General features: G+C 42.8%; 74 protein-coding genes and 2 tRNA genes. 29 read left to right on the top strand and 47 right to left on the bottom strand.

The window, feature by feature from the left end; genetic code table 11:
* The first annotated feature begins 23 nt into the window (after positions 1 to 23).
* The 5 genes from rpsR (at position 24) to WC743_RS19750 (ending at position 2666) form a co-directional block, all read left to right on the top strand.
* Positions 24 to 287 (top strand): 30S ribosomal protein S18, encoded by a 264-nt coding sequence (gene rpsR, locus WC743_RS19770; RefSeq protein WP_067054791.1) that lies wholly within the window; start codon positions 24 to 26, stop codon positions 285 to 287.
* Between the two features lie 16 nt (positions 288 to 303).
* Entirely contained in the window at positions 304 to 747 is a 444-nt protein-coding gene (rplI, locus tag WC743_RS19765) for a 50S ribosomal protein L9 (protein WP_373014797.1), read from the top strand.
* Between the two features lie 100 nt (positions 748 to 847).
* Positions 848 to 1573, top strand: coding sequence for a monofunctional biosynthetic peptidoglycan transglycosylase (gene mtgA / locus WC743_RS19760; RefSeq protein WP_373014795.1), 726 nt, complete (start codon positions 848 to 850; stop codon positions 1571 to 1573).
* A 29-nt stretch (positions 1574 to 1602) separates the two neighbouring features.
* Complete coding sequence (locus WC743_RS19755; RefSeq protein ID WP_373014793.1) at positions 1603 to 2244, top strand: hypothetical protein; 642 nt, start codon at positions 1603 to 1605, stop codon at positions 2242 to 2244.
* A 14-nt stretch (positions 2245 to 2258) separates the two neighbouring features.
* The gene (locus WC743_RS19750; RefSeq protein WP_373014792.1) at positions 2259 to 2666 is read left to right on the top strand and encodes a DUF1801 domain-containing protein; all 408 of its coding nucleotides are present in this window, start codon (positions 2259 to 2261) and stop codon (positions 2664 to 2666) included.
* Between the two features lie 13 nt (positions 2667 to 2679).
* Here WC743_RS19750 and WC743_RS19745 read toward each other — a convergent pair whose 3' ends face one another.
* The gene (locus WC743_RS19745; protein WP_373014790.1) at positions 2680 to 3291 is read right to left on the bottom strand and encodes a YdeI/OmpD-associated family protein; all 612 of its coding nucleotides are present in this window, start codon (positions 3289 to 3291) and stop codon (positions 2680 to 2682) included.
* Between the two features lie 60 nt (positions 3292 to 3351).
* Entirely contained in the window at positions 3352 to 3837 is a 486-nt protein-coding gene (locus WC743_RS19740; protein ID WP_373014788.1) for an ABC transporter ATPase, read from the bottom strand.
* A 140-nt stretch (positions 3838 to 3977) separates the two neighbouring features.
* Between WC743_RS19740 and WC743_RS19735 the strand changes: the two genes are divergently transcribed.
* Entirely contained in the window at positions 3978 to 4370 is a 393-nt protein-coding gene (locus WC743_RS19735) for a hypothetical protein (RefSeq protein WP_373014787.1), read from the top strand.
* On the opposite strand, the gene WC743_RS19730 is transcribed toward WC743_RS19735, so the two are convergent.
* Genes WC743_RS19730 through WC743_RS19720 form a run of 3 tightly spaced genes read right to left on the bottom strand, consistent with a single transcriptional unit; the run spans position 4365 to position 6934 of the window.
* Positions 4365 to 5153, bottom strand: coding sequence for a (Fe-S)-binding protein (locus WC743_RS19730; RefSeq protein ID WP_373014785.1), 789 nt, complete (start codon positions 5151 to 5153; stop codon positions 4365 to 4367). The two genes, WC743_RS19735 and WC743_RS19730, sit on opposite strands and share 6 nt — an antisense overlap.
* A 2-nt stretch (positions 5154 to 5155) precedes the next feature.
* Positions 5156 to 5596: a DUF2750 domain-containing protein gene (locus WC743_RS19725; protein WP_373014783.1), complete on the bottom strand. Its 441-nt coding sequence runs from the start codon at positions 5594 to 5596 to the stop codon at positions 5156 to 5158.
* A gap of 39 nt (positions 5597 to 5635) precedes the next feature.
* Complete coding sequence (locus WC743_RS19720) at positions 5636 to 6934, bottom strand: 4Fe-4S dicluster domain-containing protein (RefSeq protein ID WP_373014782.1); 1299 nt, start codon at positions 6932 to 6934, stop codon at positions 5636 to 5638.
* A 225-nt stretch (positions 6935 to 7159) separates the two neighbouring features.
* Between WC743_RS19720 and WC743_RS19715 the strand changes: the two genes are divergently transcribed.
* Positions 7160 to 7232 (top strand) — tRNA-Phe (locus WC743_RS19715).
* Positions 7233 to 7302: 70 nt separating this feature from the next.
* Here WC743_RS19715 and WC743_RS19710 read toward each other — a convergent pair.
* From WC743_RS19710 to WC743_RS19685, 6 genes are all read right to left on the bottom strand, one after another.
* On the bottom strand, positions 7303 to 7764 hold the full coding sequence (locus tag WC743_RS19710) for a carboxypeptidase-like regulatory domain-containing protein (RefSeq protein WP_373014780.1): 462 nt from the start codon (positions 7762 to 7764) through the stop codon (positions 7303 to 7305).
* A gap of 283 nt (positions 7765 to 8047) precedes the next feature.
* Complete coding sequence (locus tag WC743_RS19705) at positions 8048 to 9226, bottom strand: CehA/McbA family metallohydrolase (protein ID WP_373014778.1); 1179 nt, start codon at positions 9224 to 9226, stop codon at positions 8048 to 8050.
* A gap of 28 nt (positions 9227 to 9254) precedes the next feature.
* The gene (locus tag WC743_RS19700) at positions 9255 to 10895 is read right to left on the bottom strand and encodes a RagB/SusD family nutrient uptake outer membrane protein (RefSeq protein WP_373014776.1); all 1641 of its coding nucleotides are present in this window, start codon (positions 10893 to 10895) and stop codon (positions 9255 to 9257) included.
* Positions 10896 to 10924: 29 nt separating this feature from the next.
* Positions 10925 to 14263 (bottom strand): SusC/RagA family TonB-linked outer membrane protein, encoded by a 3339-nt coding sequence (locus tag WC743_RS19695; RefSeq protein ID WP_373014774.1) that lies wholly within the window; start codon positions 14261 to 14263, stop codon positions 10925 to 10927.
* A 71-nt stretch (positions 14264 to 14334) separates the two neighbouring features.
* On the bottom strand, positions 14335 to 15270 hold the full coding sequence (locus tag WC743_RS19690; protein WP_373014772.1) for a FecR family protein: 936 nt from the start codon (positions 15268 to 15270) through the stop codon (positions 14335 to 14337).
* A gap of 180 nt (positions 15271 to 15450) precedes the next feature.
* Positions 15451 to 16017: an RNA polymerase sigma factor gene (locus WC743_RS19685; protein ID WP_373014770.1), complete on the bottom strand. Its 567-nt coding sequence runs from the start codon at positions 16015 to 16017 to the stop codon at positions 15451 to 15453.
* Positions 16018 to 16463: 446 nt separating this feature from the next.
* Here WC743_RS19685 and WC743_RS19680 point away from each other — a divergent pair, with 446 nt between their 5' ends.
* Positions 16464 to 17276, top strand: a complete 813-nt coding sequence (locus WC743_RS19680) for an SDR family oxidoreductase (RefSeq protein ID WP_373014768.1) — start codon at positions 16464 to 16466, stop codon at positions 17274 to 17276.
* 66 nt (positions 17277 to 17342) lie between these two features.
* A complete protein-coding gene (locus tag WC743_RS19675) occupies positions 17343 to 18245 on the top strand; it encodes a helix-turn-helix domain-containing protein (RefSeq protein ID WP_373014766.1) in 903 nt (300 codons plus the stop codon).
* 250 nt (positions 18246 to 18495) lie between these two features.
* Here WC743_RS19675 and WC743_RS19670 read toward each other — a convergent pair whose 3' ends face one another.
* Positions 18496 to 19128: a hypothetical protein gene (locus WC743_RS19670; RefSeq protein WP_373014764.1), complete on the bottom strand. Its 633-nt coding sequence runs from the start codon at positions 19126 to 19128 to the stop codon at positions 18496 to 18498.
* A 211-nt stretch (positions 19129 to 19339) separates the two neighbouring features.
* Here WC743_RS19670 and WC743_RS19665 point away from each other — a divergent pair, with 211 nt between their 5' ends.
* Together WC743_RS19665 and WC743_RS19660 are read left to right on the top strand one after the other, a co-directional pair.
* Entirely contained in the window at positions 19340 to 20668 is a 1329-nt protein-coding gene (locus tag WC743_RS19665) for a GntP family permease (RefSeq protein WP_373014762.1), read from the top strand.
* The gene (locus WC743_RS19660; protein ID WP_373014760.1) at positions 20665 to 21801 is read left to right on the top strand and encodes a glycerate kinase; all 1137 of its coding nucleotides are present in this window, start codon (positions 20665 to 20667) and stop codon (positions 21799 to 21801) included. Before WC743_RS19665 ends, WC743_RS19660 begins: the two co-directional genes overlap by 4 nt.
* A gap of 153 nt (positions 21802 to 21954) precedes the next feature.
* On the opposite strand, the gene WC743_RS19655 is transcribed toward WC743_RS19660, so the two are convergent.
* From WC743_RS19655 to WC743_RS19625, 7 genes are all read right to left on the bottom strand, one after another.
* Entirely contained in the window at positions 21955 to 23367 is a 1413-nt protein-coding gene (locus tag WC743_RS19655; protein ID WP_373014758.1) for a sialate O-acetylesterase, read from the bottom strand.
* 108 nt (positions 23368 to 23475) lie between these two features.
* Positions 23476 to 24390, bottom strand: a complete 915-nt coding sequence (locus WC743_RS19650; protein WP_373014756.1) for a dihydrodipicolinate synthase family protein — start codon at positions 24388 to 24390, stop codon at positions 23476 to 23478.
* Between the two features lie 83 nt (positions 24391 to 24473).
* Positions 24474 to 25253, bottom strand: coding sequence for a phytanoyl-CoA dioxygenase family protein (locus tag WC743_RS19645; protein ID WP_373014754.1), 780 nt, complete (start codon positions 25251 to 25253; stop codon positions 24474 to 24476).
* Between the two features lie 24 nt (positions 25254 to 25277).
* The gene (locus WC743_RS19640; RefSeq protein WP_373014752.1) at positions 25278 to 26723 is read right to left on the bottom strand and encodes a RagB/SusD family nutrient uptake outer membrane protein; all 1446 of its coding nucleotides are present in this window, start codon (positions 26721 to 26723) and stop codon (positions 25278 to 25280) included.
* 11 nt (positions 26724 to 26734) lie between these two features.
* Positions 26735 to 30094 (bottom strand): SusC/RagA family TonB-linked outer membrane protein, encoded by a 3360-nt coding sequence (locus tag WC743_RS19635; protein WP_373014750.1) that lies wholly within the window; start codon positions 30092 to 30094, stop codon positions 26735 to 26737.
* An 85-nt stretch (positions 30095 to 30179) separates the two neighbouring features.
* On the bottom strand, positions 30180 to 31355 hold the full coding sequence (locus WC743_RS19630) for an exo-alpha-sialidase (RefSeq protein ID WP_373014748.1): 1176 nt from the start codon (positions 31353 to 31355) through the stop codon (positions 30180 to 30182).
* A 158-nt stretch (positions 31356 to 31513) separates the two neighbouring features.
* Positions 31514 to 32773 (bottom strand): exo-alpha-sialidase, encoded by a 1260-nt coding sequence (locus tag WC743_RS19625; RefSeq protein WP_373014746.1) that lies wholly within the window; start codon positions 32771 to 32773, stop codon positions 31514 to 31516.
* A 121-nt stretch (positions 32774 to 32894) separates the two neighbouring features.
* Between WC743_RS19625 and WC743_RS19620 the strand changes: the two genes are divergently transcribed.
* From WC743_RS19620 to WC743_RS19600, 5 genes are all read left to right on the top strand, one after another.
* A complete protein-coding gene (locus tag WC743_RS19620) occupies positions 32895 to 33812 on the top strand; it encodes an alpha/beta hydrolase (protein WP_373014744.1) in 918 nt (305 codons plus the stop codon).
* Positions 33813 to 34086: 274 nt separating this feature from the next.
* On the top strand, positions 34087 to 34785 hold the full coding sequence (locus WC743_RS19615) for a FadR/GntR family transcriptional regulator (RefSeq protein WP_373014742.1): 699 nt from the start codon (positions 34087 to 34089) through the stop codon (positions 34783 to 34785).
* Positions 34786 to 34954: 169 nt separating this feature from the next.
* Entirely contained in the window at positions 34955 to 35881 is a 927-nt protein-coding gene (locus WC743_RS19610; protein ID WP_373014740.1) for a dihydrodipicolinate synthase family protein, read from the top strand.
* A gap of 44 nt (positions 35882 to 35925) precedes the next feature.
* Positions 35926 to 36996 carry a galactose oxidase gene (locus WC743_RS19605; protein ID WP_373014738.1) on the top strand — a complete coding sequence of 357 codons (1071 nt, stop codon included), beginning with the start codon at positions 35926 to 35928 and terminating at the stop codon, positions 36994 to 36996.
* Between the two features lie 16 nt (positions 36997 to 37012).
* Positions 37013 to 38263 carry an MFS transporter gene (locus WC743_RS19600; protein WP_373014736.1) on the top strand — a complete coding sequence of 417 codons (1251 nt, stop codon included), beginning with the start codon at positions 37013 to 37015 and terminating at the stop codon, positions 38261 to 38263.
* A 58-nt stretch (positions 38264 to 38321) separates the two neighbouring features.
* Here WC743_RS19600 and arsB read toward each other — a convergent pair whose 3' ends face one another.
* The 12 genes from arsB to WC743_RS19540 form a co-directional block, all read right to left on the bottom strand.
* Complete coding sequence (gene arsB, locus WC743_RS19595; protein ID WP_373014734.1) at positions 38322 to 39401, bottom strand: ACR3 family arsenite efflux transporter; 1080 nt, start codon at positions 39399 to 39401, stop codon at positions 38322 to 38324.
* A 271-nt stretch (positions 39402 to 39672) separates the two neighbouring features.
* The gene (locus WC743_RS19590) at positions 39673 to 40092 is read right to left on the bottom strand and encodes an arsenate reductase ArsC (protein WP_373014732.1); all 420 of its coding nucleotides are present in this window, start codon (positions 40090 to 40092) and stop codon (positions 39673 to 39675) included.
* Positions 40089 to 40517, bottom strand: coding sequence for an arsenic resistance N-acetyltransferase ArsN2 (arsN2, locus tag WC743_RS19585; protein WP_373014731.1), 429 nt, complete (start codon positions 40515 to 40517; stop codon positions 40089 to 40091). Before arsN2 ends, WC743_RS19590 begins: the two co-directional genes overlap by 4 nt.
* An 8-nt stretch (positions 40518 to 40525) precedes the next feature.
* Positions 40526 to 41086: a DUF6428 family protein gene (locus tag WC743_RS19580; protein ID WP_373014730.1), complete on the bottom strand. Its 561-nt coding sequence runs from the start codon at positions 41084 to 41086 to the stop codon at positions 40526 to 40528.
* A 55-nt stretch (positions 41087 to 41141) separates the two neighbouring features.
* On the bottom strand, positions 41142 to 41471 hold the full coding sequence (locus WC743_RS19575; protein WP_373014728.1) for an ArsR/SmtB family transcription factor: 330 nt from the start codon (positions 41469 to 41471) through the stop codon (positions 41142 to 41144).
* Between the two features lie 227 nt (positions 41472 to 41698).
* Positions 41699 to 42766 (bottom strand): glycoside hydrolase family 2 TIM barrel-domain containing protein, encoded by a 1068-nt coding sequence (locus WC743_RS19570; protein ID WP_373014726.1) that lies wholly within the window; start codon positions 42764 to 42766, stop codon positions 41699 to 41701.
* 81 nt (positions 42767 to 42847) lie between these two features.
* Positions 42848 to 44305: a RagB/SusD family nutrient uptake outer membrane protein gene (locus WC743_RS19565; RefSeq protein ID WP_373014724.1), complete on the bottom strand. Its 1458-nt coding sequence runs from the start codon at positions 44303 to 44305 to the stop codon at positions 42848 to 42850.
* A gap of 36 nt (positions 44306 to 44341) precedes the next feature.
* Positions 44342 to 47470: a SusC/RagA family TonB-linked outer membrane protein gene (locus tag WC743_RS19560; RefSeq protein ID WP_373014722.1), complete on the bottom strand. Its 3129-nt coding sequence runs from the start codon at positions 47468 to 47470 to the stop codon at positions 44342 to 44344.
* Between the two features lie 204 nt (positions 47471 to 47674).
* A complete protein-coding gene (locus WC743_RS19555) occupies positions 47675 to 48685 on the bottom strand; it encodes a formylglycine-generating enzyme family protein (RefSeq protein ID WP_373014720.1) in 1011 nt (336 codons plus the stop codon).
* Entirely contained in the window at positions 48615 to 50237 is a 1623-nt protein-coding gene (locus WC743_RS19550; protein ID WP_373014718.1) for an arylsulfatase, read from the bottom strand. Before WC743_RS19550 ends, WC743_RS19555 begins: the two co-directional genes overlap by 71 nt.
* Positions 50238 to 50241: 4 nt before the next feature.
* A complete protein-coding gene (locus WC743_RS19545) occupies positions 50242 to 52719 on the bottom strand; it encodes a glutaminase domain-containing protein (RefSeq protein WP_373014716.1) in 2478 nt (825 codons plus the stop codon).
* A 38-nt stretch (positions 52720 to 52757) separates the two neighbouring features.
* Positions 52758 to 54470, bottom strand: coding sequence for an arylsulfatase (locus tag WC743_RS19540; protein ID WP_373014714.1), 1713 nt, complete (start codon positions 54468 to 54470; stop codon positions 52758 to 52760).
* 377 nt (positions 54471 to 54847) lie between these two features.
* On the opposite strand from WC743_RS19540, the gene WC743_RS19535 reads away from it, so the two are divergent.
* Positions 54848 to 58015 carry a two-component regulator propeller domain-containing protein gene (locus WC743_RS19535; protein WP_373014712.1) on the top strand — a complete coding sequence of 1056 codons (3168 nt, stop codon included), beginning with the start codon at positions 54848 to 54850 and terminating at the stop codon, positions 58013 to 58015.
* Positions 57985 to 58809: a response regulator gene (locus WC743_RS19530; protein WP_373014710.1), complete on the top strand. Its 825-nt coding sequence runs from the start codon at positions 57985 to 57987 to the stop codon at positions 58807 to 58809. The genes WC743_RS19535 and WC743_RS19530 overlap by 31 nt, the downstream gene beginning before the upstream one ends.
* A 184-nt stretch (positions 58810 to 58993) precedes the next feature.
* Here the strand turns inward: WC743_RS19530 and WC743_RS19525 are convergent, their stop codons facing one another.
* From WC743_RS19525 to WC743_RS19515, 3 genes are all read right to left on the bottom strand, one after another.
* Positions 58994 to 61075: an alpha-L-fucosidase gene (locus WC743_RS19525; RefSeq protein ID WP_373014708.1), complete on the bottom strand. Its 2082-nt coding sequence runs from the start codon at positions 61073 to 61075 to the stop codon at positions 58994 to 58996.
* Positions 61076 to 61080: 5 nt separating this feature from the next.
* On the bottom strand, positions 61081 to 63378 hold the full coding sequence (locus WC743_RS19520) for a family 20 glycosylhydrolase (protein ID WP_373014706.1): 2298 nt from the start codon (positions 63376 to 63378) through the stop codon (positions 61081 to 61083).
* Between the two features lie 67 nt (positions 63379 to 63445).
* The gene (locus WC743_RS19515; protein ID WP_373014799.1) at positions 63446 to 63523 is read right to left on the bottom strand and encodes a hypothetical protein; all 78 of its coding nucleotides are present in this window, start codon (positions 63521 to 63523) and stop codon (positions 63446 to 63448) included.
* A 221-nt stretch (positions 63524 to 63744) separates the two neighbouring features.
* On the opposite strand from WC743_RS19515, the gene WC743_RS19510 reads away from it, so the two are divergent.
* From WC743_RS19510 to WC743_RS19495, 4 genes are all read left to right on the top strand, one after another.
* Positions 63745 to 64392 carry an RNA polymerase sigma-70 factor gene (locus WC743_RS19510; protein WP_373014705.1) on the top strand — a complete coding sequence of 216 codons (648 nt, stop codon included), beginning with the start codon at positions 63745 to 63747 and terminating at the stop codon, positions 64390 to 64392.
* Between the two features lie 48 nt (positions 64393 to 64440).
* Positions 64441 to 65532, top strand: coding sequence for a FecR family protein (locus WC743_RS19505; protein ID WP_373014703.1), 1092 nt, complete (start codon positions 64441 to 64443; stop codon positions 65530 to 65532).
* Positions 65533 to 65792: 260 nt separating this feature from the next.
* Positions 65793 to 69194, top strand: coding sequence for a TonB-dependent receptor (locus WC743_RS19500; RefSeq protein WP_373014701.1), 3402 nt, complete (start codon positions 65793 to 65795; stop codon positions 69192 to 69194).
* A 58-nt stretch (positions 69195 to 69252) separates the two neighbouring features.
* On the top strand, positions 69253 to 70980 hold the full coding sequence (locus WC743_RS19495) for a RagB/SusD family nutrient uptake outer membrane protein (RefSeq protein ID WP_373014699.1): 1728 nt from the start codon (positions 69253 to 69255) through the stop codon (positions 70978 to 70980).
* Between the two features lie 105 nt (positions 70981 to 71085).
* Here the strand turns inward: WC743_RS19495 and WC743_RS19490 are convergent, their stop codons facing one another.
* The gene (locus WC743_RS19490) at positions 71086 to 72948 is read right to left on the bottom strand and encodes a chloride channel protein (protein WP_373014697.1); all 1863 of its coding nucleotides are present in this window, start codon (positions 72946 to 72948) and stop codon (positions 71086 to 71088) included.
* A 243-nt stretch (positions 72949 to 73191) separates the two neighbouring features.
* Between WC743_RS19490 and WC743_RS19485 the strand changes: the two genes are divergently transcribed.
* Entirely contained in the window at positions 73192 to 73641 is a 450-nt protein-coding gene (locus WC743_RS19485; protein WP_373014695.1) for a DoxX family protein, read from the top strand.
* A 57-nt stretch (positions 73642 to 73698) separates the two neighbouring features.
* Positions 73699 to 74397, top strand: a complete 699-nt coding sequence (locus tag WC743_RS19480; RefSeq protein ID WP_373014693.1) for a Crp/Fnr family transcriptional regulator — start codon at positions 73699 to 73701, stop codon at positions 74395 to 74397.
* 133 nt (positions 74398 to 74530) lie between these two features.
* On the opposite strand, the gene WC743_RS19475 is transcribed toward WC743_RS19480, so the two are convergent.
* Both WC743_RS19475 and WC743_RS19470 read right to left on the bottom strand, forming a co-directional pair.
* Positions 74531 to 74752 carry a hypothetical protein gene (locus WC743_RS19475; protein ID WP_373014691.1) on the bottom strand — a complete coding sequence of 74 codons (222 nt, stop codon included), beginning with the start codon at positions 74750 to 74752 and terminating at the stop codon, positions 74531 to 74533.
* Positions 74753 to 74827: 75 nt separating this feature from the next.
* A complete protein-coding gene (locus WC743_RS19470) occupies positions 74828 to 75157 on the bottom strand; it encodes a hypothetical protein (protein WP_373014689.1) in 330 nt (109 codons plus the stop codon).
* A 97-nt stretch (positions 75158 to 75254) separates the two neighbouring features.
* On the opposite strand from WC743_RS19470, the gene cfa reads away from it, so the two are divergent.
* The 5 genes from cfa to WC743_RS19445 all read left to right on the top strand — a co-directional run bounded on the left by cfa (position 75255) and on the right by WC743_RS19445 (position 84121).
* Positions 75255 to 76370 (top strand): cyclopropane fatty acyl phospholipid synthase, encoded by a 1116-nt coding sequence (gene cfa, locus WC743_RS19465; protein ID WP_373014687.1) that lies wholly within the window; start codon positions 75255 to 75257, stop codon positions 76368 to 76370.
* A gap of 474 nt (positions 76371 to 76844) precedes the next feature.
* Positions 76845 to 79925 (top strand): SusC/RagA family TonB-linked outer membrane protein, encoded by a 3081-nt coding sequence (locus tag WC743_RS19460; RefSeq protein WP_373014685.1) that lies wholly within the window; start codon positions 76845 to 76847, stop codon positions 79923 to 79925.
* An 8-nt stretch (positions 79926 to 79933) separates the two neighbouring features.
* The gene (locus WC743_RS19455; protein ID WP_373014683.1) at positions 79934 to 81271 is read left to right on the top strand and encodes a RagB/SusD family nutrient uptake outer membrane protein; all 1338 of its coding nucleotides are present in this window, start codon (positions 79934 to 79936) and stop codon (positions 81269 to 81271) included.
* A 27-nt stretch (positions 81272 to 81298) separates the two neighbouring features.
* The gene (locus tag WC743_RS19450) at positions 81299 to 84013 is read left to right on the top strand and encodes a M14 family zinc carboxypeptidase (protein ID WP_373014681.1); all 2715 of its coding nucleotides are present in this window, start codon (positions 81299 to 81301) and stop codon (positions 84011 to 84013) included.
* A 36-nt stretch (positions 84014 to 84049) separates the two neighbouring features.
* Positions 84050 to 84121 (top strand) — tRNA-Cys (locus WC743_RS19445).
* 102 nt (positions 84122 to 84223) lie between these two features.
* Here WC743_RS19445 and WC743_RS19440 read toward each other — a convergent pair.
* The 10 genes from WC743_RS19440 to WC743_RS19395 form a co-directional block, all read right to left on the bottom strand.
* Positions 84224 to 84724 (bottom strand): hypothetical protein, encoded by a 501-nt coding sequence (locus tag WC743_RS19440; RefSeq protein ID WP_373014679.1) that lies wholly within the window; start codon positions 84722 to 84724, stop codon positions 84224 to 84226.
* A gap of 443 nt (positions 84725 to 85167) precedes the next feature.
* Positions 85168 to 86895 (bottom strand): hypothetical protein, encoded by a 1728-nt coding sequence (locus WC743_RS19435; RefSeq protein ID WP_373014677.1) that lies wholly within the window; start codon positions 86893 to 86895, stop codon positions 85168 to 85170.
* On the bottom strand, positions 86892 to 90572 hold the full coding sequence (locus tag WC743_RS19430) for a glycosyltransferase family 2 protein (RefSeq protein WP_373014675.1): 3681 nt from the start codon (positions 90570 to 90572) through the stop codon (positions 86892 to 86894). Before WC743_RS19430 ends, WC743_RS19435 begins: the two co-directional genes overlap by 4 nt.
* A gap of 76 nt (positions 90573 to 90648) precedes the next feature.
* Positions 90649 to 91977, bottom strand: coding sequence for a glycoside hydrolase family 2 TIM barrel-domain containing protein (locus WC743_RS19425; RefSeq protein WP_373014673.1), 1329 nt, complete (start codon positions 91975 to 91977; stop codon positions 90649 to 90651).
* Positions 91978 to 92350: 373 nt separating this feature from the next.
* Positions 92351 to 93448: a phytase gene (locus tag WC743_RS19420; RefSeq protein WP_373014671.1), complete on the bottom strand. Its 1098-nt coding sequence runs from the start codon at positions 93446 to 93448 to the stop codon at positions 92351 to 92353.
* A gap of 4 nt (positions 93449 to 93452) precedes the next feature.
* Entirely contained in the window at positions 93453 to 94718 is a 1266-nt protein-coding gene (locus WC743_RS19415) for a right-handed parallel beta-helix repeat-containing protein (RefSeq protein ID WP_373014669.1), read from the bottom strand.
* A 25-nt stretch (positions 94719 to 94743) separates the two neighbouring features.
* The gene (locus WC743_RS19410) at positions 94744 to 97521 is read right to left on the bottom strand and encodes a TonB-dependent receptor domain-containing protein (protein WP_373014667.1); all 2778 of its coding nucleotides are present in this window, start codon (positions 97519 to 97521) and stop codon (positions 94744 to 94746) included.
* 264 nt (positions 97522 to 97785) lie between these two features.
* On the bottom strand, positions 97786 to 99402 hold the full coding sequence (locus WC743_RS19405) for a tetratricopeptide repeat protein (protein ID WP_373014665.1): 1617 nt from the start codon (positions 99400 to 99402) through the stop codon (positions 97786 to 97788).
* Positions 99403 to 99558: 156 nt separating this feature from the next.
* Positions 99559 to 101106: a DUF5689 domain-containing protein gene (locus tag WC743_RS19400; protein ID WP_373014663.1), complete on the bottom strand. Its 1548-nt coding sequence runs from the start codon at positions 101104 to 101106 to the stop codon at positions 99559 to 99561.
* 27 nt (positions 101107 to 101133) lie between these two features.
* Positions 101134 to 102579, bottom strand: coding sequence for a SusD/RagB family nutrient-binding outer membrane lipoprotein (locus tag WC743_RS19395; protein ID WP_373014661.1), 1446 nt, complete (start codon positions 102577 to 102579; stop codon positions 101134 to 101136).
* Positions 102580 to 102742: the final 163 nt, after the last annotated feature.

Genomic DNA, 102742 nt, shown 5'->3' with positions numbered 1-102742 from the left:
GCTAAAGTGGAGGAAAACAACTAATGGCAAACGACCAAATTAAATACGTTACCGCTCCAAAAGTGGAGGATAACCGTAAAAAATACTGCCGTTTCAAAAAGAATGGTATTAAGTATATCGATTACAAAGACGCTAACTTTTTATTAAAGTTTATTAATGATCAGGGTAAAGTATTACCTCGCCGTTTAACCGGTACATCATTAAAGTTTCAGCGTAAAGTGGCACAGGCTGTTAAGCGTGCGCGCCACATCGGTTTATTACCTTATGTTACAGACTCATTAAAATAATCGGAGGTAAAAAGCAATGGAAGTTATTTTAAAACAAGACGTAAAAAACCTCGGCGATAAAGACGATGTAGTGAATGTAAAGCCAGGTTATGGCCGTAATTTTCTTATCCCTAAAGGTTACGCAATATTAGCAACTGAAAGTGCACGTAAAGTTTTAGCAGAAAACTTAAAGCAAGCTCAGTTTAAACAAGATAAAATACGCAAGGATGCTGATGCTATTGCCGCCCGTTTAGAAGGTGTTAAACTTACTATAGGTGCAAAAGCTGGCGAAACCGGTAAAATCTTCGGTGCTATCAATACCATACAGGTAGCTGATGCATTAAAGAAAGAAGGTTTTGAAGTTGACCGTCGTCGTATCACTTTTGATCAGGAACCAAAATTTGTTGGTGATTACACCGCAATTGTAAACCTGCACAAAGAAGTGAAGGTACAAGTTCCTTTCTCAGTAGTAGCTGAGTAATTTTTTCTTATTCGGATATTAAAAATTCGATATAAAATTTAAAAAAGGTGTTTAGTTAAGGCTAAACGCCTTTTTTGGTTTAAGTAGATACCATACAACCGTGAAACGAACCCTTAAAAAAAAATCGAAATCAAAATTCGGCGGCATTTTCAAACTCGTTTTACGAATAGTTAAGTTAGCTGCTATTGCTTTTGTAGCCGCCAGCTTATTTGGCGTTCTACTTTTCCGGTTTATAAACCCACCGTTTACCCTGCTAATGATACAACGCGGCTTTGAGCGTAAAGCAAGGGGCCTGGACTGGAAGATAGACAAAAAATGGGTAGACTTTGACGACATTGCCGACCCCATGAAACGCGCTGCCGTAGCCGCCGAAGACCAAACATTTCTGGAGAACCACGGCTTTGATTTTAACGCGATACAGCGAGCCATCCGCAAAAATCAAAAAAGCAAAAAACTAATTGGCGGGAGTACTATTACGCAGCAAACAGCAAAAAACGTTTTTCTGTATCCCGGCCGTTCATTTGTACGCAAAGGCTTCGAGGCTTGGTTTACCGTACTAATAGAAGCTTTCTGGGGCAAAAAGCGCATAATGGAAGTATACCTCAACGTTATTGAAATGGGCGATGGTATATATGGCATTGAGGCTGCTTCGCAAGCTTATTTTCATAAACCCGCATCAAAATTAACCAGCCGCCAGTCGGCAGCTATTGCTGTAATATTCCCAAGTCCGCTTAAGTGGTCGGCAACAAAACCTACCCGATACTTAAAACGCAGGCAATATCTTATCAGGAATAACATGCGCAGGTTAGGCCCGCTGGATTTTTAATTAAAGGTTTTAGTGAAGCATTATAGGTCATGCCGAATTTATTTCAGGATGATCCTGTTTTTTATTGTCAAAAACATACCTTTACCATGCCATCTATAAACTTAATTATGAAGCTGTTACCTGTATTTCTTACCTTTTGCATTCTTGCTATGTTGTTTAGCGGCTGTAAAAAGGATCCTCCCTTATATCCAAGTGGTAATGGTGTAATTACAGGGCCGGGTGGAACAGGGACCGAACCTGAGGTGGATACTGGTATTGACCCACCGGTTGATGCTACTTATACGATACCTATAGGCGCTGCTAACACCATCGCTTTCCAGATTGATGGCGCCGAAACCGTTGTACTTACCAGCGCTACGGCTATTGTAACACCGCCCAATGTAAAGACAATAACCGGTTACACCAGTATTTTGGCAGAGCAATCAACCCCCGATATTATTTTTCAGTTGAATTTTAGCGCCATATCTGCAGGTGAACGGGTTAACGATCTGTTAGGCATCATATACAAAAGTTTTAAATTATCAGATGATGGCAGTGGTATGGTTAAAACAAGCACTTTAAAAAAAATAGATGGCCTTTACCGTGTAAGGGGCTATTTTAAAGTTGTGGCGACTGATGATAATGATGGCAGTAAACACACTGTTATTGGTTCATTTAATATTGCACAGTAAAGCAACATTACAGCATGGCTAAATTAAAACTTACCGACCAGGAGCAGGTAACCGAACATATCCAAAAGCTCGACCCAGCTGTTAAGGATGCCATTGAAGCGTTGAGACAGATTATTTTAAGTACCGACAGCCAAATTGGTGAACAAATTAAGTGGAACAACCCCAGCTTTTACTACACCGGCCCAATGGCCCCTTTTGATCCAAAGGAGTATAAACGGGATATTATTGTGATGAACCTTTTTAAAAACCGTATTATGCTTGTTTTACCAAGCGGTGCAAAGGTTAATGATACTTCGGGGTTACTGGAAGGTGATTATAAAGACGGCAGAAGAACAGTTGTTTTTAAAGACATGGCAGATGTTGAAGCTAAAACGGCAGCCCTGCAGCATGTGATAAAGAAATGGCTGAGTTTAGTGGAGTAGCTTTTGCTAATTATTATTTACGCTGATATTTCCAATGCCTCGTTTTGCCTTCCGATACCCATTCTATAGTGGTTTCTAAACGTTTATCACGGGTAGCTTCAGATTTTGCCTCAGTAAGCCATTCCAGGTATTCTTTTTTTTGAGAGTAACTAAACCTATCAAAAGCAGTTTTAGCCAAGGGGTTATTATTTAAAGCGGCAGTAAAATAATCAGGGATGATCAGTTCTTCTTTTTCTCCGGATGCTTTCTTGGTGGAAACCTTTAAACCCTTTTCGTTCAGCGCAACACCCTGCTTTATAAAATCAATCAATACATCTTTTTGTGGCAAATCAGCTATGCTGGTGATACGCATAAACTGCCCGGCATTTTCATCATTTAGCTTCATCACACCATCCGGGTCGTTCATCAACGATGCCTTCCATAGGTTAAGTCCGCAATGTTGCTTAAAGGCTGCCATCATCACTATTGGGCCCTTATAATCAAACGAGGGGCAGCCCCATTTAATGGTTTCGGTTACCAAAGGCGATGCCTCATGAATGATGCCCCGTATGTAAGTGAGTATAGGCTTTGCAAAATCTGCCGACTTGTTAATATAAGCGTCAATCCGGTTATCATACTGTTCCATAATGCAATATAATATTTTTACAAGCATGTACCGCTATACACGAATTTATTTCGCGAATGACTAATTAACTACCAGGTCGCGGAATAGTTGTATATGCCAGCTATCTTTAAACGGCACTTCCCACTTGGTTTCCAGTTCGGCTACGTTTTGGGCAAGGTTATTAAATACAATGGTTTCGGTGTTAATTTTACCTGATTTTAAAAGCTCTTCAAACTGATGGCGTGGTACTGATATAATTTCTTCCCCATCGCGGTACGCAAGGTTAAACCTGTCAAATAAATTAATGCCGAATTCCTGCTCCAGCTGTTTCATAAAATTTACAGATTTATCAATGGAGCAGCCACTGGCGCCTGCCTGGGTTTCGTCTACTATCAGTACCAAGAAACGGTTATACCGGATCTCGGCTTTAGCTTTCAGCTGGTTATTATGAGCTGTCCAGCTGCGGGTAAAATTATCCAGGTGCATTTGTATTTGCACTACCTCATCAGCGGTCAGTTTCCTGTCTGATTGATATACCCAAACCCTTGATTGTGAAGAAAATTCCATATTGCAAATTTATTCAATTTATTAACTTGGTGATATTATTTGTTGTCATGCAAACATCACTTCTACCCCCAACCAAAAAAGCGCTAATTTTTGCATGTTTAATACCAGTATGTGTATTTATATGCAGTTTTTCGGTATTTATGGACGAACAGGAATGGTTAAACTGGGGCAACAAATTCCTTACCGAAACCTACGATCCATCTGCCGGGCCTAAGCTTAAAAAGTACGAAATAATGCTAACGTCTGATCATTTTATCCGTTTACGAAAAACTTATCAACATGGTAAACAGGAGTATTATTCGTTGAGTGTAAAGCATTTACTGGATATGAATTATATTGTTGGAGCCGCCAATACCGATACCCTGCAGATAACAACCCAGGCCGATGACATCATTGTTCAAACCTATAATGACCCCAAAGGCGATGTAGATTCCATGGCAACAATGTTGAACATCCCCGTTAAAAAAACAGCTCAGCCAAGGTTAGATAGTTTGCGCCAGGTACTGAATTTGTTGAAGGCGAAAGATCTATAATCCGTTTGCCCTAACCGTAATCTCGGCAATATCAAGCACTTTAATCTCCTGGTCTTTATCCATGTGCTTAACACCATCGCTCATCATGGTCATACAAAATGGGCACGCCGAAGCTACAATTTGCGCTTTTGCTTCCAGCACATCTACCATACGCTCCATGTTAATGTCTTTTTTACCGGGCTCAGGTTCTTTAAACATTTGAGCGCCGCCAGCGCCACAGCATAAGCCATTGCTTTTACAGCGTTTCATTTCAACCAGTTCGGTATCCAAAATTTCAAGCGCCGCACGCGGGGCCTCGTACACGTTATTACCACGGCCTAAATAGCAGGGGTCATGAAAGGTAATACGCTTGCCTTTAAAGCTCTCTCCTCCTTCGGCTTTTAGTTTACCGTCGTTGATAAGGCCTTGTATCAATTGCGTGTGGTGTATCACTTCATATTTACCTCCAAGGCCGGGATATTCGTTGGCTATGGTATTAAAACAATGCGGGCAACCTGTTACAATCTTTTTAATGTTGTAGCCGTTAAGCACTTCAATGTTAGCCATAGCCTGCATCTGAAACAAAAATTCGTTGCCCGCGCGTTTGGCAGGGTCGCCGGTGCAGCTTTCTTCGGTACCTAATACCGCGTAGCTGATACCCACATGCTGTAAGACCTTGCATATATCGCGGGTTATTTTTTGTGCACGCTCATCAAAACTGCCGGCACAGCCTACCCAAAATAATATCTCGGGTTCCTTGCCTTCGGCAACCATCTGGGCCATGGTGGGTATTGTTTGTTCCATTCCTATTCTTCTTCGCTAATCTCTGTTATAAATTCGTCTATACTACTATAGTTTGCAAACTTAATGGCCGAGTTGATAACTTTTAACCTGTTCAATATATCAAGCACAACCTCTAAGGCATCGGTTTCTTTACCCAGCATGTTGGCATCCCAGTTAACACCTACCAAAGTGTCGTTTTCGGCCATGCCCATACACCAATCCTCTAAAAAAGTAGCCAGTGGCACTTCAGTAGGCGAATAGCTTTTCCAATCATCGCGTGCGCAAATCTTGGCATAAGCCCTATCCGACCAAAATGGTATAACGCCAACTTCATCATCCTCCGCAGATTCGGAATTAGCCCAGCCGGTTTTACTCTTTAGTCCCCATACCAGTTTTGTTGCAGCTACCCGCTCTACGAATTGGTTGTACTTACTTTCTATTATATCTGTAACCCGTTCTTCCATGTTTAATTCCTTTAACTGCAAACTTAAAACTGCAAACTACTAACTTTTCTCTGCCCAGTTAAACCTGTCGGCCTGGCTATATTTCCATGGAGCGCCATTATTTTCCATATTACCGAACATATTATTAAGGCTGGCAGGTGCCTGCGATTCTTCCATTACTACGTACCTGCGCATCTCTGTTATAATTTCAAGCGGGTTAATGTTAACCGGGCAAGCCTCCACACAGGCGTTACAGGTAGTACAGGCCCATAATTCTTCCCGGGTAATGTAGTTATCCAATAAAGTTTTATCGTCGGTGTAATCCTTGCCGTGCTTATCAATGTTATTGCCCACCTCGGTTAACCTGTCGCGGGTATCCATCATTATTTTGCGGGGCGATAACAGCTTACCTGTAATATTTGCCGGGCAAACCGATGTGCACCGGCCACATTCGGTACAAGTATAGGCTTCCATCAGGTTCTTCCAGGTAAGGTCAGTTACATCTTTAGCACCAAAACGACTAACCTCGGTAGCTTCGGGCACAAAAGATGGGTCAAGCATGGCCTTAACTTCGTTTGTAACCGACGCCATATTAGTCAACCCGCCTTTTTTATGCAGGTTAGAATACCAGGTATTAGGGAACGCCAGCAAAATGTGGAAGTGTTTGGAATATGGCAGATAATTTAAGAATGCCAATATCCCTATAATATGAAACCACCAGCAAGCCCGTTCAATAGTTGCTAACGCATTAGCGCCCGCGGGCAACAACGACCCAATTAACGCGCTTACCGGAAAACTACCCGCTTCAACATAATGGCCAAAATGCAATAATTGTAATTTATAGTCGGCGGCGTTCATGGTCAGGAAAGCCGTCATCAGTAGCATTTCTATGGTGAGGATGTAGTTAGCGTCAGACTTTGGCCATGTGGTCATCTCAACGCCGTTAAAGCGCTTTAAACGGAGAATATTACGCCGTGCCAGGAAAACCACGCAGGCTACCAATACTAACAGGGCCAATATTTCAAAGCTGCCTATCAGCAAACCATACAGGCTGCCTAACGGCTTAGAAAATATACGGTGCGAACCAAAAATGCCGTCTATCATTATCTCCAGCACCTCCAGGTTTATAATTACAAACCCTACGTAAATAAAGAAGTGCATGATGGCCGCAACCGGGCGTTTCACCATTTTAGTTTGGCCAAGGGCCACTTTAGCCATTACTTTCCAGCGCATGGCCGGATTATCTGATCTATTGACATCTCTGCCTAACAATATGTTGCGCCGTACTTTTACCACGTTTTTACCAAACAGGTAAGCAGCAGCCAGTAAGATGATGATAAATATAACCTGTCCGATCATTATGTTATGCGTGCATAGTAATTTAAAGCTAAAGTATGGATTTGTTTTAACGTTGCAAGGATTGAAAAGTTGAAAAATTAATTGAGAATAGTTTTATCCTTAACAGCCTGACATTCAACAGCAGAATATTAAACTTCACGATATTGCCGCATAATTGTAATTAAAAATGAAAAAAAACTTTCTGAAAATAAAAAAAACGCTACATTTGCAAACCTTAAACGGAGCGGTATCATAGCTCAGTCGGTAGAGCAAAGGACTGAAAATCCTTGTGTCGCTGGTTCGATCCCAGCTGATACCACAGCAAGCCTTCAACGAAAGTTGAGGGCTTTTTGTATTAAAGAGGTTTTAAGACCGCTTAACGTTTAATATCATTTTTGTTTTTTCTTATAATCAGGTATAAACTCTTGTGTATAACAAGCTTTATCAGTTTTAAATATACCTTTCTCAAACGCTCTCTTGTGTAATTCCGGTAGTTTCTTAAATTTTTTCATTCGAAGTTGATCTACCCTCTTGAGGGTTATAAAATCATAAGTACTGCTTAACATCATTACAACCTCCACTTCATCACATTTATCTACAAGCTCTACAGATGCTAACTCTATTCCAACAGTCCCAAATAATATTTTTTTAACGGAAGCAGGTATTTCTATATGGAAAAACCCATTTAGATTTGTCCTGCCTACTTTAACTGTATCATTGATCATAATTGACACGTATGGCAAAGGTTCCAAGTTATCATCAATGACCCTTCCTTTAATTGTTTTATTTTGAGCGTAAAGGCTATATATTGAAACACTGAGTAAAATAAGAATGATCAATATTTTTTTCATTTAATTATCTTCCAGATTTTAGTTTATTGTAAATATAAATATTAGGGTGATTTGAACCGTTTTCAATTCAAGTCTAAATCTGCCAGTCTCTTCAAATCATAAAAGAAATATTGTGTTATAAATAAAGTCCGCACCACACTTAATTTGCCTTCATATGTTTGGGTTCTCAGTCCGAAACACCCATTTAAGTTAAGAAATCTTAAGGGGATAAAGAAAGATCCCCGATAGTTTTCTATATCGGGGATCTTTTCTCAGAGCTTTTTAGCCACTCTTTCTTCTTTTTCTAAAAATTAGGATCAAAATTAAAATAGATCGGACTTGATAAGGCAACCATGTTGCCGGTTACCTTAGAGGACCGGGGAACCTGCGGGTAATCGGTAGACGGGCCGTGTACGGTCAGGTAATAATAACTCCGCTCGATAGCTACCGGAGCATCTTCAAATTCAACCACCGGATTGCTTCCGTTCATCTTATAAGTACCGAAGTTCCTGCCGTCCTTACGTACGCTGATGGTGTAGGTACTGTCTGCAACCACTTTGCCCGAAAGCTGCACCTTGAACCTGACCTTTTTCCCGGTTGCTTTTGCATTGTCACCCATCATCATATCCATTTTATTGTCTTGATTCAGATCGGCATAAAACTCTACACGTGGCGCATAGGGATTTGCGCTCACCGATGTCCGCCCATTGGTAAGTGCATCTACAACGCCCTGCGAAGTCCGTTTGGCTGCAAATACCCAAGTGGTTGGGGTACCGATGTAGTTAACATCACTTGGTGAGTGCGTATCACTTCCGCCCCTTGCTGTAACCCTCCGGCCGGACGCAAGCATATCTTCCCAGATCAGGATTGAATTTGCATTCTTTGTCCATAGAGCGGAGTTCCAGACCTCCATGGAATTTACCAGATCATACGAAAACCCAAAATGGTCTTTAGGCCCGGCAGGGTGGTTGGCGGACAGATGAATACCCAGTTCCTTCTTTACGGACCCAATTACGATGTCGCGCTGATCGCGCACATCGTAAAGTTTCTGATGGTTGTAAGGCTTGGCAGAGAAGGTGTTCCCATGGCCTCGCGTCGTTGTCCATTCTGCACCATACAGCAGCAGCAAAGAATCTGATTTGAACGCAGGATCGGTCCATGTATTATGCGCTACGTCGCCAAATACATGATTATCATGATCCGTAATGGCAATGAACCCGAAACCGACCGACTTTGCAAAGTCTATAATTTTGGCAACAGGGTGACGGTTAGGGTTAGGTGTTCCTCCATCGGTGCTATGGCTGGAGTGAACGTGCAAATCACCTTTGAGCCATACACCATCCGTAAGACTTTGGATGGGAGGTAGCGTGCCTAATTCCTTAAGGGCCCAGGGGTTGTTATGGGGTACTGTCTGCCCTTGGGCAGAGAGGTGAATGCAGCTCCAAATGATGAGTGCTAATGTGATGCGAATTTTGTTGTACATATTGATTAATGATTAAGTGATTCTATAATTATTTACCAGGAAAGCCCGGATTTTGTGTCAAAGTAGGGCTACGCATAATCTCCGTTACTGGGATGGGGCGTAGCAAATACGTTGAATTGATGGCAGCAGGGTGATGGTGAGCGCAGAAGGCATTGTATTGCGCAGCGCGGGTGAGCAGCGTTCCGGTGCGCTTAAGATCCATCCATCGGTTTGATTCACCAAACAGTTCGCGAGCCGATTCGTCAAGCACATTCGCTATCGTGGCACTTCCCGTAAGCAGGTCATCTCCGGTCAGCTTGGCTCGTCGGCGTAAGTCATTGATCAATCCTGTAGCGAGGGCTCCCTGTCCTTGTTTTACGTACGCTTCGGCCAGGAGCATCATGGTTTCGGCACGGCGGAAGATGTATGTGTCGCGATGCCCTTGCGGGTCTACACCCGAGTTGGTGTAGACTACTACCGTGGGGTCATAGAACTTCCAAACGATGGGATAGATGGTGTTCGATTCAAAAAGTTGATGGTACTGATTGGGGTTCACCACATAATACGTCGGCTGGTTGGCTTTCTTATAGGTGGCAATCTGGTCTGCGGTCATCGTCTCGCGAGGCAAGTAGATAATGCGATCGCCCGTCTTAATTGCGCCATTGGGCCCATCTGCCTTATTGGTGGCAGCCACGATGTGCCTTTGCAAGAACCGCTCAGACGCCCGATAGTCATTGGCGGCATAGAGGTCGAAAAAGTAGGAAGTAGGCTGATAGGAAATATCTTGTCGCCAGTAAGGTGCTGTCAGGGCTCCTCCCGGATACCTATCGGTCCAGAACTTGAACTGCTGATAGAGGTTGTTGCCCGTTTTGTTAAGCGCATTGTCGCTCGAATAGCGGACTGCAAAGATGACTTCTTTGTTGTTTTGCTGGTATGCGTCGCCGAAGAGTGCATCCCATGTGCTAAGCGTCGATTTGTTCATGGAACTTTGCAGAGTGCTAACGGCATTTGCCAGGTCGGCCGATTGCGCATACGACTTATAGCTCCGTGTGAGCAACACTTTCCCTAGCAGATGTTCGGCCATGGCCTGGGCTGCGTGTCCATAGCTTTCGGGCTGGGCCGGCAACTGGCTGATGGCTTGAGTGAGGTCGTTCACTATTTGTTTATACACCTCTTCTTCGGAGTTGCGGGTGAAATTGTACGTAGCTTCGGTCACTTCGCTCGTTATCAGCGGCACATCTCCAAATGTCTCAACTAAGTTGAAATAGGCATAAGCACGCAGGGCAAGTAATTCGCCTGTGCGGGTAGCATATACGTTTGGGGCTATTTTACTTTTTATTAGCGCTCCACGCGTCATTGCGGTGTTGGCCTTGGTTATCAGGTTGTAGTTGTCGGTCCACCAGCTCAGGCTTTCGTCGCCCGTAAACACGGTATAGTCGTTGAGCGGCAACTGGGTGTCGTCTACCACACCCGTGCGTTCGTACATGTCTGTTCCGTACCACATGTGTGTGGTGTTCTGCAACAAAGGGCGCAGGCCTCTATACGTTTCGGCCACCAGTTCCTCATACGCATCTTGGGTGGCGAAATACTCGTTGCTCGTCACCGACGACGGGTTGACTTCCTCCAAGCGACAGGATTGTGTGAGAACCAGCAACGAAATCGTCACTATATAATTGATTATTTTTTTCATGATTAATAATATGTGTGATTCTTAATGGATTAAAATCCTACATTGAGTCCGAACATAAACTTACGGGTCATGGGATAGGCAGGGCCTTGCGTGTCTCTGCTTGCCATCTCCGGATCCCAACCTGCATAATCGGTAAAGATGAAGGGGTTTTGACAAGAAACGAAAAAGCGAAACTTGCTGAGCCCCAGGTTGCTTATCACGCGCTTGGGTAGGTTATAACCAAGGTTAATGTAGCCTATCTTCACGTACGAGGTCTTCTGATAGTATAGCACCTCCATCGGGCCGGAAGGTACGCCGGGACGCACCCAAGTGCCACTGGTGTTCTGCGGCGTCCAGTAGTTGAGGTCGAGTACGTTGAAATTCTCGTTGTCCGTCATCGAATACGACCTGTGAAACTGCGAATCTGCATATTGTCCCTGGCGGGTGGTCACCGTGAATGCCAGGTCTACATTCTTATAAGTAAAGGTATTGGTGATACCCCCTGTCCATACGGGGAAGAGTGATCCTTTGAATACCTTGTCGGCATTGTTCAATGTGCCACTTCCATCAATGTCGCGCACTTTGATGCTACCCGGTGCCAGTCCGTAGCGTTTCGCTTCTGCCGCTTCGTTTTCGCCCCAATAACCAACCTGGTCGTACGTCCACACAACACCTACGGGTTGCCCCACAAACCAACCGTTGGCCTCGTCGCGTTCCGAACCGTCGGAGAGGCTTACAATTTCGTTGTGATTGGACGCAAAGTTGAGCGACGTAGCCCATGAGAAGTCTTTGGTTTTAATGTTGATGGTGCTCAGGGAAACTTCAATACCCTTGTTGTTGACCGACCCCACGTTGTCTGTCAGGCTACTAAATCCGTTGAGTTGTGACATCACCCGATTCATGATAATGTCGTTAGTGCGACGGTTGTACACATCAATCGTTCCACCGATTCTTCCCTGGAAAAATTCGAAGTCTAAACCAAGGTTGAACTCCCTGGTGAGCTCCCACGAAAGGGTTTTGTTTTCAAAGCGCGCTATGGAAGCGGTGTTCACTGCTTTGTCGCCAAAGAGATACCTGGCGTTGTTGACTGTTTGAAAAGTGCTATAGGGCGATACTCCATTATTGCCCGACACACCATAGCTAAAGCGCAACTTCAAGTTGGACAGTGCGGTTTTGTCTTTCAAAAACGCCTCTTCGGAGATTCTCCAGGCGACGGCTGCCGAGGGGAAGAATGCCCATTTGTGTCCTTCCGCCAGTTTAGAACTTCCGTCTGTACGCCCTGTAGCGGTGAAGAGGTAGCGCCCCTTGTAGTCGTAGTTGACACGCCCAAGATACGAACTCAGCTGTTCTTGCGTATAACCAGTAGACATGGAATACATCGTTCCGGCTCCAAGGTTATACCAATCATATGCATCGGTAGGGAATGCTCTTGCCGCTATGCCTGAACTCATGCCTGCTGATTTGTACTGGGATGAACCCAAAAGGAGATTTACAGTATGATCACCCCAGGTTTTATCGGCTTGCAGCATGTTGTCCCACGTATATTTTACCGTGCGGCTTGGTTGGTATTGGGCAATGTTATTGGCCAGTGCCCCTGCACCGGTTTTGGTCATTGCCCCGATGTATGACCCATATTCCGCATGGTTAATGTCGGGCGCGAAGGTGGTGGTAAACTTCAGCCAGCTCACCGGTTTCACTTCAAGGTACATGTTTCCAAAAACATGAAAGTTGTTGGTTTGCGTGTGCCTGTTCTTCGCCTCTAAGAACGGATTGGTGATGGTTGTTATTCCGTCTGGATAGAAGAGTAGCGACCCGTCTGTGTTGTACTTGTTGGATAGCGGGTTGAGGCGATAGATGGTTCGGAAGGTTTCGGGACTGGCTGCTTTGGTGATTTCATAAGCAGTATACACGTTGGTTCCTACCTTGAATATGTTGTTGATCTGCCTATTGAGCGCTGCGCTCACGTTGTAGCGGGTGTAGCCGTCGCCATCAATCACGCCTTTGTCGGAATTGACTCCCAAGCCCAGGCTGTATGTGAGTCTTTCGGCACTGCCATTCATGCTCACTGCATGTGATTGCGAGTACGACGTCTGCAATATCTCATTCGGCCAGCTAATGGACTTGCCTGCCTTGTAGTTCTTGTATGCCGATTCACCCAGCAACTGCAACAAATCGGGCTCGAACGTCGGGTTCGAATAGTTTTGTCCTTTGCGTCGGTCTATACGATACTGCACCCACTCATCGGCGGAGGTGAAATCGGGCAGATTCATGGGGGAGTTCACAGTGGCCGATCCTGTATATTCTACAGAATTCTTGCCTTTCTTTCCTTTTCGAGTGGTGACGATGATAACACCGTTGGCCCCGCGCGAACCGTAAATGGCCGTCGAAGAAGCGTCTTTCAATATATCGATTCGCTCAATGTCGGTGGGCGAAATATCGTTGATAGAGTTGACATAGATACCGTCCACCACATAAAGGGGCGGATTGATGCCATTTAAGTCTGTGCCCGATTTAATGGTGTTCTGTCCGCGAATCATGATGTCGGCGCCTCCACCGGGCTTGGTGCCCGAAGTCACAATGTCTACTCCCGGTAGCTGACCGGCCAGTGCTTGGGTGGCGGTGGTGAAGTGCGTAGCTACCAGCTTATCGTTGGATACGGAGCTAAGAGCACCGGTGAGGTCGGTTCGTTTCTGCGTGCCGTATCCCACCACAACCACTTCGTCCAACGCTGCAGCATCGGCTTTTAACAAAACGTTCAACTTCACTTGGCCAGACAGTTCAACTTCCTGATGCAGATACCCTATATAGGAGAAAACCAATGTGCGTGCGTCGTCAGGGATAGAAATATTAAAATTTCCATTAATATCGGTTACGGTACCAGCGCCAGAGTGTTGTTTGATCACAATGTTTACGCCAACCAATGCCTCTCCTGTTGTGGAGTCTGTAACCCTTCCCTCAATAATCTGTTGTTTATTCTGCACAGGTTTTTCTCCGCGCGTCGCAGGCTTTGTGTCAGGCAATTTTTTGACGGATATACTACGCGCATTGATTTTAAAGCTCAGGGAAAAACGATCTTCCAAAAGCTTTAACACCTCATTTAATGGTAACTGGTTAATGTTGATCTTTTCAACAGAAATGTTCTGGATAGACGGTTCAGAAAATATAAAAGAGTAACCGGTTTGCTTCGTTATCTGGTCAAAAACAGAAAGCAAACTTATTTTTTTATCGGATGCAACTGTTATTGTTTTTTGTTGGTTTTGTACTTGTTGAAAAAAGGCGCCTGCATAAGCATTGCCGGAGAGCAACACATAGCAAAGCCACCCAATTGTACAATATTTTTTCATACCTTTGGCAATTGAAATTATTTTTTCAAATTTTAATACCTGCATTTCGTAGATGCAGGTGTTGATTAAAAACGCTCGGGAGTGTCACACTTTGTGATGCTCCTTTTTTGTTCATGTTACATTAACTCATACGTGCTTTCATTTATTTGTTTAACGATTAGACCAAAAGGGAAGGCGATTTCTTTCAATGTTTCTTTGGGCGATCTATAATAAATGGTCCCGGTAATTTTGAGGTCCTTATCCACACTTTGTGCTACAGATAATTTAATTCCATACATTATGGAAATCTGTTGCACGGCTTCTGTCAGATCGGTATTTTTAAAATCGAGCTTTAGATTGTTACTTTGGATATTTTCATCGTGCCTGATGTTTACCACTGCTGATTTCAAATTACAGTTCCATTCGTCACCCGGCTTTAAAATGGTATTCCCCCTGTTTTTATAACTCATCCTAACCTTCCCTTCAAAGAGTGCTACTTTAGTTTGTTGGCTTTCCGGTACGGTTACCACATTAAAAAATGTTCCCAATACCTCCGTTTTAACATCCCCGCTGTTTACTATAAACCGCTTGCCATTGTGTTTTACTTTGAAAGTGGCATTACCGGTCAAAAACACGTTTCTATCTTTTGCCTCAAAATCACGAGGATATTTTAGTGTGCTGTGCGGGCCAAGTATAATGTTAGTGCCGTCATTTAGTTTTACTATTTTGGATGACTGTGTTGCTGCCACTTCCACGTAGTCTACCTGATCTGTATGATTAAGACGCGAGAATAGCAGTGGACCTAGTAATACAATGGCAACTGCCGCCGCTACTTTTAAAAATGTTCTGAAATGGAATGAATATTTTAGTTGCTTATTGATCCTGGCATATATCTTTTGTTGGATAACCAGTTCTTTCGCCTCATCAGGCCCCAATGCCGGATCGTCCACACCAGCTGCAATTTCTTCGCTGAAAAGCTGATCGTAGGCTTGTTGTAATTGGATTTTTTCCGCTGCGCTGAGCTTGCCTTCAACCTGCTTTTGAAGTAATCGTTCAAATATTTCTTTGTCCATATTACAAGGTGCCCTTTATATATATAATCAAAAAAAGGAGGGTATCCCCTACAAGGGATGAAAATAAATTTGAGTTTTTTCTCGAAATAGTATCTAATTTGCTGTCAATAAGCCGTATGAAAATTTGTAAACTATGATGGCCGGCTGCCTGAAGGAATCCATGGCAGAGAAAAATGAGGCTTATAGGGACAAGAAGATCAGCACGATGAGGTATCCCAGTCCGATCCGTATTTTTTTAAGAGCCCTGGTGATATGGATTTCGACGGTGTTTGGAGAAATGTTTAATTTGTTGGCGATATCTTTTACAGACAGGTATTCCTCCCTGCTTAATTTATAGACGTTGCGGCACTGGTCGGGCAGTTTTTCCACACAGGCATCTATCTGCAATTGTAACTGGCGCATGTCCAGGGATTGGTCTGCCGGTTCGGCTAATGGTTCTTCGTGGCTTATTCCGTCGATGCCGTCCTGCTGCTTCCGGGTTTGCAGGATTTTCAGTACAAGCCGGTAGGACGTGGTTGATAACCAACCTTTGATATGAGTACTTTCCAGTTTTTTTCTGTTTTCCCAGAAACGAAAGAAGGTTTCCTGAATAACGTCTTCGCTGTCCTCTTCGTCTTTCAGAATTTTGAACGCCAGGCGGTAGAGCGGTTTCCAGTATTTGGCATAAAATTGATCAAAAGCGGTTCGATCCCCTTCCCGGAGTTTCTTCAATAGTATCGCATCCGCCAAATCAACTGTCTCTGACATACCTGTAATTTCGCCTCAAAAGTAAGGGAGTCGTATTACCGGCGGAATAGGTTAATATTAACGTTGTATTAAAAAAAAGTCATATTAAAATCTCCTTTGAGGATAAAATAGTTATCTAAAACATCTATTAGGCCTATTAAGACATGTTATTCTCTAGATTTTCCTTCTTTTCCATTGTTTGTTCCGGTTCATCCTTTAGGGATATACGAATCAGAAAATGATGAGCTTATTCACGTATGGAATATAGGAAGATTTAGTTTTACCTTGTTGCTTCGGGGTTCGAATCGGAAATAGTTCCAGATTAAATCAAAGTGGTTCGATTCGGCTAAGGTCAAAATAATATAATATCATTGCTTACCCTAAAATGTATAAGGGATTAGTTGAAACGTATAAATCGGGTAGCGCTTTTAACCAGAACTTTGCTTTACAAATTAAAATATAAAGCAATGAAAAAGACAGTATTGATCACTGGTGCTTCGTCCGGGTTTGGAAAAGTAGCAGCTAAACTATTTGATACAAATGGCTGGAACGTGATCGCCACCATGCGTTCACCAGAAAAAGAAACAGAACTATCTACACTTAGCAATGTTTTTATTAGCAAACTAGATGTAACCGACAAGCTAAGCATACAAAACACGGTAGCAGCCGGCATTGAAAAATTTGGTAAAATTGATGTATTGGTTAATAATGCAGGTTACGGTGCGCTGGGTGCATTGGAAGCCGCTACCGAAGAACAGGCTAAACAACAGTTCGACGTAAATTTCTTTGGGTTGATAGAGGTGACAAAAGCTGTATTGCCCGGTATGAGGCAACACAGATCAGGCGTTATCATCAACGTTTCCTCGGTTGGTGGAAGAATTACCTTCCCGTTCTCCTCGCTTTATCATGCAACTAAATTTGCGGTAGAGGGTTTGACAGAATCTATACAGTACGAGTTAAATCCGCTTGGCATCCGCTTAAAAATAGTTGAACCGGGGGGCTATAAAACCGAGTTTGCCGGGCGCTCGATGACCCTTTTCAGTAATGATGGTTTGGATGAGTATCAACCCGCATTTAATAAATTCGCCGCCATGTTAGATGATTGGCCTATGTCTGAAAATATTGGCGAAGTAGCCGATGTCATTTATGAAGCAGCAACAGACGGCACTGAAAAGTTACGCTATCCTGTAGGCCATGATGCTGTGCAATTGATACAAACCAGGCAGCAAATGGATGATGTGGATTTTAAAAAAATGATGACCGCCCAAACAGGCATTTAAAAAAACCAATGGCTGCCCGCGCCAGGGCAGCCATATTTTATAGTAACTTTATAATAAAGTAACATCATGCCAGGTAAATACATTGATCTTCAATCTATCAGCGATCTGCACAGGCTGGTAAAATTCACGCCACCAAAACATCCCTTAATAAGCGTGATAGACCATGCGGATTTTTATAAAAAGCGCCCCAGGGATGATGCTTTTTATCGGTTTGGCTTTTATACCATTTCCTGCAAAAAATTCGAAGGCCTGTTAAAATATGGCAAAGGGCATTATGACTTCAACGAAGGTTCATTAATGTTCACCGCACCCGGACAAGTTATATCGGCAGGCCCCGATGTTACCGTTGATGAAGGTTGGGCGCTGTTCATTCACCCTGATCTGATCCATGGTACAGATTTGGGCAAGAAGATACATCAGTATTCCTTTTTTAATTATGAGATCAACGAAGCCCTCCATATTTCAGAAGAAGAAAAACTGATCATTAAAGATTGTGTAACAAAGATTGAAAGGGAGTATTCGCAAAATATAGATAAGCACTCGCAAGGCCTCATCGTTAGCAATATCGAACTCTTGCTAAATTACTGTAACCGTTTTTACGACCGGCAGTTTTACACCAGGGCAAAAGTTAATTCAGACGTGGTGCAACAATTTGAAAAATTGTTAAAAGATTACTTTTCGCAAGATAACCTCATTGAAACAGGCCTGCCAAATGTTAAATATTTTGCTTCACACCTCAACCTGTCGCCTAACTATTTGTCTGATCTTTTAAATAAATTTACGGGCAAAACCACGCAGGAACATATCCACCTGGAATTAATAGATAAAGCGAAATCGTTATTGTGGGGCACAAATAACTCTATCAGCGAAATTGCGTATGGGCTTGGTTTTGAACACCCTTCGCATTTTACAAAAATATTCAAATCAAAGACAGGAAAATCGCCAAGTGAGTACAGGCACCTGAACTAAATGGTAAGTAGTTCTTCGGCTAATTATCCTGCACTCTTTCTGTTCCGGCCCTCGCGCCGATGAATGGAAATGGTTCGAGATTTGTACAGTAACCACCACACATAACTTAGCCTCTTAGTATTCACTGAGAGGCTTTTTTGTGCGTTAAGGTATTATTTGAATCGCATTTAGTTTCTTTTTATACCGAATATTCCTTGCCTTGTATCAATCCTCACGCCTGGCTTTGTTGAAATCTTGAATTAGATATTAACTATTGATATGGGCTCTTCATGGTTTTCGCGTTCATAGGCAAAGTAAACATAGCTTTATTAAGCTTCATAGATTTAACCTCTATTGCTATACTTTCCATCGTCATTTGGGGAGTTTCCAGTATCATCTTTAAAGGAACAGCGTTAGCCTTTGAAAGGTAAGCATACCAATCTCCAAATTTGTGATTGACGAATAATTTACTATTAATCGGAAGCTTTGAGTTGAAATAATATTTTGCTGTTCCAGCTTTGGATGTCCAAACTAATTCATCACATATATATCCTAAAATGCTGATTGCCCCTTTATGTATCTCCACATTCGAGATTGTATCAATGTTAGCTCCTGCATCATTGTATAAAATGGCTTCTGAGCTAGCAATCTTACTGTAAAGTTTGTTTTCGTTGTTTATGTATAGTTGCCACAGAGCAAAAGTACCGTTGGTTTCAGACTTATATTCGCCATCCTTTATATACCAATTTTGCACGTCACCCAGCATCGAAGTCATTTGCTCATTTGTAAGCGATGGTGTCTTACTTTTAAATGTATTGTGGTAAACTACCTTGCCTTCAAAGAATTGAGCTGTTGCAAAGAAACAGGTAAAGGTAAAACTAAGTGTAATAAATATGGATTTCATTGTGTGATTTGGTTGTAAGTCTATTTGAGGTGTAATATAAATAAAACAATGAAGTAATTGTCTTAAGCTAATATTAGCGGGTAAGTTTTTCCTGATCTTCCCGGATGATTTGCGCAAACAGGGCGTTAAATAGATACCGCCTTATTGGTGCGAAAAATAGTAATCAAAGTAAAAAATTAAAATCAGCGTAAATTGTTATAAATTTCACCTAATGGACATATCACTTCTGCGCGTTTTGTTATGCCTTTTCGCAGGCATAGCTGTTATTGTTTTACTTACAGCCAAATACCGGGTACATGCTTTTTTTGCATTGATCATTGCCTGTTTCCTGGTTGGCCTGGGCGTTGGGATGCCTTTAGATACTGTACTCACAGCCATAAAGGATGGCTTCGGCAATATCCTAAAATCTTTAGGCTTAATAATAGTTTTGGGCACCACCTTGGGTGCTATATTGGAGTACACCGGCAGTACCCGTGTAATGGCCAATGCCATATTAAATAAAGTAGGCAAAAAACACTCCGATCTGGCCATGAGTCTCACCGGGTTAATTGTAGGTCTGCCTATATTTTGCGATTCGGGTTATATTGTGTTGAGTGGATTAAACAAGTCAATAGCCCGCAGCACAGGCATCTCTATCGTTATCATGTCGGTTTCATTGGCAACAGGTTTGTATGCGGTGCATTGTCTTATTCCGCCGCATCCGGGGGCATCAGCAGCTGCAGGCATCATTGGGGTTGATTATGGTAAGCTGATACTAATTGGCACACTCGTAGCCATACCGGCAATGCTGGCAGGTTATATGTGGGCTAATTACGCAGGCAAAAAAATCCCGAAACCAATCATACCCGACGAACCTGTTTTAGCAGATAACTCCGCCCGGCCATCAGCCGTAAAAGCTTTTATACCTGTGGTGGTACCTATTTTGCTCATCGCGTTAAAATCGTTTTTTGTAATAGAACCCACCGTGGCCAATAAATGGCTAACTATTCTCCTTTCATTAGGCGACCCATCCATTGCGCTCACTATAGGCATACTGCTCGCATTTAATACCACAAGGTTATGGACCAAAGCAACAGTATCTAACCTATTACAGGAAGGTGCCGAGAAAGCCGGTGGAATACTGGTAATTATAGGCGCAGGTGGGGCATTTGGTGCAGTATTAGCTGCCACTAAAATAGGCGGCCATTTAAGCGCGGCCCTGCCACTGGCAAGCATGGGGATTTTTTTCCCGTTCCTTATTACGTCTATCATTAAAACAGCGCAAGGTTCATCTACAGTGGCCATTATAACTGCCGCGTCAATAGTGTTGCCTTTAATGGGTTCGCTCGGATTAGATACCCCAACCGGGCATTTACTTTGTGTACTGGCAATGGGTGCGGGCTCAATGATGATATCGCATGCTAATGATGCTTACTTTTGGGTTATAGCGAAGTTCTCGGGTCTTGAAATGAAAACCATGCTGAGCGTATATTCAGTCGCAACAGTATTTATGGGATTAACATCCTTCGCCATTGTTTACATTCTTTCTTTTATATTATGATGCATATCCTCATTGCCCCAAATGCGTTTAAAAACAGCCTGACCGCAGAAGCTGCTGCAGAAGCAATTCGCGAGGGATTTGATCAAAGTGCTCTCAATTGTACAACCGAGTGCTTCCCTATTGCAGACGGTGGCGATGGTACCGCCGGGCTCATCATCAGTAAACTTAGTGGAAGTATTGTTCCTGTAACAGTCCAAGACCCTTTAGGGCGAATGATTGATGCTACTTTTGGCTTAGTAGATAACGGGCTAACCGCTGTTATTGAAATGGCCGATGCATCGGGACTGCGGCTTTTAAAGCAGGATGAATTAGATCCGTTATCAGCAACAACGTACGGTACCGGTCAAATGATAATAAAAGCCCTTGATATGGGCGTAAAGAAAATAGTTATTGCCATGGGCGGCTCGGCTACCGTAGATGGTGGTATCGGCATACTATCGGCCCTGGGCATTAAATTCATGGGTGATAAAACCGAACTGAACGATCTGCCAAAAAACCTGTCTGGTTTAACCAGTGTTGATATTTCCGGGTTAGATGCCAGGATAAGTAACTGCGAAATAATTGTTCTTTGCGATGTGGATAATAAATTATTAGGCGATGCTGGCGCAGCAGCTGTATTTGGCCCGCAGAAAGGTGCCACACCCGATGAGGTAAAGCTTTTAGATGAAGGGCTAACTCAATTAAGCAATGTTGCTTTAAAAGAGTTAGGTAAAGATATGGCCATTATAAAATATGGCGGCGCAGCGGGCGGTGCATCTGCTGGGGTATATGCATATCTGAATGCTAAGCTGGTAAACGGTATAGATTATTTTATGGATATAACTGGATTTGATGATGCGCTTGCAAAGGCTAATTTGGTTATTACCGGCGAAGGCAGCATAGATGAGCAAACCTTGCAGGGGAAAGGCCCATTTGGTGTAGCCAGCAGGGCAAAAGCTAAAAATATCCCGGTAATAGGTATTGCAGGCAAGATCCCCCTCCAATCTAACGAAAAATTACACCGGTACTTTAAAGTGTTATTAGCAATAGGCAATGAACCCACCGATACACCCGCTGCCTTGAATCGCACAGAGGAGAATTTAACACGGACCGCCATACAAATAGGTCAACTTATTAAGATGAGCGGCTCCTAGTACCCCTTTCCATAAATAGTCGTCGTCAATAGGACACCAAGTAAATGGAAGAAGAAGGAAATCAAAAGCGGTCATCTCAGCCGATAAAGGCTGAGATGACCGGAATTCAATTTATTTACCGGAGCTATTTAAATGTTAGTTCAAGCAGGGATATTACCAATTATCTGTCCGGAAAGGTGTAACCGGTAAGCCCTCGGTATTGTAAAGGTCTCCAACAATCCAGTCTTTAAAACCGTATCTTACCGCTACCGGGGTTTTTACCTTTTCACTCTGAACGGTTACCCCGTTGCCGGTTATTTTTGCCTTGGCAGGGTAATAAACCCGGTCATCACCGGCTATTTCAAATGCCAGTAGGTCTTTGCCAAAACTGGTCAATCCGTTTGGAGTAGCATCGAAATTGATAAAGGCATTACTGGCCGTAACCTTCATCGATTTATAAACCGGGCTTTGGTAATTCAGACCTTTTTTACCGTACGTATTTGCTAATGCCCAATAAGCCAGCCGCTTGCTTATGGGTAATTTGTCGGGCGGATGAATGGACTTTTCGCTACCCAGGTCCATGGTCACTGCCATGCCGGAGTTAGGAATTTCGGCCATAGCTTTTTGCTGCGCTTCCCGTAAATACGCGGCCAAACCCTGTTTATCTTTGAGAGTATAGGTGTATGGGGCAATTTGTACATAATAAAACGGCCATTCCCCCATTTGCCAAATTTTGCGCCATTCGTTAACCATCGCCGCCAGCAACCGGTCGTATTGCTGGTAATTGATGCGATTTTGCTCGCCCTGGTACCAAATTACGCCTTTAATACCGTAGCCCACAACAGGATTGATCATGGCATTAAACAGCACGGTGGGGTCATTTTTATTAATCACCTTAGCCGTATCCGGCGCCATTTTAATTTCCGGGAACTCTTTCAGGCTGGCTTGATCCATCCAGGCCTCAACCATGGTACCTCCCCATACTGACATGATGACGCCCACAGGAACTTTTAACTTTTCCTGCAAAATTTTAGCGTACATGTAGCCTACTGCGCTAAAATCCTTAACGCTTTGCGCATTGGCCTCTTCCCAGGGTGTGGCTTTACAATCATTTTGCGGGGAGCGGGACGAAGCCCTTTCCAGGCGAAACAACCTGATATTTGAATTTTCGGCATCCAGGAGCAAGTCGCTGCTGTTTAATACCGGCTGATTGCCGAATCCCTTCACGGGCATTTCCATGTTTGACTGGCCCGAACATACCCACACTTCACCAATCAGTATATTTTTCAAGACCAGGGATTGTCCGTCATTAAAACTCACTTCATAAGGGCCGCCCGCTTTAGGGGTTTGCACCAGAAGGCGCCAGGTGCTATCCTTTTTAGCCCAAACTGTGTATAGCTTGTGGTTCCATGAAGTAACAATGGTCACTTTTGCATTTACCCGGGCCTTGCCCCATAAAGGCACCTGCTTGTTTTGCTGCAGCACCATATTATTACCAATAACAGCCGGCAAAATAACTTTGGCAAATGCGCTGCCGCTGATTAACAGGAAGACACAAAGGATAAATTTGGTGTATCTTATTTTCATATTTTCATCAAACGTATAGATCCGGTATTAATACTAAATGGTTTTCTTCCTCCGGGAAACTGCTTAATTAAGTTTTCCTGAGGAATTTGGGAGATCGTTCTGCCCGAATTAATGCGTATAACTTTTTAAAAGTTCAAAAAAACCGATATCCTCCAGGTCTGTCTTTAGTTGATTGTACCCTTCGTCGGTAAGCGCGGTAAGCGGTAACCTTGGGCTGCCCATGTCCATACCCAGCATATGCATAATAGCCCGTTGCGCGGCTATAGATGGATGCTTAATAATGCATCTGATAAAATCAACCACCTTTAATTGCAGGGCACGGGCTTCGTTATGTTTGCCTGCATGATACAGCTTAATAATGTCTAAATAAACCGGCGCGGCAAAAGTATAGGTGCTGCCAATAGCACCTTCGGCACCTACAGCTAAGGCTGGTAACAGCATTTCATCGTAACCAAATAACACTTCAAACCGGCCATTTTTAAAGTTCAGGCAAGCCTGGTATTCATGCAGGGTTGAGGCCGTATATTTAATGCCCGCCAGGTTTGGGATACTTTTTTCGCCCAACCGTAAAAACTCTACCATATCCATACCCACACCGGTTAAGGTTGGCATGTGGTAATAATAAAATGGCAATTCAGGAGCGGCGGAGGCAACCCCGGCCATACAATCCACAAGATTCTGTACCGATACCGGCTTAAAATAAAACGCGGCTACAGCTGATATAGCGTCGGCACCAATGGATACCGCGTGTTTGGCCAGCTTTTTACATTCTTCAATGGACGTATGCCCCACATGCACCATTACCAAAATTCGTTTTGCCGCAGCAGCCACATAAGCTTCGGCAACAGCCATTCGTTCTTCAACCGTCAGGTTGGGGCCTTCACCATTAGTACCGCAAATATATACCCCGGAAACTCCGTCAGCAATCAGTTTATCTACCAGCACCGGTATTAAGTCTTTATTCAGTGAGCCATCTTTATGGTAGGCTGCAAAACTTGCCGCAACAATTCCCTTGATTTTCATATGTAATTAATAATATAATTTGTAATTTCTAAACAGCCTATACGGCACTACCGCTAATAATTAATGAGTTAAATGGATATGGATCATCTATCCGCTTCAAAAGCTTTTACTTCGTCAAATTTTGTATGACCACGTACCAACCTGCCTAAGCGGGGCCGGCGATCATTATAAACTTCAATGGCATCAGCATCGGCATAACGCAAAAACAGGATTCGCCTGTCGCGGTCTGTAGAATAGTTCCCGTCAGATTTATGCAGCATCCAGCAGTTGAAGATCAGCGAGTCGCCTGCTTTCATTTCCATCGGTACAGCCAAATTATCATCAGCCTCCACCACAATCTCTGATTGGCTTTTCTTTTGATCCTCATCCTGCTTAACCTTAATCTGACCTTGCTTATGGCTTCCGGGTATAAGCCATAAACAGCCGTTGCCCCGGTCGGTATCATCAAGCGCGGTTAATGTAGTTAAGGCGTTGTAGGGTTCCAGTTCGCCATAGCCATTGTCCTGGTGCCATCCAAACGGCTTGGTATTGCCCTTCATTTTAAAAGTAAGCTGCGAAGTTGCTCCTTTAATATTTGGCCCAATAATTTGGGTAGCGATGTCAACTAACGGCCCTTCGAAATAATAATCGCGCACTGATGGCGCCTGGTGATGTATATTCACCAGCAAGGAGTTTTGTAACCAGCTTTTATCAGGATCAAAACCCTCTTTCTCTTTATCCCAGGCGGCCATACATTCCCTGCGCACCTGGTCAATTCCCTCTTGCTTTAAAATCCCTTTAATAACCAGGAAGCCGTCTTCATTATAAGCATGAAGTTCCGCGTCTGTCAGCTTCCTGTAGTTAAATAACTCTTCCTTTTTCATTATTTGTAACTGATATGGCAATTATTAATAACCTGGTGTTTGCGTAAGATTGGCATTGGCAGCTAATACGGTGGTGGATAACGGCCAAAATAAAGGCGTAGTTTTCCCCTTAAGATTTGGCACATAAGTATAGGCGTTAATTGTACCGCCAAAATGGAACCGTACAATATCATACCATCGTTTATTCTCAAAGAACAGTTCGCGGCCACGCTCATCAAAAATGGCCCGCTCTACGGTGGCCTTGTCTGTAGCACCGGTATAATTACCATTGCCGGCCCTTACCCTTACTTTATTCAAATATTCAATGGCTTTGGTTGTATTATTAATGCCTGCATAAGCTTCGGCTTCCAATAAGTAAATATCAGCCAGGCGCCACATGATCAGGTCATTATCTGACACGCGGTCGTCAACATATTTTGTGCCGGGCATTTTAGTGATCCAGGCGCTTTTTTTCACGGTACCCTGGCGCTCGATAATAAATGTATACGGAACACGCTTATCATTAGTAAGCCCGCTAAACAACTGACGGCTTTGCAAACTGATCTGGTAAGCGCCCAGCCCGTTTGATGAGGTAACTACATATGGAATGCTATCCAGGTTAGTGGCATTGGATATCGCCGTTAAAAATGGCAGTGCATTTGACCCGTAATTGGCGCCTGTTTCGTCGCGATTATAATAAGCCGACATAATGACTTCGGCATTTGCACGGGTAGTGGTTACGTCCTTAAAGTTTGGCAACAAACTTACACCTGTAGCCTCCAGGGCTGCACCCGCGGTGATGGCATCATTAAAATCGGTTGCTCCGCCGGTTAAAACTTTGGCGCTCCATACTTTGGCCTCTGTTTTAAGCGCTAGTGCTGCACCATATGAAAAACGATACTTGTTCTGGTATGTTTTATCAGGAAACAGGCTGATGGCCATATCCAGATCCGCGAAGATCTGCTTCATTACATCGGCCGCTTTGGCCCTGGGTAACAACGGCACATTATCATCAGTGATGGCTTGCAGCATCAGCGGCGTATCGCCCACTACCCTTACCAAAAAGAAGTAAGTATATGCACGCTGGCAAAGGGCCTCGGCTTTCAGCTTGTTTTTTAAAGTGGTATTTGTGAATGCGAACGGCTCAATCTTATCAAGCAGTAAGTTAACATTGCCTATAGCCTTATATTGGCCATTGTAGTTAATAGCACCAACTGTTGGGCTAAGTATTTGTGACCATGCGGTTGTTAAACGCGTTGTTGTGCCATTGATCAATTCCTCACTGCGTTCGTCGCCATATAAAAGGGAATTGGCAAATGCGCGGATGGAGGTGTAAGTACCGATAACGTAAGGTTCAAAGTCTGTTTCATTTTTGAAATAAACCTGTTCGGTAATCTGTGATTTCGGAGTCACCTCCAATAGTTTATTACATGATGTAAAACTTACTCCCATTAAAACAATAACAGTGGTAATAATATAAATCTTTTTCATAATGCTTATAATTAAAATCTGATTGATGCGCCTAAAGTAAATTGCCTTGCACGTGGGTAACCACCCGGATCAAAGCCGGTTGTTACCTCTGGGTTTAAGCCTTTATAGGCGGTAATGTACCCCAGGTTGTTGCCGCTTACAAAAATTGTAAGGCTGGTTGCTTTAATTTTTGAAAGTATATGCTTAGGCAGGTCATAACTCAGGTAAACTTCGCGGAGAGCCAGGAAGTCGCCTTTACTGATCAGGGTAGACACATCCGCGCTATACGCACTTCCGGTACCTACATCTGCAGCGGCCTGGCGGATAAAATTCTTTTGTCCAAAATCGGCATCGCCAAATGAGAAGCGGGCATATTTTTTTCCTACGTCTCCTGGTTTTTGCCAGATATCGGGGCCAAGTGCTTCTACAGGTGCGCCCTCGTTATAAGCACGACCCTGTCCTAACTCACGCCCAAGGGAACCGTTATCGATCATGTTACCCAGCGAAAAATCAACGTTCACACGCATGGAAAAGCTTTTATAATTGAAAGTGTTTTGCATGCCACCTGTGCGGTTGGGCGTTTTATATCCCATTTTAATCAGGTCGCGGCTATCAATGATACCGTCGTTATTAAGATCGGCGAACTGGTAGTCACCGGCATGTTTACCAACAGCAATGCCCGATGGGGTAGCTATCCTGTCCACGTGCGTTGCAGACCAGGCCAGCGCTTCTTCTTCTGTGGAAAACACTTTTTCAACCTTCCAGGCATAATAAGCAAACGGACGCTCACCTTCGGCATAACCGCCAACTTCAATTTCTTTGCCGCTGTTTGGATCTATTACAACACCTCCGCCCTGGCGGTTTTTGTCACGGCCGTTAAACGGTAATGAGATAACCTTTTGCGCATTATATGCAAACGATAAATTGGTGCGCCAGTTAAAACTTCCGGCACGTATAACCGTTGCTCCCAGTTCAATCTCAATCCCCTTATTTTGTATGGTACCGTTGTTAAATTTGATGCTTGAAAACGGAGCTTCGGCAGGTAGTGGTTTCGAATCAAGCCTATCCTTCGTTAATTTGTTATAAAAATCTACCGTTAAACTGATCCTGTCATTTAAAAAACCGGCATCTACAGCAATATCTGTAAGTTGGGTGGTTTCCCATTTCAGATTTGGGTTTGATAAGTTGGCCCGTTGTATACCCGAAAGCTGGTTATAAACATTATCTGTATAACCGCCATAGGTATCGGTATAACTAAGATCATTTCCGCCGGCCGTACCCCAGCTGCCACGTAACTTCAGGCTGCTCACCGATTTATTTTCTTTCCAGAATGATTCTTTATGAATATTCCAACCTACCGATGCAGATGGAAAAGTACCATACTTATAGGCTGGAGCAAAGTTGGAGAACCCATCGCGCCTTATTACTGCGTTCAACAGGTATTTGGATTTGTAATCATAGCCAAGCTGACCGAAAAAGCTGGCCGATTTCGATTCGCTTAAGCTGGTGCCAAAGTTGGTTACATTAGTAACCGTTACTCCGTTTACAGTAGTTACCGGTGGCTCTGTAATGGTAGTAATATAATCATTTGTACCACGCTGCGAACCAATATCTATTACGTTACCTGTGTTGCGGGTGTAGTTAAAACCAGCCAAAACCATAAAGCTATGATCCTGCTTGTAAGTATAATCATACTGTAAGATCTGATCGATCATGAGTTGGCGGGTATTGTTCACGTTTTCAGTTTTTAAGCGGGAAGTGGCAAACTGGATAGGATCAGGAAACGCTTTTCGTGAAAACAAGGCGGTATTATCGGTAATCAGGTAAGATAATGCCGGCCTAAAGTGTAAGCCTTTAAGAATGTTCCAATCTGCATCAACCTTAGAGGCTACCCGCTCAGTAGATAGCTGGGTATTATCATAAGCCAGGGTATGGAACCGGTTGCGGGTAGTAAGATTTTCACCCGTTGCCGGCGTGCCATCGTCTTTAAAGATACGGATGAGCGGGGTTATACGGGTAGCCCTAACCAGATCATTTGTATAAGCAGCTACGTAATTTGGCAATACATTAGAGTAGTTTAACATTGCATTAATTTGCAGGTTATTGGTCGCTTTAAAAGCAAAATTCCCTAGGCCACTGTAACGCTTATAGTTTGTGCCCACAAAAGTACCCGCCTGGTTAATGTAGTTGAACGATACATTATAGTTAGCCGTTTGGCTACCGCCATCAACACTTAAATTGTAGTTGTTCGTCATCCCGGTATTCCAAAGCTGGTCCTGGTAATGGTTATCAGCAAATAACAGCTTGGTGCCCGGGTTAATAGGATCATCCATTGTTTCCCAGCCCCTGGCAAGCAAATTATCTACATAAGCCTGGCCTTCTATTGCAACTATGTTTGAATACAAAGCTGTAAGGTTGGTGCTTACACCATACTGCCCTTTAGCTGTATAAACTTTTGTACCCGCGCTAAAGCCACCGTTATTAAGCAGGGCATTTTTATCTATCCCATCAAAAGTATTTTTAGCAGTTGTACGGGCGAGTGTAAGATAATCACGTGCGCTCAGGTAATCTTGCTGACCTGTAGGCACCTCCCAGTTGGTACGGTAATTAAAGGTAACGTTGGCTTTACCCGAGCCAAATTTGCCGCCTTTGGTTTTAATAACAATAACGCCATTAGCCCCGCGTGCACCATAAATAGAAGTAGAAGCCGCATCCTTCATCACCTGTAATGATTCGATATCATCCGGGTTAATGTCTTTCATAGGGCGGAAGATGCCATCTACAATAACTAGTGGACTTGCTGCATCAGAATTCAATGTAGGGTCGCCACCTGAGTTGCCCACGCCCGAGCCATAAACATTTAGCTTAGAGCCGCCGCGAATAATAATATTGGCAGGTGCTGATCCCGGCTGTCCATTTGAGATTGGTATGGAAACACCGGCGATTTTGCCCTGCAAAGCATTAATTGGCGAAGCATTGGCCGTATTAACCAATTGCTTAGGATCGATCTTAGAGATTGCCGCGGTATTTTTTTCGCGCGTTTGTTGTGAGTAACCCACTACTACAACCTCCGAAAGCGACTTATTATTGGCAGCCATGGTTACATTGAGTGTAGCACGTCCTTTTAAGGGGATTTCCTGCCGATCATAACCGATGAACGAAAACACAAGAGTAGCATCTGACGATGGCACTTTTAAGGTATACTTACCGTCAATACTTGTGATGATGCCCATCGTTGTCCCTTTAACGGAAACACTGACTCCGGGCAATGTTTCATTTTTTGTGCCGTCGGTGACAATACCTGAAACGGTAAAACTGCCCGACTGTGCGTTCGCCTGCCCAATGGCGAGACTACAGATCAGTAGCCATAAATAAATAATTTTTCTTTTCATAACTTGTAGTTTAGTAGTGATGTACTACATATTGGTGGTTTATAATTAGGTGTTGGTTAATTAGTTGTTTATGAAAAAATGGCTATTAAGGTTTCATCAACCCGTCCAAACTGAGTGTTTTAAAGGCAATGCCTTCATATGGTTTTAGGATGCCGGCTTCATAAAAACAGGCAACCTGGCCATGATAAACCGCGATATCTGAATAAGCGGAAGGGCCGGCATGGATCACCACACTGTTCAGCCAGGTCTGTCCATCGTCAAGGCTCACTCTTAAGGTCATATTTTCACGGGCCTTTTGGCTGGCCGGGTTACTGAATAGAAGTATCGATTTCTTTTTTGATAAAGAATAGTTAAGCAAACTTCCCTGGCAAATAGGTTCATTGAGAACCGTATCCGTCTGCACATCGCCCCAGTCTTGCCCGCCGTTGGTACTGATGGCGGTAAGGCGGGTTTTATGATTCCGGTCGCTATTGCGCATATTGAGCATCAGTTTTCCGCCGGATAATTCAGCTACTGTTGTTTCATTGGTTTTGTCTTGCGGCGTATTTGTTCCAAGTTTCCAGTTTTGGCCATGATCGTCTGAATAAATCACATGGGCAAAGTTCTTACTCGTCGCACTTTCTATATGGTTCACCGGCACAACCAGGCGTCCCTTATTTTTGCCTTTGGTAATCTGTACACCATGGCAGGGCCCGGTCGCATACCAGGTCCAGCCCGGTAATTTAACTTGCGGTGTTATCTCCCGTGCCCCTGACCAGCTCTTACCCTCATCGGCAGAACTAAGCACGTATACATGGCGGCCATCTTTACTGGTTTGGCCTATAATTTCTTTTTCATGATCTGTGCCTAAATTCCAGGTACTGATGAGCAGGATTTTCCCGGTAATCGCATCCTGGATAGGCACCGGGTTGCCGCAGGTATTGGTCGAATCGCTCCAAACTACTTGCAAAGGGCTCCAGGTAGCACCGCCGTCGGCAGACCGGCGCAATACCAGATCAATGTCTCCTGAATCGCCGCAGTTGTTTTTGCGCGCTTCAGCAAAGGCCAGTAAAATACCGTTTTTGGTTGTCAGCAAAGCCGGGATCCGAAAACAAGCGTAGCCGTTATCTCCTGGTTTATAAATATAGTTTAATGCTGCCGGGTCTGGCATTACGCCGTCCTTAGTAAAGGCTCGACAATTTTGATGAATTAATAAAAATACGCAACATACCAGCATTGATACATATGCAATATGTTTGGTTGTTTTAGACGGAATAGGCATAAAGGGTTGATAATTGGTGATTACTAAACAAATGTAATTATAAAGTTATTATGTAGTACATAAAAATAATATTTATTTTTATGTACTATGATTCATGTGTGTTAAGCACAAGATTTATCCTATAAAATTTAATTATTTAAAATAACCTAATGGAATTGTTAATAACCGATGGGCTCAGTTGCACCATTCAAAATCCAGGGCAGGTTAAATTTGTGAAACTGGATGGACCGGTGTCCTGTGGAATCGCTAATGGTCGAATCTGTGTTATATTCCATTAGTGCGCCTGTCATCAGATCGGCAGTTTTAACCAGGCTGGTATAACCGCCTAACAGCCCGGTACCATTTTGGGGTATAGCACGGGCAATAGCCCAACTTCCACCTTCATCATAAGTTATTCTGATGGTTGGCCATCTTCTTTGCGTTTGACTGTTAGAGTTCATAAAGAAAATGCGGTTTGGTTGCGGATCATTATATCTGATGGTGGAAGCCTGGCAACGCGGGTCGGGCAGCTCAGTATCATTAGCAAAAGCGTTTGTCCAGCTACCTATCTGTCCGGTAGATACCCTGCGATAAAGGTCAGATGTAGTTGACCTGTCGTTCCTTATGAGCGTGCCGTTTAACTTTTCAACTATTGTTCCTTCACTGGTGGTGCCCGGTATTGTGCTGTAGGCCCAGGTGGCTCCATTATCATCACTGTAAATATTTCTGCCAATGGCAGGGATAATTAAACGGTTGGCATTGGGGCTATGTGTTTTTTGAACACCAATTCCCGGCCCCATTGCATCCCATTTGTAAGTTGCGGGCAACAAAGTGCTGGTTAAATCTATTGGTGCAGACCAGGCTGTTCCGTCCTGATCATAAGTACTGTAGCAGGCATATACCCTGCGCTGCCCCCAGGCGTTAATAGGATTAAGGCCGCCTGCGCCGCTTTGGCTGTGGTTGGCATCATTCCATGACATAAACAACCAAATTTTACCATCTGTTTGGTTAACAACCAGGGTTGGGTTCCCCCAGGTATCCGCTACATTGGCCCCTGTAATTGTTTGGAGGGCCCCCCATGTGCCGCCGTTTGTGGTAGAGCGTTTGCACACCACATCTATATTACCATAATCGCTGTTAAAGCTTTTGCGGCCTTCGCAAATAGCTATTAATGTTCCTTTCTTACTGCGGATGATGGATGGGATACGGTAAGTATGATAACCGGAAGTGCCGCCTGTAAACAAATTTATTGGGGTAGCGTAAATTGGAGATGCTTGTATTTGTAATGCATTAGCACCCTCATATATATCAGGTGCCAATGTAGTATCCTGGCTCATATTTTTTTTGCAGGATATTAACAACAGTGATCCTCCTAAAAACAAAGCTACAGCAAAATAGCAAAACAGCGGGTGCACACTTACAGTAAAATGCTTTTTCATTTTTTAATTTTAATGGTTAATAATTGGCAGAGCAAATAGGAATTGCTAAATCAAATATATAATTATGTTCTACATAATAACAAATTTATTTTTTATTTTTGTTTAACCATTATTAACAAATATGAAAATCTCTTTTATTATCTCCGTACTGGCCATTATGCTGATTTCCAATGCACAGTTAAAAGCACAAAGTATTATTCCACTATACCAGGTCATTCCCAATTCTAAAAAAAATGTTGTTAAAGAAGTTAATGACACCACCTCCAAACGGGGCAAGGTTAGCAACGTGGTAGACCCTACGCTAACCGTTTATTTACCGCAGAACCCTAAACCGAACAGCATGGCTGTGATCATATGCCCGGGAGGCGGCTATAGCTATCTTGTTGTAAATGGCGAAGGAGCCGATGTGGCCCGCGCTTTTAATGCAAGGGGTATTGTGGCTTTCGTTTTAAAATACCGCCTGCCAAGTGACTTGATCATGCAAAATCGCGAGATCGGCCCTTTACAGGATGCACAGCGTGCGCTACAAATAGCCCGGACCCGGGCTGCAGAATGGCATATCGACCCTGCTAAAATCGGGATAATGGGCTTTTCCGCGGGCGGACATTTGGCTTCTACTTTAGCCACTCATTATCAAAAGGCGCTGATAGATAACCCCGATAACGTCAGCCTGCGTCCGGATTTTGCGTTGCTGCTTTACCCGGTGATCACTTTTCAGGATAGTATTTTGCATAAGGGATCTAAAAAGGCCCTGATCGGTGAAAACGCCAGTCCCGAAAAAGTAAAGGAATACTCAAATGAACTCCAGGTCACCAGCGATACACCCCCTACTTTTTTGGTAGCGGCATCCAATGATAAGGTTGTACCGGTAGCGAACAGCATTAATTATTATATCGCGTTGCAAAAACATGGCGTTAAGGCAGAAATGCATATCTATCAGGAAGGGGGCCACGGTTTCGGCCTTAACAATCCTACAACCAAAGATAAATGGATAGACCATTGTTATAACTGGTTAATTGCTAATCACTTCACGAATTAATAGCATGGCGGGGCTCATCCGGGAGCATGAAAAAACGCAATATTGGTTCTTTTCAATTGATCAATAAGTTTGGGTATTTTAATTTGATTACCGGTTTAATCATCTATTATGGTAAGCTTAGATCTTGCTTTGCCGCATACAATTGTAATATCAGCAATTGCGGCGTTTGATTATTTAAAAAATCATCTCCTAAAATATTTATGAACAGATGCGTCATTTACTTTTGTTCTACATAATAATTACGTATAATTGATAAACTAAGGGATTCTAAAAAATGGATGTGGGAAATTTAAGCAAAGATCTGGAGCGTATTTCAACCGAAACAATGGCAGACATTGTTGAATTACGGTTAAGGGAATTTTTCAAAAAGAAATCTTTTAAACCTGGTGATGCCTTACCAAAAGAGATGGAACTGGTGGCGGCCTTAGGTGTAAGCCGCAATGTTGTGCGCGAAGCTTTGAGCCGTTTACGCATGCTGGGAATGATTGAAACCCGAAAAAAACGTGGCATGCTGCTGGCCCGCCCGGACATCCTGGGAACTTTTGAGCGTGTGCTGGACCCACTGATCATTGACGAACATATCTTACAAGACCTTTTTGAACTGCGCCTGGTATTGGAAATGGGTTTGGCCGACCTCCTGTTCCTGCGTAAAACAGATAAGGATATTGCTGAACTGGAAAAAATAGCACTGAACGAAAGCCATGACGGCGTTAAAAAATTCAGGGTTAAAAACGAGATCGCCTTTCATGGTAAATTATATGAAATGACTGGTAATGATACCTTAAAACGTTTCCAGGTAATGTTGCTGCCTGTTTTTGGTTATGTTACCACCATGGAAAAAGGGGAATATACAGTCGGCAAAACTACCCACCTCGATTTGGTTAACATTCTGAAAACGGGAACTAAAGAAGATTTTAAGGCCGGTATGTACGCGCATTTGCTACCACACTTTGAAACCCTGAATAAAAAATAGGATCCTTTTCATCCCGCCGCTTCATAAACATTTCTATTCTACTTCCCTCCCGGAACACGATACCGCTATTGCATTGTTCTAAAATATTTTAATAATATATGTACTACATAATTACTTTATAATTATCTTTGTTACATAAACCTGCCAGCCCACCAATGGCTTAGATGTGATGAAGGAAAAATTAACTGCTAAAAATTTAAAGGGTAACTGGGCAACTTTATTATTGCCTGTAAATGCTGATGATACTTTTAATTATCAAAAGCTGGCTGATGAAATAGATATACTGATTGCTGCCGGGGTTGATGGCATTTATTCAAACGGCACGGCTGGCGAGTTTCATAACCAAACAGAAGCTGAATATGATAGTATTAACCAGATACTGGCTGAAAAATGTTTAGCAGCAGAAATGCGTTTCCAGGTTGGGGCAGGCAGTACATCGCCCATAATTTCTCTTGAACGATTAAAACGGGCGGTAGAGCTTAAGCCGGATGGTATTCAAGTGATTTTACCTGATTGGGTAACTGTTACCAATACCGAATTAATAGATTATCTGCAAAAGCTTGCGGAAGCTGCCGGTAATATCCCTTTAATATTATATAACCCGCCACATGCAAAAAGGGTTTTGCAGCCATCTGATTACCAAATTATTAAACAAATACCGCAAATAATAGGCGTTAAACTATTAAGCCACGATGGAGCATGGATAGAGGAGATGAAGCACTTCGCATCACATTTATCCGTTTTTGTACCCGGCCATTTTTTGGCAAGCGGTGTAAAAAGCGGGATAGCATCCGGAGCGTATTCAAATGTAGCCTGTATCAACCCCAAAGCCGCGCAAAAATGGTGGGCAATGATGCATACCGATATTGACAATGCGCTAAAAATACAATGGGATATATTAACCTTTTTTTCGGCTGTTATTACGCCGCTGCAACAGAAGGGCTATTCAAACCCCGCGCTTGATAAGTTTTTGGCCGCAGTTGGCGGGCATTATCAAGTTGGTACACGTTTGCGCTGGCCCTATAAATGGATACCAGACACTGAGGTGGCTGCCGCTCAGGAAAAGGCCAGGGAACTAATCCCCTATTTTTTTTGATTCAAGCAATGAAGTTTAGTTTATTATTTATCACTTGTCTGTCTATGTCTGTATTAACAGCCGCACAATCCGTTAAAAAAGTTGTTCAATTAACCTGGGGCGAGTTACCCCAGATCCCCGATAAGTTTGGTTTTGCAGGGTCATTTGCGGGGCAGTCAAATGGTGCGCTCATTGTAGCCGGCGGAGCAAATTTTCCGGATGGCGGCGCACCGTGGACGGGTTCAAAAAAAATATGGACCGATAAAATATTTGTGCTGGATAGCCCGAAAAGTAAATGGAAAGTTGCCGGTAAACTGCCGCAACCTATAGGCTATGGCGTTTCTGTAAGCTATGGCGAAAAACTGCTGTGCATTGGCGGTAGTAACGCCGAAGGGCACCTTTCAACCGTATATATCATTAGTTACGCAGGCAAAAAGATCAGGATTGAAAGCGGCCCCCAATTGCCACAATCGCTGGCAAACTCTTGTGGAGTTATCATTGGGCATAAGGTGTATATAGCCGGTGGATTGCTAACGGCTGATGCTAAAAGCACGGCGAATATCTTTTGGTCACTTGATTTAGATAAACCTGAAGCGGCATGGCAAAACCTGGATACCTGGCCCGGCCCGGCACGAATGCTGAGCCTTGCAGGAACGGATGGTAAAGCTTTTTACCTTTTTAGCGGCGCTGATCTGGAAGAAAAAAATGGAACCGCGCACCGTCGTTATTTGAATGACGCTTATAAATATATCCCCGGCAAGGGATGGAAAACACTGGCCAATCTGCCATGTGCAGTGGTAGCGGCGGCTGGCCCAGCGTTAAATATCAAAGGGAATGAATTATTGATATTTGGGGGAGACGATGGTAAATTGGCCGATGATGCCGCCAGCCTGAAAGAAAAGCATCCCGGGTTTTCAGATAGAGTATTGAGCTATAACATAGCTGCTGATACCTGGTCGCAACCGTTTAAAATCAAAACCGATATAAAAGCTGATGTTGCAACAAACCCAAACGGGAGTGTGTTAGCGCCGGTAACTACCAGCGTGGTCATGTGGCGCGGCTACCTGGTGTTCCCAGGGGGCGAAGTAAGGCCGGCGGTACGTACGCCAAGGGTATTAACCGTAAAAGTTAAATAAAATTCAACAGCATAAAATGGAATTAAAAAACACCAGGCCGGCAGGCTGGTTTTACCCCTGGGCTATTGTAGGAATACTGTGGCTGGTCGCTTTTTTAAATTACTTCGACCGTAACCTTATCGCATCCATGCGCGACCCAATTGTGGCCGAGTTTACTTTAACTGATGCCCAGTTTGGTTTGCTGACTACCATGTTTTTATTATCATATGGGATATTAAGTCCGCTTGGAGGATACCTGGCTGATACATACGGGCGTAAGCGCATTATTATATTCAGCGTATGCGTATGGTCGGCGGTAACGTTGTGGACTGGCTTTGTTCATTCTTTTTCTGAGATGCTGGTGGCCCGCGTAATAATGGGCATTAGCGAGGCCTGTTATATTCCGGCAGGGCTGGCCATGATAGCTGATTATCACAAGGGCAAAACACGTTCGTTAGCAACGGGGCTGCACATGAGCGGCCTGTATGCGGGCCAGGCACTGGGCGGCGTTGGTGGTTATATGTCTATGCATTGGGGCTGGCGTTACGGCTTCCAGGTAATTGGTTTATTCGGTATCATCTATGGAATTATACTCATCTACTTTTTGCGCGATAATAAAAATAAACAGGCTGATGAGTTTGTATCTAAAGATGCAACACCAGTAAAGGAAACCCGCCTGGGCTTGTTCCAAACTATCCGGATGTTGATCTCTGAAAAATCCTTTTTAGTGCTGATGTTTTACTTTTGTGTGTTGGGAATTGTTAACTGGATGATCTATGGTTGGTTGCCTACCTTTTTTAAAGAACACTTTATGCTTGGTTTGGGCAAGGCAGGTTTTTCGGCAACAGGCTATGTACAAGTGGGTTCGTTTATAGGCGTGGTACTGGGAGGCATCCTGGCCGATAGATGGTATAAGTCAAATAAACGGAGCCGGTTGTATCTCATCATCATTGGCTTTAGCATAGGCGCGCCCTGTTTGTTTCTAATGGCATCCACGCATTTTTTCCCTCTCGCCATTGTTGCTATGATGGTTTATGGGTTGGCACGTGGCTTTAATGACGGTAACCTGATGCCGATACTTTGCCAGGTGATTGATGGTAAGTACATTGCCACCGGTTACGGCTTCCTGAATTTTTTAAGCACCATCATTGGCGGCACAATGGTATATATTGGTGGCATGATGATGGATGCACATATCAGTCTATCCATTATTTACCAGGTATCGGCGGTATTTATGGTGATAGCGGCCTGGTCGTTACTAACGGTAAAAATTAAGCAAGTGGATTAACAAGATCTGCCGGCATCGCTTCAGAGGCCGGGCAGGTTGATATGTATATCAGAGAATACTATGAGATAACAACAGCTGTTTTATAATATTTTTTCCTGAACCAAAAAGCCAGGTTTACTAAAGCGATCAGGGCGGGTACTTCTACCAGCGGACCGATAACGCCGGCAAATGCCTCGCCTGAATTAATACCGAATACCCCAATTGCTACCGCAATGGCCAGTTCAAAATTATTGCCGGTTGCTGTAAAAGCGATAGAGGTGCTTCTGCTGTAATCAGCCCCGAATGATTTGCCGATGAAAAAACTCAGTACGAACATGATCGTGAAATAGATGACTAGCGGTATGGCAATACGGATTACATCAAACGGTATTTGTACGATCAGGTTGCCCTTTAAGCTGAACATTACCACAATGGTAAACAATAAGGCGATCAAGGTAATTGGTGAAATAAATGGGACATATTTGGTTTGAAACCATTCTTCGCCCTTAATTTTTATCAATGTATACCGACTGATGATACCTGCCGCGAAAGGGAGGCCCAGGTAAATGCCTACGCTTTTGGCTATTTCACCTATGGTTATATTTACGGCCAGTCCTTTTAACCCGAATAGCGGAGGTAAAACGGTGATGAATAAATAGGCATATACACTGTACAGTAATACCTGAAAGATGCTGTTTAAAGCGATCAAGCCGGCAGCATATTCACGGTTGCCTTCGGCAAGTTCATTCCATACCACAACCATTGCAATGCAACGGGCAAGACCAATAAGTATCAACCCCACCATATATGCAGGGTGATCACGTAACAGTGTGATCGCTAAAACGAACATGAGTACCGGGCCGACGATCCAATTCAATATCAGGGATGCGCTTAATACTTTTGTATCTTTAAATACTTCGCCCATCTTCTCGTATTTCACTTTGGCAAGCGGCGGGTACATCATCAAAATTAAACCGATGGCTAAAGGAATATTGGTAGTCCCGCTGGAAAAAGAATTGATGAACCCAGATGAGGATGGAATGAAATAACCGACAGCTACACCTGCGGCCATGGCCAGGAATATCCATAAGGTTAAGTAACGGTCAAGAAAACTTAGCTTTTTTCGTTCAGCCACCGGAGCACAGTTATTTGCTGGCATTTCTGTTAATTTTTGATGTTATACTTTCAATAAAAGAAAGTAAGGGATATGTTAATTTTAGCTATCTGTAGCTCTTGCAGACACGTTTTAATAACCTGATAACTTATGGAAGCAACTGAAAACGACTCTCCTAAAGCCAGTTATTCCGGCCCGGTAAAACCTGGAGAATTACAATCCGCTCAGGTAAAGAATAATCCGAAGAAATTCGTTTATTGAACCGTTAGATAATCAAAATCTTCAGAGCCTTCTATTCCATTTTCATGGCAAACTCTCACAAATGTTTTTGAACAAAATCCGCTGAATAAACTTTGATCATATCTCTCACCCTTCTAAATTCAACAAGAATCTCTTCCTCACTCCCGCGTGCTTTAGCAGGGTCTGGGAAATTTTGATGAGATCTTTCCGCTTTACCGGGGAAGAAAGGGCAAGCCTCATTCGCATTATCACAAACTGTGATGATATGATCAAATTTTATGTCCATGTACTCATCAACATGGTTTGATGTGTGGTTAGATATGTCCAAATGATCTTCAGCCATAACTTTTACCGCTTTGGGGTTAACGCCATGTGTCTCAATTCCTGCGCTATAGATATTCGCTTTATCACCCGCGAAATAGCGCAGGTAACCTTCAGCCAGTTGGCTGCGGCAGCTATTGCCTGTACATAATACCAGTATATTTTTCTTATTCATTTTAGTTTTTTTTTCATGACGATAGCGGATGCCGGGCATACATGGCTGCACTCTGATGATTGCTGAACCTCTTCAGGTACGTCCGGCCTGGTTATTTTTTGATAACCGTGGGCATCAAAGTAACCGGGTGCGGTTTCCGTTAGCAGGTAAAGTTCTGTAAGCCCTTTCAAATTGCTCAGTTCCTCAATACGCTGAAGCAATTTATGGCCAATTTTATTATCCCTGTGATCCGGGTGAACAGCCAATGATCTGAGCAAACCGTAGGCACCGTAAACTTCCACACCAACAACGCCAATAACTTCTTTACCCTGCAAGGCAACCAGGAAATGATCCAAATTTTCCGGCAGATCATCTACCGGTAAGTTCTGTGACGCCAGCAGTGCTAAAGCCGCCGGCCTGTATGGTTGTGCCTGATGTATGATCATGTTGTTAATTAACAGCAGCCAGAACCCGGTGTGCAGGTGCTTTCACCGGCTACGGCCAGGTTCATTAACTGTATTTTTGGTTTAACTTCTACAACAGGTGTACAGCATTCTTCTCCTTTGTCGTTTGTACCGCAACTACCACCTCTTTCAATAGCTTTACATTGCACAGCATCGGGGCGCAGGTCAACGATCAGGTTATCCCCATCAATCACCAGCGTCTTAGGCAGCATTTGGCGTGTATCAAATTGAGAATTGCCAAATTCAATTTTAACGATGCCATTAGGGTTCAAAGGCAATACTTTTTCTACAAGGTCAACAATGGATAATGCTTTACCTACGTGCATAGCTCTATCCTGCTGGTCGCCATCAGGTACCCAAAGCTGCACAATGATCTCTGTCCAGGCATTCATCACGCCGCCGCAATCTACTGATGTGATAGGGGCTTGTTTAATTTCTGTAATATGATAGGCTGCATCTACCCATTGGTTCTCTGCATATTGAAATTGAAGGATCAGGTGAGGGTTTGCCTGCAATTGTTGTTTAAATGATGACCATTTTAAGCTTTCCATAATGATATGTTTTTAACGCTGTATTGCAATATTACGATAGATTAGTATAAAAAATTTAGCAGCAATTCGCTTTTACATTGTACGTATTAAAGAAACCGCTAAGTTGATTTTGTAATTCATTCCAAACTGAAGGATTAATGCAATAACATACACTTACGCCTTCTATAGTGCCTTGAATTAATCCCGCATTCTTTAATTCTTTTAAATGCTGTGAGATGGTAGGTTGTGCCAAACCCAGTTCATCGGCCAGGTCACCACAAATGCAGGCGTTCGCCTTGATGATTTGCTCAAGGATAGCGATTCGTGCAGGGTGCGCAATCGCTTTAAGCATAACAGCCAGTTTGTTCTGCTCTTCTGTAAATATTTCTGTTTTGGTGAGTCCCATAATTACATATTGCAATATTACGATAGATGTTTTAATTATCAAAATAAAATCTTGTTTTTTCCTTGTGAAAAAATAAAAGCCGGGGACAAAGTGAAAAATAACACCGAAATTAATTCATTGATGATAAATTAAATCACCAATGAATTAACCCCTGCCTTTAGTACATATCGCCTTGCTTTCCACACCAGTATCCCTGTGGTTTTCTGCGGCAGATCAAGCTGTTACGGTTATTTCTTAGCCGTAACAGCTTTTATAGACAAAATTTCGTTTTCACTGAAAGGGGTACCATCTTTACGGAAAATATCATGAAACCACAGTTCGGGTTCTTTACCGCTTGGTATCGGAGTGTCCCAGGCATAAATAGTATTTGTTTTTCCTGATACGAACCCCCAGTTAATAGCCCCAACATTTTCCTGTTTCAGCATAGGCATCACCGTTTGAAAAAGGCTACCGTTCCGGCGTGCCATATATTCGGTACAAATTAACGGGCGTCCATACTTTTTCAGTTCTTCCACTTTCTTTTTGTGGGCATCCACATAACCGTAATGGTGATAGGTGATCACATCTGAGTTTTCCAGTTGAAAGGTATTAAGGTTATCAAAAATTTTACCGTAGTTCCATACACCTGATGTAAGTGGTTGCGATGGATTTACGGCGCGGGCCCAGCTAAAAACAGCTTTTAATAAGGGCAGGCTGTTATCAATATATTTATTGTTACCCGGTTCATTATACAGGTCCCACATTTGTATCCTCTTATCATCCTTATGAGTGGCGATGATATCCTTTACATAGGTTTCCAGCATTTTTAAGCTATCGGCGTTGTTGCGGATATCGGTTCCCGGATCGCGCAGCCAACCACTGTTATGTACGCCGGGCTTAGGGCCGGGTTGTTTCCCCGGCGCATATTTATCATTCCAGCAATCATCAAAAAATACCAGTATAGTTTTAATGCCATGCTTATCAGAAATGGCCAGGTAATTGTCCAGTCGTTTTTTGAAACCGGCTTTATCAGATGTCCATGCGGTATGATGCAGAAAAACGCGCATAGTATTCATTCCCAGGTTCTGCGCCCATCCTAACTCTTTTTCGAGCGTTGCCGGATCGAAAGTATCAGCCTGAAACATTTCTAACTGGTTGATAGCCGTACTGGGCTGAAAATTACAGCCACGCGGCCATTCCTGCGCCTGATACCATTTGTTGGCTTTAGCAGCTGGCCATATATTTTGAGCAAAGCTTATAAAGCCGCTACATACCAAACACAGAGACAACGTTAACTTGATTTTACGATAGAACATATTATTATAGTTTTAATTATTAATACCACAAAGGATAAGTGTTTAACATACCCTTTGTGGCTTTTTTATACAGGTATTTAATTAGTACCCTGTATTTTGAACACAAAGCTTATTGGCATCAATTTCTGATTGTGGTATTGGGAACAGTATCCGGTTAGGGTTCGCGTTAGTAATACCCCTGGCCAAAGCTGATGAAATAAATTTGCCATGGCGGATCAGGTCTTCCCGGCGTTTTGCTTCCGTTACAAACTCCCATCCGCGCTCGCGCAAAACCGCATCGCGGAAAGCGTCTTTAGTAGGTGTATTAATCAGGTCAAGATCAGCCAGGCCAGCCCTTCTTCTTACCAGGTTTATAAGGGTAAAGGACTCTGTACCTGGCCCGCTTATTTCATTCAAAGCTTCGGCACGTGTAAGCAGGATATCTGAATAGCGTAGAACAGGCACATCGGTACCACTGTTATTGCCCACGGTATTATTATCCCAGTATTTAAAGCTTCTGGCATTATCGCCGGCGCTCAAATTAACAACTACATCGCTGCTGTTAACATAGCTGGTGCAAATAAGTGATAAACGCTTATCATTGGGCGCAAAGGTATTTACAAACCCAGTGCGCAACCGGTATTGGGTAGCGAAGTTTGACATACTGGCCTTGTATGTAAACCCAGGGAACTGAGCGCTGCTTTTATATGCCGGAGGAAGCGCGCCGGCCTGGAACCAGTTACCAAACGGATCTTCGGGGCGGCAGGGAACTACCGATATCATTTCTTTATTCATCTTGTTTTCGATCCTGAACATTTCGGCAAAGCCTGGGTAAAGGATGTAGTAATTAAAATCCATCACAGCCTTGGCTGCATCTGCCGCCTTTTGCCATTGTTTGGTGTTTAGGTAAAATTTAGCCAGGATAGCATTGGCCACCCCTTTATTATAACGGCCAAAAGCCACCTCTTTACCCGGATCAGGAAGATCTGCCAACGATTCTGTAATATCCTTCTCAATAAAGTCCTTCATTTCCTGATCCGTTGCTTTGGCCAAATCACCGGTTTGCGTTTCGGGCGTCCTTAACGGCACCGGGCCAAACCAGCTATAAAGCGTAGCGTACGCTTGTGCCCTAAGTACCCTTGCTTCTGCCGTAAACAGCTTTTTATTAGCATCGCTTGTGTTTACCTGGGCAATATTTTGTAAAACGTTATTGGCATCACGTATTGAACGGTAATTAGGGCTCCATACATCAGCGCTAAATGTTCCGAGTGAAGCATCCCAGGTAAAATTGATAATGGTAATGAGCTGGCCATTTTCGGCGCCGCCTGTATTATAGGCCATATCCGTACACATCTCCGAATTATTAATTACATAACGGGTAGAGTTTTGCTGCTGCGATTCGGCATATGCGGAAAATAACACTGATTTGATCCCTGCCTCTGAAGTTAAGAGGCTTTCCGGCGAAAATTCAGATTGCGGGGTTACTTCCAATGTCTTCTCACACGAGGTAACGATGGCCATCAGTCCTAACAGGTATATATATTTAGCAAATGTTTTCATTTTTATATCTTTTATTATTCAGTAATTGGTTTACTATCAGAACTGTATGTTCATACCCGCTGTGTACGTGCGTGTTAAAGGATATGAATTATAATCTAACCTTAAAATATTATCGCCCAGCGAGTTCGCAGCCGGATCAGAGCCTGTGTACTTTGTCCAGGTGTGCAGGTTTTGGCCATTAACAAATACAGTTACATTACTTATAACCTTGTTTTTAGGAAGCGGCACTTTGTATGATAGGCGAACAGATTGCAACCTCAGATACGAGGCGTTTTCAACTGTTTTGCTATTCACCTGCCTTTGGCCCTGTACATCATTTGGTAAAAACGATGGATAATCATTAGTTGGGTTAGTTGGGGTCCAGCGGTTCACGTACAGTTCTGCCAATTTATTACGGCGCAGATCCACCGGGAAATAAGAGTCAACCAGGCTGCTGTTTAACAGTTTAGCGCCCTGTGAACCTTCAAAAAACACATCCAGGATCACATCTTTATAAGTAAAACCGGTATTAAAGCCGTAATAAAAATCAGGTAACGATTTGCCAAGCACTACCCTGTCGTTAGCGTTTATTTGTTTGTTACCATCAATATCCCTGTATTTTAAGTCGCCCGGCCTAACACCTGTTTGCGCCTTGCTAAAATCGTCGCCGGTTTGCCATACGCCGTCAACAATGTAGCCGTAGTATGAACCAATTGATTCGCCGGGTTTAAGTATACCTATTGAACCTACCGAACCTGCACCACCATAAATTACCTGACTTAAACCACCAAGGCTAAGCACCTTGTTGTTAAGTGTAGTAAGGTTAAAGCCTGCATCCATACGGAAATCTTTTATGGAGAGCACATTGCCTTTTACAGAGAATTCCAAACCGGTGTTTTTCATGCTGCCAACGTTTTGCGTTTTTGAGCCAAAGCCTGTACTTGCAGCCTGCGGAACATCATAAATAAGGTTGGCTGTTTTGCGGTTATAATACTCTATACTCCCGCTTATCCTGGATTTAAACAAGCTGAAATCAATACCGATATCGGCCTGTTTGGCTGATTCCCATTGCAGATCGGCATTCGCGCTGCGGGTTGGGCTTACACTGCTTGTTTTTGTGCCGTTGAAAATTGCGTTGCGACCGGCAGAATAGGTTGAAAAGTACAGGTAGTTGGCATTAGGCTGGTTACCTGTAGCACCGTAGCTTACACGGAACTTCAAGTCGCTTAATACATCATTATCTTTCAGGAAATCTTCATCGTGTACACGCCAGGCCACCGCCGCCGAAGGGAAATAACCAAAACGCTTGTTAGGGCCAAAACGCGCCGAACCATCTGCACGCATGGAAACCGTTAGCAGATATTTCCCTTTGTATGAATAGTTTACCCTGCTTAAAAAGGAAACGAGCTTATTTCCCTGCCTGCCGTTACTAACCCCGTTTAACGTATTATCGCCGGTGCCTAATGCATTAAAGGTAAGATCGGGCAGGGCAAATGAACGCGAATTAGCAACAAGAAAGCTTGAGGTATAGTTTTCATATGTTGCACCCGCCACTGCCGAAACACGGTGATCTGTTGCAAACGTTTTATTAAAATTCAGTGTTGCTTCGCCTAAGTAATAACCACGTTTTCCATCCCTTACATCGGCGTAACCGTTGTATGATAAACCTGTTAATGTAGTTGGGTCTATCCAAAAATAACGCTGGGCATCATTAATATCAGCGCCTACCCTGACCTTGGCCGATAATTCGGGCATTAAAAAATATTCTGCATAAATATTACCAAAGGTGCGGTAAGTATCACCTTCTGCATATTGCCCGTTGTTTACGGCTATGGGGTTATCCATTGGCGCCATCAGCGGCGAACGGTAATAACTGCCATTGGCATTATATGCGGGCGCTGTAGGGTCATAGTTTTGGGCCATGTACAATGAACTGGCATTATCATTTAAACCTACACCTATTGCGTTGTAATAATCTTTACTGTAGGAAGTGGCCAGGCTTATACCTACCGCGTATTTAGAAGCGATGGCGTTTTCTACATTAACCCGTGCATTGTACCTGCGCGTACCCGACTTTAACATAATACCATCCTGCTTCAGGTATCCGGCAGATATGAAATACTTGGTATTGCCGCCTCCACCTGAAAAGGAAAGATCATGTGATTGAAGGGGCGCTGTACGGAGCAGGTGCGACTGCCAGTCGGTATTAGCGTTATCGCCGGTTACCCTGGCAGTACTTAATGAACCCAGATCAATAATGCCATTAATGGCCTGTGTATATTCATCACCGTTCATATAGCGCAATACCCTGCTTGCCTTTTGAGTTCCGGCAGATACATTATAATCTACCTTCATTTTGCCGTTCTTACCTTTTTTGGTGGTGATAAGTACTACGCCGTTAGCACCGCGTGATCCATATATCGCGGTGGCCGAGGCATCTTTAAGTATCTCCATTGATTCAATATCAGATGGGTTGAGGCTGTTCATGGCTGAACGGTTATTGGGATTACTGGTTGTACCACCCGGCGCTGTAGAACCTACGGCAACCTGGTCATTCACCGGCAACCCGTCAATTACATACAGCGGATCGTTATTTCCGGTAATAGAAGTAATACCCCTCACCTGCACACTCATGGCCGAACCCGGTTCGCCGCTTTTTTGATATACCTGCACACCAGACGCACGCCCGATAAGGGCCTGCTGTACGTTTACATTGGTGCCTTTAGTAAGATCGGCGGCTTTTATAGAAGTTACCGCTCCGGTAAGGTCGCTTTTTCTTACGGTACCGTAGCCAACAACCACTACCTCATCAAGCCCCTTGCTGCTTACCTGTAGTTTAACGTTTACGGTAGCCCGATTATTCACTTCAACATCCTGGCTGATGTAGCCCAGATAAGAAATTTGCAGCACGCCGTTTGCAGGTGCTTCAATAGTATAAATACCGGTTAAATTGGTAGCCGCACTTGTTGTTTGGCCTTTTACTTTTACAGTAGCGCCAATAACGGGCAGGCCGGCTTCATCAGTTACAGTGCCGCTAACACGGACAGATTGCGCAAAGGCATTAAAATAATTAAAAAGGAGACTGATCACCAGGATTGCTACCAACACCTTTTTAGTGTTTAAGCGCCCCGCAGATAACATTTGCCGGTATCCGCTACCCGGCCGTTTAGGTAAAGTTTCTTTCATAATAATTGATTTAATTGGTTTAATATAGACGAGGGTGGTTTATAACGTCTGATATTCTCCTTCAAATTAAACTAATTACTATTGCTCAAACTGTTCATTTTTTGGTTTAATTGTCTCATTTTTCATGTGCCAACCTGCCAAAAAAGTATATCAAAAGAGCGCGAAAAACCCTTATTAATGACCCTGTGCCCTATTCTCTGATCTTCAATCTTTTACACAGCGGAAACCCAGATTATTGGAAGCACTTCTTATTTCTCCCTTGCCCCTGCTCCCGGCTTTATACCTGATACAATACTGTTCGCTGCATATGAACGAACCCCCTCTTTGTACCCTTACCACAGATTTGGGATCATCCGGATCAAAACTATCATCCGGCCCCTGCGGATTTGCCTCCGGACTATTCGCATAATAGTCTGGGCGATAAAAATCATTGCACCATTCCCAGGCGTTACCTTCCATATCAAACAGGCCATAAGCATTTGCCGGGAACGACATTACCGGCGCTAAACCTTTATAACCATCCGTACCTTTGTCCGCATCAGGGAAATGCCCCTGAAAATTATTTGACATCATTTTTCCACCCGGATGCAACTCATTACCCCAGTAATACGTAGTGGCTGTTTTGCCCCCGCGCGCGGCAAATTCCCATTCAGCTTCGGTAGGCAAACGCTTACCTGCCCACCTGGCATAGGCCATCGCATCTTCATAACAAACATGAACAACGGGGTAATTTTCAATGTCTTTAATTGTACTTTCCGGCCCAAATGGATGGCTCCAGCATGCACCGGGCACATACTTCCACCATTGCATTGAGTTATCCAATGAAACGGGGGTACCGGGTGGGTTGAAAACAGCCGATCCGGGAACAAGATTGACCGGGTCAACGCCGGGAAAATCAGCCGGATCTAACGTTTGTTCGGCTACGGTGACATAATGCGTTGCATCTACAAATTGTTTAAATTGCGCGTTAGTTACCTCATGCTCATCCATCCAAAAACCTTTAACCGTTACCTTATGCACCGGCCGGGCATCCGTAAACCCGGCATCATCCGATCCCATTTGGAAAGTTCCTCCGGATAAACGGACCATTCCTTTACTGTTAACGCTGTCAGCTGCCTGCACACTTACGCCACTTTGATCTGCACTATCTTTTTGGTGCCGGACGCAGCCGGAAAGAATCAAAACGACTCCGGACACTACACCGGCGTTTTTCACTGTACAAAGAATTCTGCTTCTCATAAGATGGCCTGCTTGTATGTTGTATAATTCTTGTTAAAATTAGTTTCATTTTTTTTGTTTGTTCCGGAAATTTTTCCGCCACGTTGTATTGCTCACTTACATCGTTTTTTAAGTTAAACAACTGCGGCTTTGCCTGTAACCCGGTTGGCACTTGCTTATTGGTAAGCCAATCCGGAACGGGCCTAGTTACCGGTTCAATATATTTCCAGTCCCCTGCCCTTAAAGCCATGGTGAATGATTCTTCAATCATTTCCTGGCGGCCCTGTTTTTGCTTACCCAACCACTGGTCAAGCATATTAAAACTATCGGGCGCGTCTGAAGGCTTTAACTTTTGATTGGCGAGTTGGGCAAAGGATGCAAACAGGTCTACCTGGTTGATCAACGCTGTGCTGATACCCGGTTTAACATAATTTGGCCAATAAACGATAGTTGGCACACGTGTACCCGCTTCATACGCGCTATACTTACCACCTTTAAAGGGGCCTCCCGGCTGGTGTTGCCCTACTAATTGCATGGCCTTATCATCATAACCATCATCCAGTACGGGGCCATTATCGCTGGTAAAAATGATCAGCGTATTTTTTGATAAACCTAATTTTGCAACCGTTTTTAATAATTCGCCAACTGACCAGTCCATTTGCGCAATGTCGTCGCCCCGCGAACCCATTGTGCTTTTGTTTTTAAACATGGCATTGGGCGCCCGTGGCACATGGATATCAGTAAAAGAGAAATACAGGAAAAAAGGTTGGCTTTTATTCTTGTTTAAGAAAGCATTCGCCTTATGTAACAGCACTTTAGCCATATCCTCATCCTTCCATAAAGCCGCCTTACCACCCGACATATAACCGATCCTGCTAATGCCATTGATTATGGTATTGCTGTGTTGTTTGTCGCCTTTAAATTTCAATAGTTGCGGTTCCTCTAACCCGGTTGGGTAATTGCCTATCTTTTTGGTGTAGTCAACTTTGATCGGGTCTTTTAAATCAAGATTTACAACTTTACGGCCCTCTACAAAAACAGTCGGTACCCTATCAAGCGTTGCTGGCACTATAAAAGAATAATTAAAGCCCAGCTCAAGCGGGCCGGGCTTAATTTCTTTGTTCCAGTTTATATAACCATTGCCCAAACCTAAATGCCATTTGCCAACAATGCCGGTTGTATAGCCTGCCCTTTGCAGCATAGCAGGCAGGGTGCCTGTTCCAGGTTTAATAATCAGCGGGGCGTCGCCGGGCAGTATAGCCGCGTTATTCCTAAAAGCATAACTGCCGGTAAACATGGAATAGCGCGATGGTGTACAGGTAGCCGCCGTGCAATGGGCATCAGTAAACCGTAAACCATTTTTAGCAAGGAAATCTACATTTGGCGTTTTAACGCCCTTCGCCCCATAACAGCCCACATCCCCATAGCCCAGATCATCTATATAAACAATAATGATATTAGGTTTTATGGCACTGCCTTTTTGATGCTGGCTAAAGGTAACCAGCGAATACATCATCAAAAATACCGCTGTAACGTGCGCCCTGATCATTTCATTATTTCCCTGCCGTTTTATCTTTCAATGCTTTCATCCAGTAACCGCCAATAACACTCCGTGCCTGAAATCCCACCATCTTTCCGGTAGTAGTTTCATGCCAGTCGCTCAAAGGCACACGTGACGTAGTTTCTGTGGCGAATTTATATACAGGCTCTAATAAACTATTAAAATCCTTGCGGCTATCGGCCATAGCAGCCGTCCACATGATCCAGTCTGACTTGGTATATGTTTTCCGGCTATCAAGCGGCAAACCAAAACTATTTTGATGGCTCAGATAATATTTCATTTCGGTTTCATACACTTTCTGTGGGAACAAATTCAAATGGAGGACTTTGTCCCAAACCATATTATATTTTTGGCTCCAGGTGTCTTTATTATCAAATACAAGGGCAAAATGATCACCCGCGTCATCCTTCGCTATCCATTTTTGAGTGTAGTCCACAGCCATATCACCGTACTTTTTAGCGGCATCGGCATCGCCAAGCATTTGGGCAAGCTGCGCATAAGCGCCAATGGCCACAATAGCTTTTACCGATAGGTTTGCGTTATGTGCCAGGTGACCTGCAAAATCATCGGTACATAATTGATTGCCCGGGTCAAAGCCAGCCTCAGCCAGGTAATTCACCCAGGTTGTCAGGACTTTCCAGTGCTTCTTGGCATAAGCCGGATTTTGCTGTGCTTTTACGATGGCAGCAGTAAGAATGATCATGTTACCACATTCTTCCACCGGCATGTCTTCGCCGTAAGTTTGTCCGTTAGCCAGCGGATAGGTCCCCAGATCATGTGCTGCGAAAGGTTTGGTCCATTTGCCGCTTTCACTGTAATAAAAAATGCCGTCGAGCATGCCGGCCATCAGTTTAGGATTATACAGCAGGTATAGCGGAGATGAAGGGTAGGTCACATCAACGGTATTGATAGAGCCGTTGCTAAAATTTTCTTTAGATAACCATAGCAGATCTCCCTGCGGGCTTTTCACCAGCTGATGGGCCGCTATACTTTGGCGGTAAGACATATTGCATAGTTTCGCATAATTTTCGCCGCCGGATTTATAAGCATCCTGATATATCTTTTTATCAGTAAGGTTACATTTCGCCATTACCCGGGCATAGTTTTTATCTGCTTTGCTTAATGCACCTTCCATTGTTGCATTCGCCTGGTTGCGCCACCATGGTTTTAAGTTTGTGCCGAAATATTGGATGGAATACTGCTCATCATAACCTACCAGGATATGTTTTGTTAACGCTTCCTTACCCACTAATCCAAATGGCAGTACGGTATTCAGCATCAGTTCCTTCCCCTTGGTTTCGTCACTCTTATAATCGGAATGCAGAAAAGACGTAACGGCCTGCGCATCAGAAGTTATATATTGTTTAACACCTGAAACGGCAGGCGCGGCTATATAGGCAAAGCCCCAGTCGATCCGCAAATTATCACCCTTCTTTTGTAACACAGGCTGCTCCACTGTACCCGCTTTGAGCATGCTTAAGCCGTTTTTACTATAGGTGGATGCCTGTACCTGCTGCCAGGGCTGGTTAACCGAAATATTTGTGCTTGCGCCCTGGTAAACGCTAATATTATGCTTTTTACCATCGTTGGAATTTGCCTGGTAAGTAATATAAGAAACCGGCGATGCCAGCAGATCCAGGTCGCTAATGATTAGCGGGGATGTGAAGGTAACTTTTAAATTGGCCGGGCCGCATTTAAAAGTATAAATGGTTTGGGTAGCAGTTACGTTAACCGACTTTTGCTCTGCTTTGGCAACGCCTTCCATGGCATCATTGATCACCTCGGCAGAAAAGCCTGCGTCTATCCAGGTGCCGCCGCCGGTATTCCTGCAATGCACAGCCAGGATATTTTCGCCCGTTTTAAATCTCTTTTTCACATCGTCATTCAAAGGGACCAATTCATAATCGCCGTTTGCGCCGCGTTGCCGGGGAATACGCTGGCCATTCAGGAAGATCTCGGCATCATCATCATGAAGTATATTCAGCATCAGCCGGCCTTGCGGCAATTCGTTTAAACTAAACTTTCGGCGAAACCAGATATCGTTGCCTGTCCAGCTGGTGCCTGCCTTCGCGCGGCTATCCCCAAAGGGTGCCATACCTGTCTGCCAGGCTGCGTCATTAAAATCAGGCTTTTCCCAGCCTTCTGCCGGTTTTTGCTCCATTACATATTTACAGGAGTAGGGTTGCTCTACGCCCGTATTTACGATGGATCTGTATTCGGGCGAGTTTTCACCCATAAACCTATAGTATTGGTTATCCACCTTTATTATGCCTATCAGTGACTGATTCTTCCCTGTCCAATGTTTGGTCAGCGACTCGTTCAATTTATCAGTATTGGACCAAATGCTAAAGTATGGATTATGCGTTATCAGTGGATAGGCCGGCAGTTTACTTTGCGCAGCAGCTAAATTCCATGAGAAGATTACGCAGCTGGTAAATAGTATTGCGGTTTTCTTAAAAAAGCGATTCATAGGTTTTGTTAATTTTAAATATGGTAATTCGATAGCTGCTATTTACGTTTCCTAACCGGTTTAGGAAATACCTGGTGCGTGTTGGCCCAATTGTGCCAAAGGCTATCTAACTGTTTCACCTTTCCGGGGTATTTTGCTTTCAGGTCAAGGGTTTCTGATTTGTCGGCAGCCAGGTTAAATAAGTGCCAGGTAGTGTCGTTATTCATGGAAACGAGTTTCCAATTGCCTGAGCGTGCATAGCGGGCACCAAAATGCTCGTTAAATAACTCGTTATGCCCCGGCGTTTGGTTGCCTTTAAAACTGGAAACAAGACTAATGCCGCCAGACGCCGGAATTTTATTCCCCTTATATTCCCGGGGATACTTGGCTCCTGCAAGTTCAATAAATGTGTTCATAAAATCCATTACATGGCCTACCTGTTGGCTAAAACCACCTTTTTTTGCCGTTATACCTTTTGGCCAAAACGCAATCATCGGCGTATGAATTCCACCTTCGTATGATTGTTCCTTCCAATACTGAAATGGCGTATTGGAGACATTGGCCCATCTTTGGCCGATAGACGAATAGACGGTTTCAACACCCGGCTCATTATCTTTTTTTAGCGAATAGCTGATCGTCCGGCCGTCACGTGTTTCACTTGGGCGGTCAAAACCAGCACCATAAGCTGCAGCATTTTCCGCGCTGGCACCATTGTCACTTAAAAAAACAATGAGGGTATTTTCCAGCTGGCCGTTTTTCTTAAGCGCATTAATGATACGGCCTATACCCTGGTCCATACAATCAATCATGGCGGCATGCACGGCCATGGCTTTGGCATCCCACTCCTTGTCAGGGTTGTCTGCCCATTTCAAATTGTCGTTCCATCTTTCCGAAAGCTTGGTTTTGAGCGGATCTATCAATCCCAATTTAACCATTTTTTGGTAACGGGCCTCCCGGATAGCATCCCATCCGTCTTTGTAAGTTTCTTTATATTTAGCTATATCCTGTGGTTTAGCCATCAGTGGCCAATGCGGCGCGTTTTCAGCAACGTACAAGAAAAAAGGTTGATCAGACTTGGCATAGCCGTTTATATAAGCTACGGCTGTATCGTTTATCGCATCGGTATGGTAATAGTCTTTTGGTACATTCTTTATAGGAGTTGTTCCGCTCACTAAACTGAACGGATCGTGATAATCAATAACCCCCCAAATGGTACCAAAATATTTCTCGAAACCGCGGCTGGTAGGATACTGACTAATTGGTGAAAAATCGCCGTAATCTTTATGATGATTAAGCCAGTTTAGTTGTTCATTTTTATCCTTTTGCGCGTTTGTATTAGATACATGCCATTTGCCGGTCATGGCGGTATGATACCCTGCCGACTTAAGTACTTCGCCCAATGTTACAGCATTTTCGGTGATGTGACCGAGATAACCGGGCTCGTCTTCCGCATCGGTCATCTTACCTATGCCTGCTTGCTGGTTATATAACCCCGTAAGCAGCGAAGCCCGGGTAGGGCAGCAACGCGAAGTGTTATAAAACTGGGTATAGCGAATACCGTTCTGAGCCATGTAATCCAAATTCGGCGTTCTTATTTCGCCGCCATAACAACCTGCATCTGAAAAGCCCATGTCGTCTGCCAGTATAACGATGATATTAGGCCGTTTTACCTGTTGTTTTGGAGGGGGTATCTTTGATGTCCAAGCTACGAGGCCGGTAATTACAATACCTAAAACCAATGTACCTAGATAAATTTTGTACTTTATTTTCATAGCAGATAATTAGTTAAACCCATTTATATGACTGAGCGCAATGCGGTCGGGATTTAGCCACAAGACTTTATATCCAGCTGACGTTTTACCGACTTTGTTCACAAAATTCGCCATTAGGTTATATTGGTAGCTCTTTGTCAAAGTAAATTAATCCACTTCAAATAAATTGTTCAAAATTTGGTTCATTTGTCTCAATTTAATATCCCAATGATTAAGGAATCTATTCAAAATACATATCAAATATTTGTTTTTCAACCACTTAAGTATAAAAGCTCAAAAAGCCATAAATCTCAGGTTAAGATTGAACCATATATACAAGGTGGTTTATATATATTTGAGTTTAACTAATTATGTGCCGTACTAATAAAAAAATAATAGTGCAAGCAATCTTGCTACTGATTGCTTCGTTTTGCAGTGCGCAATCCTATTATTTTCAACATTACCAGGCCGATGACGGTTTAGCTCATAATACTGTCAACACCATTATGCAGGACAGCAGGGGTATGATGTGGGTAGGTACCAGAGGCGGGCTAAATAGATTTGACGGGTATACATTTAAAACCTTTGCCAATGATGCCAACAAACCCGGGACCCTGGTTAACAATAACATTGAATGTATAAAAGAAGATCTCCACGGGATGATATGGATTGGTACAGGCCGTGGCATGCTTAAATATGACCCTTATCAAGAGATCTTTAAAGAAATAACCGTTACGCCCGCCGGGGGTATTAACCATATACTTGTCGATCAAAAAAACAATTTGTGGTTTTTAAATAACAGGCGGCTACAGTTCTATGATCAACAGAAGAACAAAATAACGGATATTGGGTTGAACGCTTCTTGCCAGGCTTTTGACAAAAAATCAAATATATGGCTTGGTGATAACGACGGCTCGATTAAAGTATTCGATCCGCAAAAAAAAACTATTAAGGTAATTCAAATCATAGATCGGCATATTCCTTACAATTTAAGATTGATCAGCAAAATATTCCCAACCGCCGGAGATGAGATACTGATAGGAACAACGAAGCAGGGCTTGAAAAGCTACAATATCAAAACAGGCCAAATCAAATCCCTGTTGTTGCGCAATAAAGACAATACCGAGATATATGTGCGGGATATTATATCCAACGGTAAAAATGAATATTGGATAGCTACAGAGTCTGGGATTTATATTTACAACACCCTATCCGGCAGTAGCATCAACCTGAAAAAACGCGCCGGCGACCAATATTCGATAACCGACAATGCGGTATATTCGTTATGCAGGGATAGCCGGGGAGGTTTATGGGCGGGCACTTTTTTTGGCGGTATAAATTATTTTTCGAAGGAAAACGCCCGATTTGAAAAATACTATCCATTGTTAGGGGCCAATTCCATTTCAGGCAATGCGGTACGGGAAATTTGTGGTGACAATAAAAACAACATCTGGATAGGTACGGAAGACGCCGGCATTAATAAGTTCAATCAAAAATCTGCGAAATTCATTAATTACACTTCAGATGGAAGGCCTACCAGCATTTCTTACCCCAATATTCATGGTTTATTGGCTGTTGGTAACAAGTTGTATATAGGGCCATTCCAGCATGGGTTAGAGATCATGGATATTAACACCGGTAAAATCACAGACCGGTTTAAACTCTTTGGTGAGAACGGAGACAATACGAGCGACTTTGTTATGAGTATTTATCTAACCAGGGACAGCACATTGTTGATAGGAACAACGGGGACCGGGACCGGTCTTTTTCAATATATCCCCAAAAGCAAGCAATTTAAAACGGTACGGGGTATTCCGGAAAACACATTTGTATTTGCCATAATAGAAGACCATGAAGGTACAATATGGACGGGAAGCCAGGAAAGAGGGACTTTTTATTTTAATCCTAAAACAGGAAAAAAAGGAAACCTCAAATTTAACAGTCAACGTAAAGGAAAAAACGAACCGGACTATGCAGTACGTGGCATATTCGAGGACAGTAACCAATGCCTGTGGTTCACCACTGAAGGTGGCGGCCTGGTAAAACTCGGCCCTGACCGCAAGACCATCAAAAAAATAACTATTGAGAATGGGCTGCCCAGCAACAGCCTGTTTCGGATTTTGGAGGATGATACCAAACATTTATGGATCAGTTCTTTGAAGGGGTTGATTTGCCTGGACCTTAAAACAGATAAGTTTAAGGTTTACACCCAGTCAAACGGGTTACTTACAGATCAATTTAACTACAATTCGGCCTTCAAAGGGCACGATGGAAAAATGTACTTCGGGTCGGTTAAAGGAATGATCGCTTTTTATCCAAAAGATTTTGGCAAACCGGAGATCAGCCCGCCTACTTTTATTACCGGCTTTCATATCAATAGTACGGAAATAACCCCTAAAGTAGCAGGATCGCCGTTGGTGAGATCCATTATGTACACCGACACTATTTTGTTAAATTATGACCAATCTAATTTCAGTATCGAGTTCTCCGCCTTAACCTATTCATCGCCTAAAGTAACCAGGTATAAATACATAATGAAAGGGCTGGAAAACGATTGGACCTATTTAAAACAAAACCGGCTGGCTTATTTTACTGATCTATCACCAGGTGATTATACCTTTATTGTAACCGCTGAAAGCAATATTGGGAGCTGGACCGGGCAACCGCGTAAGTTGTTTATCAGGATTAGCCCGCCTTTTTGGAAAAGTTATGAAGCTTATTTTGTTTACCTGTGTGTTTTGGCGATCGTTATCTATCTTTCCATTTTTTACTATAATCGTTATTTAGAAAATAAGAACCGGAATAAGCTGCAGTTATTTGAGCATGAAAAAGAAAAAGAGATCTATCAGGCTAAAATTGAGTTCTTTACCAACATAGCGCATGAAATTCAAACACCTTTGACTTTAATTAGCGGCCCCGTTGACCTGATGATTGAAAAGATTGACGAAGTACCTGCAATAAGTAAAAACTTGCTGATGGTTCAAAAAAACACCCAACGGCTTTTGGATCTTACAACTCAGTTGCTGGATTTCAGAAAAACCGAAGCCGACCAATTTGGGTTGAGTTTTGTTAAAACGGATATCAGTAAAATGCTTAAAGAACAAATCGCTATTTTTACACCTGAGGCCGAAAAAGAAAGGATAAGTCTGCGTTTAGAGTTGCCTGAAAACCAGGTAATAGCCTTTGTGGATAGCGAGGCATTTGTAAAGATATGTAGTAACCTTATTGCTAACGCGATTAAATATGCGGCAACCACAGCTACTGTTTCCATTGACCAATTCACGGCAATTAATAAATTGTTTACCATTAAATTCAGCAATGACGGAAGGGGTATCCCGGATGAATTCAAGGACAAAATATTTGAACCATTCTTTAGAATACGAAGTGACGAAAAGCGCGGGACCGGTATTGGCCTGTCATTGGCTAAATCATTAACAGAATTACATAATGGTTCACTAACTTTAATTTCTGGCAGGCCAGATGCGATCATGTTCGCTCTTATGTTACCTGTACATCAACAATTCGAATTTAAATTATGCAATTGGAAAAACATAAAACAGCTATAAATGGAAGCATTTTAATTATAGATGACAATGACGATATTTTAGAGTTTGTTTCACAAGTATTGGGTGATACCTATAAGCTATACCTGGCTAATGATGGCGAATCGGCACTTAATATCCTTAACAACCAAATTATACATCTCATTGTTAGTGACGTTATGATGCCTGGAATTGATGGCTTTCAGCTTTGTAATATCATTAAATCAAGGGCGGAACATTGCCATATCCCGGTTGTTTTGTTAACCGCTAAGAATACCCATACAGCTCATATAGAAGGCCTGGAGGCAGGTGCCGACGCTTATATTCAAAAGCCGTTCTCTCCTGATCTGTTAAGGCTGCAGATTGCTAATTTGTTAAAAAACAGACTAAATATAAAGCATCATTTCGCCAGTTCGCCATTTGAAGACGTACGTGTTATGGCTCATTCCAAAACAGACGAACAATTTCTTAAAAAACTGGACGAACATATTCGTAAACAGATCAAAGTTGCAAACATTGATATTGATAAAGTAGCAGCCTATATGAATATGAGCCGGCCTACCTTCTATCGAAAGATAAAGTCTGTGTCTTCCTTGTCCCCAAAAGAGTTAATTGATATTACAAGGTTAAAAAAAGCTGCTGAGCTGATTGCCTTAAACGAGTATACTTTATCTGAGGTAGCAAGAATGGTAGGATATAGCTCCCAAAGCGTATTTGGTAAAAATTTCCAAAAATATTTTAATCTTTCGCCGGCTGAATACTTGAACAACCTTAAAACAAAAACCCTGCAGGTAACCAATGATTGGTCTGTAAATTGATAGCTACATAATTTGGAGTTTACCGCATAGTATTCTTCAAAGCCTTATTGTATTGGTCAAGGCATTTCTCAAGCGGTTGGCCTTTATGAATACCACCACAAAAAACGCCTGCTTTCTAACGAAAGCAGGCGTTTTTTATACCGTTCTATTAGCAACGTTTGTTTATGCTCTTATAGGTTCATCTTTATTTAATAATTAAACCCAGTTCAGCAATTCTTGCATTATCTTCTGTTAAGGTATGCAATGGTACAAACTTAAAATAGTTAGCAGTAACAGGGCTCTTAAACAAAACAGTTTGCAGAATTGGATTAGCTTTGATATTTGAGAACTCCCCTTCGGCAACCTTACTCCATGTTGTACCATCAGTGCTTACATAAAATTCATAGCTATCAACAATACCCTTTGACTGTTTTTGAACGGGTTCATAGGTGAAGCCCGTAACAGTGTAGTTTTTAGGGGTATTGAATACGAGCCCTTCATTTAATTTGATTGGTAACTCGGCAAAGCTGCGGGAGTTATCATCAACAGCTTTAGAGTAGTTTTCGTTTAAAACTTTCCATTGCCCTTTTGACGGGCCGAAATTAACGGTGGTACCTGCACTGCGCAGCTGTTTGTTTTCAAAACTCACCGCTTTAACAACACCTCCATCCGCGAGAGCGAAAGGCTTATTGTATTCGACTGAGGATGCACCCGGTTCACCGCCGTCAATAGTATAAAATATACTGCTTACCGGGGCTTCTGTTGTAATACTTACCATGCCCTGGCGGTCGCGGCTTATAATTGGCGGCGACAGGTGTACTGGTTCTTTAAACAACCCAAAATCGCTTAAAGCGATACATACAGGTGCAAAAATACGGAGCCTTAATTTTGATGCCGTAATATTTTGTGGCAAACGGATTAACCGGTTAGCTCCTATACTGCTTGCCTGCGCTATTTTTTGCCAGCCGCCTTGCTTCCATGTGTCTACAATAATACTATCAATACGTTGCCCCAGTTTAATATTCTCCCTTAAACGGATCACGTTAAAGGTTGTTGGTTTGTGCAAATCTATTGTCAATTGCGGGCTTGTAACTTTGTCATCGGTTGCCCAGTAACTGTAACGGTCTTTATCAAATAACCGGCCGGGACCATATTTTATACTATTTGCGCCTCTTATATTACTTGCCTTAAAACTTGCCCCCTTTGCCAGGTCATTTTCAAACGTTTGCTTCAAAATTTTACCAAATTGCTTCAATATCTCCACATCTTCAGATGCAAGCACCCCGTCTTTATTTGGCGAAAGCCCCAGATCAAGGCTTGCAGCCCTCCCAACGCTTTTATAATAAAGATCCAGCAGCTGATAAGCCGATTTGCTTTGACCATCCTGAGAGCTATGGTAAAACCAGCCCGGCCTAAGCGGCACATCACATTCAGCGGGCATCCAATACTTCCCGTTACGCGTTCCGCTTGTACCCAGCCAATCCTTAACAAAACCATTAGCCGGTTTTTTACCTGCCTCTGGCGCTTCGGGCGAATAGGTTTCCCAGCTGGTTTCGCCGGCATGCCCTTCTTCATTTCCTACCCATCTAACGTCTGGCCCAACATCGCCAAATATGGCTGCACCGGGTTGCATGGCGCGGGTAATAGCCCAGGTTGTATCCCATCCGTAATAAGTTGTACGGTCAATCTTGCGCTGTTCTTTTGCTCCTCCGTAAAATCCGTCGCCCCCGTTAGCGCCGTCATGCCATGACATAAACAGCGGGCCATAATTGGTATAAAGCTCTTTTAATTGTTTCCGGTATGTTTCCACATATTCTGGTTTACCATAGCCGGCATTGTTACGGTCCCAGGGTGAACAGTAAAGCCCTATTTTCATGCCCAGCTGTTTACACGCCAATTCATATTCTTTTATAAGATCGCCTTTCCCATTTTTATAGGGGCTTTGGCTTATGTTGTGAAGTGTGGTTTTGGTTGGCCACAAGCAAAAACCATCATGGTGTTTGGCAACTACTACTATCCCTTTAAAACCGCCCGCCTTGGCAGCGCCTACAATTTGCAGGGCATTGAATTTGGCAGGGTTAAACTGGCTTACAGGTTCGTCTCCATACCCCCATTCTTTATCATCATAAGTGGCCATGCTAAAATGGATAATGGTATACATCTCCGTTTCCTGCCATTTTACTTGCCTGGGTGTAGGTAATACTCCGTAAGGTTTAGGAGCGGTTTGCCCTAAAATGATGGTTGTAAACATCAAAAAAAAGGCTGTGATACTTGCTGCTTTTATCATAATAATTAGTTTGAAAACCATTCACCAGGGATGGGCGCCGGGGCAGATCCATTTAAGCTATATGTTAATTTTAATGTATAACCACCGCCCCCTTCTACAAAATTCAGTTGGAAAGGATGCAGGCCCTTTTTTAATGCGGCCTGTCCGCTTTTTTCTACCGGCGAGTGCATGCCATCATTATCTACCGTTACCTGATCATTGATCTTTAATACTCCGGCATCATCACAATTAAAATAGAAAGTGTAAATGCCATTAACGGGTACATTTATAAAACCATTATAGCGCAGGCCAAAAGAAGGCGCCTTAACTTCATCGGGCACAATAATACCACCAACCTGATATACCTGCTGAGGTTTACCTTCGGGGATACCTGTTGTTCCTTTAAATGATCCCGGATAATAAGCAACAGCCAGGCCCTTATTACTGCTTGCAGCAGATACGGGCTCTGCAAAATTTTGCTGCTTATAACCCATGGTATAAACATCTCCCCTCCGGCCATTTTTTGTAAAAGCTGCAACTTTAATTTCCTGCGGTTTATTAACCACATAATTTGCAAGCACGGCAGATGAGGTATTGGGCAATGAACCATCAGTTGTGTAGCGGATCGTCATATCCGGGAAAGGTTTATTTATCTTTATGGTGTCTGCTTTTACAAATATCCTGGCATCAACAATCCCGTCCAGATCTGGCAGGCGGTAATTTATATTTAAAGCATCAAGCCTTGAATATTGGCCTTCTAACCGTTTGGTATAGTCTTCATAATTATCCTGCCCGTTGGTCCACAAGCGTTCTGCCAAAGCAGTCATCCGGGGCATGTACTGATAGTCGGCCCTGTTTTCAGACGGAATATACTCTGTCCATATCTCAGCCTGTGCCCCTACAATCGCTTTAGCTTCCTGTTCAGTTAAGCCTTTAGGTATAGGATTGAAGTGATAAACATTGAATGCTGAATTTTTATCATACCTGGCGTCAAAATATAAAGGATTACCCGGTGCCATAATTACCTGGTTGCCATTTTTTGCCGCATTAACAGGTGCCGCGGGTACCCACGAGCGCCAGTACATCACCATAGCTGTAGGGCTTATGCCGCCTTCAAGTATCTCATCCCACCCTATTAATTGTCTTCCTTTGGAATTGAAGAACTTTTCCATCCTGTTAATAAAATAACTTTGCAGGCCGGCTAAATCTTTAATTCCCTCTTTTTCCATTAATGCTTTACAAGCTGCAGACTTTCCCCAATCAGAACGGTCTACTTCATCGCCACCTATATGAATGTATTTAGAAGGGAAAATATCCATTACTTCGCTGAATATATTCTCTGCAAATTCAAAGGTACTTTCTTCGCAGGGGCATATGGGCTTGGTAAATAATTCACCCCAACTGCTTTCATCATTACAGGTTAAGAACGGATAGGCATTTATGGCGGCCATCATATGGCCCGGCATATCAATTTCCGGAATAATATCAATATGCCTGTTTGCAGCATACCGAACAAGATCTTTCAACTGCGCCTGTGTATAAAACCCGCCGTATAAGGTAGCCCCATCCTTTTTGATGATATGTGCCGGGTCAATTGCCATATCGGGGTTATCTTTAGCCTGCTTCATACAGGCAGAATCCTGGTTGTTGAATTTACGCCAGGCGCCCTGTTCCGTTAGTTTCGGATACTTCTTAATTTCTATGCGCCACCCCTGGTCATCTGTTAAATGAAGATGCAGTTTGTTCATTTTATAAAGCGCAAGTACATCTATAAATTTTTTGATATAGGTAATAGAGAAAAAGTGCCTGGATACATCCAGGTGCATGCCACGCCAGGAATAAGCCGGCTGATCGGTAATGGTCACAGCTGGAAGTTCAATATGGCTAAAGTGCGTGCCTGATTCTATTGCTGCCGGTAATAATTGCCTGATGGTTTCAACAGCGCGAAACATGCCCGCAGGGCTTTTGGCTGTTAAAACTATGGCTTCAGGAGATATTTTTAAACCATAGCCTTCTGGTGAAACCATAGCACCATCGTACTTAAGCAGAATACTTTTATTTTTATAAACCTTCCCTATTTTTAGTGGTTTACCAAAGCCTTTGATAAAAAGCTGGTTTAATTGCTTTGCTTCATTAATAAACCGCCCGTTCGCAGGAATAATAATTGCTGTGTTTGCAAGTACCCTGAATGAACCGTTCCCTGCTTCCAGGTGCTGAGGGTAAGGAATAATAGAAAACTTTGATGAGTTGGATTGCGCACTGACATCCGCACATAAAACAAATGATAAAAGGAGTATTAAAACAGTAGTATAGCGGTATTTCATTAGCTCTTATAGTTTTTGTTGCTGATCAAGTATCGGATGGTCAATTGTTGTTAGTGCCGTAAAGGGTTTATTGAGGGCCCATTTGCCAGTATTTACCCGGATGGTGTCCGTTCAAAATTACAAATCCCTTACCAAAGCTTAACAATAGTTTCCCCGTTCATACGCTAAGACACAAAAAATAATGAAATTGCTTACAAGGTTTTTAAATTTATATGCCTGCCAATCTTAATGCCGTATACCACAGCGAATAACATAATTTGAGTGTTGATAATAATTTCAATTTGTTTTTTTGATTATATGTTATACTATTGTTAAATTAAAGTTTGTGAATAATTATATAACTTATAATAAAAGCGTTACAGGCGAATGAAAGTGGAAAGAGATAAAATATATGATCTTTGGAACCGCGTTTGTACAACCAGCGATGATAAAGCTTTTGAAGCGCTTTTTTACCTGCTTAACAATAAACTGATCAGGTTTTGTGTGTTATATGTCCATCAACGGGAGATAGCCGAAGAGATAGTATCAGACGCCTTTGTTAAATGCTGGATCAATCGCGCGTCACTTGCAGAGGTACAAAACCCTTCAAGTTATCTATTTGTCGCGGTAAAGAACCTTTCCCTTAACTACGTAAAAAAATTCTCAAGCATACATTTAGTAGAACTCGACCATACTGATAACGTTCAATTGATCAATGTAAACGACCCTCAGAAGGAGCTGGAGAATAAAGAATTGTACTTTAAAATGGATCAGGCCATTGATAGTTTGCCCAGGCAATGCCGTATTGTTTTCCGCCTTATTAAGGAGGATGAAATGAAATATAAAGAGGTGGCCGAGATCCTGAATATTTCGCCACGCACCGTTCAAACTCAATTGTTCCGTGCGGTCAAAAAGCTTGGAGTTGTCCTTTTAGATTATCAAAACCCCGACCTGCAGAACGGCTTCAACCAAAGAAATATCCTATCTGCGATAATTATTATCTGGGCCTTGCAAATATTTTTTTCGGGCTTGTAAGCAATACGCTCTTTTTCGCTGTCATAACAATAACCAATTACCATTATAATGGTCAGCGAAAGATTTTTAGAACTTATTACAAAAGACCTGAGCGGGGAGATCAGTCCTGCTGAACTTGCTGAATTAAAACGTTTTTTAATTCAGGATGAATCGTACACAAAAATTTATAACTCTTACAAAGCTTACTGGAAAAAAGATAACGTAACTATCGCCGATGACACTTTAGCGTTTCAAAAGATCAAAGACCGGATAAACAAGCTGGAAGCTGCAGATCAGCTTCCTTCCGAAGATCGCCCTGCTAAAAACACATTTTTTATGTACTGGAGGCAGATTGCAGCAGGCCTTATACTGCTTGTTTGTGCTTCATTGGCTAAAACATTTTTTGTTCCGGCACCTGATACTGCTATTGTCTGGCAACAAAAACGAACCCCTAAAGGCGTTAAATTAGCTATTACACTTAGTGACGGGACCAAAGTATTTTTAAACTCGAAAAGCCAGATCAAATTCCCTACTGCCTTTAATGGCAAGGTCCGCGAAGTGTTTTTAACGGGCGAAGCTTATTTTGATGTTCACAAAGATCACCGGCACCCTTTCATAATCCATACCGCCAATATGAATGTAAAGGTACTTGGAACCGCCTTTGATGTTAAAGCCTACCCTGAAGATGCAATAAGCGAAACAACGTTGATCCGCGGATCTGTAGAGGTAACAATGGCAGACCGGCCTGCAGACAGGATCATACTAAAACCTAATGAAAAACTGGTTATCAATAACACTTCTTTTAACCCCTTATCAGGCACAGTATCAAAAATAAACCTACCTAAAGATAAACTGCACAATATAAATGCCACCCAGTTTACGCTAACGTCGTTAACCTTTTATAATAAAAAGGACACCTCTTCTATAGAAACCTCATGGGTGGAGAATAAACTGGTGTTTAAAAACAAGCTTTTCACTGAGCTTGCTACGCAGATGGAACGGTGGTATGGCTATAACATTCAATTTAAAAAAGAACAATTAAAACAACTGCGATTTACAGCATCCTTTGAAAAGGAAACCGTTTCGGAAGCTTTAGATGCATTACGCCTGACAGAAGATTTTCGCTATAAAATAGTTGGCGCTACCATTTACATCTATTAAAACCAATGTATAAACTAACTAATAATCAAACTCATAAAAACTAATTAACCAATTGCCTATGGTAAGAAGATAACAAAATAAAAAAAAGGGAACAGTATATAACTGTTCCCCAAAGATGATCTAATTGAATTAGTAAGGCAGGTATCCCTGGTACGGAAAGCACCTGTTCTTATTCACCTTTAATAATTAAAGATATGATTTTTTTGAACCACTCGAAGAGTGTAAAGGCCAGGTATTGGCTATTTAAGTTCCTTGTAATAATGAAATTGACAATTACATTAATTTTGTTCCTTAGCTTCCAGGCTATCGCCAATGTTTATTCCCAAACAAAGGTAACGCTGGACATGCGTGCTGCCGACATAAAAAAAGTTTTTTCCGCTATGGAACAGCAAAGTAATTATCACTTTGTTTATAGCGAAAGGAAAATACCATCCAGTAAAAAAGTAGATATACAGGTTAAAGACACGGAGGTTAAAGACGTACTAAACAATATTTTATCCAATTCCGGTTTTACGTTCAGTGAATTAGCCAACCACCTGATAGTTATTGTTCCGGTTGGTAAAACGGTTAATGTACTTAAGGTTACCGGCCGGGTTGTGGATATTAAAGGCGAGCCGCTTATTGGTGCAACTGTTAAAATAAAAGGCACCACCACCGGGACACAAACAGATGTAAACGGCAATTTCACACTTGAAGCACCTGATAACAGCTTGCTTGAGATAAGTTATATAGGGTATATAACAAAGGAGGAAATAGCAAGTGATAAGCCTTTGGTAATTACACTTACTATAAATGGAACCAGCCTTAACGAAGTTGTTGTTGTAGGTTACGGAACACAGAAAAAAGTAAACCTTACAGGTGCTATTGCTACCGTTGGAAGTGAGAAATTAGACAGCAGGCCGCTGGTAAACTTAGGCGATGGGTTACAGGGGCTAATACCCAACCTTGATGTTAACATGAACAGCGGGCAGCCCGGCACCAAGTCTACCTTTAACGTTCGCGGAATTACAACTTTAGCACCAGGTTCTACTACGCCTACCATTACATCGCCGCTGGTGTTGGTTGATGGTGTGGCACGCGATCCAAACCTGATTGACCCGAATGATGTAGCGAGCGTAACCGTATTGAAAGATGCCTCTTCGGCAGCAATATATGGTAGCAGGGCAGCTAACGGAGTAATCCTTATCACTACCAAAACCGGCAAAAAAGGGCCGCCACGGCTTACTTATTCCGGTTCTTATACCACTTCGCGCCCAACGCAGCTGGTAGATCAGGTAAATTCAGACGATTATATAAAGATGTTTAATTATGCCAACCGGTCTGGATTAGCAAGTGGCGGTTATACAACCAGCCCTTTTACCGAAAAAGATTCACTAATGGCAGCGGCCTACAGGAACGATCCCGCTAATAACCCAACAGGTTACCCTGATCCCGGGAACCCAAAAAAATACCGCTATGTTGGCAATACCGATTGGATGAAAGTTCTTTATCCCGGCTGGGCGCCTCAGCAGCAACATAACCTATCCTTATCGGGTGGTTCTGATAACACCACATACACCGCGAGTATGGGTTATTACAGGCAAAATGGTTTAGAAAAAACAGCCAACCAGGTTTTTGAACGTTATACACCCGCGTTAAAAATAAACTCGGATATCACTAAATGGTTAACTTTAAACCTGAACATGTCAATGACCCATATTGACAATGACCAGCCCGCAAGAACACGTATTAACCAGGGCGGGGCCTGGCTGGAATCTAACCTGCCGCCTGTAATGCCGGTTTTTAACCCGGATGGCCATTACGCCGGGCAGGGTAACTATACAAACCCGGTTGCTGTAAATGATCTTTCGGGCAGGGATAAAGATGACCAAAATGATTTTTGGACAACCGGCAGGATAATTATTAAACCTGTTGACCATTTAACACTGACAGCTGATTATACATGGAATAAGTTTACACAGTTTACCAAGGCAAACCTGATACCGTTTAATGAGTATGGTGTGGATGGAACGCTGTTAGGCCTTTTCCCATGGACTAACCCTTCTCAGGTTTCTGAAAACAGGGCAAACAATACTTACAAAGCTTTAAACACATTTGGTACCTATGAGAACACATTTGCCAAAAAACATTATTTTAAGGCATTAGTAGGTATTAATCAAGAATATCAGCATTATACATTGAGTAACGCGCTCGCAAAAAATCTGATCGACCCTAACTTGCCGGCCATTGGTTCAAACAGTGATAGCAAGCCAACGGTTGGTGGTGTAGAAACAGAATCGGCCCTGATAGGTACGTTTACCCGGTTAAATTATATTTATGATAACCGGTATTTACTTGAGGTGAATGCCCGCTATGACGGTACCTCACGTTTCGAGCCCAACAACAGGTATTCATTCTCCCCTTCGGTATCAGCAGGCTGGAACATTGCCGAAGAGTCATTCATGACAAATGTGAAGGGCACTATCAATCAATTAAAGGTTAGGGCTTCTTACGGCCAGCTGCCAGATCAGCTAACCCCGCCGGGGCTGCCATCATCGGTATCGCAATATCCTTACATTGCCACACAGGCAACAGGTACGGTAAATTATCTGATAAACGGCCAGCCGGGTATAACCGTAGGCACGCCGCTACTGATAAGCCCAACCTTTACATGGTCAAAAGTACAAACCAAAAATTTAGGTGTAGATTTCTCTTTATTTAATGATAAAATAAGCGGAAGCTTTGATTATTTTATAATAAACAACAAAGATATATTAGTTAACAGCTCGCAATTACCTGCTGTTTTAGGTGCGGCTACCCCGCCAAGCAACTCGGCAGATCTTCAATCAAGGGGCTGGGAACTTAGTTTAAATTATAAGAACCAATCGCCTGATAATAAATTGTTTTACAGCGCTACCCTAAGCCTGGCTAATAACTCAAATACCCGCGTAACCCGTTATGGAGGGAACCCAACAAATGCATTGAATGATTACCGTGTGGGCCAGCAACTTGGTGACCAGTATGGTTTTGTGAATACAGGTTACTATAAAACCGATGCCGAAGCTGCTGCGGTTGACAATTCTGCCTTATCTGGTTATAAATGGCTGGCAGGTGATATCAAATATGCCGACCTGAACGGTGATGGCAAAATTGATTATGGTACAGGTACAACGGCAAACCCGGGAGACCAAAAACTGATAGGTAATTCTACACCGCACTATAAGTTTGGCCTTAACCTGAATGTAAGCTACAGCAATTTTGACTTTACCACGTTCTTTCAGGGCGTGCTGCAACACAGGTTTTATCCGAATGAATATGTGTTTTATGCGTTCCGTGATGATGAGTACAGTATTCCTTCCCAGCTTTCAACCGATTACTGGACCCCACAGAATCCAAACGCGTTTTTCCCGAGGGTAAGGTTCGCAGGAGGTGGTAATGAGCAGCCGCAGGATAAATACATGCTTAATGCAGCTTACCTGCGTGTTAAACAGATCACCCTTGGTTATACATTGCCGAAATTACTGATCAGTAAAATTAAAGTTCAAAGGCTTAGGTTTTATGTTACAGGCGCTAACTTATTCACGTTTACGCCTTTAAACAAAAATTATGATCCGGAAGTGGTGGGTTTTAATACTTATCCGCTTAACAAATCAATATCATTTGGTGTACAGGCAACCCTATAAGTAATTGGCCACCAACTAAGTCTGAATGCTTTTAATTTAAAAAGTTAATCTTAACAAAATGAAAAATAAACATATCATATACCTGGTCAGTGCCTTGGTATTGACCATCATATCATGTAAAAAAGAGGGTTTTCTTAACCGCTTGCCGCTGAGCAATATTAGCCCGCAAACGTTTTTTAAGAATGAAACCGACCTGCAGTTATACTGCAACCAGTATTATAGCAACCTTCCGGCCCAAACTTTTTTGCGGGCGGATGATAATTCTGATGACAAGGCAAACCAAACTATTAACCCCTTATTAGCCGGTACATATACCATACCGCCTGCAGCAAGTGCAACGGATATTGCGGGTACCGGGGCTTATAGCGCGGGTACAGCAACCATAAATGGTACCGGAACAAACTATAACTTTAGCCTGATAAGGAGCTGTAACTTTTTTTTAAGTAATTATAATAAAGCAGCCGTTTCTGATGACGTAAAAAACATTTATGTTGGCGAAACACTTTTCTTCCGGGCAAATGACTATTGGAAAAAAGTAAAGGCATTTGGCGATGTCCCTTACATTAACACTTACATTACCGATACAACAAAAACTGTATTATACGGTCCCCGTGTCCCGCATCAGCAAGTGATGGATTCTGTACTTAAAGACCTTAATTTTGCTGTTAAAAGCATCCCGGTAACCCCTGCTCAATCAGGCCGTATTACTAAATACGCCGCTCTTGCGCTTAAAGCGAGAATATGCCTTTGGGAAGGTACTTACAGAAAATATAACGCCAATGCAGGCGACCCGGCCCCTTACTTAAATGCAGCTGTTGAAGCCGCCGAAGAAATTATTAATTCAGGTGCGTTCAGCATTTATACAACAGGGAAGCCACAGTCTGATTATTACAACCTTTTTATACAGGAAGAACTGCAAAGCAACCCCGAAGCTATACTTCCTATGCGGTACCTGGCATCCATCCTAACCAATGATATTACCAGGCAACTGGGGCAAAACGGTGACGGTTACAGCAAAAACTTTGTAAGGTCATTCCTTTGTACCGATGGACTTCCTTACTCTTTAAGCCCTCTATACAAAGGCGATAACACTCCTGATGATGAGGTAACGAACCGCGATCCGCGCTACTCGCAGCAAATTGCTACAAGAGGGTTTGACCTGCTAAACGGAGATATAATTACCTTACCAAGAATCGGCACCACAAATACCTCTACAGGTTATCAGTGTATAAAAGGCCGCTCCAGTAGCCTCGCGGCATGGAACGCCGGCCAGTCTACTTATGATTTTTTTATTTTCAGATATGCAGAAACCTTATTAATAGAGGCTGAGGCAAAGGCAGAATTTGGGCAGTGCACACAAACTGTTTTAGATAACACCATTAATAAATTGCGTGACCGTGTAGGGATGCCCCATATGGTAATTGCAGCGCTGGTAAAAGATCCTAAATCTGATTTCCCTGCTTTACCGGTTTTGCTTGACGAAATTAGAAGAGAAAGAAGGATAGAGTTAGGATCAGAAGGTTTCCGCCTGGACGACCTCAAAAGGTGGCATGCCGGTAACCTGATCAATAACCCGGAAACCATTTTAGGAATGAAACTAACGCCGGCCTTAAAAGCACAATATCCTGCTTCACAGGTAAGTAATATTATTGTAGATGCTAACAATTATATTCGCGTTTACCCTAATATAATAGCCCGTACCTGGACTGATAGGCTTTATCTTTATCCTATTCCTACCCAGGAATTAACATTAAACTCTAACATTAAACAAAATCCGGGCTGGTAAAAAAGCTCAATCCAAAATAATAAATGCCACCCTTTTGGGTGGCATTTATTATAAAATCACGTTTAATCGAGGCTGTATCCCGTACGCGAATTTAATTTTGCTTAACTATTTTACATCACCTTTTTTAAACATCGTTTTTCCTTTTAATACCATTTTCATCCGCTGCCGTTTTAAAGATATATGTTTGGTAGCCGTTTCATTATCGTCAAAGTGCTGTTTGTAACTCGATATTATGTCACGGTAGCTTAATATGCCCACTACTTTTTTATCAGATAATACCGGTAATACTTCCACATCCTGATGTGCCATTAATTCAACCGCGCTTCGCAGGTTGTCAGTTGCTTTTATGGTATCATTATTTTTATTCGATATGCTTTCAACATTCAAATTACTGTCGTAATCACCTGAGTATATATCTGAGAGTTTTAAAGTGCCCCGAAGTTCTGACCGGTCATTAACAACCATAAGATAACTTTCTTTAACCGGGTTGGCTGATAACCATTCCTTTATCCCCTGTATGCTCAGGCCGGCATTTACTTTAATGTTCTTTTTACTCATCACTTGTGATACATTAATTTTTTGAAGCACATCAGGCTCATAAGAATCCGGGGTAACAACTCCCCGCCGTGCTATCTTTTCGGTCATGATGGTATTTTCCATCAGGAAAAAAGAAACGATGTAGGATGCGGTACAAGCCCCTAATAAGGGCAACAAGGCATGTGATTGCATGGTGGCTTCCAACGCGAAGGTTATACTTGTTAAATAGGCCCTTGATGCACCGGCAAACATAGCCGACATACCGATCAATGCCCCCATAGGTATACTGATACCAATATCAGGGAACAGGTTTAATAAAATGGTACTGATAATTGCACCCGCGGCGCCGCCAATGGTTAACAAAGGGGCAAGCGTACCTCCTGATGTGCCACTGCCTAAAGCGATGGCCCACGAGAGGAACTTAAATAAAAATAAACTGCAAACTAAGGCCAAAGGCACCTGGCCGGAAAGCAAACTGGTAATATTATCGTACCCAACCCCCAAAGTATGCGGATAAAAGTATCCTATTAAACCTACTGCCAAACCACCTAATGCGGGCCACCACATCCAATGAATTGGTATTTTTTCAAACCAGTCTTCAATTAGATATACGGCCTTTGTCAAAATCAAAGAAAGAAGGCCGATGAGTATCCCTATAAAACTGTATACTGCTAAAGCCACGTTAGATGGCGTTTCCAGGTTTTGCATCGGGAACACCGGCCCCGCTTCAAAAAGTAAATGATGACCTGCGGCGCCTGTAATGCAAGCCAGCGCTACAGGCAGGATAGCCTTAGGCGAAAATTCAAATAGCAGCAGTTCAATAGCCAGAAAAACAGCTGCGATAGGTGTACCGAATATAGCCGACATACCCGCTGTAGCGCCGGCCGCCAATATAACTTTACGTTCGCTTGAAGTGATCCTTAACAATTGACCAAATGTAGAACCAAGCGCACCGCCGGTAGCAATGATCGGTCCTTCCGCGCCAAAAGGCCCACCGGTACCTATTGCAATAGCCGACGATATGGGCTTTAAAAAAGTAATGGACGGCTTAATTTTGCTTTGGTTAACTAAAATTTGTTCCATTGCTTCGGGTATACCGTGGCCCCTGATCGCTTTGGAACCATATAACGCCATTAAGCCTACTAAAATACCGCCAATAGCAGGTACAATAATTACCCACATACCTAAGTGATTGCCAGCCGGACTATGAAAGTTTAAATCAAATGATCCGTAAAAAGATATATTGGTTACAACGTTGATCAACATCACCAGAAATTTGGCAATAAAGCTTATCGCGATAGCTACTAATATCGCATAAATGGAAATTTTAATTAAACGGCTTTTCTTGAAGTGCACGTACTGAACGTCTTCTTCCAAAGATTTTAAAATGGGCGAGATAGGGATACTCTCAGAATGTTTACTATTAATCATTTTATTGTTTATACAATATTTATTTTTAAATTTACATACAAAAATAAGAGTATTTTATTGCATAAACAATATTAAGTAGGTAACAAGCGGATAACTCAGGGCTTAGGCATAATTTTTGGATGATAACAGAGTGGTGCAACATTCAGAAACCCCGATCCTGTAAATGCAACTGACTTCCGTAACCGAACAATTTTGAGTGATTCTACACCATAACAATTTCAAATAGAAAGGGCAGGTATGGAAATGATTAGTAAACTTCAGACTTGGGGTAACCGGCATCATCCTCTTGCCATTGATTTTGTGAGGATAGCACTCGGGCTGTTCCTGCTTTTGAAAGGTTATGCTTTTTTACGAAACATGGCCTATTTAAAGTGGATATTATCAACGCAGGAATTTGCAAACCTGTCACCAGGGGTCATTTCTTTTATCATGTTTTATGTGATCTTCTTCCACATGACCGGCGGGACCCTGATAATGCTCGGTATCTTAACAAGAGCAGCTGCGTTAATACAGCTGCCTATTATTATAGCCGCTATATTTATGATAAATATTTTTAAATCGCCCCTTAATACAGAGCTTTGGCTTTCTGTTTTAAGCGGGCTATTATTGGTGGTTTTTATTTTGCTTGGCTCGGGGCCGTTATCGCTTGATAATTACTTCGATAAATCTAATTACTTTGATAAATCAAAATAAAACCTGGCAAGCTAACCGGTGTGCTTGTCTTATATTTATTTTTGCAACTTCGTATTAATGAAAGAAACAAGAAACGGGTGTGATATAACTACCTGCTACCTTTGTACACACTGCACAAAAGACTGGAACCCAGCTATTGCCGCACATAAAAAGAATTTTACCATTAACAAGGGGCAGCGGATTTTTAGCGAGGGCGATTCTGTTACCGGCATGTATTTTATTTTTTCGGGTAAGGTAAAAGTGCATAAACGATGGGACGACGATAAAGAGATCATTATTCGGTTTGCGCAATCCGGAGATATTCTCGGTCACCTCGGTTTAGGCAATGAACCGGTTTATCCGGTATCGACCACTGCAATCGAGCCAACTGTAGTTTGCTATATCGACCTGCCTTTTTTTGAATCTTCATTGAATGTAAATGCCAACCTTACCTACTCGCTGATGAAATTCTTTGCAAATGAACTTCAGGAATCAGAAAAAAGAATGCGCAATCTGGTTCACATGCCGGTAAAAGAACGAATTGCATTGGCCTTACTTACTTTAAAAAAGCAGTTTGGCGCAACTGAAGGCGGCTGGTTAAATATTGAGCTAACCCGGCAAGACTTATCTTCTTTCGCCGCTGTTTCTTATGAAACCCTATTTAAGGTAACTAATGATTTTATCCAAAATAACTGGATAGAGGTTAATGGCAAAAGCGTCAGGATTATCAATGAGGAAATTTTAACGGAAGTGATTCGCAATGCGAATTTTAAATAACTTGTCAGAAATTATTACCGCCTCTTCTGCTGTGGCGTGGGTTTGTTCCCGGTAGCCACCACAGATATCAAGAAGGCCATTTTCTTGCGAAAATGGCCTTCTTATTAAAAAACTATCAAAAACAAAATACCCGTCATTTCATTATGGCGCTATGACCGGGGTTGGCTTTACACTTAGTTTTACATTCACCTGAAGCTTTACAGGTTTTACTGCAATAGTCCAGGCAGTTTGGTTTGCCGCACCCCTGCGCACATTTAGAGCAGGTTATTTTTTGATTACAACAAGGTGTATTGGCATAAATAGTAGATATAACAGATAACAGCATCACCATGGTGATGAAAAGAAATTTTTTCATGATCTTGAATTAAAGATTAATAATTAAATGATTTGATAAGGTCAAAAAATACTGACCGTTAAATGGGTTTAATTATCAAGCTTTTGGAGGGTTCCAATCATTATCCTGATAATCTGATAGCTCACCTGCAATAAAATGAGGGGCTACTTGATTATCCAGATCAATAATTGCCGGTGAAACGTAAACAGGTGGAGTTATGATAAACCCACATGTTCCACAAAACAGCATAGCAGTACAAGTACCTTTCGCGCAATTATTATCAGCGCTGTGCTTTGGCTGTTCGGGGTTATTTTTATGCGTATTTTTTATACAGCAGGCAGCTGTCTCATGATGGATGTTTGTTACACTCAAAACCGAGCATAACAGTAACATATTTAATAAGAGTAAAACAGCTACATATTTCATGTGTTATTAAAACGTCTATTATTTATAGATATTTCAGCACCTTTTGTATATTTAATCAGCCGTTAAAAAACTAAACAATTTAGATCATTGTACTCGTATGAGTTCGCCTCAACAGATTATTGAGCACCTGCTGCAAGATACCGGGGTTAAGATCAATGGTCCCGATCCCTGGGATATGCAAATACATGATGAAAGATCATACAACCGTATTCTTGGCGGGGGATCTTTAGGATTAGGTGAAGCCTTTGTAGATGGCTGGTGGGACTGCCGCGCCCTTGATGAATTTTTTTTTAAAGTTTTGGGAAAGCAGCTGGATAAGCGGCTGCCATTTAATTTGAATGCCTTTTTTCAGGTTTTAAAAGCCCGGCTGTTTAATCAGCAAACCCGCTCAAGATCAAAAACCGTGGCGCTTCGGCATTATGATATTGGTAATGAGTTTTACGGGCATATGCTTGATAAACGGATGATGTATTCCTGTGCTTACTGGGCGAACGCCAAAAACCTGGATGAGGCGCAAGAACATAAACTGGACCTCATCTGCCGTAAGCTCCAACTGGAAAAAGGTATGCGCCTGCTGGATATTGGCTGCGGTTGGGGCGGGCTTGCGCAATATGCCGCAGAAAAATATCAGGTATCGGTAGTTGGTATAACACTTTCTGAACAGCAAGCCATTATTGCCCGCCAAACAACCGCGGGGCTGCCCGTCGAGATCAGGCTGCAGGATTACCGCGACCTGCATGAAAAGTTTGACCGGATAGTTTCTGTAGGCATGTTTGAGCATGTAGGCTACAAAAATTACGGCATATTTATGAAAGCGGCATTTGAAAACATGGCAGCCGATGGTATTTTTTTACTGCATACAATTGGCGGGAACCAATCAGTGAAAAATACTGATCCCTGGATTGATAAATATATATTTCCTAATAGTATGCTGCCCTCTGCAGAACAAATTGTAAAAGCGTTCAATGGCCTTTTCATACTGGAAGACTGGCATAACTTCGGTTTATATTATGATCGTACCTGTATGGAATGGCTTAATACTTTTAAGCGCAGCTGGCCGGCATTAAGCAACAGGTATGATGATGCCTTTTACCGGATGTGGACCTATTATTTGAATATGTGCGCCGCCTCCTTCCGGGTTAGAAAGAACCAGCTCTGGCAAATTGTCTTAACCAAACGCGAACGGCTAAACGGGTATCAATCCATCCGTTAAATAAAATTCTGATAGCCTTCCATAAACAACATACTCATCATCAGCAATTTAACAGATATCTGCCTATTAAATTGCAATAATATCTACCTTTCCCTCTGTTCGCAATATCACAGAGATCCGGAATAATTTAAATTGAAAACAATATTTTAAGAGATACTTGCAAATAAAATAAATCTCTTTACATTTGTAATGTCTACTAAATAGATAGATTTAATAGTATTAATAATAACATGAACACACTATTACAAAGCAACATTCCTTTAAGCAGGCAAACCAGATCCGCGTTTGCTCAATCTTTCCTATCCACTAACAGTTTATCGGCTGCTCCCGCACCTTGCTGTATGTGTAGCTGTTGTTAAATCTGTTCTATCAAACCTGATAGCAGTAACCCTCTGATCTCATTTATTCGCCGCTTTTAGCTTGCTGTCTTTTACAGCAGGGGCGGCATCATTTTCAATTTAAAAAAATCAAGTAATGAAACAGTTCTACAAAAGAACTGTGTATTCGCTCATCTGTGTTTTGCTGATACAGGTAGCCTATGCACAACAATCAGGTAGCCAGGCTACTATAAAATCTAAATTAACAGGCGTTGTTTTAGATGCCACAAGTAAGCAGCCATTACCGGGTGCTATAATAAAAATAAAAGGGACCACCCACGCGGTTTCTGCAGATGTTGATGGAAAATTCAGTTTTGTTACCGGCCAAAGCTTTCCTTACACACTTGTTGTTAGCTATATTGGATACGTGCAGCAAGAGGTGGCTGTAAACGGAAGCCCGGTTGAGGTACTGCTAAAGGAAAATATAAACCAACTGAATGACGTGGTAATTACGGGCTATACCACACAGGAGCGCAAATATGTGGCGGGCTCTATCAGCAGTGTAAGCGGCGATGCGATCAAAGACCAGCCGGCTGCCGGCTTTAACCAGCTTTTACAGGGTAAAGCAACCGGTGTACAGGTGCTGGCCAGTTCCGGCGTACCTGGTGGCGGCATTACATTCAGGGTGAGGGGAAACAACTCTATTAATGCCTCGGTTGATCCGTTGTACATTATTGACGGGGTATTTGTAAGCAATGCCGACCCTATCCAAACCGGGCTGGGGAACCAACAAGGCTCCAACCCGCTTGCAGACCTTAACCCAAATGATATAGAAAGCATCCAGATCTTAAAAGATGCGAATTCTACGGCCATATACGGTTCATTGGGTGCAAATGGCGTAGTCATTGTTACTACAAAAAGAGGCAAGCGTAATACTAATGCCCGTATAAACTTAAGTACATATCAGGGCTGGTCTACCGCTATAAACAAGTACAAGGTTGCAACAGGGCCCGAAACCGCGTTACTGACCAACGAATCGCGCGTTAACACGGCAGTAGATAATGGGCAACCGGCGTCGGGTGTTATACTGCCATTTCCAGACCCTGCCAGTCAGCCTACTTATGACCGCATCGGCGGCTTATTCCGTACTGCACGCACGCAAGATTATGAACTGTCTACACAGGGTGGTACAGATAAAAGCACCTATTATATTGGTTTGGGTTACCTCAATCAGGAGTCGGTAGTTAAACCCTCAGGTTACACCCGCTATACTGCAAGGATCAATTATGACAGCTATTTAACCAATAAACTGAAGGTTGGTACCAGTATAAACCTCAGCCGTTCAAAACGGAACTTAAGCGGTAGTGACAATAATCCGCAAGGCGTTATTAATTCCGCGCTGTTCCCACGTTCTTACCTGCCTATATTTAATGCTGATGGCACCTACGCGCGTTATGGCAGTTTTGATAACCATTTGGCTTTAATCAATAATTTGGATAATGATGCGGTAGGCTGGCGTACCATTGGCAACCTGTTTGGCGAATATTCCATCATTCCGGGGCTAAAACTAAGAAGCAGCTGGAGCATAGATAACGGCAGTGAGTATGAAAACAACTATTCAAATACGCTGATAAGCGCCGGGATAGCTTCTAACGGTTCTGCTGCCTCTTATGAGAATAAGAACCTGGTGCTCACTAATGAACAGGTATTGAATTACATTAAAACCTTTGGCCATAATAACAAACATAATTTAAATGCCTTAATAGGTAATACCATTAATACTGTACTAAGCCAAAATACAACAGCTACCGGGACAGGTTTTGCTGCCAATAGCTTAAAATCAGTTGCGGTGGCTGCAACCCGCTCCGGGTCATCTTCACGGGCCGAGTCAAAGCTATTGTCCTTTTTTAGTAAGGTAAGTTATACCTATGATGATAAGTATACTATTGACGGAAGTATCCGGGCAGATGGTTCATCTAAATTTGGCGTAAATAAACAATGGGGCTACTTCCCTTCGGGCGGTGTAGCCTGGCGCGCAGGGCAGGAAGATTTCATAAAAAACCTGAACATTTTCGACGAATTAAAATTCCGCGCCAGCATAGGCCTGTCAGGTAACCAAAATGGTATTGGTTCTTACGCGGCGCAGGGCTTATGGGCCTCGGGTGCCAACTACCTGGAACTGCCCGGAACGTCACCTTCGCAATTAGCCAACCCCGACCTTACCTGGGAAACCACCCGGCAGATAGATTTTGGAGCTGAATTTGGCTTCCTGAAAAACAGGTTAAACATTGTTGTAGATTATTACAACAAGTACACGTATGATCTGCTGCTTAATGTGCCGGTACCCTATCGCTCCGGGTTTGCTTCGTACCTGCAAAACTATGGCTCGGTACGCAATAAGGGTGTGGAGCTGGCTATCAACTCAACTAATATAAAAACCAAAGACTTTACATGGGTCACCAACTTCAATATTTCTTACAATAATAACCGGATAGAAAAACTGGCGTCAGATATCAGTTTAGGAGCATCCGGCCGAAATATCTCTATCCTGAGGCAGGGCTATCCGGTTAACTCTTTTCAGTTATATAAGCAGCTTTACGTTGACCCCCAAACCGGAAACGCCGTTTATGAAGATGTAAACAAGGATGGCCAGATCACCTCGGCCGACAGGCAGATAGTAGGAAACGCCTTACCAAAGTATACAGGTGGCTTCACAAACAACATTACCTATAAAAACTTTGACCTGAACTTCTTTTTTTACTTTCAACAGGGTAATAAGATCATGAACATGAACGACTTTTTTATGGTTCATGGCGGCAATCAGGCAAACATTGGTTTCCTGCCCCGCCAGCTTGATCGCTGGCAAAAGCCCGGAGATGTTACGGATATCCCGCGTTTAACAACCTATAGCGCCAACCCAACGCAAAATGGCGGACCGGCAAATAATTACGGTGGCAATGTGGCCAATTTAAGTTCCCGTTACCTGGAAGACGGATCATTTATCAGATTAAAGACCTTAACGTTTGGCTACAACCTGCCGCAAAGCGTGGTGCAAAAGATCGGGCTTAGCAAGCTAAGGATATATGCCCAGGGAACCAACCTGCTCACCTTTACCAGGTATAACGGCCTCGACCCGGAGGTTAGCTCTCAAAGCAGCAATCAAAATACTGCCGGGTATGACTGGGCAACGGTTCCGCAGCCAAAAACATTTCAGATAGGCGCTAACGTAACTTTTTAATTAAAATCATGAAACCATCATACATAAAAAACATATTTATACTTGCAGTTTTGCTTACCGCAACATCCTGCAAAAAGTATCTGGAAGAAATTCCAAACAATGCCTTACCTACCGAAAGCGCTATTACCGATGCCAATACCGCACGGGCCGCTATCATTGGTGCATATGACAGGGTACAAGGCTATTATGCGTCAAGCTATCCAACACTGGGTACCATTACCACAGATAATGTAATTTTTAACGGAACCCTGAGTGAATACCTGCAATTAGACCAAAACGCGGTACCTACGGATAACGTTATTACGGTTGCTGCCTACCAGGGCATTTACCGGGCCATTAATTCTGCCAATAGTGTTATCACTTATGTACCCACCGTAACCGATCCCTTGCTTACCTCCGCCGAAAAAGACAAAATATTAGGAGAAGCTTATTTTATAAGGGCCCTGGGTTATTTTGACCTGGCCAGGGGTTGGGGGGGTGTGCAGTTGCAGCTACAGCCAACAACAGACCTAACTGTTTTAAAAGGTATTAAGCGAAGCACCCTTGACCAAACCTATGACCAGGTGCTGGCCGATCTGATAAAGGCCGAACAATTGCTTCCGGAAGATGCCGGCACACGAAACCGCGCCCAAAAAAGTGCGGCGAGGGCCCTGCGGGCAAGGCTGTACCTGTACCGCAAACAATGGGCCGATGCAGAAGCATATGCCACTTTGGTAATTAACAGCACCAAGTACACGTTGGTAAAGCCTTATAAGACTTTTTTTACCGCGCCATTCCAAACGGCGGAGTCTGTGCTGGAGCTTGCTTATTCTGTTAATGACCGTAACACCTACTGGAACCTTTGGTACCCCAGTTCTGCAGGAGGGCAATATACCTTAAAGCCATCTGACGCTTTGGTAGCCAGGCTCAACAATCCGGCAATTGGCGGTACACGTAACTCACTTATTGCGGGGAGCGGCAGCTCTGTTTATGGGGTGTTGTATAATACAACCGCTACCGGAACAGACCCATCCTACCTGATCAGGATAGCGGAGCTTTACCTGATACGTGCCGAAGCAAGGGCGCAGCAAAACAAATTAACACAAGCAGGTGCGGATTTGAATGCGGTTAGGACGAGGGCCGATACCCCGCCGGTTACTGCTACCACACAGGCCCAGCTATTACAGGCAATAGAAGATGAGAACGGTGTAGAATTTGCCTTTGAAGCACACCGCTGGTTTGACCTGGTCAGGACCGAAAGAGCAGGCGTGGTACTCGGTTTAACTAACCGGAATTACTGGCTGTTCCCTATTCCGTATTCCGACATCCTTTCAGACCCTGATGTAACCCAAAACCCCGGCTATTAATTAAACCTTAAACATCAATATTTAAAAATGAAAAACAAACACTTCTTTGCAGGATGGCTTCTGGCCATTTTGTTCCTCACCATACAGGATGTATCCGCCCAAAATAATTATTACTTCCCTAAGGCAGGGGCTTTAAACAGTAAGATCCCCACACCTGAGCAATTTTTGGGCTATCCCATAGGTTCTTACTTTACACGGGTAGAACAGGTTTATGCCTATTTCAGGGAACTGGCACGTGTAAGCGACCGGGTGCATGTGCAAACAATTGGCAAAACCTATGAACAACGCGAACAGGTCATTGTTACTATTACCTCTCCTGCTAATTATAACAGGTTAGAACAGATCAGGCAGGAACATCTTAACCAGATAGACCCGGCAAAACCAGTGCTGAGCGCTAATGCGCCTATCATTATTAATTTGGGCTATGGCGTACATGGTAACGAAACGTCAAGTACCGAAGTGAGCCTGCTTACGGGTTATTATCTTGCTGCCAGCCAGGATGCCGAAACGCAGAAATGGCTGAACGAGTCGGTTATTTTTATTGACCCTTGCCTTAATCCTGATGGCAGGGACCGCGCGGCTAACTGGCATAATGCTTACCATTCTTTTCCGCCGGTGGCCGATCCGATAGATAAAGAACATGTGGAAGGATGGCCGGCAGGGCGCACCAATCATTATTTTACCGACCTAAACCGCGACTGGCTTAACCTGGTACAGGTAGAAAGCCGTAACCGTATTGAGTTCTTTCATCAATGGTACCCTAACGTACAAATTGATTTTCATGAACAGGGCACCAGCGCCACTTATTATTTTGAGCCTACCCCTAAACGCCATGAAAGCCCGATAGTGCCACAGTTTCTTTATGATTATCAAACCATACTGGCCAAATACCACGCAAAGGCATTGGATGACATTGGGTCATTTTATTTCACAAAGGAGAATTATGATAACCTGTCGCCCATATACGGTTCAACCTATCCAAAGTTCTTTGGTTCTGTGGCGGCAACTTTTGAGCAGGCCAGCTCACGCGGTATCGTGCAGGAATCTACAAACGGCCTGGTTACTTTTCCATTCACCATCCGTAACCATTTAGCTACCAGCTTTTCAACCATCAGAGGCGCCGTAGCAGAAAAAACGGGTTTGTTTAAAGTCCAAAAAGACTTCTTTAAATATGCGCTGGATGAAGGCCAGAAAAACCCGGCGAAATCCTATGTTTTCGGCGATAGCAAAGACATTAACCTTACCCAAAAATTCCTGGGCTTATTGTTACAGCACCGCATAAAAGTTTATGAGTTGAGTAATAACTTTAGTCAGCAGGGAAACACCTTTGAAAAAGGAAAGGCATATGTAGTACCATCGGCACAACCTAACTTCCTGCTGGTACATTCCCTGTTTGAGGAAAACATTCTTAAAGACAGCATTTACTACGATAATACAGGCTGGAGCATTATTCACGCTTACGGCTTAAAGTATGCGAAAGTTAATGCCACTGTGGCAAAGGCGGCAGAAGTGACTAAAGTAAATCTTTTAAAAGGCGAAGTTGAAGGCGGCCGGTCTGCCTACGCTTATTTACTAAACTATAGTGATTATAATGCAAGCAAGGCATTATATCAGTTACAGCTTAAAAATGTACTGGTTAAAACCGCGTTTAAATCTTTTACTGTTAATACATCTTCAGGTAAAAGGGCGTACGGCCCGGGGTCATTAGTGATACCGGTTGTTGCGCAAAGCATCTCTGCCGATTCTTTATACAAAGCAGTACAGGAAGTAGCAGCAGGCACACATATCAATATCCTATCAGTTAATGGTGGCTTTAGTGCTGAAGGGATTGATTTAGGCAGCAATAATATTAAAGCCGTGCGCAAGCCCGAGGTAGCACTGGCGTTTGGGCAGGGTGTAACCGCCTCAGAGGCTGGCCAGGTTTGGTTTCAGCTTAACCAGCAACTTGATTTGCCGGTAACTAAAATTGATTTGAGCAACTTTGCAAGGGCATCACTTAGCAGGTATAATACGCTTGTTTTGCCGGGTGGCAATTACAGCACCTGGGATAACGCCGTTATAGAAAAGATAAAAGCCTGGATCAATGATGGTGGAACCCTGATCACTTTTCAAACAGCTACTGCCTGGGCGATACAAAAAGGGCTTGTTAAAGAAAAATTAGTTGAAGCTGATTTTGCCAACCGGGGCGGCCGGAATGAAACGCCGCCGCCTGCACAACAAGGTAACACCGTTAAAGCTGATGCAACTGAACAAACAGCTGTAACAAACCGCCAAAATAATAACGCGGCAGTTAAAGACACAACCGTTGCATCAAAGAAGAATTTGCAGGGCAGACTGGATTATGCCCGGCAGGAAGATGTAGAAGGTTCCAGGCGTATCAATGGGGCTATTTTCCAGGCAGATCTTGACATTACAAACCCTATCGCGTTTGGCATAACAAACCGAAAGCTATATATTAATAAGAACGGCCCAACTATTTTGTTGCCCAGCAGCAACAAGTATGCAACTGTAGCGCAGTATATAGCCAGGCCTTTTGTAAACGGGTATTCATCAAAAACAAACATTTTAAAAGTAGCTAATTCGGCTGCAATAATTGCAGTGAGCAGCGGTAACGGCGAAGTAGTATTATTTGCTGATGACCCTACTTACCGCGGCTATTGGCTGGGTACAAACAGGTTATTTTTAAACGCTATATTTTTTGCCAATCTGCTTGGCGGCAGCGGCGGTTTTGGCGAGTTATAATAAAAAAATAAATGCCCCTGTTAGGGGCATTTAAATGGCGGGGTGGCCGAGTGGTTAGGCGGAGGTCTGCAAAACCTTTTACGACGGTTCGAATCCGTCCCCACGCCTCTTTAGGGGTGCCGTGTGGAAAAAATACTATTGTTATTGAAAGCGGCGGCCCTTGCGGCCGCCTCATAAAAATTTTTGAAAAGCTAAGTTTCGTATTTATTGCTATGAACCAGCGCTTACAGTATTAGTTGTAATATTTCTTTCAGTTAGGTCTATCATTTGTTCGGCCTCACTCATGGCATTAAGTAATTCTTTAATTGATATCAATTTGTATGCGTATAAATTAGCCTTGGCATCAAGGTAACGCCATGCTACAACGTGCCTTCTATAGCTGTCATCGGGCTTTACAAAACCGATGATAGCAATGCAGATAGCAGCTATTACACTACAATACGTCCTGATACCGGCATCTGCAGATACAGCGGCAATTGTAGATGCCAGAACACCCCCAATGCCAAAAAGATAACGGCAAACGGTAAAACCCCAAAATGCTATGAACCATCCGCGTAATCGTTTTCTAACAAACAAAGGAATTGCTTGTGGTTCTTGTTCAATAACAGATACGGGTTTGTTAATATCCGCTTCTTTATTTACGCGGACTGTTGAATGGTCGTTCAATGTATGCTCTCCGTTTAAAGCCGAAGGAAAAAGTGTATCTCCCATAAATACAGTTATAATTAATTGATAATTAGATAATTATTAAATGTAAGAGAAAGCATGATTAAACTAAAGCCATTATGGTTACATATTTCGCACAATACCCTTCACATATCAGGCACAGTGTTATGATTTTCTATGCTTAAGAAAAGCCCATTAAATTTACGCGCAAGCAGTATTGCTTTACGGGCGCAATTAATAAATGATCCTATGTTTTACAGGTAGCTAGCGGTCAATGTCATTATTTAAGGAAATATATTTTTATAAATAGCGCCGTTAGGTGCTAAAGCTTTGTAGAACGATCATAATTAAACATTTTAGCGTGCCATCGGTACGCAACATCGCGTAGTTCCGTACCGATGGCACGGTATAGCTACCCGATTATTTTACTACAAAGCTTTAACCCCGATGGGGTATTTCCTTAGAAATGACATTGGGCTAGCGGTAGGCTAATTCTTCTTATTATTTGTAAAATAATTGCTAAACGTCTGCATATTTTGAGGAGATATGCTCCAGTCGGGGGCTTTAATGTTACCCCAGGCCTTAGGGTTATCATATAAGTTAAAGTAACACACCCCAAAAACATGCCGGTTACTGATAAGGGTGGCAGCAACGCCTTTAAGCCAGTTCTTTTGATACTCTTCGGGGCCTTTCACACCTATTTCTGTTATGAATAAGGGCCGGTTTAAAAACCGCATACGATGATATTTACGGTCAAATATGGTATTAAAAGCTTCTTGTTTATTAGGATCGGTAATGTTCTTATCCGGCAGGCCATAAATAGCTATACTAACATAATCAACCACATCATTGCCCGGCCACCAGTCTGCAGAACCACGATCGCCGGCAGGCCCCCAAACCCTGCGTATATTTTTTGCATGGCCTTTATCAAACTGCATAAAATACCTGAATGAGTTAATATAGGTTACCGGGTCCTGGCTCTGCCAGGCATATCTATGAATAGGTATTTCCATTTCATGCGCCCAGCGCAAATAAACCGTTTGCCCGCAGTTTGAAATAATACCGTACAATTCTTTTATTATTGGATCATACCGGCCATTCAGCGTGCTTTGCAGTACATTGTTGTCGGGTTTCTTGCTGATATCACGCCATGGCTCCATCGTTACTATAACATCATGGTGCCTGTTAATAACGGAGTCGAACTTTTTCAAAAATTCACCCCGCTGTATTTCGCCCCAATCTGTAAAAAGATGTTCTACAGAAACGTTCGGATCATGAATAAGCCGCCGGTTTGGGTCAAATACCCCTATTGCTAAATGCGCCCTCACAGGCTTACCGCCGTTTTTATAATTGTAATTTTCTGGTGAATAAACTGTGCTTTTATATTTATCCATGTAAGCATATTCCTGTGTAAGCCAATCTTTATTGAAATTAGCTTTGCCAACAACTGGTGAGCCAAGTATTAAAATTGGTTTATTAATAAAGCGCATGCGGTGCAGCTTTGACCGCAGCATTTCCGGAACAGTGTTTTGTAACGGATAAGCTGTCTGGCTTTTTTCAGAATTGCTGCCAAGTGTTATACTAACCAGGTCAACGTGTTCCGGGCCGGGCCAATACTCTGTATCACCCGGGAAACCCGACGGCCCCCACACCATTTTTGCATGCGGGGCAAGTGCTTTAAGTTTTAAGGCTACATAATTAAACGCCTGTGCATACTTTTCATGCGACTGAAACTGCCACTGATATTCGCGGGCCGGCACTTCCATATCGGGGTTCCAGCGCACATACACTTCATGGCTGCTTTTTGCTATTACATTGCCCAGTTCATTAATATCATTATCAAACTTGCCATTCAGCGTCTCATATAATACATTCCTGTCATCTTGCCCTCCCAGGTAATTTTTCATCCATGTTTCAACAGTGATCAGGGTGTTTCCCTTTTTTAAAGCTTTTGTTAAACCATCATCGTTAAAATGTATTGCTGTACTTTTCCATACAACTGTACAATGCGTAATATTTAACGGGGATTGTGAAATAGCGGGGTGTTCCCTGTCATAAATGCCTACTATCGGTTCATTTGACCTTTCATAATATTCGTTAAACAATACCGATTTGATACGATATTTCCCGCCAATGTACGCGCCTGCCAAAACTATAAGCAGAACAGGCACGAAAATGTAAACCCATAATTTTTTAGCCTTTACCGGTAAACTCATCGCAGTGGAATGTTTAATATGGATAATGCGGTTGTAATATTGTTACCTTTTGAGCCAATCAGGTACAGCCTGTAATTGGCAGGATTAGCGGGGATAGTATAATTTAACATGGCGCCTTTGTTTAAAAACTTAACGGCTACGGGATTTCCCCAGCCATCTGTTTTAACCTGGTACCATTCAAAATTTAAATCCGAAGGCATATATTGTGCTATATGCCAGTTCCCATCCTTATGTACCAGCGCATGATAAGGTAAGGTTAAACCAGGCTCGGTGGTTAGTGAAGGGCGCAATATTTTTATTTCGGGCATGTTTGTGTATTCAACTTTCTTATGCCAATTATTAATCAACTGGTAAAATTCGGGCTTATTACGGCCCCAAATATCTTTCAGGCCATCAAACGTTACTAACGATGCGGTTTGCTGATCCTGCCAATTCCCAACAAAAACACCTGCATTATCAGGCGGGAGTTTGAAATACGTTTTTGTATCAACATTGCTAAAATAATAAGGCTGGTTTAATTGCCTGATCTGAGCGGTATCTTTCAGGCTTAAGTTATTCAATACCAAACCATATGAATCTATCTGAGGCACGCCATCATGTATCATGGCAACGGTTTCTTTAAGTGTGTGTGATACCAGCACATCCGTTGTAACCATCCTGCCCGGGTCTGCCTCTTTGATATAGGCTACAAGCTGCCTTAACCACCTAATGTAAGCTTGCTGCTGATAAAACAGATCTGGCTGATAATAATAATCAGCTAATTGCTGCACTGTGTTGTTGCCAATATTCCATGAAACAATGTCTTTATTGTTTTTATTGTCGTCAACAGTTTTCTTTATATTTTTAGCAAGCATTGTCAGATAAGACGGGTCATTAACAAAATGTCCCGGGTCTGCTACCCAAAAGCTATAATGAATTTTCAACCCCTGCTGGTGTGCTATTTTAAAAGTAGTGCGATCATAAACGTTAGGGCCGTAAAGCCTTACTGTATTAATCCCGGCCTCTCTTATGCTCTTAAAATCTACAGTTATGATCTTTTTTGTTAGCGCATATGTGTTACCGTACCAATTTTGACCTTTTGTATAAATAACCCCGCGTGTTGACGCGAAACTTATATTGCTCCCTGCCTTGTTAGTAGCGGCAGGCCGGGCCGGCAAACGGATCAGCTTTGTTTTTTTCTTTGTATTTAGTAAACGTGACAGCCCGTTCGCACGCGCGGTACGCCAGTTGAGCGTTCCGGCTGAACCATCGGGTATGTTCTTGTCAAAGCGCGAATTAAAGAGTACGAAGCCCTTTATCTCCGGGAACCTTCTCTTCATTACCTTTATGCTGTTACTTAGCCATTTCTGCTGGCTGCCGTTTTGCTTTAAAGTACCCATTTCGGCAATCATAACCGGCAAGCCCGATGTTATAACAGCCTGCTTATGGAAGGGATAGAAGAGCTGCTCAAAAGTATATGATTTTTTATCGGGGCTGTAAATGCCATAATTTAAGGCGGTAATACCTATCCAGTCTACATAGTTTTCGCCCGGGAAGTAATTCGCGACCGCCTCAGGCTTCCATGGGTTCCAAACCCATATTACGTTATATACATTATCTTTTACGAAGGCATCATGTACATATTTCCATGCATCTTTAAATTCGGCAGGGGTGTTACCGCCGGTTGCCGACCAGGGGTAAAAAGGGTTATCGGCCTCATGCGCGAACCGTAAAAAAACAGGGCGCCTCAATGCCTTCACCTGTAAGGCAACACGATGAATGTAGCTATCAAAGCGGCCTTTTACGATGTTGGCAAAAACATGCTTTTCGTTATAAGGCTGCCCGTTGGTATCTGCCTGTGCAAACAGGTTTTCCCAGGGCTCCCATGTGATCATCGGTACAGAACTATTTTTATAAACATCCTGCATTGCCTTCTCGGGTACAAAGCACCTCTCATCATCGCCCCATGGTATATAAAACGACACAATATCAAAATGCAGCTTGTACTTATCCTGATAGGCCTTTACTGTATCTATCGGGGTAGATCCGCCGTCTGCCTGCGATGGTGCAAATAAGCCGGATAAAAAAGCATTTTGCTTGCCAATAATTACCGGTTTACCGTACTCCCGATCAGAAAACCTAACCGCGTAAACACTGAAACAAATGGAGAGTACAATGAGCATTAGCCCCGCACTGCGGATGCCCGAATACATTTTGCGCCTAAATAACCAAAAACGCCTTTTAAGCGAATTGACATGATTAGCCACTACAAAAAGATACTTATAGCGTTTTTGATAGGCCTGGAATTTTAATTGTTCGCTGGCCATCAGCATAAAAATCATAAAAAAACAGTTTGCACTACAAATGCCGGCCATAACAAAAGTAAAGGGGTTCCAGTCATTATATAACCCATAGATTATAGCTGTTATGGATAAAATCAGTACTATAATATTAGGCAGGTTGATTGTAAAATTATTCTCTTCGTGAATATCTTTGGGTGTTGGAATATAAGGTACTTTTTTCCTGATAATAGTATAAACAAAGCCTACAATAAAAACCCACCATGTACCAATCATTAAAAGGCCGCCAATTACATGGAACCCGCGCTCTGTATCTTCCGTTACCCACCGTTGCACATAATGCCTTATTAAAATCATTGATGTAACAAAAGGCAGGCTTATTATGGCGAAGATCGAAAAATCCATATACAGCGGATACACATCGGCAAAAAGAGAAACGATAGGAATTAAAAAGTTGAATAAATAAATAAAGCCCGATAAATAAAACATGGGGATAAGGCCGTAATGCAGTTTTTGCCGCCAGGTAAACTTTGTAAATAAGCTTACATATGAGGTAACCAGCAACTCAAATACCCCCCTCGACCACTTTATTTGCTGCTTATAGTATGCTGAAATTGTTGCAGGCACCAGCCCCCTTGCCAGCACCGCCGGAACGTATACCGATTTCCAGCCTTTGGCATGCAGCTGCATGGCGGTATGCATATCTTCGGCCAGGCCGGCAGCATGGCCCCCTATTGAATCTAAGGCTGTGCGCCTGAAGGTACAATTAGCCCCAATTGCCTGAACCGTGCCATACGCGTTCATAGTCATCATCATGGGGCCGTAAAACTGATAGGTTTGCTGTGCCGCGCCCTTGGCAATCCAGCCCTGATCCTGGTTAAAATAGGCCTGCACTACCTGTACAAAGCCTATCTCGGGGTTGTTAAAGTGTGAAACGATGGGATCAAGAAAATTTGAAAAAGGCACATGATCCGGGTCAAGCACAACGCATAGCTCGCCGTTTGATTGCTTTAAGGCATTATTAATATTACCGGCTTTGGCATCAATTTTAATTGTACGCGTTACATGATGCACCCCCAGTTGTTTGCATATTTCTTTCAAATAAGGGTCGTCTGCCTCGTCGCACAGATACGTTTCATGCGGATAAGTTATTGCCTGTATAGCCTCCAACGTTTCCACGATCATTTCATAGGGTTCACCCTTAAAAAAAGTGGTGAAAATATCTACAGTGTACTCTTTTGTTATTGCGGGTGTCCGTGGTACCCTAATTGACCAGTAATGATACCATTCATACAAAACCTTAAATGAGGTATAAACAAATGTTGAAATGAGTAAATAATAAAGCGGGCGATAACCTATTACCGATTTGTTAAATAAGTTGTTTAAAAAAAACACCATACAACATATCCCAATCAATATCATTAATCGAAGGGTAAATAATTGTTTTTTAGTTGGCGCTGCTATCATTCAGGTATTAATTATTCATATCAACTACGTAAAACGGTGTGTTGGTTGTAGCAAAATAGCCGTTTTTGTCATACACGCTTACAAAAATACGGTAAGGCCCTTCCTTTAACGGGGTGCGAAAACTAACCCCTTCCCCGCTTTCAGAAATAATTAGATGGGGCAAAGGTTTTTTGGCTTTTTGGTTGTAAACATGCTGTACCCTAAACCAGTCTTCGGGTTGTATTTGCCATTCATACCTCAGGTCCTTATTCCCGGTGCTATCAATCATCAGAACATTTGCGTTTACAATTACATTTGGTTTGTAAATGAGGTTATCCAGTGCGCCTTTTCCATCTACAAGCATGTAATTAATATTTGGCGGGTGATGCTGCGGCCAGGTACCCGTCCATAAATATTGCATTACATTTACAGATGCCGTCATATTGCCATTCTTATCAAACATGCTAAACCAGGTAAAGGTGGTTTCTTGTTTTTGCCCCCAGTAAAATACAGACGAGCCTAAAAAACCGGGGCTATTTACAGGCATATATTTCTGATAAATATTTAAATACTGCTCGGCTTTTTTATTGCTTGTACTTTCAATATAAGCCCCCCAGGCTGTTTGCACAGAACCGGCCCATGGGCCGTCAATTCCCCACTCTGTTATCATAAAAGGGCCATTCCATATCCATGCAAAGTCTTGCAGATCGGTTTTTAATGTTTTAATTGCACCAAAAATATTCAATGAAATAAAGTCTATATCTGTCCTGAGCGTTATACTTAACATGTATTTGCGCTTAAAATTGATAGTTGTAGTAGTAACCGGATGGTCAGGATCGTCATGATGGATCATGTCAACAAAACGATTATAAACCGTGTAGAATTTATTGTATTGGGGTTTAAGCGGAAAAGCCACCTCATTGCCCAAACACCAGGCTAATACCGCCGGGTGGCCCTTATATTTATTAATAATTGCACGGTAACGAATAAACAAAGCCTCAACTTTAGCGTCATTCTTGTAAAAGGCGTCCATATTATCGTTATAAGGCATGGGCAGGCCTATAATTATGGCAACTCCGTGGGCGTCGGCATTTTTAATAATACTATCAAGGCGTACCGTATCCCATGTGCGTATGGTATTTCCGCCGGCTTCTTTTAACTTTTTTAAATTGGTGTAACCTGCAGCGCCTTTTATAAAAAATGGCTTTTTGTTGCGGTAAAGTATGTATTTGCCTTTGCTAAAACCAATATAAACTGCCTTATTGGAGTGATCTTTTTTGGGGGGATTAGTGCACGAAGCTAAAATGGATATTATTGCAAGAGAAAATATCCCTGCACGTAAAAATAGATACTTCAAAACCAGTTAACTTTATTCAAAACTATACTGATAAATGTAGTTTTTTATTCTTAAATAAACTACAGGGACATATATTAATTTTATTATTTAATTACCAAATCATAGTGCCCTAACAAAGATGCCTTTATGAACACATATTAGCCTTTATAAGTATAAGATTAAGCAACTAAAGATATATTAATAGCTTATATAAATGAAAAAAATATTTACCGGGCCAACTAAAACTTATTTAGCTCATTTAACAACAACCATAAGTGCTTTATTTAGATAGGTCCAAACTGTGATATGCAACATGCCGCAAAATAAAAATGGACATACTATTTGTATGTCCATTTTTATTGGATTTTTAAATAATTACCGGGCTAAATTTATCTTATTTTACTTTGAGCCCTTTGCCCGCAATATCTTCCCAACAGTAATAATGGAATGTTTTATCATTGCTCATCACCACAAATAAACCATGTTTAAAAGTATTGTTAAGCGGAACATTTACAACATCCGAACCATCACTTTGGCGTGCGGCTACATTTACAACCTTTAATAGTTTATGCTCATAAGGGTTTTGTGTGGTTCCTTCGCGACTAAATATTTGAAACCTATTGGCGCCCTGGTCAGATACCAGGATGTAGCCCGTTGTATCGCTCAGTTTATAAATAGAGATCCCTTCATGATCTGCCTTAAAACCCGTTGTACCCATAATAGACAATTGCTTGTTCCCCTTCTCCGGGTCGGCATAATACTGGCGCACGCCGGTTTGTTCATCAGAGTAATAAATATAGCCTAATTCGTTATCTACCGCTATTGATTCTATTTCTTTTTTACCGCTGTATTCTCCAAACTTGCGCACCAGGGTAGCTTTTACATTTCCCCGGCCATCGTCGCCCAATAAATATTGCCATAAATAGCCGCCTGTTAACGGGCCGTTCTTCCTGCCGGCAATCGCGTACATCTTACCATCTTTAGCGGTATATATTGATATACCCATCAGGTCGCGGTACTCGTTACCTGTTTCGCCCACAAAAATGTCAATACCACCATTATCAACAGGTTTCATATCCGGCAATGAAAATATGCGCAGCTTATGTGTCATCCGCTCGGTAGTAATAGCAATATCGGTAGGTTTGCCATTAAGCATCAGGCCATAGGCCAGGTCAACATTATTAGGCCTTTTTAACCCTCTAACTACTTTATCTTTTATGATCTTGCCATTAAGGTCAAACACATACAAGGCTCCGTCTGCATCTTTATCGGTACCAATAACCAGGCTCTTAGCCGGGTCTACGGGGTTTACCCAAATGGCAGGGTCATCGGTATCATATTTTACAGGTTCGGTAATAATTACCGGTTTAACTTCGGCAGTGTTTATGGCATCTGCCGCATTATTTTGATTAGTAGAGGTGCCGGGTTTGCACGCAACATTCAATAACAGCAAAGCCAGGGGTGCTAAACAATATATATTTGTTCTCTTCATTCAATTACAATTTAGCACCGTACGCGCCAACATATATAGCCGGCTCAGGTGACGTATAAGTAATCCCATTCGCAGTAGTGATACCAGCTTTATGATTACGGGTAAAGTTAATAGTGCCTTTTGTTAAGGCCGGTGAATTACCTTGCAGATGGAAATCCCATGAAGTGTTATAATCAGGGCTCAATTCTGAATTGTTTAACGGGTAGTTCACAAATTTTGGATCGTTCTCTCCGGCTTTGGTGCCCCTTATATCGTTAGCGCCACCGGCTACTATATCATTGCTGCCAACCTTAAACTGGTCAACCGTGGTTTGGTCAAAACCATAATACCAGTTATTGTTGTTTTTAGAACGGCTATCTTCCGGTTTCTTAGGGTCGCGTTTAATACCATAACGGGTGTTAGCGAAAAGGTTGTTATATAATTCGGTACGCACAGTAGCTTCCAGCCAAACCGAACCACCTTTTGCAGTTGGCCTGCGCCAGCCTGTATTAACCATTGTATTGTTATAGGCAACTATATACGCCTGCGGGTTGCGGTCGCCGCTGTTTGATAGTTTAAAGGCATTGGTATTGCAGCTGTAAACCAGGTTAAAGGCCAGATCTGCCAAACATCCCGATTTAAAGTTCATGGCCTCGCCGCCGGTTACGCCGGTTGTGTAGAATGTGTTATTGGCAAAAATAATCTTACCACCTTCAATATAGGTGCAATCTTCCTGAAAGTTACGTACAATACTGTTTTGAACAATTAGCTTTCCGTTAACGTTTGAGAACCATAGAGCAGGCAGATTTTCGCCCGCTACTGCTTTATATAAGCCCATTTTTACAGATGTTGATGCATCTGATGTGGTTGCGCCGCCATACTCCAATATGGTATGGTCAAGCACCAATTCGGCGCAGGTTGGTGTTGCCAATAAACCTCCCCATAGTTTACCAAATTTATTCGCCTCTGTTTTATAAACATCGCTCACGGTAAATTTCACCGGGTTATCAGCAGTACCTAACGAGTACAAGTTGCCTTTAATTACTATCTCCGGTTTGGCGGTCACATCCATTAATACGGTTACACCTTCTTCAATAGTAAGGGTTTTCCCTTCGGGGATAATAATATCTCCTTTTATTTCGTGTATGCTGCCTTTAGCCCAAACGCCTGATACTTCGCCAATTGCCGAACCATCCTGCGGAGTGGTATCAACATCTATGTTAGCTTTTTCGCAACCTGTAAAAGCCAGTGCTGCAAATGCTAATGCTGTTAAAATCTGTTTAAATTTCATGTTATTTGTGCTTAATATTTATTGTTTAATTAAACTTATATCTTAGACCAATCAGGTAACCCTGACCATAATAATCGTTACGAATAAGGGTATGACCGTTTGATACAAGGTCCTCTTTTATCTTATCATTTGCCGGGTTAGTACCTTTGATGTACACCTTGGTTGGTGTGTTAAGAAGATTGTTTGCCTTAATAAACGCGCTTAGGCCACCGGTAAAGCGTTTCTCGGCAGAGATATCCATTTGTATGAAACCTTGCTGCCATTGATCGTTATTTAAAAACTGCGATACTGCAATTATCCGTGATCCGGTGTAAGCGCCGGCAATCTGTACATCCCAACCTTTTTTGGTATTCTTATACAATAACGACAGGTTAGCGATATGCTCTGACTGCCCGTAAAGCGGCCTTGTTTGGGTAACGTTTATTGTTTGTATATCACCGCTGGCGGGGTCTATCTGACGTTTATTTTTAGGGGTGGTAATGCTTGAGTGCGTATAGGTATAGTTGGCTTTAACTCCTATTTTGTTGAAAAACTTAATATAGTCTATCTCTGCGCCGTAGTTTTTGGCTGTACCAAAATTACCAGGTATGTAATAAATATTATTGTGTGCTGAACCATCCGTCTGGAAGGTAAACTCTATAGGGTCTTTTATCCTTTTGTAAAATGCACCTACAAGCAACTGCTCTGATGCACCCGGGAAAAGTTCATAACGCAGGTCGTAGTTATCGGCAAGCGCACGTTTCAGGTCAGGATTACCTTTTTCGTCATAATCTTCGCCTGGTACAACACCCGGGTTAAGTTCATAAAAACCCGGGCGGTTAACAGCCTTGTAATATGACGCATGTAGTTGTTCTTTATCGCTTAAGTGATATTTTGCTGTTAAGCTTGGTAAAACATCTGTATATATTTGGTTACCTGAAGGCCTTGACTCTCCCTGGGCAAATAACATCTGATAACCCTGGTTTGTATGCTCAACGCGCGCACCGCCAATTAATTCCCAATCGTTTGATTTGTAATTGAACATACCATAACCCGCTGATGTCTTCTCTGATGCATCATAAGTAAGCGGGTTTGCAACACCGCCGGTAGGGTTGTTAACAACTAATTGCAGATCGGTATAGTTCTGAAAATCCTTACCGTATATTAAACCTGCATTTGCTGCAGATGGTGAAAGTGTATAATTGTTATAGAAACCGCTCCTTTGTTTATCGCGGTATAAACCACCAAAGCTCAAATCTAAACTTCTGTTGCCTCTAAAAATGTTGTAAGTAAGGTCTAAATACCCTGCTTTATCATTATCGGTATTACGTTCCCAACGCATTTCAACCGGTGAGGTATTTACTAATGACGTACGGCTATTCTGGAAATTCTGCTGCAGGCCGTTTAATTCAATATTGGTATTCTGCGGAACCTCGTTTTGTGCGGTAGAATAAACTGCCGACCATTGTACCTTAAATTTTTCGTCAAAAAATTTGTGATCACCGTGTAAGGTGCTGTTGTAGATCTTTTGCTCGGTTAAACGGCTACGGGTATTGTAAACCAACTCTGCATTACCTGCAGCAGGATCGTAAACACCGTTGAATGTAGTAGATACCGCATCACGTACCTGTTGATTTTTAAGGTCAACATACACGTTGTAAAGGCTGATCTTGTTGTTCTTATCAAACGCATAATCTACCTTGCCATGCAAACCCAAACGTTCCTGATGTTCAGAATATTCGCGATAGCTTTTGTTGGTGATAATACTGTATTCATCAGTGCCGGTTACAGTCGGGCTGTATATAGTACTGTTGCTTCCGCGATAAGTATTTTGGTAGCTACCTGCTACTATAACGCCTAATTTACTATCAAAAAAACGTTGCCCGAGAGACATGCTGCCCACCATATTTGGAGCAGGCTTTTTTGAAGTATAATCAAACACACCTTTTGGAAAATCGGCCTGGGTTGCGTTATAAGCGCGGCCGTTTATTTCGTAAGGCGATTTATGGTTGATGCCAGATGCATCAAAGCTGGTGAAATTACGATCGAAAAATAGCTGACTATAACCGGTAGCTATGTTTGCGTTGATCTGGAGCCTGTCTGGTGCGTTCTTCATCACCATGTTTACGGCACCGCCAATGGCGTCACCTTCTAAATTGGGGGTAAGGGTTTTATAAACCTCCAACCTGTCAAGCAGGTCGGCAGGAAAAAGATCCAGCGGAACATAGCGGTACTTGTTGTCCGGGCTCGGAATTTTAACACCGTTCACCAAGGTGTAGTTATAGCGTTTATCCATACCGCGCAGGATAGCGTACTGGCCATCACCGTTACTATTACGCTCGATAGAGACGCCTGATACACGCTGCATTACGTTAGCCACAGTTAAATCTGGCGATACCTCAATAGCACGGCCCGATACAATGTTCATTACCTGGGGGGCATTCTGCTCAATACGGCGTGCATCGCGATCGTTAGACCCGCCTGTGGTTGCCCTTACGGTAACCTCACCCAAATTTTTAGACGCGGTTTCCATATAAAACTTCAGATGAACATTATCCTTACTAAGGATCTCGATATCCTGCACAATAGTTTTATAGGTAATATAAGTAATGCGGATAGTGGTTTTGCCAACCGGCACATCCTTTAATTCGAAAGAGCCATCAAGGCCGGTACTGGTTGCCTTGCCTGTTTTTTCTAAAATAACGGTTGCACCTACCAGTGCTTCGCCAGATTGTTTATCATAAACGTGGCCTTTTATCTTTGCTGCGCTCGCTATTGTAGCGCAAAAAAGTAACGGGAGTAAAATTTGTAACAGTTTATTCATTGTTGAAAATGATTTGTTATAACGTTCAATTATTTGTGATGCCGCAAAGTTGTGTATACATTAAATAGCAATGAAATTCAGAGCGTTACACAAAGGCAACACCGTTACAACGGTCGTATATCAAAAAGCAACACATTTACATAATTAATTGATTTATAATTGATTAATAACATTACAAATCTCCGTTACCATTTCATTACCGTTACATTAACAAAATGTTAAGTCGTAAAAAAGGGGAGAATACCAGTGTTTGATGTAACGCTGTTAAAGGGTTTGGATAAAGGCTGTAAGATTATCGCCTTGCGGGATATTCAGCTTTTTACGCAGCCGGTAGCGCGAAACACGCAAACTATCGGTTGAAATACCTAATAGCGTAGCTATATCTGCTGAGTCTAAATTGATCTTTAACAAAGCGATAAGGCGCATATCTGTTGAGGTAAGCTCGATGCTATGGTTCTTTAAATTATCAAAAAAGCGCTGGTGCACCTGTTCAAACGCTGTTGTAAACTCTTTCCAGTGCTGCTCATGGTTAAAGCTTTCGTTTATCTGCAAAATTATGTGCTGCATCTGCTTTTTCTGATCGCGTTTATCTTCCTTTACCATGGCCTGCAGCGTGCTGCGTAAATGTTCCAGTAACTGGTTGTTCTGTATCAGGTTTAGGGTATGGGTAGATAGTTCCCTGCTCTTGATCTCTAACTGCTGTTTCAGGCTGTCTTCTTCCAGCTGTTGGTTCTTTAATTCAAGGCGTGTTAGTTCATGCTGCGCTTCTTTTTGTTTGGCTAATGCATGCTGATCTTTTATTTTAAGGCGTTGGCGGCTAAAGATCACCATACCTAAAACAATAAGCAGCACGGCAACCACAACAACCGCTACGGCAATTATCCTGTTAATTTTCCGGATGTTATTTAAGCGGTTTATCTCATCGCTTTTTTTGTTGATATCATACAATACCTGTAAAAAAGCGGTTTGATTTACCCCTTCTTTTGAATATACTTCTAACGAATACTTACGGCTGAGCTCGGCATAATAATAGGCGCTATCCATGCGGTTCATTAGCTCATATGCTTTGCCTATATCTTTGGTACATGCGGCAAGCTGGTAGATATTACCTGTTTGCCCGGCAATAGCCAATGCCCTATGCGATTGCACCAGGCTCTCTTTGTATTTACCGCTTTTGCGTAAAATATCGCCCAGGTTATTGATCACCTCAATGCTGCCTATTTCGTTATGATCTTCCTGGTAAAGCTGTAAAGAATGCTTAAAACTGGTATACGCCGAATCGTACTTGGCCAGATCTTCATAAATACTGCCCAGGTTCTCATAAATTTTAGCGGCGCCCTGCTTGTAGTTGATCTGGGTATAATTCTTTAATGCTAAATGCTGGTAATAAAAAGCGCTGTCATACCGCTGACTTTTCTCATACAGGTGGCCAATATTGCCAAAAATCTCGGCCTGCCCTTTCAGGTTGCCGCTTTGCCTGTAAATGGAGAGCGCTTTGTTATATAACATCCGCGATTTATCCAACTGTTTATTATAATAATACAAAACCCCCATCTGGCCCATATTTGCCGCCGAAAGGTCCTTGTTTTTTGTAGCGCTGAATATTTTATCGGCATGCAAATAAAAATCAAGCGCCTGTGCATAATGGCCCTGGTTATAACAGATCTGGCCCATTTGCTGCAAACACAGGCCTTCGCTAATGTTGTCATTTTTGTTTACCGCCTGTACATGCAGCTTCTTCAAAATAATCAGAGCCGAATCGGGGTGCTTTTGGCTAAGTGAGCGGACAGATAATAACTGTTGATCCTGGGCGGTTACGTTAATTTTAAACAGTATTATACAAATACATATAACCAAAACAGGCTTAATACTTTTTATCATCAGGCTATCACTAAAGCTGTAAAGTAAACGGCTCCAAATTAGCCCTTTAATATTAAGTTAATGTTAAGTCAATACTCTGCAGACTTTTAAGATCGGCTCAAATAAAAAAGCCGCCGCCAAATGGCGAACGGCTTTAATTGCGATAGTTATGTTAGTTTAGTTAATTAGTGATGTTATATCTGTTCCGGCTTCAATTTCACTTAGTACAGATGTTGCTTTGAAAGTATAGAATGTGAATTTTCTGGGTGTTATCCATTTTTTACCGGTTGCATCAAACTGACCGCCCAGTTTTACAAAAATACCGGCATCAGCAGGTGTTGAGTGCGGGATAACATAAGTGTTGGTTCCCTGGTAAAAGAATGGCTGCGCAGAAGCTCCAAGAGCGCTGTAATGATCACTCTCCGGCACGCGGTAACCTTTGTTGGTAGTTGCATTGTAAATAGTGGTTACACCTGTACCGCCAAATAGTATCGCATCTACCGGTACCGAGGTTTCAACAACGTTGGTACCATCAAAAATAGCTACACCGCCCGCGTTACCGCTGTTTGGTAATAAACCGGCGCTTGCACCACCAAACCCGTCACCGTCAGTAGTTACATATGGAATAGCCCTGATCCATTTAGCCGTGCTGATATCGGTTGTGTTTGGCCCGTTTATTTTTTTGTTGCTTCCCCCCACATAAAAGAAATCGCCTTTGTTTACGATACCCGTTGTGAGGTTAAATTTATAAGTACGGCCACCACCTGTTGCCCAGCCTGCTCCCGGTGCATCACCGGCGTTTGGCGCGGCAGTACCGGCGTTTGTACAGGTTATTACAGCCATTGGTGTTTTAGAAAAATCAATTGTACGGGTGGCCAAAAACTGAAAGTACTCATAGTTTCCGTCTGCACCTTTGGTATCATTTATATAACCGGTAATAACAACCGGCGATTTACCCAATGTTGCGTTAGGGTCCGGCGGTGCAGTAATATCACTTATATCTGATATCCCGCGCGGCCATATCTGTAACTGAGATTCACCGGCACTGTTTTTACCAACAAATAAAATTCCGGCTACCGTAGCGCTGGCAGGCAATTTAGCTGATGCAAAACTCGCGGTAGCTTCTGTATGCAGTAAAATACTATCAGCGCCGTTCACTAAAAACCTGTCGCCGGCAAAGGTTTCTCCAAATTTTGGAGCGGGTGATACCGTTGCTGTTTTTACCTGTACCAAAGTGTTCTCAAACTGATCCGGGTTAGTTTTAATAGAATAGCTGGATACCGATTGCACCTTAACCGCGTTGTTTGACGAGATCTTTTTTATAGAAGCATCCGTTAAACCGGTTATCTGTAAAGAGCCATTTACCCTTTTCAAAACAGTCCCTTCCACGTTAATTAATAAGGAGTCACCGGAATGATAACTATCCGCAGCCGCCCCTAATGAGAATGAGATCCCCCTTAGTTGCCCCCTCCTGTAGTTTTGCATTACCACAACTCCCTGCGGCACATTCCCTGAATCGGGCCGTGAAATTACTGTACCTGTTATTTGGTAAGCGCCCAGCATTTTATCTTTACTTAACGTAAGATCGGCACCCTTAAACAGGGTGCGCAAATCACCAACTGATATTATCGGACTAAGTTCACCATTGGCAAAATCATGCTTTTTGCATGAACCCATCGCCAAAGCTATAAGGCATAAAGCGATGTAAAAAAATCTTGTTTTCATTGACATATATTTTTTATGGCGTTAATACTATTGTTTTTGCCACCAAACTTGTGTGTTAATATTATCAGGCCCCTGGGCAGCTACCGCGGCATTGTAGTTAGCTGTATTTGTTGTTTGCACATAGGTTGGGTAATTTAACCTTGCCGGCATTACCCCATTGTTTAAAAGGCCTGCACCTTTTGGTAATACCGGGTGCCCGGTGCGCCTGTACTCAAACCACTGCTCCAGATCGGTAAAAAACATGGCGTAATACTTTTGCTTGTGTATAAGCTCCATCTTCTTATCCAGGTTGTAGGTTTCATCCCACTTTACCTGGGCAAAGCCGAGGTAGCCCGCTGGTACTGTTAATCCCCATAAAGTAATGGCGTTTGTAACACCTGTTTCATAATAGTTTTGGGCCGTTTTAGAGGTTATCCATCCTTTTGCAGCCGCCTCTGATAGTGCAAACTGCAGTTCGGAATAGTTCATGATATTGCCCAGTAAAGGCTCGGTTTGCAAAGCGGTAAGCAGGGTTGATTTTGCTGCCGGCGGCATACCTGGTAAATAACCACTTGGCACACCTGCATATTCACCATCATCAAGGGTTGCCCATCTGCCAATGCGCGGATCGCTCCAGCCATTTAAGTTATCTACAAAAAAGCTCCCCAGTTTTGGTGTGTACCAATCTGCCGGGCGCCAGGTTGCAAATGGCGATACATAAGGCGCCGTACCCGACCATTTTAATATAGCCGATTCGGCATTGCTGGTCATGATGGGATAGTTGGCCGGGCTTGTATCAATCATTTCTTTGATCTTGGCGGGTGCATTCATTTCTGCTTTTGCAGATACCCTTAACAGCAACCGCAGGTAAAGCGAATTACCAAACTTGCGCCAGTTGGTAACTATGCCGCCATATATAGGGTCACTTGCCGATGGTACGTTTGCGCCCGTTTTAAGCAAGTTGTTTGCTTCTTCCAGCTGTTTAAAAATTTCAGTGTAAATATCCTTTTGCTTATCAAACTTGGGGGTAAATACACCATCCTTACCCATATTGGCATTATAAAAAGGTACATCACCGTAAGTATCTGTAAGTAATGAGAATACCCATGAGCGGCAAATAAGCGCTATAGCCTGGTAACTGTTGCTTGCGGTTTCTACCCCGCCTTTATAAACATCGTTAATGTTGGTTAGCTCAAGATACCAGTTGCGGTACAAATAATCAGCTTCGGCCTTACGGATATCATACCTGAAAATTTTGCCGTCGCCATCGCCCATATTTACGGTTACCTGCATCAGTTCGTTTGTAATTCGCTGGCTGCGGCCCATGTTACCGGCCACAATATCTGAAATAGCAGGGGCTAATAATGCCTGTGGCAGCGGGTGATCAACCGCGTTAGGGTTAACGCTTAGCTCTTTAAAATCTTTAGTGCAGGATGTTGCGCAAAGCGTTGATATAAATGTTATTGCGTAAATAATATATACTTTAGTTTTCATTTTTATGCTGATTAAAAACCTACAGTTAAGTTAAAGCCAAAGGTTCTGGTTGATGGAAACTGCCCCAGCTCAAAGCCGCGGGCTATTGTTGGTGTGCCCTGTGCATTTAGGGTTAACGATCCAAATTCAGGGTCAAAGCCCGGCCATTTGGTGATCATGAACA

This window comes from Mucilaginibacter sp. (assembly GCF_041660805.1).
GTDB lineage: Bacteria > Bacteroidota > Bacteroidia > Sphingobacteriales > Sphingobacteriaceae > Mucilaginibacter.
The sequence above is the reverse complement of the archived record's forward strand: the minus strand, read 5'-3'. Positions and strand labels throughout refer to the sequence as shown.

What these genes read in the sequence shown, in the direction of transcription:
- WC743_RS19695 (WP_373014774.1), bottom strand. Translation starts at nt 14,263, where the DNA reads ATGCAGGTATTAAAATTTGAAAAAATAATTTCAATTGCCAAAGGTATG.
- WC743_RS19610 (WP_373014740.1), top strand. Translation starts at nt 34,955, where the DNA reads ATGAAGGAAAAATTAACTGCTAAAAATTTAAAGGGTAACTGGGCAACT.
- WC743_RS19605 (WP_373014738.1), top strand. Translation starts at nt 35,926, where the DNA reads ATGTCTGTATTAACAGCCGCACAATCCGTTAAAAAAGTTGTTCAATTA.
- WC743_RS19630 (WP_373014748.1), bottom strand. Translation starts at nt 31,355, where the DNA reads ATGCCTATTCCGTCTAAAACAACCAAACATATTGCATATGTATCAATG.
- WC743_RS19405 (WP_373014665.1), bottom strand. Translation starts at nt 99,402, where the DNA reads ATGATAAAAAGTATTAAGCCTGTTTTGGTTATATGTATTTGTATAATA.
- WC743_RS19670 (WP_373014764.1), bottom strand. Translation starts at nt 19,128, where the DNA reads ATGAAATCCATATTTATTACACTTAGTTTTACCTTTACCTGTTTCTTT.
- WC743_RS19510 (WP_373014705.1), top strand. Translation starts at nt 63,745, where the DNA reads ATGAAAGTGGAAAGAGATAAAATATATGATCTTTGGAACCGCGTTTGT.
- WC743_RS19435 (WP_373014677.1), bottom strand. Translation starts at nt 86,895, where the DNA reads ATGAGTTTACCGGTAAAGGCTAAAAAATTATGGGTTTACATTTTCGTG.
- WC743_RS19420 (WP_373014671.1), bottom strand. Translation starts at nt 93,448, where the DNA reads ATGAAGAGAACAAATATATATTGTTTAGCACCCCTGGCTTTGCTGTTA.
- WC743_RS19450 (WP_373014681.1), top strand. Translation starts at nt 81,299, where the DNA reads ATGAAAAACAAACACTTCTTTGCAGGATGGCTTCTGGCCATTTTGTTC.
- rplI (WP_373014797.1), top strand. Translation starts at nt 304, where the DNA reads ATGGAAGTTATTTTAAAACAAGACGTAAAAAACCTCGGCGATAAAGAC.
- WC743_RS19720 (WP_373014782.1), bottom strand. Translation starts at nt 6,934, where the DNA reads ATGATCGGACAGGTTATATTTATCATCATCTTACTGGCTGCTGCTTAC.
- WC743_RS19660 (WP_373014760.1), top strand. Translation starts at nt 20,665, where the DNA reads ATGATGCATATCCTCATTGCCCCAAATGCGTTTAAAAACAGCCTGACC.
- WC743_RS19400 (WP_373014663.1), bottom strand. Translation starts at nt 101,106, where the DNA reads ATGAAAACAAGATTTTTTTACATCGCTTTATGCCTTATAGCTTTGGCG.
- WC743_RS19680 (WP_373014768.1), top strand. Translation starts at nt 16,464, where the DNA reads ATGAAAAAGACAGTATTGATCACTGGTGCTTCGTCCGGGTTTGGAAAA.
- WC743_RS19735 (WP_373014787.1), top strand. Translation starts at nt 3,978, where the DNA reads ATGGACGAACAGGAATGGTTAAACTGGGGCAACAAATTCCTTACCGAA.
- WC743_RS19575 (WP_373014728.1), bottom strand. Translation starts at nt 41,471, where the DNA reads ATGGGACTCACCAAAACAGAAATATTTACAGAAGAGCAGAACAAACTG.
- WC743_RS19525 (WP_373014708.1), bottom strand. Translation starts at nt 61,075, where the DNA reads ATGATAAAAGCAGCAAGTATCACAGCCTTTTTTTTGATGTTTACAACC.
- WC743_RS19635 (WP_373014750.1), bottom strand. Translation starts at nt 30,094, where the DNA reads ATGAAAAGAAAAATTATTTATTTATGGCTACTGATCTGTAGTCTCGCC.
- WC743_RS19545 (WP_373014716.1), bottom strand. Translation starts at nt 52,719, where the DNA reads ATGAATCGCTTTTTTAAGAAAACCGCAATACTATTTACCAGCTGCGTA.
- WC743_RS19415 (WP_373014669.1), bottom strand. Translation starts at nt 94,718, where the DNA reads ATGAAATTTAAACAGATTTTAACAGCATTAGCATTTGCAGCACTGGCT.
- WC743_RS19495 (WP_373014699.1), top strand. Translation starts at nt 69,253, where the DNA reads ATGAAAAATAAACATATCATATACCTGGTCAGTGCCTTGGTATTGACC.
- WC743_RS19520 (WP_373014706.1), bottom strand. Translation starts at nt 63,378, where the DNA reads ATGAAATACCGCTATACTACTGTTTTAATACTCCTTTTATCATTTGTT.
- WC743_RS19580 (WP_373014730.1), bottom strand. Translation starts at nt 41,086, where the DNA reads ATGGAAAGCTTAAAATGGTCATCATTTAAACAACAATTGCAGGCAAAC.
- WC743_RS19565 (WP_373014724.1), bottom strand. Translation starts at nt 44,305, where the DNA reads ATGAAAACATTTGCTAAATATATATACCTGTTAGGACTGATGGCCATC.
- WC743_RS19700 (WP_373014776.1), bottom strand. Translation starts at nt 10,895, where the DNA reads ATGAAAAAAATAATCAATTATATAGTGACGATTTCGTTGCTGGTTCTC.
- WC743_RS19710 (WP_373014780.1), bottom strand. Translation starts at nt 7,764, where the DNA reads ATGAAAAAAATATTGATCATTCTTATTTTACTCAGTGTTTCAATATAT.
- WC743_RS19600 (WP_373014736.1), top strand. Translation starts at nt 37,013, where the DNA reads ATGGAATTAAAAAACACCAGGCCGGCAGGCTGGTTTTACCCCTGGGCT.
- WC743_RS19665 (WP_373014762.1), top strand. Translation starts at nt 19,340, where the DNA reads ATGGACATATCACTTCTGCGCGTTTTGTTATGCCTTTTCGCAGGCATA.
- WC743_RS19645 (WP_373014754.1), bottom strand. Translation starts at nt 25,253, where the DNA reads ATGAAAAAGGAAGAGTTATTTAACTACAGGAAGCTGACAGACGCGGAA.
- WC743_RS19725 (WP_373014783.1), bottom strand. Translation starts at nt 5,596, where the DNA reads ATGGAAGAACGGGTTACAGATATAATAGAAAGTAAGTACAACCAATTC.
- WC743_RS19530 (WP_373014710.1), top strand. Translation starts at nt 57,985, where the DNA reads ATGCAATTGGAAAAACATAAAACAGCTATAAATGGAAGCATTTTAATT.
- WC743_RS19455 (WP_373014683.1), top strand. Translation starts at nt 79,934, where the DNA reads ATGAAACCATCATACATAAAAAACATATTTATACTTGCAGTTTTGCTT.
- WC743_RS19690 (WP_373014772.1), bottom strand. Translation starts at nt 15,270, where the DNA reads ATGGACAAAGAAATATTTGAACGATTACTTCAAAAGCAGGTTGAAGGC.
- WC743_RS19650 (WP_373014756.1), bottom strand. Translation starts at nt 24,390, where the DNA reads ATGAAAATCAAGGGAATTGTTGCGGCAAGTTTTGCAGCCTACCATAAA.
- WC743_RS19490 (WP_373014697.1), bottom strand. Translation starts at nt 72,948, where the DNA reads ATGATTAATAGTAAACATTCTGAGAGTATCCCTATCTCGCCCATTTTA.
- WC743_RS19440 (WP_373014679.1), bottom strand. Translation starts at nt 84,724, where the DNA reads ATGGGAGATACACTTTTTCCTTCGGCTTTAAACGGAGAGCATACATTG.
- WC743_RS19590 (WP_373014732.1), bottom strand. Translation starts at nt 40,092, where the DNA reads ATGAATAAGAAAAATATACTGGTATTATGTACAGGCAATAGCTGCCGC.
- WC743_RS19755 (WP_373014793.1), top strand. Translation starts at nt 1,603, where the DNA reads ATGCCGAATTTATTTCAGGATGATCCTGTTTTTTATTGTCAAAAACAT.
- WC743_RS19470 (WP_373014689.1), bottom strand. Translation starts at nt 75,157, where the DNA reads ATGAAATATGTAGCTGTTTTACTCTTATTAAATATGTTACTGTTATGC.
- WC743_RS19505 (WP_373014703.1), top strand. Translation starts at nt 64,441, where the DNA reads ATGGTCAGCGAAAGATTTTTAGAACTTATTACAAAAGACCTGAGCGGG.
- WC743_RS19540 (WP_373014714.1), bottom strand. Translation starts at nt 54,470, where the DNA reads ATGAAAATAAAGTACAAAATTTATCTAGGTACATTGGTTTTAGGTATT.
- WC743_RS19560 (WP_373014722.1), bottom strand. Translation starts at nt 47,470, where the DNA reads ATGAAAGAAACTTTACCTAAACGGCCGGGTAGCGGATACCGGCAAATG.
- WC743_RS19410 (WP_373014667.1), bottom strand. Translation starts at nt 97,521, where the DNA reads ATGAATAAACTGTTACAAATTTTACTCCCGTTACTTTTTTGCGCTACA.
- arsN2 (WP_373014731.1), bottom strand. Translation starts at nt 40,517, where the DNA reads ATGATCATACATCAGGCACAACCATACAGGCCGGCGGCTTTAGCACTG.
- WC743_RS19620 (WP_373014744.1), top strand. Translation starts at nt 32,895, where the DNA reads ATGAAAATCTCTTTTATTATCTCCGTACTGGCCATTATGCTGATTTCC.
- WC743_RS19675 (WP_373014766.1), top strand. Translation starts at nt 17,343, where the DNA reads ATGCCAGGTAAATACATTGATCTTCAATCTATCAGCGATCTGCACAGG.
- WC743_RS19705 (WP_373014778.1), bottom strand. Translation starts at nt 9,226, where the DNA reads ATGTACAACAAAATTCGCATCACATTAGCACTCATCATTTGGAGCTGC.
- WC743_RS19615 (WP_373014742.1), top strand. Translation starts at nt 34,087, where the DNA reads ATGGATGTGGGAAATTTAAGCAAAGATCTGGAGCGTATTTCAACCGAA.
- WC743_RS19475 (WP_373014691.1), bottom strand. Translation starts at nt 74,752, where the DNA reads ATGAAAAAATTTCTTTTCATCACCATGGTGATGCTGTTATCTGTTATA.
- WC743_RS19485 (WP_373014695.1), top strand. Translation starts at nt 73,192, where the DNA reads ATGATTAGTAAACTTCAGACTTGGGGTAACCGGCATCATCCTCTTGCC.
- rpsR (WP_067054791.1), top strand. Translation starts at nt 24, where the DNA reads ATGGCAAACGACCAAATTAAATACGTTACCGCTCCAAAAGTGGAGGAT.
- WC743_RS19625 (WP_373014746.1), bottom strand. Translation starts at nt 32,773, where the DNA reads ATGAAAAAGCATTTTACTGTAAGTGTGCACCCGCTGTTTTGCTATTTT.
- WC743_RS19480 (WP_373014693.1), top strand. Translation starts at nt 73,699, where the DNA reads ATGAAAGAAACAAGAAACGGGTGTGATATAACTACCTGCTACCTTTGT.
- WC743_RS19685 (WP_373014770.1), bottom strand. Translation starts at nt 16,017, where the DNA reads ATGTCAGAGACAGTTGATTTGGCGGATGCGATACTATTGAAGAAACTC.
- WC743_RS19395 (WP_373014661.1), bottom strand. Translation starts at nt 102,579, where the DNA reads ATGAAAACTAAAGTATATATTATTTACGCAATAACATTTATATCAACG.
- WC743_RS19745 (WP_373014790.1), bottom strand. Translation starts at nt 3,291, where the DNA reads ATGGAACAGTATGATAACCGGATTGACGCTTATATTAACAAGTCGGCA.
- WC743_RS19640 (WP_373014752.1), bottom strand. Translation starts at nt 26,723, where the DNA reads ATGAAAAAGATTTATATTATTACCACTGTTATTGTTTTAATGGGAGTA.
- WC743_RS19430 (WP_373014675.1), bottom strand. Translation starts at nt 90,572, where the DNA reads ATGGTGTTTTTTTTAAACAACTTATTTAACAAATCGGTAATAGGTTAT.
- WC743_RS19655 (WP_373014758.1), bottom strand. Translation starts at nt 23,367, where the DNA reads ATGAAAATAAGATACACCAAATTTATCCTTTGTGTCTTCCTGTTAATC.
- cfa (WP_373014687.1), top strand. Translation starts at nt 75,255, where the DNA reads ATGAGTTCGCCTCAACAGATTATTGAGCACCTGCTGCAAGATACCGGG.
- WC743_RS19550 (WP_373014718.1), bottom strand. Translation starts at nt 50,237, where the DNA reads ATGATCAGGGCGCACGTTACAGCGGTATTTTTGATGATGTATTCGCTG.
- WC743_RS19500 (WP_373014701.1), top strand. Translation starts at nt 65,793, where the DNA reads ATGAAATTGACAATTACATTAATTTTGTTCCTTAGCTTCCAGGCTATC.
- arsB (WP_373014734.1), bottom strand. Translation starts at nt 39,401, where the DNA reads ATGCCAGCAAATAACTGTGCTCCGGTGGCTGAACGAAAAAAGCTAAGT.
- WC743_RS19460 (WP_373014685.1), top strand. Translation starts at nt 76,845, where the DNA reads ATGAAACAGTTCTACAAAAGAACTGTGTATTCGCTCATCTGTGTTTTG.
- WC743_RS19750 (WP_373014792.1), top strand. Translation starts at nt 2,259, where the DNA reads ATGGCTAAATTAAAACTTACCGACCAGGAGCAGGTAACCGAACATATC.
- WC743_RS19740 (WP_373014788.1), bottom strand. Translation starts at nt 3,837, where the DNA reads ATGGAATTTTCTTCACAATCAAGGGTTTGGGTATATCAATCAGACAGG.
- WC743_RS19570 (WP_373014726.1), bottom strand. Translation starts at nt 42,766, where the DNA reads ATGTTCTATCGTAAAATCAAGTTAACGTTGTCTCTGTGTTTGGTATGT.
- WC743_RS19730 (WP_373014785.1), bottom strand. Translation starts at nt 5,153, where the DNA reads ATGGAACAAACAATACCCACCATGGCCCAGATGGTTGCCGAAGGCAAG.